This is a genomic window from Arthrobacter sp. UYCu512 (genome assembly GCF_040547075.1).
Taxonomy (GTDB): domain Bacteria; phylum Actinomycetota; class Actinomycetes; order Actinomycetales; family Micrococcaceae; genus Arthrobacter.
This window is the reverse complement of the sequence record NZ_JBEPPA010000009.1, coordinates 115,344-205,258: the sequence shown is the minus strand read 5'-3', so window position 1 is coordinate 205,258 and position 89,915 is coordinate 115,344. Positions and strand designations below refer to the sequence as shown.

89 protein-coding genes and 3 pseudogenes (1 of these 92 only partly in view) are annotated in these 89,915 nt (G+C 65.8%); 35 read left to right on the top strand and 57 right to left on the bottom strand.

All coding sequences use genetic code 11. The features are described from left to right. Window positions 1-328 precede the first annotated feature (328 nt). Entirely contained in the window at window positions 329-754 is a 426-nt protein-coding gene (locus tag ABIB49_RS11835) for a winged helix-turn-helix transcriptional regulator (protein ID WP_226775798.1), read from the bottom strand. A 55-nt stretch (window positions 755-809) separates the two neighbouring features. Between ABIB49_RS11835 and ABIB49_RS11830 the strand changes: the two genes are divergently transcribed. Then, window positions 810-1,649 (top strand): alpha/beta fold hydrolase, encoded by an 840-nt coding sequence (locus ABIB49_RS11830; RefSeq protein ID WP_226775799.1) that lies wholly within the window; start codon window positions 810-812, stop codon window positions 1,647-1,649. Window positions 1,650-1,931: 282 nt separating this feature from the next. Here the strand turns inward: ABIB49_RS11830 and ABIB49_RS11825 are convergent, their stop codons facing one another. Further along, window positions 1,932-2,135 carry a tautomerase family protein gene (locus tag ABIB49_RS11825; protein ID WP_354157100.1) on the bottom strand — a complete coding sequence of 68 codons (204 nt, stop codon included), beginning with the start codon at window positions 2,133-2,135 and terminating at the stop codon, window positions 1,932-1,934. Window positions 2,136-2,347: 212 nt separating this feature from the next. Between ABIB49_RS11825 and ABIB49_RS11820 the strand changes: the two genes are divergently transcribed. From ABIB49_RS11820 to ABIB49_RS11810, 3 genes and pseudogenes are all read left to right on the top strand, one after another. Further along, window positions 2,348-2,734 (top strand): PadR family transcriptional regulator, encoded by a 387-nt coding sequence (locus ABIB49_RS11820; RefSeq protein ID WP_354157099.1) that lies wholly within the window; start codon window positions 2,348-2,350, stop codon window positions 2,732-2,734. Next, window positions 2,731-3,447, top strand: a complete 717-nt coding sequence (locus ABIB49_RS11815) for a hypothetical protein (RefSeq protein ID WP_354157098.1) — start codon at window positions 2,731-2,733, stop codon at window positions 3,445-3,447. Before ABIB49_RS11820 ends, ABIB49_RS11815 begins: the two co-directional genes overlap by 4 nt. A gap of 146 nt (window positions 3,448-3,593) precedes the next feature. Beyond that, a pseudogene (locus ABIB49_RS11810) lies at window positions 3,594-3,845 on the top strand (GNAT family N-acetyltransferase); the annotation flags it as partial. A 315-nt stretch (window positions 3,846-4,160) separates the two neighbouring features. Here the strand turns inward: ABIB49_RS11810 and ABIB49_RS11805 are convergent. Both ABIB49_RS11805 and ABIB49_RS11800 read right to left on the bottom strand, forming a co-directional pair. Continuing rightward, window positions 4,161-4,637: a hypothetical protein gene (locus ABIB49_RS11805; protein WP_226775803.1), complete on the bottom strand. Its 477-nt coding sequence runs from the start codon at window positions 4,635-4,637 to the stop codon at window positions 4,161-4,163. A gap of 232 nt (window positions 4,638-4,869) precedes the next feature. Continuing rightward, window positions 4,870-5,166, bottom strand: a complete 297-nt coding sequence (locus ABIB49_RS11800; protein ID WP_354157097.1) for a DUF4190 domain-containing protein — start codon at window positions 5,164-5,166, stop codon at window positions 4,870-4,872. Between the two features lie 37 nt (window positions 5,167-5,203). Here ABIB49_RS11800 and ABIB49_RS11795 point away from each other — a divergent pair, with 37 nt between their 5' ends. Beyond that, window positions 5,204-5,725 (top strand): GrpB family protein, encoded by a 522-nt coding sequence (locus ABIB49_RS11795; protein WP_354157103.1) that lies wholly within the window; start codon window positions 5,204-5,206, stop codon window positions 5,723-5,725. 357 nt (window positions 5,726-6,082) lie between these two features. Here ABIB49_RS11795 and ABIB49_RS11790 read toward each other — a convergent pair whose 3' ends face one another. Then, window positions 6,083-8,110, bottom strand: coding sequence for a glycoside hydrolase family 3 C-terminal domain-containing protein (locus ABIB49_RS11790; RefSeq protein WP_354157096.1), 2,028 nt, complete (start codon window positions 8,108-8,110; stop codon window positions 6,083-6,085). A 449-nt stretch (window positions 8,111-8,559) separates the two neighbouring features. Between ABIB49_RS11790 and ABIB49_RS11785 the strand changes: the two genes are divergently transcribed. The 4 genes from ABIB49_RS11785 to ABIB49_RS11770 all read left to right on the top strand — a co-directional run bounded on the left by ABIB49_RS11785 (window position 8,560) and on the right by ABIB49_RS11770 (window position 12,626). Further along, entirely contained in the window at window positions 8,560-9,177 is a 618-nt protein-coding gene (locus tag ABIB49_RS11785) for a uracil-DNA glycosylase family protein (RefSeq protein ID WP_253031769.1), read from the top strand. A gap of 181 nt (window positions 9,178-9,358) precedes the next feature. Then, complete coding sequence (locus tag ABIB49_RS11780) at window positions 9,359-10,102, top strand: glucose 1-dehydrogenase (RefSeq protein ID WP_354157095.1); 744 nt, start codon at window positions 9,359-9,361, stop codon at window positions 10,100-10,102. Between the two features lie 16 nt (window positions 10,103-10,118). Next, window positions 10,119-11,075: an L-lactate dehydrogenase gene (locus tag ABIB49_RS11775; RefSeq protein ID WP_354157094.1), complete on the top strand. Its 957-nt coding sequence runs from the start codon at window positions 10,119-10,121 to the stop codon at window positions 11,073-11,075. Window positions 11,076-11,309: 234 nt separating this feature from the next. Continuing rightward, window positions 11,310-12,626: an ATP-binding protein gene (locus ABIB49_RS11770; protein WP_354157093.1), complete on the top strand. Its 1,317-nt coding sequence runs from the start codon at window positions 11,310-11,312 to the stop codon at window positions 12,624-12,626. A gap of 21 nt (window positions 12,627-12,647) precedes the next feature. Here ABIB49_RS11770 and ABIB49_RS11765 read toward each other — a convergent pair whose 3' ends face one another. Genes ABIB49_RS11765 through gluQRS form a run of 3 tightly spaced genes read right to left on the bottom strand, consistent with a single transcriptional unit; the run spans window position 12,648 to window position 15,240 of the window. Continuing rightward, a complete protein-coding gene (locus ABIB49_RS11765) occupies window positions 12,648-13,652 on the bottom strand; it encodes an NADP-dependent oxidoreductase (protein WP_354157102.1) in 1,005 nt (334 codons plus the stop codon). Window positions 13,653-13,654: 2 nt separating this feature from the next. Beyond that, on the bottom strand, window positions 13,655-14,323 hold the full coding sequence (locus ABIB49_RS11760; RefSeq protein WP_354157092.1) for an HD domain-containing protein: 669 nt from the start codon (window positions 14,321-14,323) through the stop codon (window positions 13,655-13,657). Between the two features lie 35 nt (window positions 14,324-14,358). Continuing rightward, window positions 14,359-15,240 (bottom strand): tRNA glutamyl-Q(34) synthetase GluQRS, encoded by an 882-nt coding sequence (gluQRS, locus tag ABIB49_RS11755; RefSeq protein ID WP_354157091.1) that lies wholly within the window; start codon window positions 15,238-15,240, stop codon window positions 14,359-14,361. A gap of 415 nt (window positions 15,241-15,655) precedes the next feature. Between gluQRS and ABIB49_RS11750 the strand changes: the two genes are divergently transcribed. Next, a complete protein-coding gene (locus ABIB49_RS11750; RefSeq protein ID WP_354157101.1) occupies window positions 15,656-16,114 on the top strand; it encodes an Lrp/AsnC family transcriptional regulator in 459 nt (152 codons plus the stop codon). Window positions 16,115-16,296: 182 nt separating this feature from the next. Here the strand turns inward: ABIB49_RS11750 and ABIB49_RS11745 are convergent, their stop codons facing one another. From ABIB49_RS11745 to ABIB49_RS11725, 5 genes are all read right to left on the bottom strand, one after another. Continuing rightward, window positions 16,297-16,653, bottom strand: coding sequence for a nuclear transport factor 2 family protein (locus ABIB49_RS11745; RefSeq protein WP_354157090.1), 357 nt, complete (start codon window positions 16,651-16,653; stop codon window positions 16,297-16,299). A 46-nt stretch (window positions 16,654-16,699) separates the two neighbouring features. After that, complete coding sequence (locus tag ABIB49_RS11740; RefSeq protein WP_226775813.1) at window positions 16,700-17,200, bottom strand: DUF456 domain-containing protein; 501 nt, start codon at window positions 17,198-17,200, stop codon at window positions 16,700-16,702. 23 nt (window positions 17,201-17,223) lie between these two features. Continuing rightward, window positions 17,224-18,435 carry an NAD(P)-dependent malic enzyme gene (locus ABIB49_RS11735; protein ID WP_354157089.1) on the bottom strand — a complete coding sequence of 404 codons (1,212 nt, stop codon included), beginning with the start codon at window positions 18,433-18,435 and terminating at the stop codon, window positions 17,224-17,226. Window positions 18,436-18,736: 301 nt separating this feature from the next. Further along, window positions 18,737-19,330 (bottom strand): helix-turn-helix domain-containing protein, encoded by a 594-nt coding sequence (locus tag ABIB49_RS11730; protein WP_354157088.1) that lies wholly within the window; start codon window positions 19,328-19,330, stop codon window positions 18,737-18,739. 137 nt (window positions 19,331-19,467) lie between these two features. Further along, the gene (locus ABIB49_RS11725) at window positions 19,468-20,781 is read right to left on the bottom strand and encodes an MFS transporter (RefSeq protein WP_354157087.1); all 1,314 of its coding nucleotides are present in this window, start codon (window positions 20,779-20,781) and stop codon (window positions 19,468-19,470) included. Window positions 20,782-20,888: 107 nt separating this feature from the next. On the opposite strand from ABIB49_RS11725, the gene rraA reads away from it, so the two are divergent. From rraA to ABIB49_RS11710, 3 genes are all read left to right on the top strand, one after another. Next, window positions 20,889-21,365 (top strand): ribonuclease E activity regulator RraA, encoded by a 477-nt coding sequence (gene rraA, locus ABIB49_RS11720; protein ID WP_354157086.1) that lies wholly within the window; start codon window positions 20,889-20,891, stop codon window positions 21,363-21,365. A 102-nt stretch (window positions 21,366-21,467) separates the two neighbouring features. Continuing rightward, window positions 21,468-23,123: an MDR family MFS transporter gene (locus ABIB49_RS11715; protein ID WP_354157085.1), complete on the top strand. Its 1,656-nt coding sequence runs from the start codon at window positions 21,468-21,470 to the stop codon at window positions 23,121-23,123. Window positions 23,124-23,270: 147 nt separating this feature from the next. Then, entirely contained in the window at window positions 23,271-24,722 is a 1,452-nt protein-coding gene (locus ABIB49_RS11710) for a sugar porter family MFS transporter (RefSeq protein ID WP_354157084.1), read from the top strand. A gap of 109 nt (window positions 24,723-24,831) precedes the next feature. On the opposite strand, the gene ABIB49_RS11705 is transcribed toward ABIB49_RS11710, so the two are convergent. The 5 genes from ABIB49_RS11705 to ABIB49_RS11685 all read right to left on the bottom strand — a co-directional run bounded on the left by ABIB49_RS11705 (window position 24,832) and on the right by ABIB49_RS11685 (window position 30,710). After that, on the bottom strand, window positions 24,832-26,058 hold the full coding sequence (locus tag ABIB49_RS11705; protein WP_354157083.1) for an MFS transporter: 1,227 nt from the start codon (window positions 26,056-26,058) through the stop codon (window positions 24,832-24,834). Between the two features lie 40 nt (window positions 26,059-26,098). After that, window positions 26,099-26,569 (bottom strand): MarR family winged helix-turn-helix transcriptional regulator, encoded by a 471-nt coding sequence (locus ABIB49_RS11700; RefSeq protein WP_253031753.1) that lies wholly within the window; start codon window positions 26,567-26,569, stop codon window positions 26,099-26,101. Between the two features lie 207 nt (window positions 26,570-26,776). Then, on the bottom strand, window positions 26,777-27,937 hold the full coding sequence (locus tag ABIB49_RS11695; protein ID WP_253031752.1) for a mannitol-1-phosphate 5-dehydrogenase: 1,161 nt from the start codon (window positions 27,935-27,937) through the stop codon (window positions 26,777-26,779). Further along, on the bottom strand, window positions 27,937-29,925 hold the full coding sequence (locus ABIB49_RS11690) for a PTS mannitol transporter subunit IICBA (RefSeq protein ID WP_354157082.1): 1,989 nt from the start codon (window positions 29,923-29,925) through the stop codon (window positions 27,937-27,939). The genes ABIB49_RS11695 and ABIB49_RS11690 overlap by 1 nt, the downstream gene beginning before the upstream one ends. 56 nt (window positions 29,926-29,981) lie before the next feature. Then, entirely contained in the window at window positions 29,982-30,710 is a 729-nt protein-coding gene (locus ABIB49_RS11685; RefSeq protein ID WP_226775824.1) for a TetR/AcrR family transcriptional regulator, read from the bottom strand. A 160-nt stretch (window positions 30,711-30,870) separates the two neighbouring features. Between ABIB49_RS11685 and ptsP the strand changes: the two genes are divergently transcribed. From ptsP to ABIB49_RS11670, 3 genes are all read left to right on the top strand, one after another. Then, the gene (gene ptsP / locus ABIB49_RS11680) at window positions 30,871-32,556 is read left to right on the top strand and encodes a phosphoenolpyruvate--protein phosphotransferase (protein WP_283481036.1); all 1,686 of its coding nucleotides are present in this window, start codon (window positions 30,871-30,873) and stop codon (window positions 32,554-32,556) included. 56 nt (window positions 32,557-32,612) lie between these two features. Continuing rightward, window positions 32,613-33,035 (top strand): helix-turn-helix domain-containing protein, encoded by a 423-nt coding sequence (locus ABIB49_RS11675; RefSeq protein ID WP_354157081.1) that lies wholly within the window; start codon window positions 32,613-32,615, stop codon window positions 33,033-33,035. A 74-nt stretch (window positions 33,036-33,109) separates the two neighbouring features. Beyond that, window positions 33,110-33,385, top strand: coding sequence for a hypothetical protein (locus ABIB49_RS11670; protein WP_354157080.1), 276 nt, complete (start codon window positions 33,110-33,112; stop codon window positions 33,383-33,385). Window positions 33,386-33,396: 11 nt separating this feature from the next. Here ABIB49_RS11670 and ABIB49_RS11665 read toward each other — a convergent pair whose 3' ends face one another. Further along, window positions 33,397-34,617, bottom strand: a complete 1,221-nt coding sequence (locus tag ABIB49_RS11665) for a PucR family transcriptional regulator (RefSeq protein ID WP_354157079.1) — start codon at window positions 34,615-34,617, stop codon at window positions 33,397-33,399. 256 nt (window positions 34,618-34,873) lie between these two features. Between ABIB49_RS11665 and ald the strand changes: the two genes are divergently transcribed. Beyond that, window positions 34,874-35,992 (top strand): alanine dehydrogenase, encoded by a 1,119-nt coding sequence (ald, locus tag ABIB49_RS11660; protein WP_226775663.1) that lies wholly within the window; start codon window positions 34,874-34,876, stop codon window positions 35,990-35,992. A 56-nt stretch (window positions 35,993-36,048) separates the two neighbouring features. Here the strand turns inward: ald and ABIB49_RS11655 are convergent, their stop codons facing one another. The 6 genes from ABIB49_RS11655 to ABIB49_RS11630 form a co-directional block, all read right to left on the bottom strand. Then, window positions 36,049-37,107 (bottom strand): Gfo/Idh/MocA family protein, encoded by a 1,059-nt coding sequence (locus ABIB49_RS11655; RefSeq protein WP_354157078.1) that lies wholly within the window; start codon window positions 37,105-37,107, stop codon window positions 36,049-36,051. A gap of 138 nt (window positions 37,108-37,245) precedes the next feature. Then, window positions 37,246-38,955, bottom strand: coding sequence for an ABC transporter family substrate-binding protein (locus tag ABIB49_RS11650; RefSeq protein WP_354157077.1), 1,710 nt, complete (start codon window positions 38,953-38,955; stop codon window positions 37,246-37,248). A 51-nt stretch (window positions 38,956-39,006) separates the two neighbouring features. After that, window positions 39,007-41,268 (bottom strand): dipeptide ABC transporter ATP-binding protein, encoded by a 2,262-nt coding sequence (locus tag ABIB49_RS11645; RefSeq protein WP_282360000.1) that lies wholly within the window; start codon window positions 41,266-41,268, stop codon window positions 39,007-39,009. Continuing rightward, window positions 41,265-42,227, bottom strand: coding sequence for an ABC transporter permease (locus ABIB49_RS11640; protein WP_282360001.1), 963 nt, complete (start codon window positions 42,225-42,227; stop codon window positions 41,265-41,267). The genes ABIB49_RS11645 and ABIB49_RS11640 overlap by 4 nt, the downstream gene beginning before the upstream one ends. A 2-nt stretch (window positions 42,228-42,229) precedes the next feature. Then, window positions 42,230-43,216 (bottom strand): ABC transporter permease, encoded by a 987-nt coding sequence (locus ABIB49_RS11635; protein ID WP_226775658.1) that lies wholly within the window; start codon window positions 43,214-43,216, stop codon window positions 42,230-42,232. 303 nt (window positions 43,217-43,519) lie between these two features. Next, window positions 43,520-44,176, bottom strand: a complete 657-nt coding sequence (locus tag ABIB49_RS11630) for a TetR/AcrR family transcriptional regulator (protein ID WP_226775657.1) — start codon at window positions 44,174-44,176, stop codon at window positions 43,520-43,522. Window positions 44,177-44,302: 126 nt separating this feature from the next. On the opposite strand from ABIB49_RS11630, the gene ABIB49_RS11625 reads away from it, so the two are divergent. The 3 genes from ABIB49_RS11625 to ABIB49_RS11615 all read left to right on the top strand — a co-directional run bounded on the left by ABIB49_RS11625 (window position 44,303) and on the right by ABIB49_RS11615 (window position 46,781). Continuing rightward, complete coding sequence (locus ABIB49_RS11625) at window positions 44,303-44,866, top strand: NAD(P)H-dependent oxidoreductase (protein WP_226775656.1); 564 nt, start codon at window positions 44,303-44,305, stop codon at window positions 44,864-44,866. Between the two features lie 140 nt (window positions 44,867-45,006). Then, window positions 45,007-46,296 (top strand): aminotransferase-like domain-containing protein, encoded by a 1,290-nt coding sequence (locus tag ABIB49_RS11620; protein WP_226775655.1) that lies wholly within the window; start codon window positions 45,007-45,009, stop codon window positions 46,294-46,296. Window positions 46,297-46,349: 53 nt separating this feature from the next. After that, the gene (locus ABIB49_RS11615) at window positions 46,350-46,781 is read left to right on the top strand and encodes a universal stress protein (protein WP_226775654.1); all 432 of its coding nucleotides are present in this window, start codon (window positions 46,350-46,352) and stop codon (window positions 46,779-46,781) included. A gap of 29 nt (window positions 46,782-46,810) precedes the next feature. Here ABIB49_RS11615 and ABIB49_RS11610 read toward each other — a convergent pair whose 3' ends face one another. Further along, window positions 46,811-48,409 (bottom strand): AMP-binding protein, encoded by a 1,599-nt coding sequence (locus ABIB49_RS11610; RefSeq protein WP_226775653.1) that lies wholly within the window; start codon window positions 48,407-48,409, stop codon window positions 46,811-46,813. A 217-nt stretch (window positions 48,410-48,626) separates the two neighbouring features. On the opposite strand from ABIB49_RS11610, the gene ABIB49_RS11605 reads away from it, so the two are divergent. Then, the gene (locus ABIB49_RS11605; protein WP_253031739.1) at window positions 48,627-48,965 is read left to right on the top strand and encodes a hypothetical protein; all 339 of its coding nucleotides are present in this window, start codon (window positions 48,627-48,629) and stop codon (window positions 48,963-48,965) included. Window positions 48,966-48,977: 12 nt separating this feature from the next. On the opposite strand, the gene ABIB49_RS11600 is transcribed toward ABIB49_RS11605, so the two are convergent. From ABIB49_RS11600 to ABIB49_RS11585, 4 genes are all read right to left on the bottom strand, one after another. Continuing rightward, window positions 48,978-50,489 carry a dihydrolipoamide acetyltransferase family protein gene (locus ABIB49_RS11600; RefSeq protein WP_282360003.1) on the bottom strand — a complete coding sequence of 504 codons (1,512 nt, stop codon included), beginning with the start codon at window positions 50,487-50,489 and terminating at the stop codon, window positions 48,978-48,980. Window positions 50,490-50,547: 58 nt separating this feature from the next. Beyond that, window positions 50,548-51,528 (bottom strand): alpha-ketoacid dehydrogenase subunit beta, encoded by a 981-nt coding sequence (locus tag ABIB49_RS11595; protein WP_226775650.1) that lies wholly within the window; start codon window positions 51,526-51,528, stop codon window positions 50,548-50,550. Further along, window positions 51,528-52,772 (bottom strand): pyruvate dehydrogenase (acetyl-transferring) E1 component subunit alpha, encoded by a 1,245-nt coding sequence (pdhA, locus tag ABIB49_RS11590; RefSeq protein ID WP_282360004.1) that lies wholly within the window; start codon window positions 52,770-52,772, stop codon window positions 51,528-51,530. The genes ABIB49_RS11595 and pdhA overlap by 1 nt, the downstream gene beginning before the upstream one ends. Window positions 52,773-52,919: 147 nt before the next feature. After that, window positions 52,920-54,038: a histidinol-phosphate transaminase gene (locus tag ABIB49_RS11585; RefSeq protein WP_282360005.1), complete on the bottom strand. Its 1,119-nt coding sequence runs from the start codon at window positions 54,036-54,038 to the stop codon at window positions 52,920-52,922. Window positions 54,039-54,121: 83 nt separating this feature from the next. On the opposite strand from ABIB49_RS11585, the gene ABIB49_RS11580 reads away from it, so the two are divergent. Further along, window positions 54,122-54,508 (top strand): phage holin family protein, encoded by a 387-nt coding sequence (locus tag ABIB49_RS11580; RefSeq protein ID WP_282360006.1) that lies wholly within the window; start codon window positions 54,122-54,124, stop codon window positions 54,506-54,508. A gap of 37 nt (window positions 54,509-54,545) precedes the next feature. Here ABIB49_RS11580 and ABIB49_RS11575 read toward each other — a convergent pair whose 3' ends face one another. Then, entirely contained in the window at window positions 54,546-55,985 is a 1,440-nt protein-coding gene (locus ABIB49_RS11575) for a hypothetical protein (protein ID WP_282360007.1), read from the bottom strand. After that, complete coding sequence (locus ABIB49_RS11570) at window positions 55,985-56,326, bottom strand: hypothetical protein (protein WP_226775646.1); 342 nt, start codon at window positions 56,324-56,326, stop codon at window positions 55,985-55,987. The genes ABIB49_RS11575 and ABIB49_RS11570 overlap by 1 nt, the downstream gene beginning before the upstream one ends. Before the next feature lie 158 nt (window positions 56,327-56,484). On the opposite strand from ABIB49_RS11570, the gene purB reads away from it, so the two are divergent. From purB to ABIB49_RS11555, 3 genes are all read left to right on the top strand, one after another. Further along, a complete protein-coding gene (gene purB, locus ABIB49_RS11565; RefSeq protein ID WP_226775645.1) occupies window positions 56,485-57,927 on the top strand; it encodes an adenylosuccinate lyase in 1,443 nt (480 codons plus the stop codon). Further along, window positions 57,924-58,595 carry a histidine phosphatase family protein gene (locus ABIB49_RS11560; protein WP_226775644.1) on the top strand — a complete coding sequence of 224 codons (672 nt, stop codon included), beginning with the start codon at window positions 57,924-57,926 and terminating at the stop codon, window positions 58,593-58,595. Before purB ends, ABIB49_RS11560 begins: the two co-directional genes overlap by 4 nt. 94 nt (window positions 58,596-58,689) lie before the next feature. Then, on the top strand, window positions 58,690-59,193 hold the full coding sequence (locus ABIB49_RS11555) for a GNAT family N-acetyltransferase (protein WP_226775643.1): 504 nt from the start codon (window positions 58,690-58,692) through the stop codon (window positions 59,191-59,193). A gap of 41 nt (window positions 59,194-59,234) precedes the next feature. On the opposite strand, the gene ABIB49_RS11550 is transcribed toward ABIB49_RS11555, so the two are convergent. From ABIB49_RS11550 to ABIB49_RS11525, 6 genes and pseudogenes are all read right to left on the bottom strand, one after another. After that, window positions 59,235-60,425 (bottom strand): 4-hydroxybenzoate 3-monooxygenase, encoded by a 1,191-nt coding sequence (locus ABIB49_RS11550; protein WP_226775642.1) that lies wholly within the window; start codon window positions 60,423-60,425, stop codon window positions 59,235-59,237. 94 nt (window positions 60,426-60,519) lie between these two features. After that, window positions 60,520-61,299, bottom strand: coding sequence for an IclR family transcriptional regulator (locus ABIB49_RS11545; RefSeq protein ID WP_226775641.1), 780 nt, complete (start codon window positions 61,297-61,299; stop codon window positions 60,520-60,522). Window positions 61,300-61,386: 87 nt separating this feature from the next. Beyond that, window positions 61,387-62,550: an ABC transporter permease gene (locus ABIB49_RS11540; protein ID WP_282360009.1), complete on the bottom strand. Its 1,164-nt coding sequence runs from the start codon at window positions 62,548-62,550 to the stop codon at window positions 61,387-61,389. After that, complete coding sequence (locus tag ABIB49_RS11535; RefSeq protein WP_282360010.1) at window positions 62,547-63,701, bottom strand: ABC transporter permease; 1,155 nt, start codon at window positions 63,699-63,701, stop codon at window positions 62,547-62,549. Before ABIB49_RS11535 ends, ABIB49_RS11540 begins: the two co-directional genes overlap by 4 nt. 19 nt (window positions 63,702-63,720) lie before the next feature. Then, complete coding sequence (locus tag ABIB49_RS11530; protein ID WP_282360011.1) at window positions 63,721-64,680, bottom strand: ABC transporter ATP-binding protein; 960 nt, start codon at window positions 64,678-64,680, stop codon at window positions 63,721-63,723. Window positions 64,681-64,749: 69 nt separating this feature from the next. Continuing rightward, a pseudogene (locus tag ABIB49_RS11525) lies at window positions 64,750-65,483 on the bottom strand (FUSC family protein). 206 nt (window positions 65,484-65,689) lie between these two features. On the opposite strand from ABIB49_RS11525, the gene mscL reads away from it, so the two are divergent. After that, window positions 65,690-66,157, top strand: coding sequence for a large conductance mechanosensitive channel protein MscL (gene mscL, locus ABIB49_RS11520; RefSeq protein WP_226775637.1), 468 nt, complete (start codon window positions 65,690-65,692; stop codon window positions 66,155-66,157). A 115-nt stretch (window positions 66,158-66,272) separates the two neighbouring features. Here mscL and ABIB49_RS11515 read toward each other — a convergent pair whose 3' ends face one another. The 9 genes from ABIB49_RS11515 to ABIB49_RS11475 all read right to left on the bottom strand — a co-directional run bounded on the left by ABIB49_RS11515 (window position 66,273) and on the right by ABIB49_RS11475 (window position 77,512). Further along, on the bottom strand, window positions 66,273-68,894 hold the full coding sequence (locus ABIB49_RS11515) for a WecB/TagA/CpsF family glycosyltransferase (RefSeq protein ID WP_354157076.1): 2,622 nt from the start codon (window positions 68,892-68,894) through the stop codon (window positions 66,273-66,275). Between the two features lie 16 nt (window positions 68,895-68,910). Continuing rightward, window positions 68,911-69,498: an acyltransferase gene (locus tag ABIB49_RS11510; protein ID WP_226775635.1), complete on the bottom strand. Its 588-nt coding sequence runs from the start codon at window positions 69,496-69,498 to the stop codon at window positions 68,911-68,913. A 29-nt stretch (window positions 69,499-69,527) separates the two neighbouring features. Next, window positions 69,528-70,661: a DegT/DnrJ/EryC1/StrS family aminotransferase gene (locus tag ABIB49_RS11505; RefSeq protein WP_283480181.1), complete on the bottom strand. Its 1,134-nt coding sequence runs from the start codon at window positions 70,659-70,661 to the stop codon at window positions 69,528-69,530. Continuing rightward, a complete protein-coding gene (locus tag ABIB49_RS11500) occupies window positions 70,658-71,317 on the bottom strand; it encodes a NeuD/PglB/VioB family sugar acetyltransferase (protein WP_226775633.1) in 660 nt (219 codons plus the stop codon). The genes ABIB49_RS11505 and ABIB49_RS11500 overlap by 4 nt, the downstream gene beginning before the upstream one ends. Next, window positions 71,314-72,441, bottom strand: coding sequence for a DegT/DnrJ/EryC1/StrS family aminotransferase (locus tag ABIB49_RS11495; RefSeq protein ID WP_226775675.1), 1,128 nt, complete (start codon window positions 72,439-72,441; stop codon window positions 71,314-71,316). Before ABIB49_RS11495 ends, ABIB49_RS11500 begins: the two co-directional genes overlap by 4 nt. Before the next feature lie 38 nt (window positions 72,442-72,479). Next, a complete protein-coding gene (locus tag ABIB49_RS11490) occupies window positions 72,480-73,475 on the bottom strand; it encodes an NAD-dependent epimerase/dehydratase family protein (protein WP_226775632.1) in 996 nt (331 codons plus the stop codon). Beyond that, on the bottom strand, window positions 73,472-74,584 hold the full coding sequence (locus ABIB49_RS11485; protein ID WP_226775631.1) for a Gfo/Idh/MocA family protein: 1,113 nt from the start codon (window positions 74,582-74,584) through the stop codon (window positions 73,472-73,474). The genes ABIB49_RS11490 and ABIB49_RS11485 overlap by 4 nt, the downstream gene beginning before the upstream one ends. Before the next feature lie 17 nt (window positions 74,585-74,601). Beyond that, complete coding sequence (locus ABIB49_RS11480) at window positions 74,602-76,152, bottom strand: sugar transferase (protein WP_256446978.1); 1,551 nt, start codon at window positions 76,150-76,152, stop codon at window positions 74,602-74,604. A 421-nt stretch (window positions 76,153-76,573) separates the two neighbouring features. Beyond that, on the bottom strand, window positions 76,574-77,512 hold the full coding sequence (locus ABIB49_RS11475; RefSeq protein ID WP_226775629.1) for a diacylglycerol/lipid kinase family protein: 939 nt from the start codon (window positions 77,510-77,512) through the stop codon (window positions 76,574-76,576). 229 nt (window positions 77,513-77,741) lie between these two features. Between ABIB49_RS11475 and ABIB49_RS11470 the strand changes: the two genes are divergently transcribed. Together ABIB49_RS11470 and ABIB49_RS11465 are read left to right on the top strand one after the other, a co-directional pair. After that, window positions 77,742-77,981 (top strand): hypothetical protein, encoded by a 240-nt coding sequence (locus tag ABIB49_RS11470; protein WP_226775628.1) that lies wholly within the window; start codon window positions 77,742-77,744, stop codon window positions 77,979-77,981. Window positions 77,982-78,152: 171 nt separating this feature from the next. Then, a pseudogene (locus ABIB49_RS11465) lies at window positions 78,153-78,425 on the top strand (MFS transporter); the annotation flags it as partial. A gap of 102 nt (window positions 78,426-78,527) precedes the next feature. Here the strand turns inward: ABIB49_RS11465 and ABIB49_RS11460 are convergent. Beyond that, window positions 78,528-79,610 carry an ATP-dependent DNA ligase gene (locus ABIB49_RS11460; RefSeq protein ID WP_282360016.1) on the bottom strand — a complete coding sequence of 361 codons (1,083 nt, stop codon included), beginning with the start codon at window positions 79,608-79,610 and terminating at the stop codon, window positions 78,528-78,530. A gap of 172 nt (window positions 79,611-79,782) precedes the next feature. Here ABIB49_RS11460 and ABIB49_RS11455 point away from each other — a divergent pair, with 172 nt between their 5' ends. Beyond that, a complete protein-coding gene (locus ABIB49_RS11455) occupies window positions 79,783-80,028 on the top strand; it encodes a hypothetical protein (protein ID WP_226775626.1) in 246 nt (81 codons plus the stop codon). On the opposite strand, the gene ABIB49_RS11450 is transcribed toward ABIB49_RS11455, so the two are convergent. The 4 genes from ABIB49_RS11450 to ABIB49_RS11435 form a co-directional block, all read right to left on the bottom strand. Continuing rightward, complete coding sequence (locus tag ABIB49_RS11450) at window positions 80,025-80,312, bottom strand: MoaD/ThiS family protein (RefSeq protein WP_354157075.1); 288 nt, start codon at window positions 80,310-80,312, stop codon at window positions 80,025-80,027. The genes ABIB49_RS11455 and ABIB49_RS11450 overlap by 4 nt on opposite strands. A gap of 6 nt (window positions 80,313-80,318) precedes the next feature. Further along, window positions 80,319-81,458 carry a WD40/YVTN/BNR-like repeat-containing protein gene (locus ABIB49_RS11445; RefSeq protein WP_226775624.1) on the bottom strand — a complete coding sequence of 380 codons (1,140 nt, stop codon included), beginning with the start codon at window positions 81,456-81,458 and terminating at the stop codon, window positions 80,319-80,321. A 68-nt stretch (window positions 81,459-81,526) separates the two neighbouring features. Beyond that, window positions 81,527-81,727 (bottom strand): hypothetical protein, encoded by a 201-nt coding sequence (locus ABIB49_RS11440; RefSeq protein ID WP_226775674.1) that lies wholly within the window; start codon window positions 81,725-81,727, stop codon window positions 81,527-81,529. Between the two features lie 76 nt (window positions 81,728-81,803). After that, on the bottom strand, window positions 81,804-82,154 hold the full coding sequence (locus tag ABIB49_RS11435) for an ArsR/SmtB family transcription factor (RefSeq protein ID WP_226775623.1): 351 nt from the start codon (window positions 82,152-82,154) through the stop codon (window positions 81,804-81,806). A gap of 109 nt (window positions 82,155-82,263) precedes the next feature. On the opposite strand from ABIB49_RS11435, the gene ABIB49_RS11430 reads away from it, so the two are divergent. From ABIB49_RS11430 to ABIB49_RS11415, 4 genes are all read left to right on the top strand, one after another. Next, complete coding sequence (locus ABIB49_RS11430; protein WP_226775622.1) at window positions 82,264-82,776, top strand: universal stress protein; 513 nt, start codon at window positions 82,264-82,266, stop codon at window positions 82,774-82,776. A 289-nt stretch (window positions 82,777-83,065) separates the two neighbouring features. Next, window positions 83,066-83,413, top strand: coding sequence for a metal-sensitive transcriptional regulator (locus ABIB49_RS11425; protein ID WP_226775621.1), 348 nt, complete (start codon window positions 83,066-83,068; stop codon window positions 83,411-83,413). Window positions 83,414-83,476: 63 nt separating this feature from the next. Then, the gene (locus tag ABIB49_RS11420) at window positions 83,477-83,707 is read left to right on the top strand and encodes a heavy-metal-associated domain-containing protein (protein ID WP_253031707.1); all 231 of its coding nucleotides are present in this window, start codon (window positions 83,477-83,479) and stop codon (window positions 83,705-83,707) included. A gap of 52 nt (window positions 83,708-83,759) precedes the next feature. Beyond that, window positions 83,760-86,057, top strand: coding sequence for a heavy metal translocating P-type ATPase (locus ABIB49_RS11415; protein ID WP_282360018.1), 2,298 nt, complete (start codon window positions 83,760-83,762; stop codon window positions 86,055-86,057). Window positions 86,058-86,077: 20 nt separating this feature from the next. On the opposite strand, the gene ABIB49_RS11410 is transcribed toward ABIB49_RS11415, so the two are convergent. Then, window positions 86,078-86,350, bottom strand: coding sequence for a DUF2277 domain-containing protein (locus tag ABIB49_RS11410; protein ID WP_226775618.1), 273 nt, complete (start codon window positions 86,348-86,350; stop codon window positions 86,078-86,080). Between the two features lie 174 nt (window positions 86,351-86,524). Between ABIB49_RS11410 and ABIB49_RS11405 the strand changes: the two genes are divergently transcribed. Continuing rightward, window positions 86,525-86,788: a hypothetical protein gene (locus ABIB49_RS11405; RefSeq protein ID WP_226775617.1), complete on the top strand. Its 264-nt coding sequence runs from the start codon at window positions 86,525-86,527 to the stop codon at window positions 86,786-86,788. 67 nt (window positions 86,789-86,855) lie between these two features. Here the strand turns inward: ABIB49_RS11405 and ABIB49_RS11400 are convergent, their stop codons facing one another. Continuing rightward, window positions 86,856-87,821, bottom strand: a complete 966-nt coding sequence (locus tag ABIB49_RS11400) for an EamA family transporter (RefSeq protein ID WP_282360081.1) — start codon at window positions 87,819-87,821, stop codon at window positions 86,856-86,858. A gap of 177 nt (window positions 87,822-87,998) precedes the next feature. Between ABIB49_RS11400 and ABIB49_RS11395 the strand changes: the two genes are divergently transcribed. Then, window positions 87,999-88,541, top strand: a complete 543-nt coding sequence (locus ABIB49_RS11395; RefSeq protein WP_226775616.1) for a CGNR zinc finger domain-containing protein — start codon at window positions 87,999-88,001, stop codon at window positions 88,539-88,541. 111 nt (window positions 88,542-88,652) lie between these two features. Here the strand turns inward: ABIB49_RS11395 and ABIB49_RS11390 are convergent, their stop codons facing one another. From ABIB49_RS11390 to ABIB49_RS11380, 3 genes are all read right to left on the bottom strand, one after another. After that, a complete protein-coding gene (locus ABIB49_RS11390) occupies window positions 88,653-89,018 on the bottom strand; it encodes a hypothetical protein (protein ID WP_226775615.1) in 366 nt (121 codons plus the stop codon). A gap of 85 nt (window positions 89,019-89,103) precedes the next feature. After that, window positions 89,104-89,697, bottom strand: coding sequence for a hypothetical protein (locus ABIB49_RS11385; protein WP_226775614.1), 594 nt, complete (start codon window positions 89,695-89,697; stop codon window positions 89,104-89,106). Between the two features lie 9 nt (window positions 89,698-89,706). After that, window positions 89,707-89,915 carry the 3' portion of an MATE family efflux transporter gene (locus tag ABIB49_RS11380; RefSeq protein ID WP_226775613.1) on the bottom strand. The gene runs 1,150 nt beyond the window's last position, so 209 of the gene's 1,359 nt are visible here — the last part of the coding sequence; its start codon lies off the right edge, out of view — the gene reads right to left on this strand; it ends in the stop codon at window positions 89,707-89,709.

The following is an 89,915-nucleotide window of genomic DNA, read 5'->3' as shown; positions in this document are numbered from 1 at the left end:
CTGGACTCTAGACAAGCCCCACTCCACCCGGAGGTCTTCTTTTTGTCACCTATCCACGCCGCCTGTCACCAACGTCCGTGGTTATTACAGCTAGCCCGAGCACGGCGCATGGCGGGGCGCAACGGCAGTGCCCTCCGTACGCCTACACAGGCTCCGTGAGAGGATCCCTTACAGAACGCGCGAGGGGGAGCCCTCCGCCGACCGGGGCCGTCCCAGCGACGCCGCGCTCGAGCCCGTCAGCCGCTTCGTCGACGACCAGCTGGCGGCTCAACCCGTGGAGGCCGCGCTCGTCTGAACAAATGGCACCGGTCGAGTCGCGCAGCTCGCGCTAATGGGCCGCATCCCAGGCAGTGGCTGCGTCATCGATGGCGGCCATGTTCAATTCGGACCACTCCCGCAGCGCCGCAATGGGATCGCACAACGTGATACCAAGCTCCGTCAAGGCATAGTGCACGCGCGGCGGCGTCGTCGCTTCCACACGACGGGCGACCAAGGAGTCCCGCTCGAGGCTTCGGAGAGTCTGGGCGAGCATCTTCTGCGACACCCCGGGCATCCGCCGCTTCAGCTCCGCGAAGCGCACCTCCGTCGGCCACTCAGCGCCCAGCACCGTGATCGCCATTGCGACCCATTTGCCACCGATCCGGTCGAGAAGCTGGCGAGTCGGGCACCGCGGGTCGAAAAGATCGCCACGTCGCCCGACGGCGGTTACCGCCAGGTGACCAGGTGCGGTCAAAGTGCCGTCTTCCAAGCTCACGTCCAGTCTCCTACCGTTTGGTAGTACCTCATAGTAACCGCGAATGGAGTCCCTCATGCCCGAATTGACCGAAACGATGATCGCCACGAACGGAACGCGCCTCAACGTGGCGATCTCCGGAGAAGGGGCGCCGATCGTCCTGCTGCACGGCTTCCCGCACACCTGGAAGGTCTGGTCCAAGATGATCCCGACCCTCGCCGAGAAGCACCGCGTCATCGCGCCCGACCTCCGGGGACTCGGCGCGAGCGACCGTCCAACTTCCGGATACGACGCACGGAACATCGCCTCTGACATCCGCGGGCTGCTCGACGCACTCGACGAAGGCGCTGCAACGGTGGTCGCCCTGGACGCGGCCGTGCCGCCCGCCTTCATGCTCGGCCTCGAGCACCCGCACCGCGTGACCCGGCTGGCACTGATGGAAGGCACGATCGGCCGGCTCCCCGGAGCCGAGGGCTTCTTCCGCGCTGGCGCCCCGTGGTGGTTCGGATTCCACGCCGTCCCCGGTCTGGCCGAGGAGGTCCTGCTCGGTCACGAACCCAGCTACATCGACTTTTTCCTCCACAGCGGGACGGCAGGGGGCCGTGGAGTAGGAGACTCACTCCGCGACGAATTCGTCGCCGCGTACACCGGGCGGGAGGCGCTGCGCGCCGCGTTCGAACACTATCGCGTGATGCCAATCAACGCTGACCAGATCGCCAAGGCGATCAGCAGCGCGCGGCTGAGGGTCCCGACCATCGCGATCGGCGGCGGAGTCGTCGGGCCGGCACTCGCAGGACAGCTCGAAGCCGTGACCGATGACCTCCGCAGCAATCTCCTGCCGGACGTCGGGCACATCATCCCGCTCGACGCGCCAGAGGCGCTGCTGAACATCCTCGCCCCAGCTCTCATCAGCTGAAGGCGTTGGGCACCAGACCCTTTGCCCTCTGCAACAACCAGCCGGGCGGACTTCGCATCCATCTCGAGGAATGCCCGGAACAACACCTGTACGTTCAGTCCGAGATGACGGAGATCGACGGGATTCCACGGCACTAGGCGGCGATACTGAACGCCGATTCCGCGCAAGACGGCGAATTTCTACGCCAGCACACGCGCGGTGTTTCACAAGGGGATCCTTGGGTTCTTGCAGTGATCCAAAATTGATTCGGCGCAGCGCATTTCCAAGGGCTATTGGGCCAGTTCAGACGGATTCGTTTTGGCCTGACTCCGCCAGGGTGATGCCGGCGACAGACCAGTTCTCGCGGGGGAACTCGTGCAAGATCACCCGGATCGTGTCGGGACGGATTTCCATGACCTCAGCGTAGGTGGCCGTTAGCGCAGCCAGCAGCTGACGCTTCTTTTCCGTGGAGGAAGGGGACGCATTGAGAACCTGAATGAGGGGCATGCACAGATTGTGGCATCTGCTTCAGAGGAACGGGTGGACGCCGGATCGGCCTGATGTGTCTCAAAGTGAGCAAACCGCTTGACGCTGGCCATCTTGGGCCCGCCAGGTCAAGGATCCTCGAACAGGCGGGTGCTCGTGTCGCGCTTGGTGCCCACCCACGCCCAGTTGAAAGCGGCCTTGACAGGCCAACTACTTAGATAGACAATCTAGTCATGAATGTTCCTGCCCCTGCTCCTCAAGCCCCGGGAAGCTCGGACTGGCCAAGTGACTGGCTCCGGGCCACGCTTGGGTTCCTTGCCCTCCGCGCACTATCCGCCGGGCCTTCTTACGGATACGCAATCATCAGCGAACTCGAGCGCCACGGGTTCGGCTCCATAAAGGGCGGCACCCTGTACCCGCTCCTCACCCGGTACGAGACCGCCGGCCTGGTCACCACGGAATGGCGGGCCGGCGAAGGCGGTCCCGGCCGCAAGTACTTCGCACTGACAGATCAGGGCCGCGCCGAACTCACCCGCCTAAGTGCTGACTGGCTCCGATTTGCCGTCACCAGCACCCATTACCTCGACCCAAAGCGGCTCACGAAGGAGATCCCCGCATGACGCAGCAGACCGACGATAAGAAATGGTTCGACCAGCTCGTCATGGAGTTGCGTGTGCGCCAGGTGCACGGGAGCGCGATCGGTGACACCATCGCAAGCGCCAGGGAGCTCCTCGGTGATACCGGCCAACCGGCCGAGGAAGCGTTCGGGCCAGCCCGAGACTACGCTGCGGCGCTTGAACTCCCGTCCGAGCCGAAGCACGACTGGGTGCGAAAAGCGATGGGGCCGGCACTGCTCGGGCTCCTGGCCTTCCTGCTCTTCAATCAGGCAGTCGTGTCCTGGGCGCGGTCGGAACTGCTGCTGGTTTCACCTGCGCAGCTAGCTCTCCTCGCTACACCAGTCGTTCTCCTGGCCCTCCTGCCGCTCTACCTCGACGCCCTCATACGGCGCATCTGGGCCTGTATCGGAATCACCGCTGCTTGCGTCATGGCAGGCCTCCTCTCAGCCTTCGCGACCCCTAAGAGCCAGGCCGAAGCATGGCTAGCGATCGACCCGCTGCCATGGCTCATAGGAAGCGCTCTCGTCATGGTGGCACTTTCAATCATGAATACCATCCGGTCATCCCGCTCGGAGGCCGACAACGACATCACCGACCCGCTCTCCGGGATGACGGACAGTACCGGACGAGGCGCGAAGGCAGCGGTTCAGGTAACTAACTGGCTGTTCCCTACACTCGCCGTCGCCATGCTCGGCCTCGCGCTGGCAATGCGCTAGATCAGCGGGATGCCTGCAAACATCCTGTCACGGTGAGGGATCCTGAATCGGACGTGGATGGGGCTATCCGGTAGTGCCGTGCTCGGTACGCTTCACGAAGTACAGCGTACGGGGGGAACGTATGACTCCGGAGTACGGCGCTTTGCGCCTGGACGGAACGTCACGCGACGCGGGCGGGATTCGACAAGCTCTACCTCGGGGTCGCCGTCGAACATCATGGAGCCCGCCGGCTCTATCAACGCCTTGGCTTCACCTCTGCGGGGCCGACGACCACAACGACATATCAGTACGTGGACAACTACGGACGGATGCAGTGGGCCACTGAAACAGACAACATTTTCGAGAAGGCACTGGCTGAATACGGCCCATCCGGTCGTAGGTCAGCAAGTGCCCGGTGAAGGCCCCTTTACCGGACGTCCAAGACCCCGATGGCCTATGGCCTCACATGTACAAATCCGTGCCTCGCCTTGGCCACTTGGCTATGTCAACCATTCTTGGCTCCGGCTGGACGAGGTGGATCTGGCCCCACCAGGAGGAGCGACAACGCTACACGGGCGTTTCCGCCACAACCACGAGATAGGGAATTTGGTTCAGACCGTTTGTGCCGTCTTGAATCAGTACCATCCGGCTAACCTGCGGTTAGTTGGGCGACAGTGTGGGCCGCCTCGCCCGCACCAAAAAGCAGCAGTCCTAGCGGCTCTAATGCCATCTGCTCAGAAGGTGGTGTACTCCACGGATGATGTCTTCCAGAGCTCTGTCGCATCACTAAGTGCGGAATCGACGTCTTCGCCCGTGACTGAGAACGTCGTTTCAATATCCTGATCCGCCCACGTGAACACCACCGACATCGCTCCTGCGGCGACGTCAAGATCAACCCAAAATGAGATGGTCCAGAAGTTGTTGTGCCCCTCATGCGTGACAATTTCAGCAGTGGAAGGCCCGGAGTTGAGTTGATCGACAGCTAGTTGAGGGCCGTCGGCCGGAGAATTCCGCAGATAGGCGCCGACCTGGCGATCGATGTCCCGCTGCTGCTCGAGTGTCAACGGGCCCTTGAACCTGACACTCATCTGAACCCATAAACCAAAGGGGTAAACCTCAGCGAAGACCAGGCTGCAACCAGCTCCGCTCAGAAGAACGGAGCCCCTGCCGGCCAAAAAGCCCGGTTGCCAGTTGTACGGTCTCCTGGGCATGTGAGCTCCTAACGAGTAACCAAACGAGAGCCGGGGCTGTTTGTCGATCCTGTCCTGGTTGCGATGATACGACCTGACACCTGCAGCACCCAGCAACCCGTCGACGGGTACCGTTCTAGCCGTCCTGGTGGGCTCCAAACCGGCTAACACAGTCATTCAGGGCACAGCCCCGTTGACGATCTGAAGTGAAGTCCGAGTCAGCAGTGGAGACCAGAGCCGACCGACGTGGACGCTAGTTGACGAGTTGCTGGACCGCACCGGGAATGAACATCAACGTACTGATCAACGCGAACGTGGCGATGCCGTAACCGATGGCCAGGGCTCCAATAGCCAGACCACGGCCGCGTTCTCCCTTCAACCTAATCTGGCTGAGCGCCATGTGCCCGGCCCCCACCGCAAAGACAGCAACGACTGCGGACCCAAAAAACCAGACGCCGGCGGCTGCGATTACGGCGAAGATGATGGCTGCGACCGACAGCCTGTTCAGTCCGTTAGTCGACGTTCTGGCCTGCACTACTGGCTCACTCATCTCGGTTCCCCCAACCTGGTTGTTCACGCGAGTCTAGCTGGCTTATCCAGTAGCTCGAACGGGTCCGAAGCGCACGGGCGCCCAGCAACTGGTCGACAGGATCCGGGGAGCATTGGGATGGCGTGCATTGGAGATCGAGCATGTTGGTTCAACGGCGGTTCGGGGGCTTCCAGCTATAGCCATCATCGATATCGACCTGATCGTCGCTGATCCAAATGACGAGCCGTCCTACGTCCCGGCCTTCGAAGGAGTCGGATTTGAACTCAAAATTCGTGAACCTTGGCGGTTCGGTCATCGCGTCCTCCGGCACGTTGAACCCGCCTGCAATCTGCACGTTTTCGGCTACGACAGCCCAGAAGTCGCGAAGCATCGGATATTTCGCGACTGGTTGCGCGCCAATCCGAGCGATCGCGATCTCTACGAACATGCGAAGCGTGAAGCGGCAGCCAAGGCTCAATCCGCTGGTGAACACTCCATGCAATACAACGTACGCAAGGAAAAGGTCATCCAGGAGATGTACCATCGAGCGTTCGTTGCCACAGGGTTATTGAAGTCGTAGACGCTGTGCGTGAACGAGAACGACCCCGCCAATAACAACAACCATCCGCTAAGTGTTGCAATCACCGCGAGAACCCAAGGATCCCCGAGCGGGCGGGCTGTGCAGACGGCTTTGGGCGGTCGAGTTCGGAAACTGGGCGCGGGGCGTTCATTCAAGCTTACGGAATGCAGCTTCCGCGGCGGAAACACGGGCCCCGGCATACTCTCCAACCCAAGACGCCGGCCGGCCACAGCTACCCGTCAACGGCCCCCGCTAGCGCCCGAACCACGACTCGGCCAGGTACACGTCAGCTTCCAGGCTGCAGTCGCCGGCCGAGGGACCGAGCGCCAGCCGGTAGTTGCCTGCGGCGATATGCCACTAACCGCGCCCGGTGTTATAGCTGGCCAGCAGCCGCGGATCAGCAGTTAGCTCGACGGTCCGTGATTCGCCGGGCTCGAGGTCCACACGCTCGAAGCCGAGCAGACGCATCCGGGGTCCCGCAGGGTCCTCAAGGAGGTAAAGCTGGGGCACATCGGCCCCGGAGCGCGGCCCTTCATTGGTGACTGTAACTTCGGCCCGCACCCCGCCACGGTCCTGCACTGTCAGGTTTCCATAGCCGAAGCGGGTGTAGCTGAGCCCGTGGCCGAAAGGGAACAGGGGTTTCTTCCCGGCCTTTGCGAACCAGCGGTACCCGACGTCGGATCCCTCGTTGTAGGTGACCGTCGTTGGGGTACCCCACGGTGTGCCGAGGCCCGGCAGTACCGGCCGCGGTGTCTGGTCCAGATCTTTCGGGAAGGTCAGCGGGAGTTTTCCGGACGGGTTGGTGACACCGGCGAGGATTTCGGCGATCGCCTGGCCACCGCACTGGCCGGGGTACCAGGCCGCCAGCACGGCGCTGACCTTCGGGAGCCACGGCATCGCCACGGGGTTGCCGGTCTCGAGGACGACGACGGTGTTCGAGTTCGCACCCGCAACAGCGTCGATTACGGTGTCCTGCCCCCACGGCAGGGACAGGTCAGCGTTGTCGTAGCCTTCGCCCTCGACCCGGATTCCAAAAACGATGGCGACATCGGAACGACGTGCCAGCAGCGCCGCCTCCCCGGGGTTCATGCCGGGGTCGTACTCGATCTCGGCGTCCGGCAGCAGCTTCTGCAGTTCTGCCAGCGGCGAGGACGGCAGCAGGTACAGGTTCCGCATGCTGCCCATAATGCCGGGGCCGCCGATCGAGTGGATTTCGGCGTATCCGCCGGGCGGGGTGACGGCGCTGGAGCCGCATCCGGCGGGGACGCCCAGTTGGGCATGTCCCCCGATGACGGCAATTTTGAACCGTCCAACGGCGGTGGACGGCGCCTCCAGCGGGAGCACACCGTCGTTCTTGAGTAGGACAATCCCCTGCCGTGCCGTCTCCAGGGCAACGGCGGCATGGGCGGCCGGGTCGACGTCGGGCGTTCCCTCCCAGTGGTCGATGCCGACGTCGAAAATGGCGTAGAGAATACGCTGCACCATCTCGGACAGGCGCTGCTTGGGAAATTCGCCCGACTCGAAGGCCGCACGCAGCGGTGCGGTGAAGCTCTCTTGCCCCCACATCATGACGTCAATCTGAACGCCGGATTCCTGGTCCTGGCCCTGCAGCGCAAAGTCCCAGCTGGGCGTAGCGCCCCAGTCGGACATGACCCAGCCGGGAAAGCCCCAGGCGCCTTTCAGGATGCCCTGCAGCAGCCCCTCGTTGCCGCCCGCATAGGTGCCGTTGATTTTGTTGTAACCGGTCATGACCGATCCGGGCCGGGCGCGTTCGATGGCGATCTCAAACGCGAGCAGGTCGGATTCCCGGTGCGCTGCCGGGTCGATGACCGCGTCCAGCCAGTGCCGGTTGGTTTCGTTGCAGTTCAGCGAAAAGTGCTTCACCGTGGAGATCACCTGCTCGCCCTGGATGCCCTCGACCGACTCCGCGCCAAGGACTCCGGTGAGCCAGGGGTCCTCGGAGAGGTACTCAAAGTTCCGGCCGTTTCGCGGGTCGCGGTGCAGGTTCAGTCCGCCGGCGAGCAGGACGTTGAGCCCTCTGCTCCTGGCCTCCCTGCCAATCAGCTGCCCGGATCTGCGGGCGAGCACGGGGTTGAAGCTGGCGCCCAGGGCGATTGACGCCGGGAGCGCCGTCGCGGTGTCCCCTTCCCGGTAGCCCGGGTTTGTCACTCCCAGGCTCGCGTCGGTCATCAGCAGGCCGGGGATGCCCAGCCTCGGAATCCCGGGCGTGTAACCGGCGCTCATCGGGACGCCGTCCGGGATGCGCGGATCTTTATCGGTGAGCACTGCATTGGTGCCCATAACGCTGATCAGGAGCGAGAAGCGCTCGTCATCCGTCAGTTGCGCCTCGGCTTCCCGGGCCCGTTCCATCGCTTCTGAGTTCACGCTAGCCTGCTTTCGGGTCAGCCCGGGCATGGAATTGCGGGCCGCGGCGGATTGGGGACCTGAGGATGGGTTCCATCTTGCCCGCGGCTGGTGGATGAAACCAGAGGCTCGGATGGACGCCGATGCCACACAGCCACTGCCACTGCCGTCGCCGAGCCTGGCGCCGCCTGCTTAAATGCGAGGCCTGCAGGTACCTTCGCGATCTCGCTATGAGCTGGCTCGGACATTTTTATGTCCAGAACGACCCGGCTGAATCAGATGGTTACCTGCAGGCGTTTTAAGCGTACGCCCGGGCCGCGGGCACGGCTAGGGCAAAGGTCCCGACTTCCGGGACCATTGCCCTGACCGTGCCCGGCCGCTATCCAAGGCCAACCGACGCCCCCGCGCCCAAAAAGCGTAGAGTGGAACAAGACGCCTGATTCTGGACGCCGAGCGCTGAGGGAGAAATCGTGACGATTGACTGGGACGAAAAGAAGACCCTGCTGCAAGAACCGAATATCGCCGCCGTTACACAGCTTTGCGACGAACTCATGGAAAAGAAGCCGGGGTCGGTCGTCCCGTACATTGACCCCGTCCACGACGAGGATGAGTGCCGGATCGTCAGCCTCCACATCGCCCCGGGCAAGGGCACCGAGTCGGGCTTCGTTTCCCATTTCAACGATGACGAGACCGCCCGCCGCGCCACGTCCATCTACGAAGCCGTTGAACTCGAAGCCCGCTACGTTATGCCGTGGAACGCCTACCCTTGGGTCCGCGATCCCGAGCTCCCCTCGGCGCTGAACGTACAAGAGAAGACCGACGGCCTGCGGCCGTTCCGCCAGTTCCTCAAGATCAACAAGCGCGTCTCCGCCGTCATCGCCCACGGTGCCGACGCGCACGCTTTCCTGACGCTCTTCGAGAAGACCTACCACTCCTCCCTGAAGAACAGGGGCGTGAAGATCTACAAGGCCACCGCGCTGGGCGGCCGCGCCTTTGCCGTCTCGGCAGCCAAGCAGGAAGAACTCCTGAGCAAAAACGTCGAGGTCTACAAGGACGCCATGCAACGGGCAGGCATCCAGCACCTGTGAGCTGATACCGCGCTCGAGTTGACACCGCCGGGCGGTACTAAGACTGCCGCCCCGCGCCGCCGTCGTTCCCGCCGCGTAGGGTCCAACGGCCCTGCCCAAGCCCGGCCGTCCTTGGTGAGCTTATGGACGAGCCCGGACGGCTGCGTCCCTGGGAAGGCTCACTCCCGAAGAGGACTCGGTTATGGGACGGTTGGACGGCAAAGTGGCCCTCGTCAGCGGCGGAGCCCGCGGCATCGGTGCAGCCATTGCGGAGCGCTTCCTTGCCGAGGGGGCGAAAGTGGTAGCCGGCGACGTCCTGGATGAGGATGGCCGGCAGTTGGCCGGGACTCTCGGTGCCGGCCTTCGCTATGTACATCTGGACGTCACGAAGCCGGCAGACTGGGACGCGGCAGTGGCGGCGGCCGAAACCGACTTCGGCAGCCTCAGTATCCTGGTCAACAACGCCGGCATAGTGACGTTCGGCCGAATCGACGAGTATCCGCAGGAACAGTGGGCCCGGATCATCGACGTTAACCTCACCGGTGTTTTCAACGGCATCAAGGCCGCCGCGCCAGCGCTGACGCGGGCCGGGGGCGGCGCCATCATCAACGTCTCCTCGATCGCCGGGCTGCGCGGCTACGAGCAGCTCTCCGGATACACGGCGTCAAAGTACGGTGTTCGCGGCCTGACCAAAAGTGCCGCCCTGGATCTCGGCAGCTCCGGCATCCGGGTCAACTCCGTCCATCCCGGCGTCATCGAGACCCCCATGACCGCGGGCATGACGTTCGACACTGGACATGTCCCGCTGCACCGGACCGGACAACCGCCGGAGATCGCGGCTCTTGCGGTGTACCTGGCGGCTGACGAGTCCTCGTTTGTCACCGGCGCCGAGTTCGTGATTGACGGCGGCGAGACGGCCGGCACCGTGGCACCTCCGGCCCCCTGAGTAACGGCAGCAACCCATGCCCCAGAATCCTGGATCCAAACTCGCGATCGTTGGCGCCGGCAGCGTTGGCACGTCCCTCGCCTACGCCGCATTGATCCGCGGCTCCGCCAGCACCGTCGCCCTCTTTGACGTCAACGCCGCCAAGGCTGAGGCCGAGGTTCTCGACCTTGCACACGGCACCCAATTCACCGCCGCTGCGGCGACTGTCGCCGGCGGCGGGGACATCGCTGCGATCGACGGGGCCGACGTCGTCGTTATCACTGCCGGGGCGAAACAGGCGCCGGGGCAGACGCGGCTGGACCTGGCCGGCACCAACGTCCGCATCCTCGAAAAGCTTATGCCGCAGTTGCTGGCCCATGCCCCGGATGCCGTCTATGTGCTGGTGACCAACCCCTGCGATGTGCTGACGGTCGCGGCGCAGCAGATCTCAGGGCTGGCGCCGGCGCGCATCTTCTCCTCCGGCACGGTGCTGGACACGTCCCGGCTGCGCTGGCTGCTGGCGCGGCAGGCCGGCGTATCAGTCACCAGCGTCCACGCCAGCATGGTGGGCGAACACGGCGACACCGAGTTCCCCATCTGGTCAGGCGCCACAATCGGCCCGGTACCGATCCGCCAGTGGATGGTCGAGGGCGCCCGTATCTTCTCGCCGGAATACCTCGCCGGGACCGCGCGGGAGGTGATGCAGGCCGCCTACAAGGTAATCGCCGGGAAGGGCGCTACCAACTACGCGATCGGTCTGTCCGGCGCCCGGATCGTGGAGGCCCTGCTGCGCTCGGAAAACGCGGTTCTGCCTGTCTCCACGGTGCTCGATGGCCAGTACGGGATCTCCGGAGTGGCACTGTCCCTGCCCAGTATTGTTGGGAACGGCGGGGTTCGCGCGGTCCTGGACACCCCGATGAACGACGGCGAACTCGCCTCCCTGCATCATTCGGCCGATACCCTGCAACAGGCGCTGGCGACGCTCGGGATCTAGCGGGGCTGTGCCGTCCCGGGTGTATGCCCAACGTGCAGCCGGTGGCCGGACCAGCGCAGCGTGGCATCGGCCAGCATGCAGATACCGTCAGGCTCGCCTCCGCCTGGCAATTGCCGCCAGGCTGGTGGCGACGCCGTAACGCAACGTCCCCGCAACCCTTAGTATCTGCGCGTCGCATATGCTCAGCAGACAGATTCACGCTGGCTCATCGACGAACCACCCGGGAGACACCTTATGACCAACTGGCGAATCAGGGATTTCCACTCGACCGACCTTGACGGCATCCTGAACCTCTGGGAGTCCCTCAAGGCCACCAACGTCGAGCCGGTATACGCTCTCTCCGAAGTACTGGCATCCTGCGAGAAGGACCACGCCGTCGTGGCGGTGCAAGGTGATCAGGTGGTGGGCGCCGCCGTCGGCCGGGCCGCCCACGACCAGGGCTGGGTGGTCTTCCTGGCCACCCTCCCCGAGTACCGCGGCCGCGGGATCGGCACATCGCTGCTGGCCGCCGTCGAGAACCGGATGGCGCCCCATGGCCTGAACAAGCTCTCCGCCCTGATGCCGGAATCGGAGACCCGGGTGGAGGCATTTGTGAGCCGCGGCTTTGTACTGAAGAAGAACCTGCGCTACTTCGAGCGGAAGATCCCGGTGCAGCGGCAGGAACTTGAGCCCCTCAGCCAGCTTGGCGGCCGAATCCTGGCCCGCGACCTGTGGGAAAACGTCGCCGGAATGCGCAAGGAGAAGGAACTGCTGGAGCGCCGCCTTGTCCTGCCGCTCGCGGAGGCCGACCTTGCCGACGAATACGGCGTGGTGCCGCCACGCGCCGTCGTCCTCTTCGGGCCTCCCGGAACCGGCAAAACAACCTTCGCCAAGGCCATCGCATCCCGCCTCGAATGGCCGTTCGTCGAGGTTTTCCCCTCCCGGCTGGCCTCCGATCCCAAGGGCCTCGCCGGAGCGCTGCGCGAGACATTCCTGGAGATCGCCGAACTGGAGCATGCCGTCGTCTTCATCGACGAGGTGGAAGAGATCGCCTCCCAGCGCTCCGGCGAACCGCCGTCGCCGCTCCAAGGTGTCACTAACGAACTGCTCAAGATCATCCCGGCCTTCCGCGAACAGCCCGGCCGCCTGCTGGTCTGCGCCACCAACTTCATCCGCGCCCTGGACAATGCGTTCCTGCGACATGGCCGCTTCGACTATGTCATCCCCATCGGCCTCCCCGACCGCCAGGCCCGCGAGGCTATGTGGGAGCGCTTTATCCCGGCCACCGTCGTGGACGATGTCGACGTCGAACTGCTGGTGGACCGGACCGAGGGCTTCTCCCCGGCGGACATCGAATATGCGGCCCGGAGCGCGTCCCAGCGGGCGCTGGAGAAGGCCGTGTACGACGACGGCGGGCTGGCGTCCAGCGGCACCGGCTCCAGCCGCGACGCAGTCCGGAAGGGCCCCGCAACCCAGGACTATCTCGATGCGATTGCGGACACCCGGACCACTGTCAGCGACGAAGTCCACCAGCTGTTCCTCGAGGACATCGACGCCCTCGGCCGGGTGTAGCCACCGCCTGGCGGCAAGGTCCTAGGGGATAGTGACGACGATCTTGCCCTTCGCGTGGCCCAGCTCAAGGGCGGCGAAAGCCTCGCCGATCCGTGCAAACGGGTAACTGCTGTCCATCACCGGCTGCAGTTGCCCGCCGTCGACGAGGGCGGCCAGAACGCGGAGATCATCACCGCTGGGGTGCATAAAGAGGTACCGGTAGCTTGCCTTGACGTTGCGGGCGCGCCGTCGGATCCCCAGGCTCATCAACGCGAACACGACGGTGATCCACGGTGGCGCCTTCAGGTCCACCGTCGCGGTGCGGGGCTCCGGCACCCCCGCAATGGAGACCACTTTGCCGCCGGGCCGGAGGATGCCGAAGGATTTCTTTAGTGTCTCTCCACCGACCAGATCCAGTACGGCGTCGAAGTTGCTCAGCAGCGCCGGGAATTCCTCCCGGGTGTAGTCGATGACATGGTCGGCGCCAAGCCTGCGCACCAGGGCCAAGCCGGCCGGGGATGCGGTGGTCGTGACGTCTGCCCCGAAGTGTTTGGCCAACTGGATTGCCAACGTGCCAACACCTCCCGAGCCGCCGGAGATGAACAGCCGGGTCCCCGGGCCGACGCCGAGTACATCGCGCAGCGCCTGCAGTGCCGTCAGCCCCGCCAGCGGCAGTCCTGCGGCTGCGGCGAAATCGAGCGAGGCAGGCATCGCGGCCACCAGGTCCTCCCGGACGCAGACATACTCTGCGAACGCACCGAGCCGTTTTTTGTCCACGCGCGCATACACGTTGTCGCCGACAGCGAAGCGGTTCGGCCCGGGCCCGACGGCGTCCACGGTCCCGGCGGCTTCGCAGCCGGCGATGATGGGCAGGCGGAGCCGATTGAGAGGGCGCAAATCACCATCGCGGATTCGGGAGTCGACCGGGTTCAGGCCTGCCGCTTCAACTCTTATCCGCACCTCGCCGATCCCGGGTAGGGGTTGGGGGACGTCCTGGAGCTCCATTGCCTCGGCCCCGCCGTAGCGTGTGAGCACAAACGCCCGCATGCTCACTTCTGGTCGGCGCCTTGCCCGGCAGCCGTGTCCCCTACGGACCCCACCAGCGGTTCTGCGTCCGCAGGGACGGCCGACGGCTCATCTGTGTACGAGAGATTTTCATAATCGGTGTCATCGGCTTCGTCCAGCAAGTCGTCAAGCTCCTGGAGCAGCCAGGGGTTGATCCTGGCGAGGATCTTCCGGGTCTCCTCGACCGGAACAGCTGCGTAGAGCACCGGGCGGGCCTCGTCGTACCGGGTGACGGGCGGCTTGTCGGGCCACTTTTCGGCCAGCGCCTTGACCCTGGAGGGCAAGGAGTTATGCGCGTTGTCGGCGATCTTCACCAAGGTGGCGTCGTGGTCCCCGGCGATATAGCGGATTCCGGCCTGGTAGTCATCCGGGTTCTCGTGCAGACGCTTCGTGACCCGCTCAACAATGTCCGCTGCCCGCTCCGAGACACCCATGTCCAGCAGTGCCTGCCGGGTCATCGGGGTATCCTCCGCGATATCGTGCAGGTAGCCGGCGATCCGGATGTCGTCGTCGAAGTCCGCCAAGGCATCCCCGACGGCGATAACGTGCTCGCGGTAGGGCTTCTTGAGCTTGTCCTTTTGGCGGTTGTGAGCCACCTCGGCGAGGACCTTCGCGGTCTCAACAGTGAATCGGGGGTGTGCTGGTTCTGACATGGTTCAAGCCTACGCGTCCGGGCCGGCGGCTCAGGTTACACCCCGGGCCACACCCAGGGCTGAAGCGGCAGCATCGCCGGCCGGAATGCCGCAAGGGCTTGGTCCAAGGACCCCGCCGGCAGACCGACGGAGGACAGCAGTATGTCCCTCACGTCCTCGCCCGATACCCCCGCACGGCCAAGGTCTGCCAAGGTCACGGCCCCGTCCCGCTTGGCAAGCCGGATCCCGTCGGCATTGAGGATAAGCGGGACGTGGGCATATTCCGGTACGGGAATATGCAGCAGGGAAGCCAGGTAGGCCTGGCGGGGTGTGGAAGGCAGCAGATCATCGCCCCGCACCACCTGGTCGACCCCTTGGGCCGCGTCGTCGACCACCACTGCCAGGTTGTAGGCGGTCACACCGTCATTTCGCCTGAGCACAAAGTCGTCCACCACCCCGGTGTAGCTGCCGTGCAGCACATCGTCCACGGTTGCTTCGGCGACGTCCGCGCGGAGCCGGATCGCGGCAGGCCGGACGGCGCGCTTGGCGTCCCGCTCAGCCGCGGACAGGTTCCTGCAGGTGCCCGGGTAAGCCCCCTGCGGCGCATGCGGGGCGGACGGGGCTTCCTGGATTTCGCGGCGGGTGCAGAAGCACTCGTAGCTCAGGCCGGCGGATTCCAGCCGCGATATCGCCGCCGTGTACAGCGGTTCGCGGTCCGTCTGGCGCACGACGCCGCCGTCCCAGCTCACGCCAATGGCCACCAGGTCCCGCAGCTGCGCGGCCTCGGCCCCGGCCCGTGCGCGGTCCAGGTCTTCGACCCGGAGCAAAAAGCGCCGGCCGGTGGAGCGGGCGAAGAGCCAGGCAAGGACGGCGGTCCGGAGGTTGCCCACGTGCAGTTCGCCGGAGGGGCTGGGGGCGAAGCGGCCGGCAGATGTCATGGCACCACCCTATGCGGGGAAACACAAGGGCCCCTCAGCTACCGATGACAACGGAATACCGGCGCCGGTAGCTCAGGGGCCCTTGCCGTGCCGGACCCGGACTGTTGCTCCGGGCCCTGGCACCGTAAATCCTACGAACAGCGAATCAAATCGTAAGGACAGCGGGTCGGGAAACTGTGACTGTGGAAAGACAATGCGTGAACAAGTGTCAATCAGCGGCGGGTTCTTTGCGGGAAGCCTCATCCAGGGTCCGGGTGGTGTACCGGGGTGCCTGTAGCCTTCGGGATCCGGCGGTGGCTCGCATCCCTTTGTTGTCACCATTTGAACAGAAGCCCTACAGTTGGTGCAACGGACATCGCTTGTATTGGTCAATGTGATCAACACAAGCCGAAAGGATGGGCAAGCAGTGATCACTTTGCAGCAACTCGACGCCACCGACCGGCGGATCCTCGTCGCCCTGGACGATGACCCCCGGATGCCCATTATGGTGCTGGCCCAGAAACTGGGCCTGGCCCGCGGGACCGTACAGTCGCGTCTTGAGCGGATGACAGCATCGGGCGCGCTGCGGCCCAACAGCAGCCGGGTGCTGCCCTCCGGACTGGGCCGGGGAGTGGCGGCGTCCGTGAGCGCGGAACTGGACCAGAGCCATCTGAACGAGGCGATCGCCGCGCTGCGGAACATCCCGGAGGTTCTTGAGTGCCATGCTCCGGCCGGCGAGACGGACTTGTTGATCAGGGTGGTGGCCACAAGCCCGGACGATCTGTACCGCGTCTCCGAGGAAATCCGGCTTTGTCCCGGAATTGTGAGGACCTCCACCAGCATGTTCCTGCGCGAGGTCATCCCGTACCGGACAACGGGACTGCTGGATTCCTGAGCCTACGGAGCGGACGTCACCGCACCGGGCCGGCTGGCCAGGGATCTGGCCGCAAGCGCGCAGCGGCCCAACCAGCGGCCCAACCAGCTCGGACACCAGCTCAGCGGCACCATCAGCATCAGCCCTCGGCGCGGGAACAACGGCGGCCGCAGCAGCCAGGGCGACCCGGAGCGTCCCCGAGGTCACTGCCGGGGCATAAACCATTCGGTGAATGCTGTGGCGCGGCCGTCCCCCGTGAGCTGGATGACCCAGAGGTTGTTATAGCTTGGGCCGTCACCGCAGTATTCGGTGCGGCCCTGCACGAAGGCCCTGCCGCCGTCGACCCCGAGAAGATTCCACTCAAAGGTCCAGTCCCCCGGCTCGTCCAGCCTGGCGATCCAGCGGTCCACAATTTGCTCACGCCCGCTCCAAGGCTCGGGATCATCAGGACGGGTGAAGTACTGGGCGTCCTCGGTGAAGAGTGCCCTGATGTCCTCCGGTGCGTTCGACGTCCAGGCTGTGATGTAGTGCTGGATCCAGCGCGCTACATTATCTCTCATGCCTCGTTTGTACTCCCTGCTTCCGGGCGCCCGCAAGCGTCCTCGACTAGGCTGCGGCCGTGATCCACAGGCCGATCACCCAGGTGCTGGCGGCGAGGCAGGCGAGCCCGAACTCAACAATCATGCCCAGCCCGGTTGCTTTCAACGCCGCCCAGCTGGACGCCAGGGCCGTGCCGAAAACGCGTGTGCGGTGCAGCTCGCTGAGCAGCAGGCCGGCGGCAAACCCAACAAAAAGTCCCACGACGGGGATGATCAACATCCCCGCCACCCCAAGGACCAGACCTGCCACCACCGACCGGCCGGGAATGCTGTGCTCTTTGAGTTTCCGCCCGGTCAGGACCGCACTGGCCGCCATTCCCGACAGGACAAAGACCAGTCCGATCCCGAACACCACCCAGCCTGTGGTTCCGGCGCCGCCCCAGATGGCCCAGGCCAGCAAGCTCAGTCCGATCAGGATGCTGCCGGGAAGGACCGGGATCACGGTGCCGGCGACGCCGACCAGAATGGCGATGCCGCACAGGATTGTCACCACAGGCTCAGGGTTCATCGCCCCAGCCTATTCACCTGCGGCTACTCGGCTTCCACCGCCGCGGCGACGGCGGCCGAAACCGCCGGGGCCACCCGGGGATCCAGCGGGCTGGGGACGATGTAGTCCGCGGAAAGATCCTCGTCGGCGAGTGCGGCGATGGCCCGGGCCGCTGCCAGCTTCATGGCCGGCGTGATGCGTCGGGCGCCGGCGTCGAGGGCTCCGCGGAAGATGCCGGGGAACGCGAGGACGTTGTTGATCTGGTTCGGGAAGTCGCTGCGGCCGGTGGCGACCACGGCCGCATACTTGCGTGCGACCTCCGGCAGGACTTCGGGGTCCGGGTTGGATAGGGCGAATACGATCGAATCCCGGCTCATGAGCTTGAGGTGTTCCTCGGCCAGCTTCGATGAGGAGACGCCGATAAAGACGTCCGCGTCCAGGAGCGCCTCGGCGGGGCCGCCGGAGACGCCGCGGGGGTTGCCGCTGGCGGCCAGGGTGGCCTTCTTGCCGGCCGGGTCGGCGGCGATATCCGCACGCCCGCTGTTGAGAACACCCTTCGAATCCAGCAGCACGACGTCGGTGATCCCGGCGGTCAGGAGCATCTGCGCGACGGCGATCCCGGCAGCGCCGGCGCCCGAGACGACAACACGCAACTCCTCAAGGCCCCTTCCGGTCACCTTGGCGGCGCCGGTCAGTGCGGCGAGGACGACGACGGCGGTGCCGTGCTGGTCATCGTGCATCACTGGGCAGTCAAGGGCCGCAATGAGCTTCTCCTCGAGTTCGAAGCAGCGCGGCGCAGAGACGTCTTCAAGATTGACGGCGCCGTAGCTCGGACGCAGGCGGACGAGGGTCTCCACGATCTCGTCGACGTTGGTGGTGTTGAGTACCAGCGGGATGGAGTCAAGTTCGCCGAAAGCCTTGAACAGGGCGGACTTGCCCTCCATCACCGGCAGCGATGCGCTGGGCCCGATGTCGCCGAGGCCCAGGACGGCAGTGCCGTCGCTGACAACGACAACCAGGCGTTGGGCCCAGGTGAGCGTCTTGGCAAGCTCCGGGTTGGCGGCGATTGCACGGCTGACCTGGGCAACGCCGGGCGTATAGGCGATGGACAGTTCGCGATTGGTGGCGAGCGGCACGGTGCTGGAAACGGAAAGCTTGCCGCCCTGGTGGGAAGCGAAAATTTCCTCGTCGCTGAGCACCGTGAGGGGCCCTGCGGGGGAAGTGGCGTCGGCGGGAATCGTTGTTTCTGTGGACACGTCGTTGTCTCCTAAGGCTCACCGTGGGCGCACGGCTTATGGAAGCTTAAGCACAGGGATGCTCAAGATGATCTGGGGGAACATCGGCTCCGACCCGAGGTTGGCGGATCTGCGGCTTAGCTCCGGTCGTGCAGGCGGCGGGGCCGCTCCGGTTCTGTAATGGTAAACAACACGGCTCCGGCATAACGCGCCGCAGGACGGACACCGGGCCAGGTGAAACGTTTATCCTCCATACTTAGTGATCCCGGTCACAGGAAATCGCAGCTATTTTGCAGAAGAAGGCCCACCTGGACTAGACCAGTTACGCCGCCGGACGGCTGCGGGCCAGCAGGAAACAGGCCTTTTTGAGGTCTTCCTCGGCTTCGAAGAGGGACAGTCGCCGGCAGCGCACGGACTGGACCAGCCCCGTGACGGCGAGCAGCAGCACTCGGGCGCTGGCGGCGTCGCCGCTGACGGCCGTGACCGCCTTCTGCGCCGCGTCGTCAATTTCGCGGAGCAGCTGGGTGGTGTCCGTGCCCTTGGTGTACACCGCCTTGTTCAGGCACTGCTCCACGGCAGGCTGCATCAGGCGCATGTGCAAGATCTCCATCACGACGCCGGCCAGCGCCAGTGCCGGAACCCCAGCCTGGGCCGAGGCTGCGGGATGCTTGGCGCAGCGTGCCGCGGATGTCCTCGCCGGGGCGTGCAGTTCCGTGAGCTGCTTGCGGTAAAGCGCGAGCACCAGTTGCGCGGCGGAGGGAAAATACCGGTACAGGGTGCCCAGCGGAACGTCGGCTCGGGCGGCGACTTCGGAGAGGACCACGGAGTCCAGCCCCTTGCGTGCGAACCCGGTGGCTACCTCGAGGATCCTGGTGTAGCGAATCCGCTGCCTGGGCAGGGTGGGGGGAGGGGCCATCGGTGGAAGTTGTTCGGGGAATTCAGGCATCAGCAGCGTTCCGTGGTCAGTTTTCTCGGCAGCCTGGAGGGATCCCCCACAGCACTGCCGCGGCACTTCCCGTCCACTATACGTGGCGCCCCCGGGCCCAACCCGGGCTAGTCGACGCCCTTGATCTTGACCACAAAGACGGCCCCCAGCAGGCCGATGACTGCTGCCGCCACAAACAGCGAAACGTAGCCTCCCCACAGCGTCACGAACGGGAAGGCGATGAGCGGCGCAAGCACCTGGGGCAGGGAATTGGCGATATTGAGGACACCCAGGTCCCTGCCGCGGCTCCGTGCCGCCGGCAGCACCTGCGTGATCAGGGCGAAGTCGACCGCAAGGTAGCAACCGAAGCCGAGGCCCAACACGGAGGCGCCCAGCAAGGCCCCGGTCCAGCTGGGGGCAAACGCCAGAATCAGCGCGGCCGCAGCAATGATGAGTGAAGAAATGATCACGAGCGGCTTCCGCTTCCCCATCCGGTCACTGATTCTGCCGCCGATCACACTGCTGATGATCACCATTACCGCATACAGGCCGGTCAGGACCAGCACACCGACTTCCGGCGGGATGCCCTGCGTCTGCTCAAGCTGGACTGCGTCCGTGAGGAAAAAGAGCAGGTACAGGGTGATCATGTGGTTTCCGATGTTCACCAGGAGCCTGGTCAGCCAGGCCCAGCCGAAGTCCGGGTAGAGCACCGGCGAAATCCAGAAGCCCGTAGCGAAGTCGGCCAAACGGAACGGCGGCCGGACCTCGGCCGGGAGCGGGACGTCGTCGCTCCTGAAGAAATACAGCACAACGCCGGCGAGCAGGGCCACGGCGCAGACCAGATACCCCACGGCGAAGTTGCCGGTCACCGCGGCAGCTATCACCGCGCCGGCCAGGATGCCGACCGTCTGCCCCATCGCGGCAAGGCCCCCGACCGTGCCGCGCTGGGCCACCGGCACGCGGTCGGGGATGGCGGCGGTAATGGCGGCATACGCCCCGTTGCAGCCGGCCTGCACAAGGCACCAGATCAGCGTCATACTGGCAACGTTCGGCGCCCCGGCGAGCGCGATCAAGGCCACGGCGCCGAGGATGGCCCCGAAGAGGACCCAGGGCACCCGGCGGCCCATGCGTGCGGAGGTGCGGTCGCTGAACGCGCCGAACAAGGGATTGGCGACCAGCGAGACTGCTGCACCGGCCCCGGTGACGAGGGCGAGGATGGCCTCCTTGTCGGCTTCGCTGAAGGTTGCCGCCTGCTGGCCGAGAAGTACTTGGAGCGGGGCGAAAAATGCCGCGTTGATGCCGAGGTTGACGAGCACCACCCCGGCTATCCAGACGGGGCGTACCGCCCGTTCAGGCTCGACGAGCGCTCCGGCCCTCAATTGTCCCGCGGCGGGGCCATGGGCTGGGTCCGGAGCTGCTCCGGGTAGATCGGACAGGCTCATGTAATTCGGTTCCCCCCGGAAACGGATGATGCACACTGAAGATCGATGCGCAGCCAGACTATCGTGGGGATGACGATCCGCCCCCTATTTCCAGCCCAGGAGAACCGATGGCCGCATCTGCAGTGAATACCGCCGACCTTTACGACGAACGGGGCGAGGAACTCGACTCGGTTGCCCTGCAGTTCCAGTCGCTGGGCGGACGATCGCACTTCGGCGGACCGATCCGGACCATCCGCTGCTTCGAGGACAATGCCCTGGTCAAGTCCACCCTCGCCACACCCGGCGGTGGCGCCGTCCTGGTGGTGGACGGCGGCGGCTCGCTCCGCACCGCCCTGATGGGCGACCTGATCGCGGCCAGCGCCGTCGCGAACGGCTGGGCCGGCGTTGTTGTTTACGGCGCGATCCGCGACCGGACGGCCATCGCCGGGCTGCCGCTGGGAGTCAAGGCGCTCGGCAGCAACCCGCGTAAAAGCGCGAAGGCGGGCGCCGGTGCGAGCGGCGTGGAGTTGCAGATCGACGGCGTTGTTCTCCGGCCGGGCGCAATGATCTGGTGCGATCCCGACGGAATACTGGTGGAACGCTGACGACTTTGTTCGCCGGCAGTTGGAGGCGGGAACAAATCAGCCGGTAACATAGTTACTGAAAGCAACTATCGGCTTTTTCCCACTCTTTCCCTTGGAGCAGTCATGTCCAAAACCACCTCCGCGCCCGCTGCGGGAGAGGTCCTGACCCATCGTCAGACCATCACCGTCATGGTGGGACTCATGCTCGGCATGTTCCTGTCCTCGCTCGACCAGACGATTGTGTCCACCTCGATCTACACCATCGCCAACGACCTCGACGGATTGTCCCTGCAGGCCTGGGCCACCACGGCGTACCTCATCACCTCCACGGTGAGCACGCCGCTCTACGGCAAGCTCAGCGACATCTTCGGGCGCCGCCCGCTGTACCTCATCGCGATCCTGATCTTCCTCGCCGGCTCGCTCTACGCCGGCTCGGTCCACTCCATGACCGAGCTCGCCATTGCCCGCGGCATTCAGGGTATGGGCGCCGGCGGCCTCCTGGCCCTCGCCCTGACCATCATCGGCGACATCGTGGCACTCAAGGACCGCGCCAAGTACCAGGGCTACTTTATGTCGGTCTTCGGTGTCTCCTCCGTCCTGGGTCCGGTGATCGGCGGCGCCTTCGCCGGCTCGGCGACCATCCTCGGCATCGACGGCTGGCGCTGGGTATTCCTGATCAACCTGCCGATCGGACTTGCCGCCCTCACGGTGGTCTTTATGTACCTGCACCTGCCGGCCAAGCACGTGAAGCAGAAGATCGACTACTGGGGTGCCGCGGCCATTACGCTGGCGATCGTTCCGCTCCTCCTCGTGGCCGAACAGGGCCGCAGTTGGGGCTGGAGCTCAGTCAACTCCTATCTCTGCTACGGACTGGGCGTTGTGGGCATCATCGCATTCCTGCTGGCCGAAAAGCGCGCCGGCGACTACGCACTGATCCCGCTGCGGCTGTTCCAGAACATCACGTTCGGACTGTCTTCACTGCTGAACTTCATCATCGGCATCGGCATGTTTGGTGCGATCGCAATGCTTCCCATGTACCTGCAGCTGGTCAAGGGCCTGACCCCCACCGAAGCCGGCCTAATGATGATCACCTTCACGGTGGGCATCCTCACCGGTTCCATCACGGCCGGCCGGACCATCTCGGCGTCGGGCACCTACCGGGTCTTCCCGATCCTGGGCACCGCCGTCCTGACGGCGGCCGCCGTCGTTATGGGCCTCTCGCTCGGCGTCGACACTCCGCTGTGGGTCCCGGGTGCCATCGCCGTGTTCTTCGGCCTGGGCCTGGGCTTCTGCATGCAGCCGCTGACGCTGGCCATGCAGGTCTCTGTGCCGTCGAAGGACATGGGCGTGGGCACCTCCGCAGCCGCGTTCTTCCGCTCGATGGGCGGCGCCGTCGGAACCGCCGTATTCATCTCCATGCTGTTCAGCCTCGCAGCAGACAAGATCGCCACCGGCATGAAGGATGCCGCGCAGAACGCGGACTACCTCAAAGTGCTCAAGGATCCGGCCATCGCAGCAGACCCCGCCAACGCCAAGCTGTATGAGTTCTTCAACGGCGGGGCCAGCAACGACTCGCTGAACGACACCAGCTGGCTGCACACCGCGAATTCCACCCTGACACGCCCGATCACCGAGGGCTTCGCGCAGTCAATCGACGCCGTGATGCTCACGGCTGCCGTGCTGACAGGCATCGCCTTCCTGATCACCTTCGCCCTGCCGAACAAAAAACTGACGGACCCTAAGGCGATCGCCCGGGAAAGTTCAGCCGCCGCCCACTAGGGTCCGCAGCACCGTGGGGCGCCTGTCCGCCGGAGTGTAAGTTTGCTCTCACTTTCTGGCCTTGTGACAGGCGCTCCACTGCGTCCGGTGTAAGACTGGGAAGTTGCGGCGCAGTCCGTGGAACGTAAAAAAGCCGAGGGAGCCAGGATGACAAGCAGCGCAGAACAGACCCCAGCCAAGATCCCCCAGCGGGTTATTTGGCTGGCAGTCGCGGGGGCCGTGGGCGGATTCCTCTTCGGTTTCGATTCCTCCGTGGTCAACGGCGCCGTCGACGCCATCAAGAACGAGTTTGCCCTCAGCGAGGCCGTGACCGGCTTCGCGGTGGCCGTGGCGCTTCTGGGCTGTGCCGCCGGTGCTTACCTGGCCGGCAAGATCGCCGACCGCTACGGGCGCATCCCCGCCATGAAGCTCGGTGCGCTGCTATTCCTGGTCAGCGCGATCGGGACCGGTTTCGCCTTCAGCGTGTGGGACCTCATCTTCTGGCGGCTGGTCGGCGGCCTGGGCATCGGCCTGGCTTCGGTGATCGCCCCGGCGTACATTTCCGAAATCTCCCCGCGCCACGTCCGCGGCAGGCTGGCTTCACTGCAGCAACTCGCCATCACCACGGGTATCTTCGCTGCTTTGCTCTCGGACGCACTGTTCGCGAACTTTGCCGGCGGCGCCGCTGAAATCCTCTGGTTCGGCATCGAGGCCTGGCGCTGGATGTTCCTCGCGGCCGCCGTGCCCGCCGTAGTCTACGGCTGGATCGCTTTCACCCTGCCCGAGTCGCCGCGGTTCCTGGTGGTTCAGGGGAAGGAGGAAGAAGCCCTCAGGATCTTCCGCTCCATCGCCCCGAGCGAAGACACTGACCGCCAGCTGCGGGACATCAAAAAATCCGTCGAGGAGGACCAGATCGCGGGCCAGAAGGGCTCCCTGCGCGGCAAGGCCTTCGGGCTGCAGCCCGTGGTGTGGATTGGCATCATTCTGTCCGTACTGCAGCAATTCGTCGGCATCAACGTCATCTTCTACTACTCCACGACCCTGTGGAAGGCCGTTGGTTTCCAGGAAAAGGACTCCCTGACCATCTCCGTGGCCACCGCGGTCACGAACATCCTGGTGACGCTCGTGGCGATCGCCCTGGTGGACCGGATCGGCCGGCGGCCCATTATGCTTGCGGGTTCCATCGGGATGGCGGCCTCGCTGGGCACCATGGCCCTGGCCTTCGGTTCCGCCACCGGAACCGGAGACGCCATTTCGCTGCCGGGCGCCTGGGGGCCCGCCGCCCTGGTTGCCGCCAACGTTTTTGTGATCAGCTTCGGTGCCTCCTGGGGCCCGCTGGTCTGGGTACTGCTGGGGGAAATCTTCCCGTCCCGGATCCGCGCCCGCGCCCTGGGCCTCGCCGCGGCCGCCCAGTGGATAGCCAACTTTGCCATCACCCTGAGCTTTCCGGTCATGGCGGCAGCCTCGCTGCCCCTGACCTACGCCATGTACGCGATCTTCGCCGCGGCGTCGTTCTTCTTCGTGAAGTTCAAGGTCCCGGAGACCAACGGCATGTCCTTGGAGCACGCCGAGACCCTTTTTGTTCCGAAGGGCTCGGCGAAGGCGGCCGGAAAGGCCTGAGCCGCAGATCGCGCGGGCCGGGCAGATCTGCCCCGGACGGCAGCAAGACGCCCATGTTCCTGGGGAACATGGGCGTCTTCTGTCTCCCGGCGGAAGGCCGGGTGGGCGGTTAAATGGCGTGCGGTTCGTGCGCCGTCAAATAGTTGCGGCCGCCAAGGACTACGGCAATCGCCGCTGCCATGGCCACTGCAGCAGCGAAGAACGGCACCTGAGGCCCGAAGTTCTCGCCGAGCTGGGCAGCCGCGAACGGCGCCAGGGCGCCGCCCATCCAACGGACGAAGTTGTAGCCCGCGGACGCGACCGGCCGGGGCGAATCCGATACCCCCATCGCCAGTTCGGTGTAGATGGTGTTGTTGATGCCCAGCAGTGCGCCGGAGATCACCACAAGTACCACGACGGCGGACACCGAGTGGCCGGCGGCCAGCCCCAAACCCACCAGGTCCAGCAGCAACAAGGCGAGCGTGCCGGTGAGGACCCGGACGGCCCCGAAGCGGTTCTGCAGCACGGGAGCCGCGAAAACCGAGAAAACAGCGACGGCGACGCCCCAACCGAAGAAAACCCCGCCGATCCCATAAGCGTCCATCCCGAGGATAAACGGCGTGAAAGCAAGGACGGTGAAAAAGCCGTAGTTGTAGAACAAGCCGCTCGCCGCCGTCGTCCGCAGGCCCTTGTGGCCAAGAGCCAGCAGCGGATCCCGAAGCCTGACTTTCCGCGCCGGCAGCGCGGTCTTGGGCAACAAGGCCAGCAGGGCGATGAACGCGGCGGCCATCAGCACGGCCGTACCAAAGAACGGCGCCCGCCACTGCCAGCCGCCAAGAAGTGCCCCGAGCAGCGGGCCGAGCGAAATACCCAGGCCCAGGGCCGCTTCGTAGAGGATAATCGCCGTACCGGCGCCGCCGCTGGCGACCCCAACAATAACCGCCAGGGCCGTGGCTACGAACAAGGCATTGCCCAGTCCCCAGCCGGCCCGGAAGCCAATGAGCTCCCCGACGCTTTCCGAAGTACCGGACAACGACGCGAAAACAACGATCACGGCGAGCCCAATCAGCAGTGTGCGCTTCCCGCCGATGCGGGACGAGACGAAGCCGGTAATCAGCATCGCGACGGCCGTGACAAGGAAGTAGCTGGTGAAAAGCAGGGAGACTTCGCTTTGCGAGGCATCGAGGTTTTTGGCGATCGCCGGCAGGATGGGATCCACCAGGCCGATACCCATAAAGGCGAACACGGCGGCAAGGGCTGTCGCCCATACCGCCTTGGGCTGTTTGAGTAATGAGGCCTTTTCGGCTTTGAGGGTATCTTCCGCTACCGGCAGGGTGTCAGCGGGCTGGCCGTGCATGGGGTTGCTCCTAAAAAATGTCGGGAAATCGGGTTGAAAGTCAGTCCTGAAGCATCGCGTTAATCTTGCCGATAACTGGCAGCGCGGCGGCAAGGGCAGCGCGGTCGGCGTCGGAAAGCGAGGCGAGGATTCCGGCCATGGCCGTGTTCCGGCGGTGATCCCCGGAGTCGACGGCGGCGCGTCCTGCCGGGGTGAGCCGCACCCGGACTGCCCGGGAGTCGTCAGGGTCCGGCTCGCGGCGGGCCAGGCCGGCGCGTTCGAGCTTGATGATCTGTTCGGTCGCACTGGGCACCTTGACGCCGAGGTTCCGCGCAATTTCGCCAACCCTGGCCCCGGTGTTTTCAGCAGGAGCCGGGCCCTCCAGCAACATTTTGAGGGTGCTGAGCTGGGCGGCACTAAGCTCACCGCCGGAGTCCAGCCGGCGAACCAGGTAGACACTGTGCCGCAGTGCCTCGCGAAAGTCCTGGGCGAGGCGGACCAAGGCGGATGTCGTCGTTTGGCTATCGTTCATAATTAGGTAGCCTAACTGTTAGGCACCCTAATAGTCAACTCGTCCGCCGCGCCTTGACCCTTCCGGTGGTGCCCGCCGGAGCCCTCGGATAAGGACCCACTGTGATAGCGCACCGCGGGTCACGGCTGGCGTGGGCTTAAACGCCACGACGCCGGAACTCGGCTGAGTTCCGGCGTCGGCGGTGCTGCGTCGAACGAATCAAACGCCTTAGCCGGCGGCTTTGGCCTCCGCGACCAGGGCCGAGACCGCCTGGAACAGCGGGTGCTCCGGGTCTAGTCCGGTGATTTTCGCCGTTGCCTCATCGGCGCCCAAAGACGCCAGGATCTGCCCCAGCTCCACGGCTTCGGCGTCGGCCGGGTCGTTGAAGCGCAGGGCTGCTGCGATGGCGCCGAGCAGTGCCTCCGGGACGATCCCGCGCTCGGCCAGCTCCGCCGCCGGACCGATGAAGCGCTCGTGCCGGCTGAGCTTGCGCAACGGCGCCCGGCCCACGCGGTTCACAGTGTCCGGCAGGTGCGGGTTGGAAAACCGGCCCAGGATCTTTTGGACGTAGCTCTCCTGCTCATCCCGGTTGAAGCCATGCTTGGCCACAAGGAGCTCTTTGGTTTCATCCAGGACGGCACGCACGTCGGCGGCGACGTCCTGATCGGCCATGGCCTCGGAAATCTTTTCCAGGCCGCCCTGGAAACCGAAGTACGCCGCCGCGGCGTGCCCGGTGTTCACGGTGAACAGTTTCCGCTCGATGTAGGGCTCCAGTTCATCCACGAAGGTCGCACCCGGAATTTCCGGCTCCTTGCCGGCAAACGGGGTCCGGTCAATAACCCATTCGTAGAACGTCTCGACAGTGACGTCGAGGCCCTGCCCTGCCGCCTGGTTGGGTACGATCCGGTCCACGGCCGTGTTCGCGAACACTGCCTTTTCATCGAGCTTGTCATCGAGCGAACCGGCGGCGCCGTCCCACCGGGCAGAGACCTCGGACTTCAAAATGTCGGTTGCGTTGATCGCGTTCTCGCACGCCATCACCTGCAGCGGAGCGAGGCCGGCTGCCCGCGCGGCGATCCCCTTGGCGATCACCGGAGCCACGAACTTGAGAATATGCGGCCCCACCGCCGTGGTGACCACGTCCGCCGTCGAAATTTCCGCGATGACCTCCGCCTCCTGGCGGGTGGAGTTCAGCGCGCGGAAATTCTCCACGGTGCGGACGGTGGGGTGTTCGCCGACCTCGTGGACCCGGTAGCTGTCGGCTGCCGCGAGGTCGGTGATGAGGTCCTCCGCAACGTCCGCGAACACCACCTCGTACCCCGCCTCGTGCAGCAGCAAACCCACAAAGCCGCGCCCGATGTTTCCGGCTCCGAAATGAACAGCCTTCACTATGAATTAACCTTTCCGAACAGGTCCAGGATTTCCTCGACAGTGGTGGCAGCCTCAAGCTGTGCCACCTGGGCCTTGTTGGTAAAGACCTTGGCGATCGAGGACAGGATGTGCAGGTGCTCGTTGTTGATTCCGGCGACGCCGACGACGAACTTCACTTCCTTGCCGTTCCAGTCGATGCCCTCGGGGTAGCGGATCACGGAGACCGCCGACTTGATGATGTGGTCCTTGGCGGCGTTGGTACCGTGCGGTATGGCCAGGAAGCTGCCCATGTACGTCGAGACGGATTCCTCGCGCTCGTGCATGGCATCCAAGTAACCGGCGTCGACGGCGCCGCGGTCCAGCAGGAGCTTGCCGGCCTCGTCGATCGCCTGGTCCCGCGTAGTTGCGGTGCCGCTGAGCAGGACGCTCTCGGCCACCAGGATGCCGGCGGTGCCGCCGTCGGATCCGCCTTCCGGAGCCGTCGCGGCGTGCGCACCACCCGTTGCCGGCGCCCCCTCCGGGGCCCCGGCGGTGTTGCTGTGCGAGACGAGTTCCACCACTTCGTCATACCGCGGGCTGCTCATAAAGTTGTCGACAGAGTAGTGCAGCGCTTTGCCCGTCAGCGGCCTGGCCCGTTCGGTGAGGTCCTGGTGGGTGATAACTACGTCGTAGCTGTCCGTGAGGTTGGCAATGGCGGAGTTGGTGACCTTGACGTCCGGGAAGCCGGCCGCCCTGATTTTGTTGCGCAGCACCGAAGCACCCATGGCGCTGGAGCCCATGCCGGCGTCGCAGGCGAACACAATGCTTTGGATTGGACCTGCCATCACCGCCACCCCGCCGCCGCCGATCAGCGCGGCGGAAACAGAGCTCTTTTTACCCTTCATTTCTTCCATCCGCGACGTTGCTTCGGCCAGTTCGTCCTCGTCAGAGACTTTGCCCGTTTTGAGGATGACCGCTGCGACCAGGAAGGAGACGGCTGCTGCCAACAGGACCGAAAGGATCACGCCGAAGTAGCTGTCCCGGCTGGTCTGGGCGAGGACGGCAATGATGGACCCCGGAGCCGCCGGCGCCACAAGACCGGCGTTGGTCACGGCAAGGGTGGCAATTCCCGTCATGCCGCCGGCGATCGCGGCAAGGATCAGCAGCGGACGCATCAGGACGTACGGGAAGTAGATTTCGTGGATGCCGCCGAAGAAGTGGATGATCGCAGCGCCCGGTGCCGACCCCTTGGCGAGGCCCCGGCCGAAGAACATGTAGGCCAGCAGGATGCCCAGGCCCGGGCCGGGATTAGCTTCGAGCAGGAACAGGATGGATTTGCCCTGCTCCAGGGACTGCTGGACGCCCAGCGGAGTGAGCACGCCGTGGTTGATGGCGTTGTTCAAAAAGAGCACCTTGGCCGGTTCGATAAAGATGCTGGTCAGCGGCAGGAGTCCGTTGTTGACGAGGAACTGCACAACGTTCCCGGCACCGGCGCTGAAGGCGGACACCAGCGGTGAAATGCCGTAGAAGCCCAGCAGGGCCAGCAGGGCGCCCCAGATGCCGGCGGCGAAGTTATTCACCAGCATTTCAAAACCGGGGCGGATCTTGCCGTCCCAGAGGGCGTCGATCTTTTTTATGGTCCAGCCGCCAAGCGGGCCCATGATCATGGCGCCGATGAACATCGGGATGCCGGCGCCGACAATCACCCCCATGGTGCCGATGGCGCCAACAACGCCGCCGCGGACGTCGTAGACCATCTTTCCGCCGGTGTATCCAATCAGCAGGGGCAGCAGATAGGTGATCATCGGGCCAACGAGGCCCACATTCGGGTCCCCGTCGGCGTTGGTGCCGAAGCCACCCAACGCCGGCACGGGAAGCCAGCCCTTCTCAATGAAGAGGGCCGTGATGATGCCCCACGCAATGAACGCACCGATATTGGGCATAATCATCCCGGACAGGAATGTCCCGAATTTCTGCACGTGCACGCGTGCGCTGGTGCGGGTTTTTGCAACTGTATCTGTTGCCATGTGGTTTCCTAAACGTCACTCCTGCGACAGCGCAGGATGGGTGAATGTGGCGCGGATCAGCCTTTGGCGCTGGTGGAGATCCGGTGGAGCCATTCGAGGAAGAGCTTGAGTTCTGAGCTGGAGAGCTGCGCCGGATCCGAGGACTGGAGTGCCGCGTTCAGGGCGATCGCAGCCACCACCACGGAGGACTCCCCGGAGGAACCGGGCCCGGAGGCCTTGGCCTTGTCCGTGGACACGGCAAAGACCATGGCATCCCGCGTCATCGCGGACAGCTCAAGGTTTCGGTCGGCAGCACGCTCGGAGATCAGCATCAGCGTAACCCCCACGGTTGCGGCCAGAATGCTTCTGGCAGCCTCCCGCGGGGGAACGTTCAGGTGACCCATCACAGCGGCAGTGGTGAGCAGCTCCTCCATCAGCGCCTCGGCATCAGCGATGACCGCGGGACGGCTTTCCGGGCGGATGTTGCCGAACATCACCAGGTAGAGCTCGGGGTTAGCGAGCCCAAAGTGCACATGGTTGTCCCACATGCGCCGGATATCCTCCATCGGCTGTCCGGACGGGGCGAAATCACGTTCGCCCGCAACATAGGCTCTGAAACCCTCCGTAATAACGGCGTCAAAGAGCCCTTCTTTGTCACCGAAGTGGTGATACAGCGTCGGTGCAGTCACGCGTGCAGCCTGCGTGATCTGGCGCGTCGAGATCGATCCGCCAGCCGACGTGGCGAGCAATTCGGCGGCCGCCTGCAGCAGCCGCGTCTTCGGCGGCAACTCGCCATTCACACTCATACGCGCTAGCCTAGCATCTATAGCAACGCTATATGAAGTGCATCACATACACTTTTCAAGAACGCAGATTTACGGCAGCAACAACAGCGCTAGGCAGCTGCTGCCCCGGCCCGCAGGTGTTCCGACGGGCACGGCTGCCGTCAGAGAATGAGGACCTTCAGTGCAGAACTTCCCAGGAGTAGGCGTCAGCCCCGGCCGCATCATCGGACCCGTTCGCCAAATGCCCAAACCAGTCAGCGAACCACCCGCCGGGGAGCAGCTCCCGGCCGGGGTCACGGCCGAGGAGGCGACAGCGGCCCTGAAGACTGCCGCTAGGGCCGTGCACGATGTGCTGAAGGCCCGCGCCGAGACCGTCAGCGGCGACGGGAAGGCAGTCCTGGAGGCAACAGCACTGATGGCGACGGACACCATGCTTCTGAAATCCGCCGCCAAGCTGATCGGCCGCGGCACCTCCGGCCAACGGGCCATCTGGGAAGCCGGTGCTTCCGTCTCCGAAATGCTGCATAACCTGGGCGGCTACATGGCCGAACGCGCCACTGACGTCCTGGACGTCCGCGCCCGCATCGTCGCCGAGCTGCGCGGCGTCCCCGCCCCGGGCATCCCAAACTCCCCCACCCCGTTTATCCTGATCGCCGAAGACCTCGCCCCGGCGGACACCGCGACCCTGGATCCGGATAAGATTCTGGCCCTGCTCACGGCCGGCGGCGGGCCGCAGTCCCACACGGCGATCATCGCCCGCTCGCTGGGCCTGCCCGCCATCGTTGCAGCCGCCGGCGTCGACCGGATTTCGGACGGCACCGAGGTCTACGTGGACGGCGCCGCCGGCCTGATCACCGTGGACCCGGACGACTCCCAGCGGGCCGCCGCCGAACACTGGGCTGCCACCGCGTCGCTGCTGGCGGACTTCGACGGAACGGGCGCGACGGCGGACGGCCACCTGGTGCCGCTGCTCGCCAACGTCGGCGGGGCCAAGGATGCCGTGGCCGCCGCGAAGCTCAATGCCCAGGGTGTGGGACTGTTCCGGACCGAGTTTTGCTTCCTGGAACGCGACACCGAACCCACCGTTGACGAACAGGCCGCCGCGTACCAGGGCGTCTTTGCTGCTTTCCCCGGCAAGAAGGTTGTGCTCCGAACCCTCGACGCCGGCGCTGACAAGCCGCTGCCTTTCCTTACCGACGCCACCGAACCGAACCCTGCCCTCGGTGTCCGCGGCTACCGCACCGATTTCACCACACCGGGTGTACTGGAACGGCAGTTGCAGGCCATTGCCAGGGCCGAACAGGAATCCGAGGCGGACGTGTGGGTCATGGCGCCGATGATTTCGACCGCCGAGGAGGCCGCCCGCTTCGCCACCCTGTGCGCCGAGGCCGGAATCAAAACCCCCGGGGTCATGGTCGAAGTCCCGTCCGCGGCGCTCACCGCCGAGGCCATCCTTCGCGAGGTGGCCTTCGCGAGCCTGGGGACCAACGACCTCACGCAGTACGCGATGGCAGCCGACCGCCAGCTGGGGCCGCTCGCAGGGCTCAACACACCCTGGCAGCCTGCCGTGCTTCGACTGGTGGGCCTAACCGTTGAAGGTTCCGTCGCGGAGGGCCACCGCAAGCCGGTCGGCGTTTGCGGCGAGGCCGCAGCGGACCCTGCCCTCGCCGTCGTCCTGACCGGGCTGGGCGTCTCGACCTTGTCCATGACGGCCCGGTCCCTGGCAGCAGTGGCTGCGGTGCTGAAGACTGTCACGCTGGCCGAGGCACAGGAACTCGCCAAACTTGCCCTCTCCGCGCCGAGCGCCACCGAGGCCCGGGCCTGGGTCCGGGCGAAGCTGCCCGTCCTGGAAGAGCTGGGGCTGTAGCGCCGCAGCAGGGCTAAGGCAAGGCAGGGCCGGCCCGGGGCGCTAGGATGCAGTCCATGACACTGATTGCCCCCCGGGTGGCCGCCCCCCTTCTCGTTGAGGACGCGCAGAAACTCCGGTACGCCCTCAACGGCAGCGACGACATTACGGTCTTTGTTGACGGCACCGTGCACCGGCTGCCGGATCAGGCGCGGGACGCCGTTGTGGACTTACTGGCGCGCTTCAGCCGGGGCGAAGCCGTCACGGTGGGCAGCGTGGCGGAAATGCTGACCACGTCCCGGGCAGCCGAGCTGGCCGGGATCTCGCACACCTACCTGCGGAACTTGACGGACCGCGGCGAAATCCCGGTGGAGTACCGCGGCACGCACCGGCGGATCCGGCTCGCCGACATTATGGCCTGGTTGGACAAGCAGAAGAAGAACAGTACCGCCGACGGCGTTGCGCACCACGGACGTGACGACGCCTCGGAAGGTTCGTGACGCGGTGATAAGGATCAAACAACGATCCCGCCTCCGCGCGGAAACGCGGATAACACCGGGGTTACGCTTGGATTGTGGCTAAGTTCAGAGGGTGGCACATTGTGGCTGGCATTGCCGCCATGGTGCTTACCGGCATCCTCGGAAACGCCATGGGACTGAACTACACGGCCGACTTTATGGCCAGCTGCGTGGCGTTTGTCGCCGTTTCCATGTGGATGGACAGCCGGATCTCCCGCCGCAGGGGCAGGGCCGCGCGGGCATCAGCTGCTGCCGTCGACGGTGGTCCCGGCCCCGAATCGAAGCATCCGGCTGAGGCCGAGCGGCCCGAACGCGAGGGCCGCGGCAGCTAGGACTCCGCCGGCTAGATCCTGGGGCGGCCGGCCCAGCGACGGGCCTTGAGTGCCGAGTGCAGTTCCAGCCGCACCATCCCCTTGAGCGGGTCGACACCGAGCAGCTGCCGAATCCGGCCGAGCCGGTTATAGATGCTGCTACGGTGCAGGTGGAGCTTGTCCGCGACGCCCTGGACTGAACCGTCATTGTCATAAAAGAGTTCCAGCACCGGCAGCAGCTCATGGTTCCGGTCATGGTCTTCCAGGAGCCGGAAGTAGACCGAGCCCGCGTCCGCCCACGCCCCCGCTCCTCCGCCGGCAGAGGCCAGCAGCTGGTAAATGCCGGTGGCTCGGCAGTCCACGAGCTCACCCAGTTGGGGATCCACCGACGCCGCCTGCGCGGCCTGCCGGGACTGGCGGTATGCGTCAGCGAGTTCGCGAGGCCGCGCGAAGCTCTCGGAAGTCCCCAGGATAATCCTGTGCACCGGCCGGCCCGCTCGTTTGGCCAGCTCCAACTGGTAGTGGACCAGCACCTGGGCGTGGTCTGCCCGGCCGGTTGATGCCCTGAACAACACAACGGCGTGGGTCTCGGTGCCGGCGCTGAACAGGGCCGAATCCACACCGATAGTGGCCTGCAGGGCAGCTGAGCGGTGAATCAGCGTGGCGGCGATCGGATCCGAGCCTTCCGCCCAGCCGTCAGCGTCAAGCACCGTCACGAGTTGCCAGGGGCCACGGCCCTGTACTTCCTTCCAGCCCGCCACTGCCGCGACGGCGTTGGACTCGCCCCGGCAGGCGGCCAGGAACTCCTGTTCGCGGCGGCGGCGGAACTCGGATTCGGCGGTATTGGAGTCCAACAGCAGCGCCGAGAGCTCCTCCAGCTCACGGGCCACATCCGGCAGCTGGCCAAGAACCGACACCGCGTTCGGCTCCGCCGAGTCCAGCTGGACCCAGAGGTAGCCAACCCGGAAGCCCCGCACCAGGAGGGGCACGCAGACACGGCCCAGCATGCCGAGCTCTTCGTTGGCCGCGACCACCACAGGGCGCACCGCCGTCGCGATCCCGTGCGAGAGCTGCCAGGCACTGACGTCCAGCGGGACGCGTTTGCTGAGCAGGAAGTTCACCCGGACCCGGTCAGCGTGGGACTGGTTGGAGCTGTAGGCAAGCAGCAGGCCGTCCAGATCCTCGAGTGAGAGGCCGCGGCCCAGTTTCAGTGCCACATGCTCCACGAGCTGTTCGACATCCTGCTGCTGCATCCTGCCAGACTACTGCCGGCACCTCGCCTCCGGAGAACCCGGGGACCACCCGTGCCAACGGACAGCAGGCGACACCTGACGCTTTGCCGTTCGACAAATGTCCAGCCGCCAAATTGAAAAGACCCGGATTCCCGGGGGCAGCCGCCGCTGCTGCCCGACGGCTCCTGTCGCTTGCCTCACAGCGGGATTTATTCTGGAAGTACTACTTCCCCGCATTCACCCGGGCCCATAAGGCCCCCAGCACTGGAGCCCACACATGATCATCGGTGTCCCGAAAGAAATCAAAAACAACGAATTCCGCGTCGCCATTACCGCTGCCGGCGTCCACGAGTTCCGCACCCACGGCCATTCGGTCCTGGTGGAACGCGGCGCAGGCCTGGGCTCGGGCATCACGGACGAGGAATACGCGATCGCCGGTGCCGAGATCGTCGCCGACGCCGATGACGTCTGGGCCCGCGCGGACATGGTCATGAAGGTGAAGGAACCGGTCAAGGCTGAATATCACCGTTTCCGCAAGGACCTGATCCTCTTCACCTACCTGCACCTCGCGGCCGAGCCCGAGCTGACCCAGGAACTCATCAACACCGGCGTCACCGCCATCGCCTATGAGACCGTCCAGGAGGGCCGCACGCTGCCGCTGCTCGCCCCGATGTCCGAGGTTGCCGGCCGCCTGTCCGTCCAGGTGGGCGCCACTTCGCTGATGGCACCGGCCGGCGGCAAGGGTGTGCTGCTCGGCGGCGTTCCGGGCGTCCGCCCGGCCAAGGTTGTTGTCTTGGGCGCCGGTGTTGCCGGCACCAATGCCGCCGCGATGGCCCTGGGCCTCGGCGCCGACGTCACCATCCTGGATATCAACATCAACCGCTTGCGTGAACTGGACGCCCAGTACCAGGGCCGCCTGAAGACCGTGGCCTCCAACGCCTACGAGATTGAGAAGTCCGTCGTCGACGCCGACCTCGTGATCGGCTCGGTGCTGATCCCGGGCGCCAAGGCCCCCAAGCTGGTCACCAACGAGCTCGTCTCCCGGATGAAGCCCGGCTCCGTGCTGGTCGACATCGCGGTGGACCAGGGCGGCTGCTTCGAGGACACGCACCCCACCACGCACCAGGAACCGACGTACAAGGTGCACAACACCATCTTCTACTGCGTCGCCAACATGCCCGGCGCCGTCCCGAACACGTCCACGTACGCGCTGACCAACGTCACCCTGCGCTACGCCGTCTCGCTTGCCAACCTGGGCGTCAAGGCCGCGTTTGAGCGCGACGGCGCCCTTGCCGCCGGCCTGAACATCGCAGGCGGCAAGGTGGCGCACCGCTCGGTCTCCGAGGCGCACAACCTGCCCCTCGTCACCGACTGGCACCAGCTGGTCTCCGCGTAGCATCCGCTTCCGGACAACGGCAGCCATCCTTCCCGTGGATGGCTGCCGTTGTCCGTTTAATCCGCCAGCGCCCGGGCCTGCTCGATCAGCCGCAGCACCTCAACCGGCCCCGCCGGATCCACGGGGAGGGGCAGCACGGAGGCGGCCCCGCCGTCGTTGATCTTCGCCGCCAGGATCCGGTAAAACTCCGGGTAGGCGCCACGCTTGGTGGGCAGCCGATCCACGTGGCCGTCCCGCCCGAACAGCCCGGCCCAGTCCCGGTCCTCAACGCCGTAGTCCGGGTCCAGCGGTCTGCCGCCGGCCACAATAAACGGCTCCTGCGGGTCCACTCCGTGTTTGGTGAAGCCGCCGCCACTGCCCAGGATCCGGAAACGTGGCCCCTGCTGGGCGCAGAGCATATTCATCCACAGGTGGCTCGTCACCCCGGATTCGTGCTGCAGGGCGAGGAACACATCATCGTCGGTCTTCTCCGCTGGCCGCCGCGCCGCCAGTTCGGCGTGGGTGACCTCGGCGGGACCGAACAACTGCACGGCTTGGTCCAGCAGGTGCGTGCCCAAGTCGAACAGCACCCCTCCGCCCTCGTCCGCCGTCGCGGCCGCTTTCCAGGCTTTCGACACGAGCGGGGACCAGCGTTCGAAGCGGGATTCGAACCGCGTCACCGTTCCGAGGGCAGCACTGTCCAGCAGGCCGCGGACGGTCAGGTAGTCGCCGTCCCAGCGCCGGTTTTGGAAAACGGTGAGCACCCGTCCCAGTCGCGCGGCCAGCTGGATAAGCTCCCGGCCTTCGGCGCTGCGCACCGTAAAGGGTTTGTCCACGACGACGTCGAGCCCGGCTTCCAGTGCGGCCCTCGCGAGCGGATAATGGGTGGCCGGCGGGGTGCCCAGGACCAGCAGGTCCAGTTCGCCGGCCAGCCCAAGGATGTCCGCCGGGGTGTCGACGATCCGGGCGCCGGGGTACCGGGTGGCGGCAGCGGACTGCCTGCCGGCGTCGGAGGTGGCGATCACAGCGACGGAGAAGGCCGGGTCTGCCGCGAGCAGCGGTGCGTGGAAGATACTGCCGGAGAGGCCGAAGCCGGCAACGGCGGTGCGGATAGGACCTGTCGAGTCGGTGGACATGGCTCCACGTTACCTTTGCCCACTCACCCGACGCTCCCTCAGATTTCGCAGAAATTCAGGCGACGCTCCCTCTAAAGGTGAGGGAGCGTCGCCCAAAAAGCTGCTAAAGGTGAGGGAGCGTCTGCAGGGGAGGTGGGGTTACTTCTTTTCCCAGCCGAGGGTGGTCCAGTCCGGAACCTGGGACAGGCTCTTGAACAGGGACGGGCCGTAGTTGGCCAGGCCGGTGCGCACGAAGGAGATCTGCGGCCCGTTCATCACAACACCCATGGAGAAGTATTTCTCCATGTGCTTCTTTTCAACCTCCATGGCCGCCTTGTTGCGCTCGGCGTTGTCTTCAATGGAGGAGAGCTTCTTGATCTCGGCGTCCAGTTCAGCGTCGCCGAGTTCATTTTCGTTCGTTTTGGAATCGTAGAACTGCTTGACGGCGTCGGTCGTATCCGCGCCGACGGTGTAGCCGGAGACGCTCATATAGAAGTCGCGGCTGCCCAGGACCTTGCCGAAGTCGGCCGAAGCGCGCTGGTCGATGCCGACATCCATGCCGCCGTCCTTAAGCTGCTTCTGCAGGGTCTGTGCGAAGGCCAAGGTGGTGGGGTCATCACCGAAGTTGCTGATCTTGAAGGCGGCGGGGACGCCGTCCTTTTCCATCACACCCGCTGCGTTGGCAGTGTAGCCGGCGTCGGTCAGGACCTTCTTGGCGGCGTCAGGGCCGGTTTCCTTGACGGGGTAGTTGTCCTGGTAGTACTTGGAGAACGGCAGCAGCATCATCGATCCTGAGCTTTCCTCTTCCCAGTTCAGGCCATTAAAGCGGACCTTACGGAGGGCTTCGCGGTCAACGGCGGTGAAGATCGCCTTGCGGATCGCGACGTCGGTCATCGGCGCCTTCTGCGCGTTCAGGTTCAAGCCGCCGGCGAAGAGGCGCTGGCCGCGGCGGACCTCGGAGTCCTTGGTACCGTCGAGCTGCTTGTACGGGGTGACGGTATTTGCGGAGACACCGTCGATTTCGCCGTTCTTGAAGGCGGCAATCTGGGCGCTGGTCTCAAGCTGGCGGAAGACGACTTTGTCCAGGACCGGCTTGGTGCCCCACCACTTGTCGTTCTGGGCGAGCGTGACCGTCTTGGCGGCGCTGTCGTACTGGTCCAGCTTGAACGGCCCGGCCATCCATTCCGGGTGCATCTCCCCGGTGAAGCCCTCGTTGAAGAGTGCCGGGGTGTTCACAGCCGGGTGGACAAAACCGGTGAAGAGCGCATCCAGCGGGTACACCGGCTGGGTGGTGGTAACAACGACTTCCTTGGGGCTGGAACCGGCCTTGACGGAGTCCACGAACTCGTAGGCGCCGGAGCTGACGACGTCGATGTCCTTGTTTTCGCCCTTGAGCATGTTCCAGGTGTTCTCGAAGGTCTTTACGTCGATGGGGGTGCCGTCGTTGTAGCTGGCCTTTTCGTTGACCTTGATGGTGATGGTCTGCTTGCCGTCCTTGACCTCACTCTTGACGTCTTCGCAGAAGTTCTTGTTCGGCGTGGCGGTGCCGTCGAAGTCAAAGTTCCAGCAACCCCACGTGCCGGCCTCGTCGATCGGGCGGTGCAGGGCGGTGTTGTCCGCGCTGTTGCCGTTGTTGGAGAAGCCGTTGAAGTCCGGGCCGATGTTGCCCAGCGGCAGGGTGACCGTGCCACCCGGCTGCAGGTCCTTGGCATCCTTGGCATTGATGCTGACCAATTTGGCCAGGTCACTTCCCGATTCCTGGCCTTTGGCTGCGTCCGGGCCCTTGGCGGCACCGCCCCCGCCGCAAGCGGTCAGCGCAAGCGCTGCGACGACGGCGGTAATGCCGCCGATCTTGGTCAGATTCTTCATGTGTTCCCCTTCATTCATTTGGTGCGAGTTCTGCTGAGTGAGACTGGTAACTCAGGTGGTTTCGTGGACAACAAGCATGTCCGCGTCCAGGTCGCCGTCCGGATAGAAGCAGGCGAATTGCTGGTCTGTGGGGGCCGCAGCGGCGGCCGGTGTTGCTGTTGCCGCCGGCGTCCCGTGCCGTCCGGCGTCCGCCGCCGGCACAACGGTGGCCAGCACCGGTTCCAGCGTCAGGCATTTCTCCTGCCTGGCCGGTGGCAGTGCCGCAAACACCGGGCAGCGGGTGGCGAAGTTGCACCCTGCAGGAGCTTCGAGCGGCGAGGGCAGGTCCCCCCGCAGGATGATACGTTCCCGGGTGCGTTCCACGCCGGGGTCCGGGACCGGAATCGCGGAGAGCAGGGCCCGGGTGTACGGGTGCCGCGGGTTGTCGAACACGCTGTCCACGTCCCCGATTTCCACGATCTTGCCCAGATACATCACTGCCACACGGTTGGAGATGTGCCGCACCACGGACAGGTCGTGGGCCACCATCAGGTAGCTCAGTCCGAGTTCGGCGCGGAGCTGGTCCAGGAGGTTGATAACACCGGCCTGGACTGACACGTCCAGAGCGGATACCGGCTCGTCCAGGACTACCAGTTTGGGATTCACGGCAAGGGCCCGCGCGATGCCGATCCGCTGCCGCTGGCCGCCGGAGAACTGGTTGGGGAAGCGGTTGACGTGATCGGGCTGGAGGCCCACGAGTTCCATCAGCTCCATGATCCGCTCCCGGATCCGGGGTTTGGCCATGCCGGCATTTTCAAGCGGTTCGGACAATACCTCAAAGACGGTGAAGCGGGGGTCGAGGGCGCCGGTTGGGTCCTGGAACACCATCTGCAGTTCCTTGCGCATGGCGCTTTTGGTTTTGGCGTTGGAGGCTTCCTTGTTGCTGAGGCCGCCGATGACCACCTCGCCGTCCTGGTCCTTGTGGAATTCCATGATTTCCAGCAACGTCGTGGTCTTTCCGCAGCCGGACTCGCCGACGATCGAGAAGCACTCCCCCTCTCGGATGTCGAAGCTCAACCCGTCGACAGCCTTGACAGTGCCGATCCGGCGCTTGAGTAAGGCCCCCTTCATCAGCGGGAAGTGCTTCTTGACGTCCCTGAGCTCCAGCACGGTCCGGCGCTGTTCGCGCGGGATCGCGTCGAAGCGGGAGACCGGCACCGCCGGAGCCCGGAAGATCTCATGGACGTCCACTTCGAGGCCCAAAGAGTCGGTCTTGATACAGGCGGCCAGGTGCGGCAGGCCGCCGGTCTGGTTGTCCCCGGCGACCGGCCACAGCTCCGGCTCGCCCTGCAGGCAGGCATCGCTGGCTAGTGGGCAGCGCGGCGCGAAAGAACAACCCGTGGGGGTGTGGATGAGGTTCGGCGGGATGCCCTCGATCGGCACCAGCGAGGACTTCTCGGCCGTGTCGACGCGTGGCACTGCGCCCAGCAAGCCCATTGTGTAGGGCATTCGCGGGTTGTAGTAGATCTCGTCAACGCTGCCGGTTTCCACGGGTTTGCCGGCATACATCACCATGATGTCGTCCGCCATGCCGGCGACCACGCCGAGGTCGTGTGTGATCATCACAACGGCGGCGCCGGTTTCCTCCTGCGCGGTGTGGAGGACTTCAAGGACCTGCGCCTGGATGGTGACGTCGAGCGCCGTCGTCGGTTCATCGGCGATCAGCACGCGGGGGTTGTTCGCGATGGCGATGGCGATCATCACACGCTGGCGCATACCGCCGGAGAACTCATGCGGGAAGGCCTTGAGCCGGTCCTTCGGGCTGGGAATACCCACCATGCCCAGCAGTTCGACGGCGCGCGCTTCCTTGGCCTGCCGGCTCATGGTGGGGTTGTGGACGGTCAGCGCTTCGACGATCTGGTTGCCCACCGAGTAGACCGGCGTCAGGGAGGACAACGGGTCCTGGAAGACCATGGCGATTTCGTTGCCGCGGTACTGGCACATGGCCTTGTCACTGAGACCCAGCAGTTCGGTGCCCTGGAGCCGGACCGAACCGGTGATCTCGGCCGTCGGGGGCAGCAGGCCCATGATTGCCATGGAGGTGACGGACTTTCCGGAGCCGGACTCGCCCACGATGCCCAGCGTCTTGCCGGCCCTGAGGTCAAAGTCGATGCCACGGACGGCGTGCACCACCCCGTTCTCCGTGTTGAAGCGCACCTTCAGGTCCCGGACGGAGAGCACCGCGTCCGCGGGCCCGTGCAGCCCGGCAACATGCAGACGCTCGACGGCGGAGAGGTCGGCCGATTCGGGGCTGGCGGTCATTTCGTGGCTCATGTGGTCTTCTTCTTCTTGGCATTGCCAACGGAGCTGGAGCTGGGATCGAATGCGTCGCGCAAGCCGTCGTTCATCATGGCAAGCGAACCGGTCAGCAGGAACATCACGGTCAGCGGGACCCAAAACATCCACGGGAAGGTGGAGACCTGGGAGGTGGCCTGCCCGATCAGCACACCCAGGCTGACATCCGGGACCTTGATGCCGATACCGATGAAGGAGAAGGCAACCTCGGCCAGGATCGCCCCGGTGATGCCGCGGGTGATGTCCAGGACCAGCAGCGAGCCGATGTTCGGGACCAGGTGCCGCCAAACGATCCGCCGAGGCGGGATCCCCATGTACTGGGCGGCCTTGACGAAGTCGCGTGACATCAGGGACATCGAGAGCGAGCGGATGAGGCGGGCGGTTCCCATCCAGCTGAAGACCAGCAGGACGATAATCAGCAGCAGCCAACTCGGCAAGGACTGCTGCAGTCCGTTGCCGCCACCGCTCGTGGCCACGGCGACGACCAGCAGCGCCGGCATCATGATCAGGGCTTCGAGGATGAACAGCATCACCTTGTCCACCTTCCCGCCGAAATAGGCCATGGTGCAGCCGTACACGGCGGCGATCAGCACGGAGACGAGGCCAACGACGAGGCCGATCAGGATGGAGATCCGGGTGCCCTCCACGGTCAGGGCGTAGAGGTCGATCCCGGCCTGGGAGGTACCAAGCAGGTGTTCGGACGACGGCGGCATTCCAATGTTGAACGCATCGATAGTCTCCTTGTCCCAGCTGGTGAAGAAGCCGCCAATGAAGGAGAACAGCGTCAGGGCCAAGAAGACGGCCAGGCCAACGACGGCTGTTTTGTTCCGCAGGAAGCGGCGAAGGATGATCGAGGACTTCGCGATGACAACATCGCTGTTTTCGATCTTCGCCTCGCTGGCAACGGCGGCCGGGTCGGTCGTATTGAGGTTTGTCATGTTTACTGCACCCGCACTCTCGGGTCGACAAGCGTGGTGGCGAAGTCCGCGAGGATCGCGCCGATCGCGAAGATCACGGAGCCGTAGGCGAGCGTGGCCGTCGCGGCGTTGACATCCTGCAAGGCAATCGCGTCGATGCTCCAGGAGCCGACGCCGTGCCAGGCGAAGATCTTCTCGGCGAAGAAACCGCCGGCGAAGATGGCAGGGATGGTGAAGGCAATGCTCTGCGCCACAGGGATGAAGGAAACCCGCAGGGCATGCCGGCTGATGGCCTGGTTGCGGGTCAGCCCCTTGGCGCGTGCAGTCCGGACAAAGTCGGCGTTGACATTGTCCAGGAGGTACTGGCGCTGCGCGATCTGGTAAGTGCCCCAACCCACGATGGTGATAGCGAAGGTGGGCACCGCGTAGTGGGCCAGCATGTCGATGAATTGGGCCCAGCCGCTGCCGTCCAGCCCGGGCGTGGAGATGCCGGTGACGAAGAAAATGCGTTCGCCCACCGTCTCGTTGATGTTGATGGCACCGAGCTGCACCAGGAAGTAAGCGATCGGTGCGGGCACGATGTACACGAGGTAGCTGTAAGAGGTAATGACCCGGTCCGAGGCTTTGTATTGCCGTGCTGCCGTGTACACACCCAGTGCGACGCCGATGATCAGGGTCAGGATGATGGAGGCCAGGAAGAGCCGGGTCGAGATCCAGACCCGATCGCCGAATTCTGCGTTGATAAAGGCGCCGTTGGGGCTGCGTCCCCAGTCCCAGCGGGTGACGATCGCGGTGAGCCACTCAACGTAGCGGTCCCAGGCGCTGAGCGCCGGGTCCAGGCCCTTGAGGCGGAAGGAGTTGGCCACCTGCTCGGGGGTGGGCCTTGGGATCCGCTCCTGCTCCAGCAGTGCCGGCTTCAAGGTATTTACGGCCAGGAAATATCCTGCCGTGGTGGTCAGGAAGATCATAAAGACGTATGTGAGAGCACGTTTGGCGAGGTATCGGAGCATGGGACGACTAGTTCTGGATCGCCGTTGCCTGCGCGGCGCGTGCCGGGGCGGGGCCGGCAGCAGCAGCCTCGCCGCGTGCAGGAATATGAAAAGTAGTCACAACTAGATCCTTCCCTAGTCCCTATCCGGCAGGGGATTACCGCTGCTGATCCGGGATCCGGGCCAGTGGGTATCTGGCCATCCGCAGGCCGTGAGGCAAGTCCGTGTGGACTATGTTGCGGATCACATTCCAGAGGAAACTATCACATGGACTCCTCCCCCGGACGACCTGCCCCGCAGTTCCCCGGGGCAGGTATCAGATCGTTATGAATAACTCCCGGGAATTGATTTGGGTTTCCCGCCGGGGTGGGGTTCCGGTTGGGGTTGGGCCCCGCGCACGATGCGCGAAACGAGATCCCGCCAGGAATCGGCGAGTCGCGCGGGGGAAATCCCGTTCACACGGACGGCATGAAGGAGACGCTCGGGTTCCAGGACGGCACTCAATGAGGTGGCCATCAGCCAAGGGTCAGCCGTAACGCCCGCGTCCCGCAGGAGCACCTCCAGGTGCCGATGCCAGAGCGCCGCCGCGGGGACGTCGAACCGGTTGGGTGCCGAGATGTCCGCAGCCCTTGCCAGCTCGCCGAATTCCAATACCCAGGCAATGCGCTCCCCGCCACAGGCGATCAGCCGCTCCAGCGGCGGAGCCCCGGGTCCCAGCGGTGGCGGGCCAAACATAAAGCGCTGCTGGAACGCGGCCTCCGCATCACTGAGCAGGGTCATCATGAGCCCTGCCCGGCTGCCGAACCGCCGGAACACGGTCCCCTTCCCCACACCGGCCCGCTGGGCCAGGGCGCCCATGGTCAAGCCGTCCGCCCCACACTCGTCGACGAGCTCGCGGGCGGCCCGCAACAGCAGCCCGCGGTTCCGGGCGGCATCGCGGCGTTCGGACTCCACGCCGGGACGGATAGGGATCAGGCTCACACCCCACATCCTAGCCCCGGGGAATATAAGCGGACCGCAGTCCGTTTTCAATCGTAAGGGCCGGAACCGGCCTCATCTGTTCAGCCAGCCGCAGGATGGTCCGCGGCGCGACATCTAGGAGTCCACATGTCCAAGAACACCGTCCTCACCCTGGTCGGCAGCTTGCGCGCCGGATCCACGAACCAGCAGCTGGCTGAAGCAATCCAGCTGAACGCCCCGGAAAATGTTGAAGTTCTGATCCACGACAGCCTGGGCAACATACCCTTCTACAACGAGGACATCGACGTTGAAGGCCAGGTTCCCGCCGCCGCGGCCGCCCTGCGTGCCGCTGCCAACGCCGCCGACACCCTGCTGCTGGTAACGCCGGAGCACAACGGCACGGTTCCCGCCTCGCTCAAAAACGCCATCGACTGGCTGTCCCGCCCCTTCGGCGCAGGCGCCCTGAGCGGCAAGCCGACCGCCGTCGTCGGAACCGCCTTCGGCCAGTTCGGCGGAGTCTGGGCCCAGGACGAGGCCCGCAAGGCCGCCGGAATCGCCGGCGCCCGGATCCTCGACACCGTCAAGCTGGCCGTGCCGGGCTCCATGGTCCGTTTCGCCGAGATCCACCCGAAGGATGACGCCGAGGTTGTCGAGCAGATCAAGGCCGTCTTCGATGCGCTGGACGAATCCCGCGCGGTCTCCGCAGCATAGCTCCAGCCCCGCCCTTCATCCTTGACGTCCCCGGCAGGCCCTGCCGGGGACATTCTGCGTCCGGCCGGGAATACTGCGGCTTCGGGCGACCTTGTGAACAATCGTTGCCTCCAAGACAACACGGGTTGTACGCTGGGACTGTGACCCACGAAACACTTGACACCGCAGAAGCACTTCCGGCCGAGGCCATTGACGCAATCGAACGTGCGGCATCGTCCGCCCACCGCCACGAGGATCTGTTCTCGGAGCGCGCAGCAAATATCAAGCAATCGGCAGTCCGGGATGTCTTCGACATCTCGATGCGCCCCGGCCTCGTCTCGCTGGCCGGCGGCAGCCCGTACCTGCAGTCGCTGCCCCTGGCACGGCTCGGCGAGACCGCCGCGAAGATCATCGCGGAACAGGGTATGACCGCACTGCAATACGGCGGCGGGCAAGGCACCGAGGAACTCCGCAGCCAGATCTGCGAAGTGATGGCCGCGGAGGGAATCCTGGACGCCAGACCCGAAAACGTGGTGATCACCGCCGGCTCGCAGTCAGCGCAGGACGTTGCGACCAAGGTCTTCTGCAACCCCGGCGACGTTGTTCTCGTTGAGGATCCCACCTACGTCGGCGCCCTCAACACCTTCGAGGCCTACCAGGTCGAGGTCGCCACCGTACCCATGGACGGTGATGGCATCGTCCCAGACCTGCTGGAGGCCAAGATCGCCGCTCTGCAGACGGCGGGCAAGAGCATCAAGTTTTTGTACACCATCCCAAGCTTCAACAACCCCTCCGGGGTAACACTGTCCGCGGAGCGGCGGCAACAGGTCGTGGATATATGCCGCAATGCGAATATTTTGGTGCTTGAGGACAACCCTTACGGGCTGCTCCGGTTCGACGGCAAGCCCCTCATCCCGCTGCGGGCCGCCAACCCGGACGACGTAATCTACATGGGGTCGTTCTCGAAAATCTTTGCACCGGGGCTCCGGATCGGTTGGGCGCTCGTCCCGGCGCACCTACAGCGCCGCTATTACCTGGCTTCAGAGGCTGTCACACTATGCCCGCCGACCCTGAACCAGATGCTCGTCTCCGCCTATCTCCGGGACTACGACTGGCGCGGCCAGATCGAGACCTACCGGGGCCTCTACCAGGAGCGCTGCACCGCAATGCTGGCCGCCTTGGATGAGTTCATGCCGCCGGGCGTGAGCTGGACCCGGCCGGAGGGCGGCTTCTTCGTTTGGGTGACCCTGCCCGAGGGCGTAGACACCTATCCCCTGCTGGCAAAAGCGATTAACGCCGGGGTGGTCTTTATTCCTGGGGCTGCCTTCACCCATTCCGATGAGCCATCCCACAAGATTCGACTCGCCTTTAGTGCGGTCCCGCCGGAATCCATCCGCGAAGGCGTCCGGCGGCTGGCGCCGGTCCTGCGCGAAGCGATCGTTGCGGGGTAGCCTGAATCATCGGCCCATGGCCACAGAAGTTTGTTGACCTCAAAGGAGCATTCATGACCGGAATTATTGTTGTCGGCGTCGATGGCAGCGAGACTGCCCTGAAAGCCGCGCACACTGCCCGTGACCTGGCCGCCATTCAAGGGGCCACCCTTCACGTGGTCAGTGCGTTCGACAGCGACCGGACCGAAGTCTTCGGCAGCGGCAGCGACAAATTCATTGTCTCCGATGCGGGTGAAGCCGAGAAGGTCGCCCGACGGGTCGCCGACAGCCTCCGGACGCCGGCACTGAACGTTACCTACGCGGCCGCCCGCGGCAAACCGGCCGAAGCCCTGATCGCCGAGGCTGGCCGCTCCGGTGCGCAGATGATCGTGGTCGGCAACCGGCGGATGAAGGGACTGGGACGCGTGCTCGGCAGCGTCGCCAACTCCGTGGCGCACAACGCCCCCTGCGATGTCTACATCGCCAAGACCGACGCTTCCGACTAGGAAGCGCCGGCCAGTGGCGTCGGGCCGGGCTACCCGGCCGCCGTCCCGGAGGTCTTGAGGATCCGGCGCAGGATTTTGCCGGAAGACGACTTCGGGACGGCATCGATGAACTCGACCCGCCGGATCTTCTTGAACGGCGCCACTTTGGCCGCCACGAACTCCATGACTGCGGCCTCGTCGAGCCGCGCACCGTCGTCCCCGGGCTGGCGCACGACAAACGCCATCGGCACTTCCTGGCCGTCGGCGTCGGACGTGCCGATCACGGCGGCGTCCGCGATGCCGGGGTGGGTGAGGAGCAGCGCCTCCAGTTCCGCCGGCGCGATCTGATAGCCCTTGTACTTGATCAGCTCCTTGAGCCGGTCCACGATGGTGACCACTCCGTCGGCACGGACGGTGGCAATGTCCCCGGTATGCAGGAAGCCGTCCGGGTCGAGAGTGTCCGCCGTTTCCTCCGGCCGGTTAAGGTAGCCGAGCATCACGTTCGGTCCGCGGCACAACAAGTGACCGGGGGCGCTGACGCCCTCGTTGGGCACCTCGATCTCCTCCCCTGTGGCCGGGTCCAGCAGCCGGCAGTCCATGTTCGGGACCGTAAAGCCCACCGAGCTGACGGGGACGTCGGCGGCGTCCACCGGGATCAAGTGGGACACGGGGCTCATCTCGGTCATGCCGTAGCCCTGCAGCACACGGCAGCCTAGTCGTTCGCCCAGTTTCACGCCGAGATCGCCATCCAGCGGCGCGGCTCCGGAAAGCGTCGTGTGGACGGAACTCAGATCGTAATCAGCCACCAGCGGGTGTTTGGACAAGGCCACAGCCACGGGCGGGGCGATGAACAGGTAACTGCATTTCTGGTCCTGAATGATGCGCAGGAACTCGGTCAGTTCAAACTTCGGCATTGTCACCAGGCATGCCCGCTGCAACAACGCCAAGTTCAGCAGCACGGTCAGCCCGTAAATGTGGAAGAACGGCAGCAGCGCCAGCAAGCGGTCCTCCGGAGCGACCTTCAGCAGTCCGCGGGACTGCGCAGCGTTGGCAATCAAGTTCCGGTGGCTGAGCATCACACCCTTGGGCCGGCCGGTGGTGCCGGAGGAGTACGGCATAACGGCCACGTGGGTGGCGGAATCGAAGGTGACTTGCGGAGCCGGCGCGCCGGAGCTGAGCAGATCCTGCAGCGAGGGATGTCCGGGGGCGCCGTCGAGGACGACGAGGCGCTCTGCCGGGATACCGGCGCGGGCGGCAGCTTCCCGGGCTGCCGGGAGCAAAGCGGAGACGGTGAACAGCCACTCCGCGCCGGCGTCGGCCAACTGGAGCGCGATTTCGTCCGCCGTGTAGAGCGAGTTGACTGTGGTTACCGTCGCGCCGGCCCGCAACAGCCCGTGGAAAACGACGGCGAACGCCGGGACGTTGGGGCACAGGATGGCCGCGACACCGTGGACGCCCAGTCCTTGGGCCGCGACGGCTCCGGCCACGGCGTCGATCTGCGCGACGAGGCTCCGGTAACTCATTTCCGCGCCGCTCACGCCGTCGACAAGGGCGATCCGTTCCAGGTCGGCCTCCTCCAGGCCGCCGAAGAGGTACTCATAAAGGCTTACGTCGGGAATTTCCACATCGGGGAACGGGCTCGAAAACACGCAATATCTCCTTTGATCCGCGTCCGCACGGTTGGCGGCGGCTGGTGCAACTCTAATGCCGCCGGCCGGCCCTGGACAGGAACTGTGTTGAGCCGCGTCACTGCCCTCCGTGGCTAGCCTCACGCTGATTCCGGCCGGGCGCAGCATCGGCACGGCGGTAAAATTGGAGCTGCCCCCACCGGCGTGGACATCCAACTTTCTCACTTGGGGGACCACAATGCCCACTCTTCAGCGCCGCCAGCTCGTTGGCCACGACATACTCCTGGCCCGTCACGGCAACCACATCAGCACCATGCGGGTGGACCGCGGGGCCGGCCGGGTTATCGCTTTTTTGGACGACGGCTCCACCGACAGTGCACCCAACGTCATCTCCCCCGGGCTCCGGATGCCGGACACCATCCGGAGCGTCCTGCGCGAGGACTGGAAGTTCTTCGCTGTGGTCACCGCGTGCACCTCCGGCTTCGCCGCGGTGATGATGGCGGCCGCCGCCGCCCTGGCCGGGATCAGCGGGGATCCGGGCCTGGCCGCGATGCTGTCGAGCTACTCGGGCACCTAGCACCCACGGGGCTCAGTCGAGCAGGAGGGCGGGCTCTTCCAGGATCGCCGCCACGTCGGCCATAAACCGCGCCGAGAGGTCGCCGTCGACCACCCGGTGGTCGAACGAGCCGCCGAGCGTTGTAATCCAGCGCGGAATCACTTCGCCGTCGAGGACCCAGGGCTTCTGCTTAATGGTGCCAAAAGCCACGATCGCCACCTCGCCCGGGTTGATGATCGGTGTGCCCGTGTCGATGCCGAGGGCCCCGATGTTGGTGACCGTCAAGGTCCCACCTTGCATCTGGGCGGGCTGGGTCTTTCCGGCCCGGGCAGTGGTCGCAAGGTCATTCAGGGCCAGGGCCAGCTCTTTTAGCGACAGGTCCTGGGCGTTCTTGATGTTCGGGACCATCAGGCCACGGGGCGTTGCCGCCGCAATTCCCAAATTCATAAAGTGCTTGACATGGATCTCGGCGGAGTCGCTGCCGTCCTGGTTGTCCACCCAGGTTGCGTTGACGCTCGGGTTCCTTGCCGCCGCCCAGATGACCGCCTTGGCGAGGATCAGGAGCGGGGAAACCTTGATGCCTTCAAAATCACGGGAGGCCTTGAGCCGTTTGACGAACTCCATGGTCCGGCTGGCGTCGACGTCGACAAAGATGCTGACGTGCGGGGCCGCAAAGGCCGACTCGACCATGGCCCGCGCGGTGGCCTTGCGGACGCCCTTGACCGGAATCCGCTCGATCCGCCGTTCCTGCGGGCTGCCCGTCCTGCCCCAGAAAGTGTCCGCCTTATCCAGTTCCGCGTCGCGCTGGGACTGGTAACTGACCAGGTCTTCGCGGGTCACTTCGCCGCGGGCCCCGGTGGGGACGACGTCGGCCAGATCGATGCCAAGGTCGCGGGCAATCTTTCGCACCGGAGGCTTGGCCAGAACCCGGCTGACCAGGCCTGTGATGGCCCCGCCGAGGGTGGGACGCTGATCCGGCGCGGCAGCCGCGGCCGGGCGTTCGGCGTGCGCGACGACTTCCGGACTGATCCAGATGTCGTGGCTCTCGACCGGCTCAGCCAGCGCTGCCGGTTCTGCGGCCGGGGCCGCGGACACCGCCTGCCTGGCTGCCGGCGGGGCAACCCGCCGGCGGCGCTTGACGGCGTCGGCCTTGGGACCGGAACCCACCAGGGGACCGGCGGCCGGGCGGCCGTCCGATTCGACGGCGTCGAGCGTGTCCTCCGCCAGCGTGCCGTAAAGCGGCGCATCGGGAGCCGTCGGTTCTGGAGCCGTCGGTTTGGGAGCCGGCGCGCCGGCAGCAGCCTGGGCGTCGGTCACGCTGATGATCGCGGTTCCGACGTCTACCGTCAGTCCCTCCGCGACCAGGAGTTCGGTGACGGTACCAGCGAACGGCGAGGGCAGCTCGACCAGGGATTTTGCCGTCTCGATTTCGCAGAGGACATCGTTGATGGCCACCGTGTCGCCGGGCTTAACCTTCCAGGCGACGATCTCGGCCTCGGTCAGTCCTTCGCCCACATCGGGGAGGTTGAACTTGTGGAGAGTCATGTTGTCCTTGTTGGGAGAAGGCGCCTCAGCGGGAAGCGGCCGGGAGGGAAGGGCTCAGTCAGTAGGAGAGGGCACGGTCCAGTGCCTCAAGGATCCGGTCGATGTCCGGCAGGTAGTCTTCCTCCACCTTGGCCACCGGGTAGGGCATGTGGAAGCCGCCGACGCGGATCACAGGCGCCTCGAGGGAGTGGAAGGCGCGCTCACTGACCCGGGCCGCGATTTCGCCGCCGATGCCGCCGAAGGTGGGAGCCTCGTGGGCCACAATCAGCCGGCCGGTCTTCTTAACGGAGTCCGTGACGGTGTCGAAGTCGATTGGCGAAATGGAACGGAGGTCGATCACCTCGACGCTGTGACCGTCCTCGGCGGCGGCATTGGCGGCCGCGAGGGCCACCGGCACCAGCGGGCCGTAGACAACCACTGTGGCGTCCGTGCCCTCGCGGAGGACATGGGCCTTAAACGGGTCTGCGGAGGCGCCGGGGGAACCGGTGTCGACCTCGCCCTTGAGCCAGTAGCGGCGTTTGGGTTCGAAAACAATCACAGGGTCCTGGCACTCGACTGCCTGCTGGATCATCCAGTAGGCGTCGTGCGGGTTCGACGGGGTGATGATGCGCAGTCCGGCGGTATGGGCGAACAATGCCTCCGGGGACTCCGAGTGGTGTTCGATCGAGCCGATGCCGCCGCCATAAGGGATCCTGATGACAACGGGTACCGTCAGGTTGCCGTTGCTGCGGGCACGCATTTTGGCCAGCTGCGTGGTGATCTGGTTGAAGCCCGGAAAGACGAACCCGTCGAACTGGATTTCACAGATGGGCAGGTACCCGCGCAGGGACAACCCGATCGCGGTACCTACGATGCCGGACTCCGCCAGCGGGGTGTCCACCACGCGGTCGGCACCGAATTCGGCGATCAGGCCGTCGGTGACGCGGTATACGCCGCCCAGGGGCCCAATGTCCTCGCCCATCAGCAGTGACCGGGGGTGGTCCGTCAACGTTGCTCGGAGGCCTTCATTGATGGCCTTGGCAATGGTCATGGTGGTCATCAGTTGGCACCTTCTGCCGGGGCCGCCGAATCGTCGGCGAAGCCTGCGCTGTACTCCTCGAACCAGGCCAGTTCCTCGGCCACCAGCGGGTGGGCTTCCACGTAGGTGTTGGCGAAGGCGGTCCGGATGTCAGGGGTTTCCAGGTCGTGGGTGGTTTTTCGGACATACGCGGCGAGATCGTCGCCGTCGGCCTTGACCTGAGCGAAGAATGCCTCGTCGGCGAAGCCTTCTGCGCGCAGGTACTTCTCCAGCCGTTCCAGCGGATCCTTGGCCCGCCACCGGCTTTCCTCGGCTGATTCCCGGTACTTCGTGGGATCGTCAGCCGTGGTGTGCGCGCCGACACGGTAGGTAAACGCCTCGATCAACACCGGGCCCTCGCCCTGGCGGGCACGTTCCAGCGCCCACTCGGTCACGGCATGGACGGCGATCACGTCGTTACCGTCCACCCGGATGCCCGGGAACCCGTAGCCTTTGGCCCGGTCGGCCAGCGGGACTCGGGTTTGCACGGAACTAGGGACGGAGATCGCCCAGTGATTGTTCTGGCAGAAAAAAACGACGGGGGCCTTATACGAGGATGCGAAGACCATGGATTCATGGACGTCGCCTTCGGAGCTGGCGCCGTCGCCGAAATAGACCATAACGGCCGCCTTGGGCTCCGGAACCTGCGACGTTGCCCCGTTCGCTGTTGCGGCGGCCGCCGCGAACTTCTGGTCGCGCTGGATTCCCATTGCGTAGCCGACCGCGTGCGGAGTCTGCGCGGCGAGGACAAGTGTGTAGAGATGAAAGTTGGTGTCCTTGGGGTTCCAGCCACCGTTGGACACCCCGCGGAACTGTCGCAGCAGCTCGGCAAGATCCACGTTGCGGGTCAGGGCGACGCCGTGTTCGCGGTAGGTGGGGAAGATGTAGTCCTGTGGCTGGCTGGCCCTGCCGGAGCCGATCTGGGCGGCTTCCTGACCGGTGAGGGGAACCCAGAGGGCCAGCTGGCCCTGGCGTTGCAGCGCAGTCGCCTCGACGTCGAAGCGGCGGATTTTCGCCATATCGGCGTAGAAGCCGCGCAGTTTTTCCGGGTCGAGCCGCTCGGCGTATTCCGAGTAGACGGGATCCGAGCCGAGCGTGCCGTCGGGGGCGAGCAACTGCACCATCGGCTCATCCGGGTCCCCCCCGTGGGCTTCGGCTTCAGCCTCGAGCTGATCCTCAATGTCGGTTCCGTCGAACTCGGTAGAGGGCAGATGTGTGGCGCCCATACCGTCTCCTTGCTTGCCGCATCCGAATGCGTCGCAATCGCTGGGATATATGCCCTGCCGGTTATGCATTCCCGGGCCGGCATATATTTTGGCTTACTGGTCCTAACTTTATCCTCAGCCGGCCAGCCTCGGCCGTTATGTTAAGCGCTAGGAACGCCGTGGCGGTTTTGTATAGATCGCACAGAGCTCAAGGAACCGGGTATTGGCGTCGGCTTCGCCGATGCTGACCCGCACACCCTCGTTGGCGAAGGCCCGGACGGAGAGGGCCCGCTCCCCTGCCAGGGCGGCAAATTCGGTGCTGTCGGGACCGAGGTCGAGCCACACGAAGTTGCCCTGCGCCTCCGGCACGAACCAGCCCAGCGACCGCAGCCCGGCCGTGACCCGGTCACGTTCGTCCACAATGCTTTGTACCCTTTCTACAACATCACCGAAGTGCTGCAGCGATGCCACGGCAGCTGTTTCGGCGATCTGGGAGACCGCGAACGGGGTGGCGGCTACGCGCAGGTGCTGCGTGAGCTCGGGGTGGGACACGCTGTACCCAACGCGCAGCCCGGCGAGGCCGTGGGCCTTTGAAAACGTCCGCAAGACAACAACGTTGGGGTACTTCCGGTACATTTCGATGCCGTCGACGGCGTGCTCGTCGCGGACGAACTCCTGGTAAGCCTCATCGATGACCACCAGGACATCCGAGGGTATCCGGTTGATGAAACGTTCGGTGTCCGCGGTGGTCAGGATCGGCCCGGTGGGGTTGTTTGGGGTGCAGAGCAGGATCATCCGGGTCCGGGCCGTCACCGCTGCGGCCATGGCGTCGAGATCGTGGCGTCCCTCACCGGTCAGCGGGATCCTGACGCTGTCTGCGCCGGCCAGGCCGACGCAGATCGGATAGGCCTCGAAGGAGCGCCAGGCGTAGATGACCTCGTCGGGCTTGCCGTCGTCGTTCTGCCCCGCGAAGGTCGTCAGGAGCTGGTTTAGCGCGCCGAGGCTGCCGGCTCCGGTGACGATGTCCTCCGCTGGAACGCCAAGGAACGCAGCGAGGGCGCCGCGCAGCTTGCTGCTCAAAGGATCCGGGTAGCGGTTGAAATCGGTCTGCGCTGCGATGGCCTGCTGCACTGCAGGAATCGGTGGCAGCGGGTTTTCATTGGAGGAAAGCTTGTAGCTGACCAGGCCTTCGACGGGGACTGGCGGCTTGCCGGCCGCGTAGCGGGGAAGGAGGTCTACCACCGGACGTGGCTTGATGCCCCCGGCCGGGTTATCTGATGAAGTCATACCAACAGCCTACGTCGGGTCTTTGCCGCGGGTGGGAGATACGGCCCCTGCCCGTGCCGCCGGGCTTATGACAGCATGGGGCCATGCGCTCCTTCATCGTACGCGTCATCATCAATGCCCTGGCCCTGGGAATCGCTTGTTGGATCCTCACCGGCCTGAACATTTCCACCGCAGGCGACGACACCCTCAGCATCGTCCTGGGCTACCTGTTCATCGGCCTGATCTTCGGCGTTGTCAACGCGGTCGTCAAGCCGATCGTCAGCCTCCTGTCATTGCCGATCACCATCCTGACCGTGGGCCTTTTCACCGTGGTCATCAACGCCGGAATGCTCTACCTGACGTCCTGGATCAGCAGCTACACCGCTGTGCATTTCACGATTGATACCTTCTTCTGGACAGCGGTTTTGGCCGCCCTTGTAATCAGCGCAGTGTCGCTCCTTGCGAGTGCCCTCCCCGCGCTCGACCGCTAGGAAGTCTGCGCGAACCCATCGGCCGGGCCTGCGCAGGCTAGGCCGCTGGCCGTTGGGTTGCCGGTCCCGTGACTTCCCCGGGGTTGCGCCGCGGCCCCGGAGCCATCGGCGCCGAGCGCCGAGGCGATGGCATAGCCTCGCGCCGGAGGGAGAACCGAGTCACCGCGGCGGGTCCGCCCGCGCCAACCACTGCCGCGAGCGCGGCTGTGGAAGCCTGCAGCGAGGGATCCCGGCTGACCGCGATGTCTCGGGCACCCTCGGCATAACGTCCCAGGTCGTGGCCCGGCCCCAGGCCCGGACCCAGCCATTCAGGTGCGGGAATCGGGCTGGTTAGCGTGACGGTCACCCGTTCCTTCGTGTCGGGGTTGGGCACTCCGTCCGCCCCGGGGACCCAATCCTGAACATGTTCCAGGTGCAGACTGCTGGCACCGCCGGCAAGTTCAATCCCGCCCACCGGGGAACCTGCCGTGAGCACAAACTTCAGCTCGTAGGCGGCCAGGAATGCCTTGTCCCGGCCAAGGTTCATGGCGTGGATACCACCCTGGCTGTAGCCGACGGCGGCCACCTGGTCTCCTGCCCCGGCGCCCGCCGCTGCCAGTGCCTGCCGGATGGCCGCTGCAGTCCCGGCCGAGTCGTACCCCAAGGCCTCAGCGATGCCTGCCGTGTCAAACGGGTTGGTCCCCTGCTGGGGCCCATCCACCTGTGTTCCGGGGATGATCACCACCCATGCCGGGTGGCCGTTGTCCTGCATGCGGAGGATCTCGATATCACCGCTGTTGCGGCCGATTGCCCCGGCCCGCAGCAGCAGTCCGGCCGGTGAGACGTCGACATCCTCCGTCCACGTTTCGCTGGCCGCGATGTGCACGGGTCGGGGCCGCAGGAACTCCAGGCCCGGGACGGCCGCCAAACCGCGGATGGCAGAGCGGACACCGGCCCCGTCGCCGGAACCGCCTGCAACGGCGGGGCCCGCCGGTAGCCCAAGCAGCAGCGCCAGCCTCCCGGGGGCCATAGCCACCTCGTCCTCCACCGTGTCGCGGAGGGTGATGGGAGGCAGACCGGCCAGCCCCCACAGCGGGAGGAAGCCCGGGCCGCTTCGGCCGATCCGCAGCAGCAAGGCGTTCCGGGCTTCGGCGAACTCATACTCACGGTGGCTCGCCCGGACCTCGCGGCAAAGCCGTTCCAATCCGATCCGGACTTGGCCCACGGCCCGGGCACCTTCCCCGACCGCGAGGATTGGCTGGCTGCCGTAGGCGTGCGGGTCGGGCTGGTACGGCAGCAGCGCGCGGCGTACCCTGCCTGTTTCCGCTTCCGCCTCCGCCAGCTCCCCGGCGATCCTCTCGAGTGCCGATGCTCCCGCCAGTAACTCCTCAAACTGGAAACTGAGCCCGCCCACGCCGCCACGGATCTGCAGCGTTCCATCCACCGGGGCAGCCGGGACAGGCGCTGCCCCGGAACCGTCCGGCGGGGCCCCGGCCATCAGTAGCCTGGCCGTCCCTGGGCCACCGCCACGCTCCCGGCATGCCGAAGCACTGCGGCCACGGCATCGTGCAATGCAATCCGGCCGTGGCGCAGGGACGCGGCCTGCACGGACAGCGCCGTCCGGTAGGCCCGGCCGGCCGGGGACTGCCAGCTTTGCAGTTCCAGCCTGACCAGATCCGCGAGCGCGGCGTCGGCGCGGTCGGCGCAGCCAGCCAGCCGGGCAGCAAGCTGCTGAACCTCATAACTGCGTGATGCGCACGCCTCGGCCTCCGCGGCCAACAAGGCCCCGGAGGATGTGCCGCCCGCACCAACGCTGATTCCGGCTGTCCCGCTGTCCATAACACCGACGCTAGGGACCCCGGTGAGCACCCGAAAGCCCCCCGCGGCGCCATGTGGACAACCGCCGGTGAAGGCGGCGCCGGGGAGGGGGAAGCTGCCGGAAGTCACATGGTTCAGCACACTTAAAGCCCGGCACGACTTCGTGAAAGAATCGGAGCATGCCTGAAACTGCCGCCACAGCCGATACCCGCACGCCGTCCGGACGCCTGGCCCTCGCCGACTCCCCACAACAGATCGCGCTCGGCCCGCTGGACGGCCGGTACCAGTCCGCCGTCGCGCCGCTGGTCGACTACCTGTCCGAGGCCGCCCTGAACCGTGACCGGGTCGCCGTCGAGGTTGAATGGCTGATTCACTTGACCGGCAACAACGTGCTGCCGGGCGCCGGCCCCCTGAGCGCGGCGCAGCAGGAGAAGCTGCGCGCTATCGTCACCGAATTCGACGCCGGTTCAATCACGGAACTGGCGGACATCGAAGCCGTCACGGTGCACGACGTCAAGGCCGTGGAGTACTACATCGGCCGCCGCCTGCCCGGGATCGGCATCGAGGACCTGACGGCCATGGTGCACTTTGGCTGCACCTCCGAGGACATCAACAACCTCTCCTACGCCCTCGGCATCAAGGGCGCCGTCGAGGACGTCTGGCTGCCCGCCGCCCGCAAGCTCGTTGCGCAGATCAGCGCCATGGCCGAGGAGAACCGGTCCGTGCCGATGCTCTCGCGCACGCACGGCCAGCCGGCAACTCCCACCACGCTCGGCAAGGAACTTGCCGTTATCGCGCACCGCCTGACCCGGCAGCTGGACCGCATCGCCCGGACCGAATACCTCGGAAAAATCAACGGCGCGACCGGCACCTACGCCGCCCATGTCGCCTCCGTACCCGGTGCCGACTGGCAGCACGTTGCCAAGAGCTTTGTTGAGGGCCTGGGCCTGAGCTGGAACCCGCTGACCACCCAGATTGAAAGCCACGACTGGCAGGCGGAGCTGTACGCCGACGTCGCGCGGTTTAACCGGATCCTGCACAACGTTTGCACAGACATCTGGAGCTACATCTCAATTGGCTACTTCGTGCAGATTCCGGTCGCGGGAGCCACCGGATCCTCCACCATGCCGCACAAAGTCAACCCGATCCGCTTCGAAAACGCCGAGGCCAACCTGGAGATCTCCGCCGGGCTGCTGGACGTCCTGGGATCCACCCTGGTCACTTCCCGCTGGCAGCGGGACCTCACGGATTCCTCTTCGCAGCGCAACATTGGTGTGGCGTTCGGCCATTCGCTGCTGGCCATCTCCAACGTCGCGAAGGGCTTGGACCGGCTCAAGGTCGCCGAAGAGACGCTGGCCGCGGACCTCGACACCAACTGGGAAGTCCTGGGTGAGGCCATCCAGATGGTGATGCGGGCGGAAGCGATCGCCGGCGTGGAAGGGATGGAAAACCCCTACGAGCGGCTCAAGGACCTGACCCGCGGGCAGCGAGTCGACGCGGCCCGGATGCAGGAGTTTGTGCAGAGCCTGGGCCTGTCCCCCGACGCCGAAGCCCGGCTGCTCGCGCTGACCCCCGGCAAGTACACCGGAATCGCGGACCAGCTGGTGGACCACCTGGCATGAGGCTCCTGCTCATCCGCCACGGCCAGACCCCCGGGAACGTCCTGGGACAACTGGACACCGCCCACCCGGGTCCAGGGCTGACCAAGCTCGGCGAGCGGCAGGCAGCCGCCCTGGCGCGGTCGCTGGCGCATGAGCAGATCGAGCTGCTGTTCGCCTCGACCCTGATCCGCACCCAGATCACGGCTGCGCCGCTGTCGACCGTCCGCGGCCTGGAGATCGAGGTGCTGGCGGGGCTGCAGGAGATCGAGGCAGGGGCGTTGGAGAAGCTCACCGACAAGGAATCTCACCTGCGTTACCTCACTACTGTGTTTGAGTGGGCGGCCGGGGAACTGGACCGCAGGATGCCGGCCGGACCCAGCGGGCACGAGTTCTTCGAGCGCTATGACGCCTCGATCGCACGGATCGCCGACGCGGCCGCGGCGAGCGGCGGCGCCGGGGCGGTGGCCGTGGTCAGCCACGGCGCCGCGATCCGGGCTTGGGCAGGGCGCCGGGCCGCGAACGTGGCGCCGGACTTCGCCGCACGCCATGTCCTCGCCAACACCGGGATCGTGGCGCTGGAAGGGGACCCCGACGCCGGCTGGCGGCTCATCCATTGGGACGACAGTCCCGTGGGCGGCCTGGCCCTGGCGGATCCGACGGCGGAAGACCCCACCGGCCGCCCCCGCTAACGAAATTCTTCGAACCCTAACGCGCAGGAAACACTGCCGAAACCGGCACTGCCTAGCCTTGATCTGCATAACCCTTCGGCGAAGCGAGGAAGCCATGCAGACCAACCCGCGGCTCAACATCCGGCAGGTCACTTGGGCCAACCCGGTGGGTGCGGATCTCCGCGCCGCCCAGCAGGCCGAACTCGATGCCCGCTTCGGCCGGGATGACCACGAACCCGGCCCGCCGCCGTCCGAGGCGGACACGGCCGTGTTCCTGGTCGCCCACGACAAGGCCTCCGGCCAGCCGGTGGGCTGCGGCGGCCTGCGCATCCTCGATGCGCACACCGCCGAGATCAAACGGCTCTATGTACTCCCATACACCCGCGGCTCCGGGGTGGCCAGCTCCATCCTTGCGGCACTGGAAGCGCAGGCCCATTCCCTGGGCATCATTTCCATCACCGCGGAGGCAGGCTCGGTCCAGACCGACGGCCGGCAATTCTACGAAAACTCCGGCTTCGTCCCGGTGCCGAACTTCGGCCCGTACGTCGGCGTGGAGCACTCGTATTGTTATGCGAAGGGCATCGACTCGCACACCGCCGCGCACACCGCCATGGCCTGAGCCGCGTCCCGCGCCGAAGCAGGGCGCGTCGGACAGGACGGCTAATGCGCGCCCGGCCAGCCGGTGTACGCCTCGGCGAGGTAGGCACGCCCGTGGCGCGATGCCACCAGCGAGTTGAGTTCGCCGAGCTGCCGGGCGCGGGCGAAATCGTCGGCCCCCACGGGGGTGTGCAGCATGGACGTCATCCAGTAGGAGAACTGCTGGGCCTTCCAGACCCGGTCCAGGGCCCGGTCGCTGTAAGCATCCAGGAGCACGGAGTTACCTGAGGTATAGAAGCTGTCGAGGCCCTCGAACAGCACCTTGACGTCATGCAGCGCCAGGTTCAGGCCCTTGGCGCCGGTCGGCGGGACCGTGTGGGCGGCGTCGCCGGCGAGGAAGAGCTTGCCGTGCCGCATCGGTGCGTGCACAAAGCTGCGGAACTTCAGGACCATCTTGTCGATGACCGGGCCCTCCTTAAGCTCAAAGCCGTTGCCGTTGACCCGGCTGCGGAAGGCGTCCCAGATCCGGTCGTCGCTCCAGTTGTTGACGTCCTCGTTCGGATCGCACTGGAAATACATCCGCTGGACAGTTTCGGTCCGCTGGCTGATTAGGGCAAAGCCGTTCTCGGAGTTGGCGTAAATCAGTTCATCGGAACTGCGCGGAGCCTCGGCCAGGATCCCGAACCAGGCGAAGGGATACTCGTGGAAATACCACGTGCGCTGCGCCTCCGGAATCTGGAAGCGGCTGTGGCTGCGCGAGCCGTCCGCGCCTACGATGAAGTCCGCCTGCAGCTCCCAGTCCACTCCCTCGGCATCGGTGAACCAGACCCTCGGCTTGCTCTCCAGGTCGTGGATGGTGCTGTCGGTGACGCCGTAGCGGACATCGCCGCCGTCGCTCTGGCGACGGGCGGCGAGATCGAGGAAAACATCGGTCTGGGGATAGAGCCAGACCGACTCCCCAACGAGGTCCTGGAAGTCGATGCGGTGGCTCTCGCCGTTGAAGCGCAGTTCGATCCCGTCATGCCGGTCGCCGTCGCGCAGGACGCGGTCCGAGACGCCGCTGTCCACGAGCATATTCACGGAACCGTGTTCCAGGATGCCCGCACGGACGGTTTCCGAGATTTCCTGGTGGCTGCGGATCTCTATCACGGTGGATTCGATTCCCTGTTTGGCCAGCAGGTGCGAGAGCATCAGCCCTGCCGGGCCGGCGCCCATGATCGCGACCTGGGTGGTGATGACTCTGCGCTGTGCCATGTTGTCCTCGCTTCGTTGCGGGGCCCGGGCTGCTGGGCGTCCGGGGCCGGATGTTCTCTCTGGCTACAGTGTGCGCCCGGACACGTGACCGGCGTTACAGAAATTCCGCTGAATGGAATTGAGACGTCGTCCCTGCCGGCGAAAGCTGCCGTCCGATCCCGCGGGCGGCCGTCTGAAGGGCAGGAACCAGCGCCTGCAGACGCATTTCACGCAGCGGCACAACCACGCCGAGCGCCGCGACAGTGCGGTTCCTCGCATCACGCACGGGGACTGCAATCCCCCACGTGTCCGGGTCCACAACTCCGGCCAGCTGCGCAAAACCGTGGCCGGCCGTCTCCTCAAGCAGGCTCCGGAGTTCCTCCCGCCGGACCCTGCCGGCAGGATCGTTGAACTGCTCAAGATACCCGGCCTGGACCTCGGCCGGCTGGTTTGCCATCAGTGCCATCCCGGCAGAGGAAACGTGCACCGGCATACGGCCTGCGATCTGCGCCCGGTTCGCGACGGAGCCGCGGCGGGAGAGCCGCTCGACGAACAGCGCTTCCCAGCCCTCCAGCACGGCCAGGTTCACGTTCTGGTTAAGCACCTGCTGAATGTCCTCCATAAACGGCATGGCCGCCTGGCGGAGGGCCACGGTGGGCGAATTCCGGTTCACCAGCTCCCACAGGCGCAAGCCCAGCCGGACGGAACCGCCGCTGCCCACATCCAGGAGTCCATGTCCGGCGAGCTGCCTCACCAGCCGGTGGGCGGTGCTCGGCGGCAGGCTGGCCCGCTGCGCCAGCTCGGAGAGCGGGAGAACTGTGACGCCGGCGGGGAAGGCTGCTATCAGCCGCACCACACGGTCCACCACGGAGTCCCCGGTGCCGGAGTTAGCCATGGACTCCTCTTCCGCTGAATGGATTCTGCTTCCACTCTACGCCGCAGGCCCCGGTGCCGTCCGGGGCCGGGACACCCGGAACCGCCCCTACAAGGCCCGGTTGAGGCTTCGCCGCAGCAGCCAGGTGCCCAACAGGAGCAGTGCCGCGGCCATTCCCGCGAGGACCCCCAGCTGCGGCAGGATATCCGCCAGGGTGCCGTCACGGCGCTGGATGGCCGCGAACGCCTCATAGGCCCAGCGGTGCGGCGTGGCGAAGGAGACCGCGGCCAGCGCTTCCGGGAAGAACTCCGGCGGAACCATACAGCCCCCCAGTCCGCCGAGGACCAGTCCGCCGCCCACCCCCACGCCGGCGGCCGCGGTGTCGTTGTCCATCACCGAGCCCACCGTCATCGCAGCTGCTGCGGACACGGCGCAAAAGATCACCAGTACCAGCGCCGACAGCCATAGATTGCCCCAGTCGACGCCGAACAGCAGCGCGGTGCCGGCCATGATAAAACCGCCTTGGACGGAGGCGATGGCAAACCGCCCCAGGGCCTGCCCGGCGACGATCTGGCCACTGGAAACCGGGGCGGACATCACCCGGCCCACCACCCCGAACCGGCGTGCCTGGATGAGGGTGGCCGCACCGGTCAGGGAGCTGAGGAACACAAAAAGCAGCAACTGCTGCGAGGCGCCGAGATCGAACCTGCCCAGCCCGCGGAACTCCTGCGCAACGTCGTTGGTATTAACGATCTCCGCGGTCGGCGCCGCTATCTGCACGGCGGCCTGGTCCAGGGCCGTCCGGGCCCGCTCGGCCGGGATGCCGGCGCCGGTCAGGGCGGCGAGCTGGCTGCGCTCCAGGCCGGCTGCCAGCACGGCGGTGCGGACCTGCTGCATAACGGTCAGCGCGGAGGACTGCGAGGCCATCACGACGTCGAGCTCCGTTGGCCGTCCGGCGTCGAACGCCGCCGCGTCGGAGTTATCCAGGAACACCCCGACGTCGGTGCGTCCGCGGCTGAGGTCCGACCTCGCCGCGTCCGCCCCCGTTGTTGAGACCGCCACGCCCGCTGACTGGAGCTCCGCGGTCAGGGCCCGGGAAAGTTCGCTGGCGGGACCTGAGATAGTCACCCTGGCCTGGCCGCTGCCGGCCCCGAATTGCGAACCAAGCAGCAGGATCAGCATAAGGGGGAAAACGAAGACAAAAAAGATGTTCGACTTGTCGCGCAGGAAGCGCCGGAGTTCCACAGTGGCGATCGCGATCACGGCGCTCATGCCTGCGCCCCCCGGTCCGGCAAAACCCTTGAGAGCAGCAGCCCCGCAGCGGCGAAAGCAAGCATAACGGCGATCGGCCCCGTCACGTCGCCGAGGCTCCCGCCGCCGGCGGAGATCCCGAGCCCCCGAATAAACGCGCCGATCGGGTTGAGGTCCAGCAGCGTTGCGGCGAACCCGGTGCCCTGGACCGGGAAAAACGCTCCACCGGCGATTCCCAGCACCATGGCAAGGACGGACTGCGCCGCGTTGGCCTGTTCAGCCGTCCGGACCACCCGCGCGACAACAAACGTCAGGCTGGTCGCGGCGGTCACGACGCTGAGGATCAGGGCGGCCACCACCAGCGGCGAGCCGAAGGAGACGCCGAACAGCAGGGAACCGGCAGTGAGCAGGACAGTTGTGGCAAGCACGCCCAGGATAAAGCCGGTGCAGGCCTTCGCCGTGATGATCATCAAGCCGGAGACCGGCATCGACCGCAGCCGGGCCAGTGTCCCTTGCTCCCGTTCCGCCAGCAGCCCCAGCACGCCGAACCCGACGGTGAACATCAGGAAGAGCCCGGCCTGCCCCCCCACCAGTGTGCCGCGCAGCGAGAGTTGCTCCGCGGCGGCTTTCCCTTCGGTCAGGGTGAGTAACTGCGGTCCGTCCACGGCCTGCCGGGCAAGCGCTGCGAGATCCTGGTCCGGCAGCCCGGACAGGCCGCCGGCGGCCGCTGTCACCGTTCCGGCGGCGAACTGGTCCAGGACCCCCTTGACGGCGGTGATCAGCACTGAGGTTTCCAGCGACCCGTTGTTGCCCTCGACCAGCTGGACCGGCGCGGCCTGCCCGGTGAGCACCGCATTGCTGAAGCCCTCGGGAATGATGATGCCGAGGTCGGCGCCGGTGGCCTTCGTTTCGCTGCGGACATCTGCCGCCGGGACCCGTTTGATGGTCACGTCCATGATCTCGAGTGCATCGACGGCGCTGAGCAAAACGGACCCCAACTGGTCGGCGTCGTCCGCGCTGGCGACCACGGTAGCCGGCTTCAGGTCAACGGTGTCCTCGCCGAGGCCACCAAAGACCAGGCTCAGCACTCCCATCAGTGCGAGCGGGACGATGAGGGAAAAGATGAATACGCTCTTGTCCCGGACTCGCTGGCGGAGGTCGTTCGCGACCATGGCCCACAGACCCCGCATCTCAGTCCCTCAGCGCTTTGCCGGTCAGGTGCAGGAAGACGGACTCGAGGTCCGGCCGGACGATTTCCACGGATGTTACCGACATCCCGGCGCTGGCGGCGCCGGTGACGATTCCCGCGAGCGCTGTGGGGCCGTCGCTGACAGTCAGCATCAGTCCGGCCCCGTCGTTGTCGACATGCTGCACGGCGGGCAATTCCCGGAGGACCTCCGCCGCCCGCGCCATGCTGCCGTCGCCGCGAAGATTAATCCGGTCCACGCCGCCGGTGAGCGTGATCAGTTGCTCCCGCGTGCCCTCTGCCTGAATCCGGCCTTCGTCAATGATCGCGATCCGGTCACAGAGCCGCTCGGCTTCCTCCATGTAGTGGGTTGTGTAGAGGACCGCCATGCCGTCGACCGAGAGTTTCTCCACGGACTCGAGAATGGCGTTGCGGGACTGCGGATCCACCCCGACGGTCGGCTCATCCAGGATCAGCAGGGTGGGACGGTGGAGCAGTCCGATGCCGATGTTCAGCCGGCGCTTCATACCGCCGGAATACTTCTTGGTCTGGTCGCCGGCCCTGTCGGCGAGACCTATCAGCTCCAGCACTTCGTTGGTGCGCTGGGTGAGGCGGCTGCCGGTGAGACCCTGCAGCCGGCCGAAGAATTTCAGGTTTTCCCGGGCCGTCAGGTCCGGGTAGATGGCCAGTTCCTGTGGGACCAGGCCAATGTTCCGCTTGGCCTCCGTCCGGGACGGATCCATCTCCTGGCCGGCCACCCGGACGGTTCCTTCGTTGGCGGCGATCAGGCCCGCGACCATCGAGATGATTGTCGTTTTCCCGGCGCCATTGGGTCCCAGCAGCCCGAAGGTTTCGCCGGCACCGATGTGGAAGGAGACGCCGCCGACGGCGGTGAGCTCCCCATAGCGTTTGACCAGTCCGCTGACGTCAAGCACGTCCCGGATTTGCGCCTGTGCGGCTTCCACCAGCAACCCCCGTAGCCTAGTTCTCCTCCAGACTAGCCTCCCGGTTGCACAAGGCACCGGACAGAGACCTTAGACCCGGAGCCTTGTCCGGCCCGGGGCACCGACAGTACCCGGCCAGCGGGGCTGCCGGAGTCGAAGACGGCGCCGCACCGTCGGGGCCAGCACAACGGCGACCCCGACGGCGGCTCCAATGACGGTTTTCGATGATCCGGTCGCGCAACAGTATGCCCGGTGCCGAGGGAGCCACCAGGAGGGTCGAAAGCAGGGCCAGCGGGGTCACGAAGATCTGGGCCAGCCCGTAGTGGCGGGCAATGAACATCTCCGCGCCGAACTGGCAGGCGGCGATCACCAGAACGGTCTGCCAGGGTGCGGGCTGCAGGAGCAGGATCCCGGCCAGGAGTACCAGCCCGATCGCGGTGCCAACGATTCTTTGCAGCCCGCGGCTTACCCGGTGCCGGGTGGTGTGGCCCACGAGCGGGACTACGGCGGCCACCATTGCCCAGTAGTTGTGGCCAACGCCCAGAAGCTGTCCAACCAGCGTTGCGAGGGTTCCGGCCAGGCCCGCCGCCACAAGGGAGCATCAGTGCACCGGCCTTCAGCTGCAGCCCGCAGCGCCTGGCCTGCGGTTCATTACGGCCGTAAATCCCGGTGAAAGCGCCGAAGGACGCGAAGATCGCCAGATCCAGGCGGTCCAGGAACACCAGCGTGATCAGCGGGACAAAAACACCGATGGCGCAACGCACGGCGGTCTGGTGGTCCTTGTTGCCGGGCGCAATGCTGAACAGCTCGGCAAGCATTTTCACGGGTTGGCGGCACCTTTCCAGCAGTCCATTGGTTACGACGGCGGCGCTGGCAGCCAGGAGCGATGCTACGCCGGACGGTCCTGGAACCGGCTTTCCCAGCCGTTCAATGGAACCTCGCCGGGAAGTGATAACGTCTACCGGTTGATCCCCCGCGCCCGCGGGACGGCGCACAGATTTTTTTTATCTCACAGCACACCGGAGGACCCATGCTCAGAGGATTCAAGGACTTCATCCTGCGCGGCAACGTGATCGAACTGTCCATCGCCGTCGTTGTTGGCACTGCATTTACAGCCCTCGTCGGCGCGTTCACCTCAAACATCGTGAACCCCATCATTGCTGCGGTCGGCGGAGTCGAAACAGACGGGCTCGGATTCCACATCTGGCCGGGAAACGAGAAGACCTTTGTTAACTTTGGCGGGGTCATCACGGCGTTCGTCACGTTTATGATCACCGCGGGGGTCGTCTACTTCCTCTTTGTGGCTCCGATGAACCGGATCAACCGCCTGGTCAAGAAGCGCCTCGCAACCGCGGAGCCGGAAGAGAAAGCGCTCCCGGCGGACACCGCCCTGCTCGCCGAAATCCGTGACCTGCTGGCGCAACTCGCCGGCCCGGCGCAGGGTCTGCCGTCCGGCCACGGTCCGGCACGGATCGGCGAACCGGGACACGTAAAATGAGGCGGCGGGAAATTGCCGCCGGCCGGCGTCCGGCCCGAAAACAGCCGTTTCCGGGCTCAGCGGCGGTGTCTGCGCCCAGCCGCCCGTAACGGCTGGGCTGTTCCCGTGCCCCCGGTCAGCCCGCCGCCCCGGCGGCACCCGCTTGGCGGCTACTGGCGTCACGTTCCCACACTGCCGGGTGCGCGGCGAGGCGGCGGCCCGCCAGGGCAAATCCCAGATATACCGAGGCGTTGACGGCGGAGAACGGGCCACGGATGGTACGAACTACCTGGGCCAGTGTTTGGGCCGCCGTACTGTGGCTTCTGCCCTGTTCGGCGTTGCCCCGGTATATGCGGTGCAGCACGGCCACTTGATCCTTGGGCGTTTTCGGCGGACAAATAACTACCGGTTCCACGTCCAGAACGGCCTTTTCCGCCGGCTCAAAGAGACGGTCCACGAATAGATCATCTGCGGTGAGTTCAGGGAATTTCAGGAACCGCCCCCGCCCTTCTTTGGACAGTCCGTAAACACCCCCGCCCCAGAGCCCCGTCTGGGTCGCGGGCAGATTCAGCCGTGTGCAGTAGTACGAGTGGATGAGCGGGTGCGCGTCCTGAAGGTCGAGGCGGGCGGCGGGACGGGCGGCCAGAATGCGCCCGGAGAGCAGCGTATTGAGGACGGCCCGCACGGTGCCGGCGCTGATCTGCACATCCGCATCGAGGTACAGCCGCGGCCAGTGCGAGGCGATGGCGTCCCCGGCATTCAGAGCGGCCGTCTTGGACGGCTGCTCCAATTCCAGTACCTTCACGCCCTCGAATCGTCCGGCGATGGCTGCGGTCTCATCGCCACAACCGTTGCAGGCCACGATGACCTCCAGCTGGTCTTTCGCAGCCAGCCGGGCCAGCGGCGCTAAGGTCCGCGCGATCACGGCCGCTTCATTGTGCGCCGGAATGATCACCGAACCGTGCGGGAAAGCCCCGGCGTCCGCGTCCTCGCCCGCGCTTTTTCCCGGTCCCGGCAGGGCAGTCCAACTGCCCTCGTTGAGTACCGTCCGCAGCACGCCGCGGCGATCGGGCTTCCATAGGCGCAGGACTTCAGAGAGCACAACGGCGCCGCGGAACACGGCGGCGTAGGCGCCGGAATGGTATTTGCGGATGTAGCGGACACGGTTGACGGACAAGAGCGCGTTCAGCTCCGGTGAACTGCCGGAGGCCCCGCCGGTGTGGCGCATAACAGCCTCGGGCTCGTACCAGACGGTTTCACCCATCGTGCGCAGGCTCCGAAAAAAGTCAGTCTCCTCGCTGTAGAGAAAATAGGACTCATCCCACGGCAGGGCATCCGCCAGCGAACGCCGGACCATCAGCGCGGCACCGGTAGCCCAATCCACGGGATGGGGATGGGCGTAGCTTTCCGGCGAGTAGTCAGTTCCGGCGAGCCAGCCGGGCCGGTTGGGCGCGCGGCGGCCCAGCAGCGCGTCGCCCACGGCAGTGGCAATGCTCGGCTCCCGGAAGAGCGAGCGGCTGGCCACCCCCCATTCGTTCACCAGCCGTGGAACCACGGCCCCGGCCTGCGAAGCATTCAGTCGGTGCATCAGGGTCCGGATACTGCCAGGTGCCACCGTTAAATCGGGGTTGAGCACCACCACGGTGGCGGCATCACCGGCCCGCAACATGGCGGCGTTGATGCCGCCGGAATAGCCCAGGTTGCCGCCCGTGCTGAAGGCCTGGACGTCAGGATGGCAGCGGCGCACCACATCCAAGGTGCCATCGCTGGACGAGTTGTCAGCCACAAGAACCCTCAGCCTCAGGTCCGCCGTTTCTTCCCGCAGGGTTTCCAGCAGGCCCTCAACGCACCCTGCGCTGTTGAAGGTCACAATAACAACGACGGCGTCCGCGGCACCCTCCGCTCCGGTGAAGCGGCCCGGAGTCCGCGGCGCAGGGGCCGCATGGGACAGCGAATCCGTGCGGACGGCGGGAACGGCGCTGGACCCTGTCCGCAATGTCAGGTAAGCAGGTGGCCCGTCAACAATGTAACGGCCCGCCAGCCGCCTTGGTTCACGGGCCAGCCGGTATCCCCATTCCAGTCCGTGTTGGCTAAACCATTCAGGCGCGCGCTGAACCCGGTCGGCGAGGAAGTCCACCGCCGCGCCGAAGGCCAGCAGAACGGTTGCCCCGGTAGACGGCCCATACTCGTCTATCCAGAGTTCCTGGCGCGGCTTTCCCAGTCCGACGTAGAGGATCTGGGTGCCCGAATCGGCAATCTCACGGGCAATACGCCCGGACTCCTGCACGGAGGCCAAGTCCTCCCGGCTCGGGGACCACATGCCGCCGAGCTGCAGCGCGGGGTGCTCCTGCGCGATCTTCCGCGCCAACAGCCGCTGATTCGGTGGCGAGCCGCCGAGAAATCCTACCCTCAGCCCAAGCTGCTCTGCCCGTGCCAGGATCGGGGCTGCCAGGTCGCTCCCGGCCAGCCGGGGCCACCGGCGCCCGGTAATACGTTGGGATTGGGAAACCAGGGGTGCCCCGTCCAGGAAATAGAGCCAATCCACCCTGCTTGCCGGATTGGCATGCAAGGTGCCCGACCACCGGCCGCCGGTACCAAAATGGTGCACATGATCGAGGTTGACCGACGCCACCCCCAGCGGAGGATTTCCGCCGCCCTCCCGCACCCTCGCGAGTATCCGCTCTACCGCTGCTTCGGATTCCATCAGGTCTACCGGTGTCCCGCCCAGAATGACCTGGCATATTTCCAGCTTTTCCATGCTGCCTCCTTGCTCCCTAGTCCACCGGTGTTAAGCGCCCGTTGCGTTCGATGTAACTGCGGCCGGTGGCCGGGCAGAGCCAGCAGGCGCCGGCCTGTTTAAGCGGATGTCCTGCCTCGCCCACCCAGCCTGACTGCCGGGCGGGGACACCGATCACAACGGCGTAGGGCGGCACGTCCCTGGTGACCACCGCGCCGGCAGCTACGGTCGCCCACTCCCCGATCGAGGCGGGGCCGATACAGATGGCACCGGCTCCGATGGAAGCACCCCGGCCGACCGTGACGCCGACGGCGACCCAGTCATCCGGGTCCTTCAGCGTTCCGTCCGGCGTGATGGCCCGCGGGTGCAGGTCATTGGTAAGAACGGCCGCGGGTCCGACGAAGACGCCGTCCGCCAGGCGGGCCGGCTCATAGACGAGGGCATAGTTTTGCAGTTTGCAGTTGTTCCCCAGCACAACGCCGGGGCCCACGTAGGCCCCGCGGCCGATGTTGCAGTTACTGCCGAGGATGGCGTCCTCCCGGATCTGCGCCAGATGCCAGATTCGCGTTCCTTCCCCCACCACGGCGCTCTGAGCCACGTCGGCAGTTTCGGCGATGGATGTCACGGCGTTCCTCCAGGTGTGCGGCGGCGTTGTCATGAGCCGCTCAGGGCTGCCTGCAGCCGTTCCGCGACATACTGCTGCTGAGCCTCGGTGATGTGCGGATAGACGGGCAACGACAGAATCCCGCGAGCGGCCCGTTCTGCGACCGGAAAACTCCCGGGGCCGAGCTCCATCCCGCGATAAGCCCCGCTCAGATGGACCGGGACCGGGTAGTGGATGCCGGCGCCGATCCCCGCGGCGTTCAGCTCGGCGAGGACCCGGTCCCGATCGGGGACGCGGACCACGTACAGATGCCAGACATCGAGGTTGCCGGGGGCGCTGCGGGGGAGCTCGACGCCGGGCACGTCCGCCAGCAGCTCCCGGTAACGTGACGCGGCCTGCCGGCGCCGTTCGTTCCAGCCCGCCAGCCTCCGCAGCTTGGCGTTCAGTACCACTGCCTGGACGGTGTCGAGACGTGAATTCATACCCACCGCGTCGTGCTCGTATTTGCGTGCGCTCCCGTGCGCGCCAAGCATCCGGACTCGGGCGGCGACGTCCCCGTCGGCGGTCAGTACGGCGCCGGCATCACCGGCCGCCCCGAGGTTCTTGCCCGGATAGAAGCTTGTTCCGGCAGCCAATCCCAGTGTGCCGGCGCACCGGCCGTAGCGGGAGGCGCCCTGGGCCTGGGCGGCGTCTTCGATGATCACTGCGCCGCACGCGGCCGCGATCGGTTCCAGGCGCTCAACGAATGCCGTTTGGCCGAACAAGTGAACGGGCACGATCGCTTGGGTCCGCCGCGTGACAGCCTGCCCCACCTGGTCCGGGTCGATCAGCAGGTACTCCGGGTCGACGTCGACGAGGACCGGCACGGCACCGGTCCGGCTCACCGCCTCGGCGGTAGCGATAAACGTGTTGGCGGGGAGAATGACTTCCCCGCCCGCACCGACCCCGCACGCGCGCAGGGCCAGTTCCAGTGCATCCGTGCCGTTGGCCACCCCGACGCAGTGTCCGGTGTCGAGGAAACGGGCGTAGGCCTGCTCAAATTCCGCCACGGCGGGGCCGCCAATGAACGAAGTCCGGGCGAAAACCTCTTTCAGGCCAATGTCGACTTCCTCGGCGATCTCGTCCTGCTGAGCGCCCAGGTCAACGAAGGGGACGCAGACTCTGGCTTCCAACGGCAACGTCATCCCCGGGCGCCCGCCGCGGCAGCCGAGGGTTTGAGCACCCGGGCCGGCACTCCGGCCCAGGTCTCGTCCGGCGGCACATCGGCCAAGACTGCGGCCCCCATGCCAATCACAGAACCCGACCCCACGGTGGTGCCTTCACGGACCGATGAGTTCATGCCAAGGTAAGCCGCACGGCCGATCCTGACCCCGCCGCCCAAACAAACGCCGGCAGCCAAGGTGGCGAAGTCCTCCACTACGTCGTCATGGGTCAACGTCACACCAGGCATCAGCACCACATGGCTTCCGACCATGATCGCGGCGGTCAGGGTGATATTTCCCAGCAGGATGCTTCCGGGGCCGACCTCGCAGCAGGAAGGGACCCGCACCGAAGGATCAACAACGGTTGCGAAGCGGTAGGCCGGTACACCCAAACCGGCCAGTCGCGCCACAACACGCTCCCGCGCCCGCCCGGCGCCGATGCAAACGACGACCCGTGCTGCGGGATAACGCAGGGCATAGCTGACGGGTCCCAGGATGGGGGCACCATCAAGGGCAGAACCTACCTTGGCGTCGTCGTCGTCGAGGACGCCGACAACGTCGAATTGTCCGTTCTCGCGGACGCAGGAAAGCACCTCGCGGGCGAGGCCGCTGGCGCCGATCACAAGGAGCTCTGTCATGGCTTTTCCTCGGCAGACCTGGCTATCGAATCGATCACCCTGGACTGCTCGTCCGGTGTCAGCTGGTGGTATACGGGCAGGATTAAGGTGCTGTCCGTGAGCCGCTCCGTCACCGAGAGGTCAGCTTTCCCGGTGTCCATCCCGGCGTAGGCAGGCTGCCGGTGCGCGGCCATAATTCCCCGACGGGCGGAAATTCCGTCCTGGGCCAGTCGCGCCAGGAGTTCCTCCCGCCCGAGGGCAAAGCCCGGCAGTACTTCGAGCCAGAAGGACTGGAAATTGCTGGTCCCGTACAAGGGGTCCTGGCTGAAGCGCAGGCCCTCAACCCCGGCGAGTGCCCTGCGGTACGTATTGGCGATTGCCCGGCGCCGGGACACCGCCTCACCCAGGCGTTCCAGCTGCACGAGCCCGACGGCCGCCTGCAGATCCGTCATCCGGTAGTTAAAACCGATCTCGCCATACGATTCCGCTGGCGCCAGGACCGTGGAGTGCCGCTCGTTCGCCGAGACGCTCATGGCGTGCTCCCGCAACGTCCGCGCCCGGTTGGCCCAGGCCGCGTTGTCGGTGGTCAGCATCCCGCCTTCCCCGGTGGTCAGTATTTTGCGGGGGTGGAAGGACCAGGCCGCGAGCTCGGCTCCCGCCCCCACTGGCCGGCCCCGGTACGTTGAGCCCGCCGCGCAGGCTGCGTCCTCGATGACGGTGATGCCCAGTGGGTCGCACAGGCCACGGATCGGATCCAGATCAACCGGCATACCTCCCTGGTCCACGACGATCACAGCGCGCGTGGCGGGGGTCAGGGCAGCCTCAAGTGTCGACACCGACACATTCCCCGTGTCCGGCTCAACATCGGCGAAAACGGGACGGGCACCGACATAGGTGACAGAATTTGCGGTGGCGATGAATGAGAAGGACGGCACTACAACGTCATCACGCGGCCCAATGCCGGCCACCTTCAGTGCCAGATGCAGGGCAGCTGTGCAACTGGACACGGCGACGGCGCAGCCGGCCTGCTGCGTCTCCGCGAAGGCTTCTTCGAAGCGCTTCACGCGTGGTCCCTGCGCCACCCAGCCCGAGGCGATCACTTCGGCTACCGCTTCGGCTTCCTCGGCTCCGAGCCACGGCTTCATCACGTTGATCCGGCTCAGGACAGGGTTCTTGCCGGCCGTCACCGCGCGCCCCCGACCCTGGCGTCCGCAATCTCGGCGCGCAGCGGCCGCCACCAGTCCACCAATTCGCGCAGTCCGTCCGCTAGCCCGGTTTCGGCACTGAAACCAAGCTCGCGTGTGGCCGCGCCCGTGTCCGCCTGGCGTCGGACGACCCCGTTCACAGCACGGTCGGGGCCGTGCTCTACGGCCAGTTCCGAACCCATGGCCCGCAATAGTGCTTCAGCCAGTTCCAGCAGGCTGGTTTCGACCCCGCTGGCGACGTTGTAGACGCCCGCGTCCACCGGGCTGCCAGCGGCCAGGATATTGGCCCGTGCCACATCCCTCGTGTGCACAAAATCCATGGTCTGCTGTCCGTCGCCGAAGATCAGGGGCGGCAGCCCGTCGTCGATTCGTTCCATCCAGCGAACCAGCACCTCGGTGTAGAGGCCGTGGACGTCCATCCGCGGACCGTACACGTTGAAGTAGCGCAACAGCACGTAGTCCAGGCCGTGCATCGCGCGGAAACTACGGGCCATGGCCTCGTTGAAGGACTTGGCTGCGCCGTAAAATGTGTCGTTGTTGTGGTGGTGATGGCGTTCGGCGGTCGGAAAGGTCTCCGCCAGGCCGTAGACAGAGGCGCTGGACGCCGCCACGAGCTTGCCGACCCGCTGGGCGGACACTGCTTCGAGCACATTAAACGTCCCGTCCACCAGCACCTCAAGGGCAAGACGAGGCTCTTCGGCGCATTGGGTGATGCGAATGGCTGCCTGGTGGAAGACAATGTCCTTGCCGCGGCACAAGTCATGGACCAGGTCCCGGTCGCGGATGTCCCCTTCGATCAGGTGCACCCGTCCGCTGGAGCGGGCCGGATCGAGGTTGGCCCGGCGGCCGCGGACCAAGTTGTCCAGCACATCGATCCTGCCGGCGCCGGCGTCCAGCAGTTGGTCCACGACCGTGGACCCGATGGTTCCCGCTCCGCCGGTGACCAGGACGTGTGCTCCTTGGAGTGTGCTCATCTGCTGACCTCAAGTTTCGGTTCGTTGCCGACCACAACGCTGGCCTTCCCGTCGGCACGGAGGCTGTCGCTGACTGCCTCCAGCACACAGAGCACCCGGAGACCGGAAGCGCCGCTGGTTCGGGAAGGGCGCCGCTGCCGGATACTGTTGGCGAATTCCGCCACCATCTCCCCGAGCGCCTCATACTCGGGGAGGGCCGGTGACCAGGTATCGCCCAGCCGGTACGAGATGGCCGAGGCGGTTCTGGCTGCCGCTGACGGTGACTTGCGGTCCAGGCTGACTCCGCGGTCGTAGATACTGAGCCGCTGCTGGGGGTTCAAGTCATCCCACACCAGGGTCCGCCGGGAGCCTCCGACCACAAGCTGGCGGATTTTGGTCGGACTCAACCAGTTCACGTGCACGTGGGCCATTGCATCGTTGGGCAACGCGAACGTCAGGTGCCCAACACAGGCGTGACCGGTACCGAGCGGATCAGCGCCGTGCGCAGCAACCTCGACCGGACGCAGCCCACCCGGGAGAATGAAGTCGAGAATGGACAGGTCGTGGGGCGCAAGGTCCCAGAACACATCCACATCCGGTTGCAGCAGGCCCAGGTTGATCCGGACCGAATCGATGAACAGAATGTCCCCGAGCGACCCGTCGGCGATCAGCTCCCGGATCTTCAGCACTGCCGGGGTGTAGCAGTAGGTGTGGTCGGCCATCAGGACCAGCCCCCGCTCATCCGCTACTTCAACCATCTCCAGTCCCCTCAGCCGGCTGTCGGCCAGGGGCTTCTCGACCAGCACGTGTTTCCCGGCTTTCAACGCCGTCAGGGCGATGCCGTGGTGCGTGTGGGCGGGCGTTGCAATCGCTACGGCGTCGACGTCGGCCAGGTCCAGCAGTTCATCGATGGACTTAAAGACCGGAACCCCGCCCTGGGCAGCGGCGAGCTTGGCGGCACGGTCTTGGTCCAGGTCCACGATGCCGGCCAGCTCCCAGTCCGGACTGACGGTGAAGTTCCGCGCCAGGTTGGGTCCCCAGTAGCCGGCACCGATGACGGCCGCCTTCAACGGCCCGCCGGTGGCCGCCAGATCCCGGCCACGGAGGTAATCTGAACGTGAATCATTCATTGAGTTTCCTTGCTCCGTTAGTACGCGCCCGCAGGCACGCACATTGCCCTGAAGGTGCGCCAGATGATGATGACGTCGCCCATGATCGACCAGTTCTCCACGTAGTAGAGATCCAGGCGCACCGCTTCGTCCCACGGCAGATCCGAACGGCCGTTGACTTGCCACAGGCCGGTAATCCCGGGCTTGATCAGCAGCCGTCGGTGCGTGTGCCTCTCGTAGCCGACCACCTCGCGCTGCAGCGGCGGCCGGGGCCCGACCAGGCTCATTGCTCCTGAGAGGACATTCCAGAACTGCGGCAGCTCGTCCAGCGAGTACCGGCGCATCCACCGCCCGCAGCGGGTCACCCGGGGGTCGTTGTGCATCTTGAAGAGAACCCCGGCGCCGTCGTTTTGGCCGGAAAGAACTGCCAGCGCGGCGTCGGCATCGGTGACCATGGATCTGATCTTGAGCATCCGGAACGGCTTTCCGGCTTTCCCGACGCGCTCCTGCCTGAAGAGAACGGGCCCGGGGCTGTCGTGTTTGACGATGATCGCGAGGACGAGAAAAAGCGGGGCCAGCAAGGCCAGGGCGGCCGAGGCCACAACGATGTCCAGCAGTCGCTTGAAGGCATGTTTGGCGCCGCTGTACCGGGGCACATCCACGTGCATCAGCGGCAACCCCTCCACCGGCCGCCAGTGGATCCGCGGCCCGGCAACATTGGTCAGGGACGAAGCGAGGACCAGCTCCGCCTTGTGCTCCTCCAGCCCCCAGCCCAGCTCACGGATGTATTGGTTACCGCCGGGTACCGGTCCGGCCACGATCACCGCTTCCGCCCCGCAGCGGCCGACGGTCCGGACAACGTCATCGGTGGAGGACAGCACGGGCACCCGGCGGCCGTCGACGTCGAAGGTTGTCCCCCGCCGCCCGCCCGGCAACGCCACACCGAGGATTTCGTAGACGGCCCCGGACTTCTTGGAGATCCGCTTGAGCACGTAGCGCACGTCCTCGGGCTCGCCGATCACAATCGCCCGCACGAGGAACTGCCCCAGGGCCTGACGGGAGTTGTACCATCGGCGCGCCGTCCAGCGGCCACCGGGCAACAGGACGAGTCCCAGCGGGAGCGAGACCAAATGGAACGCCGATGCCGGCTGGACACGAAAAGCAACAAGACCCACGGCGAGCAATCCGAAGACCGCGCCACTTGCCGCGGCCACGCGCTTGTATTCACTGGTCCCGGCACCGAGGATCTTTGTGTCCCTGGTCCGGTAGAGACCGAGTGCGGCGACCCACAGGATGCCCAGGACCGCGCCGATCACAGCCGCGTTGAGATCAGCGAGGCTTCCTGTGAGAGGCTGGCCACCCTCGAAGCGGACCAGGAATCCGGCAAAGACACAGGCGGCGACCAGCAGGGCGTCCGTGCCGCGCAGTACCCGCCGCAAGAACCGTGCCCACTCCCGGCCCGAGAGCCGGTCAGGGGCCCGGACTGCCGGGACTGCGGCGGGCAACGGCTGGGGTCGAAAAATTACCGGTGGGATGCGTGCGTCGTGTTCGGCGTGGCGTTGGTGCGGGGCGTATGCGAGGTCGGCCATAGTCCCGCCGGCGCGGCTGGCACCGTGTCCCGGGGCCGCTGGGGTCAGCCCCGGGGCCATCCACTCCGGACGCGCTGTCACCGGCGTTCCTCAAACCCGTGGCCCGCAGCTTTGGGAACACTTTCATCCACACAGCGGAAGGGAGCCCGGCGCAGGGAAGATCGTTCCGTCGAAAAAACATCCCGTGTGAACGCCAACAAGCGCGTCATAGTGACTCCGTCCAGAATGCATTGGCTGCATCGGGTGATCCCTGAGTCAATCTAGGTTGGGAGGAATACGGCAGTCACGAGTGATTCGTACTCGCCTTTGCGAACCACACTCCGGAGACTTACCCGGGTAGTACTCATGGCCGGGGCCCAGCCACCCCGGCTTGTGCCGGAAATGCGAAGTCAAGTATCGCCGAGGACCGCCCGCCGATACTTCAGCCGGCCATCCGGATCGTCAAAGCACCTCGATCGATGGCCACAGCCAAATGCGTTCCGGCACCGAGATGGTCACCGTCCAGCTGGAACTCCTGCTCGCGCTCCAAGGTGATCTCGGCGGCCTTGCCCTGGAAGTACTCGACTGACTCGGTCTCGCGCTTGTTCCGGCCGAAGATCCCGGCGACAACGCCCAGCCAGCCAAACCGGCCGCGGGGCGCCAGGACCAACAGGTCCAGCACACCGTCGTCGAACTTGGCATCGGGAAAAATCTCGACTCCGCCCATGATCCGGCCGCAATTGCCGATCATAACGCTGCGGATCCTGCGTTGGACGGTTTTCCCGCCGTCGACGCTGATCTTCGCCTTAACCGGTTTGCCCGGAAGCTTACGGATGCCCGCTTCCACGTAGGCCACCCAGCCCATCCGGTCCTTCAGCACGTCCACGGTGTCGGCCATAATTGCCGCATCGTAGCCGAGACCGGCCATGACCAGGAACAACTGCTGCTCATCGGAGTGGTCGAGTGTTGCCTTGACGACATCGATGGTCCGTTCGCTGCCGGTGAGGACGCCCCGGCAGGCTGCAACCGGATCGCTGATGTCCACGCCGAGGTTGCGGGCCAGGAGGTTCCCGGTCCCCAGCGGCACCAGACCCATGGGCGTTTTGGTGCCTGCGAGCACCTCCGCGACGCAGCGCACGGTCCCGTCGCCGCCGGCCGCGATTACAACGTCGACCCCGGCCTCCAGTGCCTGGCGGGCCTGGCCGGTGCCCGGGTCCTCGATGCTGGTTTCGAGCCACAGCGGTTCAGCCCAGCCTTGTGTTTCGCAAAGCCGCAAGATCTCGCGCTGGAGCTCCGGTCCACCGGATTTGGCGGGGTTGATAACGACGGCGGCGCGCCGGGGTGGTGTAGTGCGTTCAGGCTCGGAATCGTTCTCTGGCATAACGTCCTTCAAGACATAGCGGGCGTGGGGTGTCCCGGATTGAAATCCTAGCGGGATTCCGTGCTTAACTTCGGCGGCTGGGCCGCGAACCGTGGACGTCCGCGTGTCACGGTCACTAGACTGGCCATGCTCAAGTACTGGAGCCTTCCGGGATGGGAATCCTGCCGGGAAGGCCGCCCGCCAGGATCGGCCTGGCGGGACGCGTTCCAGGGGCGGGAAGCGGGAGCACATGTCGGAAGCACAGGAGAATTTCTCGGCCGAGGCCGAGGCGTCCAGCATGGATCCCCATGATTGGGGCCGGGCCATGGCGCTGGCCGTCACGCGGCTGGCAGAACAGATCGCCCCGACGGACAGCGAGGACATCCATGCCTCGCTGGTGGGCAGGAACCTCCACCTTAAGATCCGTGACGACGCCGCGGGGGTCACTATTACGGTCTCGACCGCCCCTTCGCCGGACTCCGTCAACTGAGTGCAGCGAGCGTCAGGACGACAGGTCGGCGGAGATGAGTTCGGCGGTAGCAACCGTCGCCTCGCGCACCGAGCCCACGTAGGCCGCCGGGTCGGGCTGGCCGGCAAACGATTGGGCGTGCAGGGACACGTTAATGGCAGCGACCACCTTGAGGCCGTCATGGACCGGCGCGGCTACGCCGCCTCCAACGCTGTCTGGCCGTCCTTTTACGCCGAGATGTTCAGCACCAGGGTCCGCTTCTCCGGCCTGGCCATCGGCACCCAGCTCGGCTTCCTGATGGCAGGCTTCGCCCCGGCGATCGTCGCGGCCATGGGCGGCATCAAGCCCGGCGGCTGGGTCCAGATCAGCATCTTCACCGGCGCCATCTGTGTCACCGCGGCCGTCTCGGCCCTGACCGCCAAGGAATCCTTCAAAATTCCCACCAAGGAGCTCGGCCTCAAGTAACCCGGCCGCTGCGGGCAGGGCCGGTCCGGTCAGGTCCGGTCAGGGCCGGTCCGGTCAGGTCCGGTCAGGTCCGGTCAGGTCCGGTCAGGTCAGGTCAGGGTGTCAGGATGGCGCCTTTCCGTTCCCCAGGACCGCGGCCAGATCGAAGCCCGCCGGCACCTCGAGCTGGTCATAGGTGCAGGAGCGCGGCTCCCGGTCCGGGCGCCAGCGGACAAACTGCGTTGTGTGGCGGAACCTTTGACCCTCCATGTGGTCGTATTTCACCTCCACCACCCGGTCCGGCCGAAGCGGGGTAAACGAGAGGTCCTTGCCACCGCTCCACCGGCTGCCCTCGGCGTTGCGGGGTGTCCGGGTCCCTTCATCCTGGTGGGTCCGGGCCCAAGGGTGGCCCTCACCGCCGGCCACCAGCGGCTGGAGTTCACCGTAGAGGTCCTTGCGCCGCTGCATCGGGAAAGCCCCCACAACTCCGACGTTGGCGAGTCTGCCGGCAGCGTCATAAAGTCCCAGCAGGAGCGACCCGACGCGGTCCGGCCCGGAAGTGTGCACCCGGTACCCGGCGAGAACGCAGTCCGCGGTGCGTTCGTGCTTGACCTTGAACATCGAGCGTTTGTCCGGCAGATACTTCCCGTCGAGGGGTTTGGCCACGATCCCGTCGAGACCGGCTCCCTCGAACCGGTGAAACCATTCCTTTGCTGTTCCCCGGTCCCGGGTCGCGGCGGTGAGGTGGATTGGCGGGGCACTGCCGGCGAGCACACGCTCCAAGGCGGCACGCCGCTCGGCGAACGGACGGTCGGTCAGGTCCTCGTCGTCGAGGGCAAGCAGGTCAAACGCGACAAAACTCGCCGGTGTAGCTTCGGCCAGTAGCCGCACCCTGCTTGCGGCAGGATGGATCCGCTGCTGCAGCAGATCAAAGTCGAGCCGGTCGCCCGAGGCGCCGACCATAATGATCTCCCCGTCAATCACACAGCGCCGCGGAAGATTCATTTTCAGCGCCTCAACCAGCTCCGGGAAGTAACGCGTTAGGGGCTTAGCGTTGCGGCTGCCGATCTCCACCTCGGCCCCGTCACGGAAGATGAGGGACCTGAAACCGTCCCACTTCGGTTCGAACATCACCGGGCCCTCCGGCAGGGCCCGCACGGCCTTTGCCAGCATCGGCGCGATCGGCGGCATCAGCGGCAGTTGCATGGCCCTATTGTCCGCCCGGACCCCGGCGACCGCCAGCTGCCGCACGGCAACAACCCCGGCGCCGGACGCTTACCCATGTCTTACCGGATCGAAACGAGGTGGCAACATTGGCGCGCCACACTGGAAGCGCCGGCAAGAGCAGGCATCACGCTCCAGTCCAGGAGGTCCCGCCATGTTGAAGGAAGCCACAGCCCACGTGACCCGCATCCGCGCCTTGGATCAGTTGCACCGCGGCGACGAGATCGAGGCGCGGCTGAAGGTCGGCCCCAATTACGACGACGTGGTGATCCGCCGCGGGTGCGTCCAGGAAACCGCCCCCGGAATCAGCGTCGTGTGGATTATGGACCGGCAATCGGGCAGCCGGAAGGCGATTAACACCGACGAGTGCAGCCTCTGGCGGGTCGCTGCAAGCAGCTAGCCGCCCGCGACGGACTGGATGATCAGGAGCTCCTCACCCGGTGACACCCTGGTGCCCAGGCCTTGCAGCCGCCGGATTTCATTCCCGTTGACGTATATATTCACGTGACGCCGGACCGTCCCGGTTTCGTCCCGGAGCCGCCTTGCCAGGGCCGGGTATTCGTCGGCGACCAGGTCAAGCAAAGCCGCCACCGTCACCTCCGCGGCTACGGGTGCAGTCAGGAAGGACTGCCCGCCGGCAAGGGGATGGAGCACACTCGGCAACACCACGTTGATCCCGGCCACGGCGACTCAGGCATTCGCCGGGATGCCGGGCGTGGCCGTGCCGGACACCAGCGCCGGGCTTACAGCTGCGGCCCGCACGCACAGCACGTCGGGCAGGTGCGAAGCCAGCTCGGTGAAGTGGGCGCCTTCGTCGGCGCTGGCGTAAACGCTGCCGCCTCGCGTACCGAAGTACACCCCGGCAGGTTCCGCAGCGTCGACGCAGGCTGCGTCCCGCAGCACGGCGTTGAACTCAGCCTCTGGGAGCCCGTCGTCCAGGCGCTCCCAGCTCGCGCCGGCGTCGACTGTGCGGTGGACCGCCAACTTACCCTCGGGCGGGATTCGTTCGCCGTCGGCCTTGAGCGGGATGACCCAGGCGGTCCCGGCCCGCCGCGGATGCGTGAGCATCACGAATCCGAAGTCTGCGGGCAGACCGTCAGCGATCGAGGTCCAGCTCTCGGCATTGTCGTCGCTGCGGTAAACACCGTGGTGGTTCTGGGCATAGAGCCGGCCTTCGACCGAGGCGTCGGCGGCAATCTTGTGCACACACTGACCGAACTCCGGGTTGGGGTCGGGCATAAAGTAGGCCGAAATTCCCTGGTTGCGCGGCTCCCAGGAGCTCCCGCCGTCGAGCGAGCGGTAGACGCCGCCGGTGCTCATCGCGACGTGAACCTTCTCACCGGTGCGGTCCACAACGATGGAGTGCGCCGCAGCGCCACCGTAGCCGGCACCCCATTCACTGCGGTGCGGGTGGTCCCAGAGCCCGCGGTTAAGTTCGAAGTGTTCACCGCCGTCGATCGATTTCCAGACCGAGATCGGCTCACAGCCGGCCCAGACGACGCCGGGGCGGGACTCGGCATCGGGGTAGATCTGCCAGATGCGTTCGAGCGCAGCATCCGTGCCCGCCGGAAACCGGATGGCACCCTGCTCGGGCTCGCTCCAGGTCTCGCCCAGGTCATCGGAGTGGAAGACCGTGGGACCCCAATGCTCCGAGCGGACGCCGGCCAGGATCCGGGTCCGGCCATCCCTGCTGTCGATGCCGATACTGGGGACTTCGCTCATCAGGAAATGCGGGCCGGAAAGGGACCAGTCCTTGCGGTCGGGGCTGGTAGCGAGCCAGAGACCTTTTTTGGTGCCGATCGCCAGGACATAACTCTCTTCGGTAGCCATGCCCCCATGCAACCACCACCTGCTGCTGGCCGCAATGGTGTCTTCCCGTGCGCTTTTGTTCGGCTTTGTCAGTCCACGTATTCGGACTGGGTGGCGATGAAGTCCCAATCGGCGCCGGTAAGCACCCCGGAAACATCCGCCGGGTGGGGGCCGCCGGCCTCGGCAATTCCCTGGAGTACCGGCAGCGGGAACTCGGCGGCGCGAAGGTTTTCCCGCAGCCACTCCTTGCTCGCCAGATCCAGATCCAGCCACCACATAAAGATTTCCACAGCGGTCACCCTTTCCTCAGTTTCTCAACGTTAGGCCGCGTCCCCGGGGTGTTCAAGAGCCGGTTGACCCTGGCGGCTACAGGTCCTCGAGCACGACGGCGGGCCGTTCGAGTGCGCCCGGGACGATCGAGTAGTAGGCCCAGGTGCCACGCTTTTCGCGGTGCAGCAGGCCTGCGTCCACGAGGATCCTAAGGTGATGGGAAACCGTCGGCTGGCCGAGCTCAAGGGGTGCAGTAAGGTCGCAGACGCAAGCCTCGCCGCCGTCGGACGCCTTGATGATGGACAACAGCCGCAGCCGGTTCGGGTCGGCAAGGGCCTTGAAGAATTGGGCCTTGCCCTGCGCCTGATCCGCAGCCAAAAATGGCATCCCGGACGAGGTGCCGGATATTTCCGCGGCCGCGGGCTTAACAATCTGCAGCGTCGTCATCTCTCCATTATGCACCATATTGACAGTGGTCGATATGGTGGGCAGGGTTGAAACCCGGACCGGGGAATAAGCCCCTGTTCGCGCCGCGGGGCAGGGGAAAGAATGGAGTATGTCCGCCGAGCGCCAGATTGCCCAGCCCCCGCTTGTTGTCGGCGTGCTCCCGGGGCAGAGCCCCGGGGTGCTCCAGACCGCAGCCGCACTGGCGGCTGGCCTCGGTACCGAGCTGATCTGCGCCCACGTGGATGAAGAAAGCTATCTCGTGGAGTGGGACCCGACGCGGTCCGCGCACCGGCTCTCGCTGCACCCGGACACGGACAACGCCGAGATCAGGGCAGTGGCCCGGGAACTGCGGAGCATGATCAACGCCGCCTGCGACCCGCTGGGCATTCCGTGGACCCTGCGGACGCTGGCGGGGGACCCGGCCCGGGCGCTTGGCAGGCTTGCGGCTGAGGTCGGCGCCCCCATGATTATCGTGGGTACGCCGGAACCCGGGCTGGGGCACCGCGTCTCCGCGGCCCTCAACGGTTCGGTGGCCGCTTGGCTCAGCCACCACCAGGACCATCCGATCCTGGTGGTTCCGGTCCGGCCCGCAGTCCATCACCAGACAAAACATGACTCGTGAGCTAATGGTTTGCGCGTTGTCTAAGGGTTCAACCGAACCTCCCGTAAGTAAAGTGAAAGTAGTTATTCGGGGTGCTGGCTTTCTCCACTTACCGCCGAGTATGGTTGAATCCGTGGGCCAGAGACGGCCCCCAAAGACTGCTCCGGAGTGCGTATCCCCCAATAACGCACTCCGGAGCTTTTTTGTCCCCGGGCGCTTTCGCAGGGCCCGACCGTGCGCCCGCACCGCGCTTGCACCGTGCGCCCGCACCGCGCTTGCACCATACCCCTGGGGGGTATATGTTTGGGTTATGGACGAGCACGAAATCGCTGTCGCATCAGGCGCGGACACCGAACCTCCCCAACAGCACGGCTATTCCGCGAACAAAGACGCTTACCTGCGGCGGCTGAAGCGGATTGAAGGCCAGGTTCGTGGCATCGCGAGGATGGTCGAGGAAGACAAGTACTGCATCGACATCCTCACCCAGGTCGCCGCCGCCACCAAGGCCCTGCACGCCGTCAGCCTGGGGCTGGTGGAGGAACATATCGGGCACTGCGTCGTCGGCGCCGCCGCAGAACCGGACCCCTCGCTGCGGGCCGCAGCGATTGATTTTAAGGTCAAAGAAGCCACTGACGCTATCGGCCGCCTGTTGCGGTAGCGGCACCATCGACAACAACACCGGGCCGTGGACCACAACAGCCCGTCCCCAGAGGAGAGAGCCATGAGCACCGTATCCACCATCGTCAACGTGTCCGGGATGACGTGCGCGCACTGCGTGTCATCCGTCAGCGAGGAACTGGAGTCCCTGGCGGGTGTCGAGAAGGTCGACGTCGACCTCAACGCCGGGGGCGTCTCCACGGTCACCATCACTTCCGGCGGGGCCTTGTCCTCCGCCGAGATCAGCGAGGCCGTTGCGGAATCGGGCTACCTGGTGGTGGCCAACGAGACCTGAGCGCCACCCGCCCGTCATTCCACGCCGCGCACACCATCTGGACAGGACCACAGTGAGTACAGAGCAGTTATTCGGCCAGCCCGGAAACCGGGTGATCGAGCTCGACATCGAGGGCATGACCTGTGCCTCCTGTGTCGGCCGTGTTGAACGCAAGCTCGGCAAACTTGACGGCGTGACAGCCAGCGTCAACCTGCCGTTGGAGTCGGCACAGGTCACAGTGCCGGCGGCCATCACGGACGCCCAAATCACCGCCACCGTAGCGGCAGCAGGGTACAAGGCGACAGTCCGGCCTCCCCGGTTCACCGTCGAAACGCCGGCTGGTGGCGCCACCCGCGGCGACCACCTACCGGCCCACCCGGCAGCCAAGCTCCGCCCGCGCCTGGTGACCGCTGCCGTCCTCACCATCCCGGTCTTCCTGATTTCGATGTTCCCCGTTTTCCAGTTCGCCAACTGGGGCTGGGCAGCAGGGGCCCTGGCCCTGCCGGTGGTTACCTGGGCCGCCTGGCCGTTCCACCGCGCCGCTGCCATTAATGCCCGGCACCTGGCCTCCACGATGGACACTCTTGTCTCCATCGGGGTGACGGCCGCTTACGTCTTCTCGGCCTGGCAGCTATTCGCAGACCCGCAGATGACCGGGCACGCGGGCGGGGAAAGCATGGCGATGGGTTCGGGCGGACTCTACTTCGAGGTTGCCTCGGTGGTCACCACATTCCTGCTGTTGGGCCGCTACCTGGAGGCCAACGCCAAGGAAAAGGCCGGCGACGCGCTCAAGGCCCTGCTGAATCTGGGAGCCAAGGATGCCACAGTCTTCCGGGACGGCCGGGAACAGCAGATCCCGGCCGATCAGCTTGGGGTAGGGGATCTCATTGTTGTCCGCCCCGGCGAGAAAATCGCGAGCGACGGCGTCGTCGTCGAAGGGAACTCCGCGGTGGACGCCTCGCTGGTAACCGGCGAATCGGTACCGGTGGAAGTCGGCCCTGGCACTCCGGTCACGGGCGCCACCATCAACACCTCCGGCCGGCTGCTGGTCCGCACCACCCGCGTCGGAGCCGAAACGACTTTGGCCCAGATGGGCCGTCTGGTCGCCCAGGCGCAGACCGGCAAGGCGCCGATCGCCCGCCTTGCCGACCGGATCAGCGCGGTGTTCGTGCCGGTGGTCCTCCTCATCGCTGCCCTCACTTTCGGCGCCTGGCTGCTCGCGGCCGGCCCGGCCATCAGCGACGCCGAACTGCGCGCGGCTTTCACGGCCGCCGTCGCTGTACTTGTCATCGCCTGCCCCTGCGCCCTTGGCCTCGCCACCCCCGTAGGTCTGCTCACCGGAACCGGCCGCGGCGCGCAGCTGGGGATCCTGATCAAGGGACCACAAGTCCTTGAGGACACCCGGACCGTTGACACCATCCTGCTGGATAAAACCGGTACCGTGACCAGCGGCCACCTGGCTGTCGACGGCAGCGAGGCCTTCGGAGCCTTCAGCACAAACGAGGTCCTGCGCCTGGCCGGTTCGGTCGAAGCCGCATCTGAGCACCCGATCGCGCGTGCCATCGCTGCGGCCGCGCTCTCCGCCGAACGCCGCACCAACGACGCCGGGACCCTTCCTGCCGTCACCGGGTTCCGGTCGGCCCCGGGCGGCGGGGTCGAGGGAAAGGTTGCAGGAAAGGTCGTAACGGCTGGCCGGACGGGCTGGCTTGCCGAAAACCGCATCTCCCCGACCGCCTCACAGCTTCAGGCATTCAGCGCCGCCGAACATTCCGGGGCCACAGCCATCTGGCTCGCCGTGGATGGGCAGCCGGCAGGCATCATCAGCCTGCGGGACACGCTCAAGCCGGGCTCAGCCCCCGCAATCCGCCGGCTCCGTGAGCTCGGCCTCCGGCCGATCCTCCTGACCGGGGACAATGCGGCCGTCGCCGCCCAGGTGGCCGCCGACGTCGGCATCGCTCCCGAAGACGTTTTCGCCGGGGTGCTGCCGGCGGGCAAGGTCCAGGCCGTCAGGAAGCTGCAGGACGCCGGCGCCATTGTCGCCATGGCTGGCGACGGCGTGAACGACGCCGCGGCACTGGCCCAGGCAGACCTCGGCATCGCTATGGGTTCAGGCACTGACGTCGCGATCGAGGCCGCAGACCTGACGGTCATGGGCAACGACCTGGGGCAGGTGGCCCAGGCCATCGAATTGTCCCGCCGGACCCTCGCGACGATCAAGACAAACCTCTTCTGGGCGTTCTTCTACAATGCCATCGGGATCCCGGTAGCAGCCCTGGGCCTGCTTAACCCGATGATTGCCGGCGCTGCCATGGCGGCCAGTTCCGTCCTGGTTGTGGCCAACTCTTTGCGGCTCCGCGGCTTCGGCAAGTAAGCCGCCGTCCGCCCGCCGCCTCAGGCCGCGCCGAAGCGGACTGCGGCCCTGGCCTTCGCTTTGGCAGCTTCCTCGCCGCGGTCCTTGGCTGGAGCCTGGGTGACCAGGGCGGCCAGCAGGTGCTCGGTAGCATGTGCAATCTCGTGGACAGCCCGGTTGAAAGCCTCTTCATTGACCTTCGACGGCTTGGTGCTCCCACTGATCTTGCGCACATACTGCAGCGCGGCGGCTTCCACCTCCGCGTCAGTGGCTTGGGGTTCAAAATTGTGGAGGGTGCGGATGTTTCGGCACATGCCTCCATGCTAGGCCCCAATCAACCTGGGATCGAGGGCATGGGGAGGGCTGCCCATCGACACTATTTTGGCCGGCAGGATAGTTTGGGGGCATTGGATCTTCCGGAACAGCCGGAAGCCGCAGCGGAACCCGGCAGGGCCGGATCCGTTTCTAAGCTTTGAGGAGATTTTCGAATGGCTATTTGGGGCGCAGATATTGCTCAGCTCAAGACTCTTGGGACGAAGCTGCAGGCCGGTTCGTCGGAGATCGACAAGCAGAAGTCGATGCTCACCAAGGTGCTCGAGGGCACCGACTGGAAGGGCCCGGACGCCGATAAGTTCCGCAGCGAATGGAACGGCCAGCACGTGGCGGCACTGGCCAAGGTTTCCCAGGCACTGCAGGAGGCCGGCAAGCAGGCGAGCCGCAACGCCACCGAGCAGGAAAGCGCTTCCCGCTAGGCAAAAACTCCAGACACTAAGCCGGCCCGGACGCAGCAGCGTCCGGGCCGGCTTAGTCAGTTCGTGCCTACGGCACCGGTTCGACGTCGTTCGCGTGGTCCAGCGGTGCCGGCGACCCGGCTTCGCCGGCGCGGGACGGCGCCCAGAGTTCATCCAGCCGGACCAGGATCACGCCGCCGACAATCAGCAGCCCGCCGAGGAGCTGGATGGGGCCGGGCAGCTCGCCGAGCAAAAGCCACGCCCAGATGACGGCAAAGAGCACTTCGGTCAGCGACACAAAGGACGCCACTTTGGAGCCGAGGGCGCGTGCCGCCACAATGCCGGAGACATACGCAAGCACCGTGGCCAGGACCACAAGCCCGCTCAGAGCCACCCACCAAGGCGCCACCCAAGGGCCCAGCCGGGTATCGGCAGTGCTGAACGCCATCGGCAGCAGGCCGGTTGCCGCAGCAAGCCACATCGTCACTGCGCCCACCATAAGCCCGCCCGAGGCCAGTACGATCGGCGGCAGGGTGTCGTTTTCCTTGGCCGTGATGAAAAAATAGATCGCGAGGCAAACGGCCGCTGCTATCCCCCACAGGACTCCGACGATGTCGATCTTGACGGCTCCGGTGAGGTCCAGGACCAGGACCAGCCCGGCGAGGGACAGCAGCGTTCCACCGACTGTCAGTGGGCGGGGCCGTTTGCGGCTGGCGGCCCAGAGCCACAGCACGATAATCACGGGGGCCAGGTACTCCAGCAGGAGGGCAACCCCGACCGAAAGCCGTGCCACTGCGTTGAAATAGAACAACTGGCAGGCCGCGACCCCAATAAGCCCGAAAAGCAGGACGGTAAGCCAGTTGTCCCTCAGCTGGTGCCAGCGCCCGCGCAGTGCCGGGACTGCGGGAACGGCCAGGATGAGCGCGGCCCCGGTGAGGCGGGCCGTGACTGCTGCCCCGGGGCTCCAGCCGGTCTCCAGCAACGCCTTGGCAAAGGAGCCGGAGAGGCCGAACACCGCCGAGGAAAACAGGGCCACACCCAGCCCGGATGCCATGAACCCTGCCGCCGCGCCGGGGCGGCGGGCGCCGGGCGTTCCGGGGGATCGTGACCCGGAATCGGCCATGGCGGGCGTTTCGGCCGGGTAGCGATCGGCAGGCAAGGGCTGCCTCCTGTCAGGAGTAAAGTGATGTTATGGTCATGACAGTACGCCACGCCTACGTAAGGAGTCAAGATGCTTTTTGCCCCTGACACTGAGGTGGCATTGCGGTCGGTTGTCAGCCTGGTCAATTCCGCGGCCAACGGTGCGGAGCACCTTTCCACAGTGCCGGACCTGGATCGGTTTCTGGAGGCGGAGGGGTTCACCGGCTCGCGGACCCGGGACGAGGCCGAACTTGCCGGAGTGCACCGCCTCCGCGGCGAACTCGCGGCCTTGTGGTTCGCTGACGAATCCGCTGCGGTGGACACCGTTAACAGGCTGCTGCGGGAGGCGCGGGCACTGCCCCAACTCGTCCGGCATGGTGATTGGGACTGGCACCTGCACGCCACCACCCCGGACGCGCCACTGGCGCACAGGATGAGCACGGAGGCCGCCATGGCCCTGGTTGACGTCATCCGGAACAAAGAAATGGACCGGATGCTGGTCTGCGCCGCCGAGGACTGCAACGCCGTGGTGCTGGACCTGAGCCGAAACCGGTCGAAGCGCTATTGCGACACCGGGAACTGCGCCAACCGCGCCCACGTGGCGGCGTACCGGGCCCGCAAGGCAGCCTCCTAGGCCACGTCAGAGCGGAGGGGCAGGGCATCACGGGCGCTGGCGGCCGGATCCAGCAGCAGCCCCGGCCATCGGTCGGCGCCGGAGGGGCGGCGGTCGGCGGCAGTCGGACAGCTAGCGGTCGCCGCCGGGTGCCTGGTCGCCGCCGGACCCTGGCGCGCCGGACCCTGGTTCAGGCTGCGCCGACTGGCCGCCTTGGCCGGCGTTCCGGGAGCTGAGGTTGACCCCGGATCCCTTGCCGAGGTGTTCGGCATTGGGCTTGTGGCCCATTGACAGCATGGCGAGCACCACCAGAATCACAATGAACGCACTCCCGCCGGCCGTGAACGCCAGATCGAAGCGGGCCGTCTTTGCGCTGCCGCCGGAGGCAAAAATCAAGGTGGTGACGAAGGCCAGCACAGCCCAGAACGCGGAGAACATTAGCGGTCCCTTGACCGAGGTCCGCAGCTTGCGCGGGGCTCCTGATTTCTGCTGTGCCAAGGTGCTTTCCTCCTGCAGCCGACGCAATGGGCGTGGCAATTGTGGTAGCGCAATCGTTCTACACCAGGTAGAACCTGTTCGCTTCCTAGTTTACGGCCTCCGCCGAATCTGCCTGCGCATCGTGCCGCAGCGTCAGTCCGGCCAGCACCCAGAGCACGCCACTGATAATGCCGCCGCCGCCGGCGATGCCGAGCAGCGCATGCGGACCCAGATCGATGAAAAAGGGCAGCAGCGCCGCCGTGCCCAGTCCGATCACACCGGAGGCGATCCAGTCGCGCGCCAGGAGTGAGCGTCCCCGGAGGGTGATGCCGAGGTAGAGTTCTGCGGCGCCGGCAAGGCCAAGCCCCAGCGCTGCAAGGACACCGAAGACCAGGCTCCCGGAGATGAGCCCGACGGCGGCCCCTGTCCCGGTCAGCACGGCGCCGGCTGCCGACAGCACCTTTCCGGCGGCGGACCCGGGACGGAGCCCGGTCTGGTGGATGCTGCGCAGCAGCACCAGTCCGGTTGCCAGCAGGTAGGCGCCGCCGGCCCATCCCATGCCCATGGCGGTTGGTGCAGCCCAGAAGACGGTCACGGCACCAAATCCCAGGGCGATTGCCGCCCGGATTAGCACGGGCTTCCAGAGAACCGCCGCGGCGGGCAGGGCGGTGGACGCGTCAGGGGCTGCGGGGAGAGTCACACGTCCAGTTTAGTGCGAAGCACCGAGCACCATCCACCGGTCCGTTCGCGCCCGGGCGCCCAGCGTCACGGCCCTCGCCGCCATATACCCCAGCGAAAACGCCGCCCACAGCCAGAGCAGTCCAGCGCTGCCGCCAGCGCCCGTGTGCCCGACAAGCAGAAGTAGCGGCAGATACACCGCGAGATTCACGACGCCGGCAATCGCCAAATACTTTGCGT

Coding starts and splice junctions, on each gene's coding strand:
- ABIB49_RS11830 (WP_226775799.1), top strand. CDS start 810: ATGCCCGAATTGACCGAAACGATGATCGCCACGAACGGAACGCGCCTC.
- ABIB49_RS11825 (WP_354157100.1), bottom strand. CDS start 2,135: ATGCCCCTCATTCAGGTTCTCAATGCGTCCCCTTCCTCCACGGAAAAG.
- ABIB49_RS11820 (WP_354157099.1), top strand. CDS start 2,348: ATGAATGTTCCTGCCCCTGCTCCTCAAGCCCCGGGAAGCTCGGACTGG.
- ABIB49_RS11815 (WP_354157098.1), top strand. CDS start 2,731: ATGACGCAGCAGACCGACGATAAGAAATGGTTCGACCAGCTCGTCATG.
- ABIB49_RS11805 (WP_226775803.1), bottom strand. CDS start 4,637: ATGCCCAGGAGACCGTACAACTGGCAACCGGGCTTTTTGGCCGGCAGG.
- ABIB49_RS11800 (WP_354157097.1), bottom strand. CDS start 5,166: ATGAGTGAGCCAGTAGTGCAGGCCAGAACGTCGACTAACGGACTGAAC.
- ABIB49_RS11780 (WP_354157095.1), top strand. CDS start 9,359: ATGGGACGGTTGGACGGCAAAGTGGCCCTCGTCAGCGGCGGAGCCCGC.
- ABIB49_RS11775 (WP_354157094.1), top strand. CDS start 10,119: ATGCCCCAGAATCCTGGATCCAAACTCGCGATCGTTGGCGCCGGCAGC.
- ABIB49_RS11770 (WP_354157093.1), top strand. CDS start 11,310: ATGACCAACTGGCGAATCAGGGATTTCCACTCGACCGACCTTGACGGC.
- ABIB49_RS11765 (WP_354157102.1), bottom strand. CDS start 13,652: ATGCGGGCGTTTGTGCTCACACGCTACGGCGGGGCCGAGGCAATGGAG.
- ABIB49_RS11760 (WP_354157092.1), bottom strand. CDS start 14,323: ATGTCAGAACCAGCACACCCCCGATTCACTGTTGAGACCGCGAAGGTC.
- gluQRS (WP_354157091.1), bottom strand. CDS start 15,240: ATGACATCTGCCGGCCGCTTCGCCCCCAGCCCCTCCGGCGAACTGCAC.
- ABIB49_RS11745 (WP_354157090.1), bottom strand. CDS start 16,653: ATGAGAGATAATGTAGCGCGCTGGATCCAGCACTACATCACAGCCTGG.
- ABIB49_RS11740 (WP_226775813.1), bottom strand. CDS start 17,200: ATGAACCCTGAGCCTGTGGTGACAATCCTGTGCGGCATCGCCATTCTG.
- ABIB49_RS11730 (WP_354157088.1), bottom strand. CDS start 19,330: ATGGCCCCTCCCCCCACCCTGCCCAGGCAGCGGATTCGCTACACCAGG.
- ABIB49_RS11725 (WP_354157087.1), bottom strand. CDS start 20,781: ATGAGCCTGTCCGATCTACCCGGAGCAGCTCCGGACCCAGCCCATGGC.
- rraA (WP_354157086.1), top strand. CDS start 20,889: ATGGCCGCATCTGCAGTGAATACCGCCGACCTTTACGACGAACGGGGC.
- ABIB49_RS11715 (WP_354157085.1), top strand. CDS start 21,468: ATGTCCAAAACCACCTCCGCGCCCGCTGCGGGAGAGGTCCTGACCCAT.
- ABIB49_RS11710 (WP_354157084.1), top strand. CDS start 23,271: ATGACAAGCAGCGCAGAACAGACCCCAGCCAAGATCCCCCAGCGGGTT.
- ABIB49_RS11705 (WP_354157083.1), bottom strand. CDS start 26,058: ATGCACGGCCAGCCCGCTGACACCCTGCCGGTAGCGGAAGATACCCTC.
- ABIB49_RS11700 (WP_253031753.1), bottom strand. CDS start 26,569: ATGAACGATAGCCAAACGACGACATCCGCCTTGGTCCGCCTCGCCCAG.
- ABIB49_RS11690 (WP_354157082.1), bottom strand. CDS start 29,925: ATGGCAACAGATACAGTTGCAAAAACCCGCACCAGCGCACGCGTGCAC.
- ABIB49_RS11685 (WP_226775824.1), bottom strand. CDS start 30,710: ATGAGTGTGAATGGCGAGTTGCCGCCGAAGACGCGGCTGCTGCAGGCG.
- ABIB49_RS11675 (WP_354157081.1), top strand. CDS start 32,613: ATGACACTGATTGCCCCCCGGGTGGCCGCCCCCCTTCTCGTTGAGGAC.
- ABIB49_RS11665 (WP_354157079.1), bottom strand. CDS start 34,617: ATGCAGCAGCAGGATGTCGAACAGCTCGTGGAGCATGTGGCACTGAAA.
- ald (WP_226775663.1), top strand. CDS start 34,874: ATGATCATCGGTGTCCCGAAAGAAATCAAAAACAACGAATTCCGCGTC.
- ABIB49_RS11655 (WP_354157078.1), bottom strand. CDS start 37,107: ATGTCCACCGACTCGACAGGTCCTATCCGCACCGCCGTTGCCGGCTTC.
- ABIB49_RS11650 (WP_354157077.1), bottom strand. CDS start 38,955: ATGAAGAATCTGACCAAGATCGGCGGCATTACCGCCGTCGTCGCAGCG.
- ABIB49_RS11645 (WP_282360000.1), bottom strand. CDS start 41,268: ATGAGCCACGAAATGACCGCCAGCCCCGAATCGGCCGACCTCTCCGCC.
- ABIB49_RS11640 (WP_282360001.1), bottom strand. CDS start 42,227: ATGACAAACCTCAATACGACCGACCCGGCCGCCGTTGCCAGCGAGGCG.
- ABIB49_RS11635 (WP_226775658.1), bottom strand. CDS start 43,216: ATGCTCCGATACCTCGCCAAACGTGCTCTCACATACGTCTTTATGATC.
- ABIB49_RS11625 (WP_226775656.1), top strand. CDS start 44,303: ATGTCCAAGAACACCGTCCTCACCCTGGTCGGCAGCTTGCGCGCCGGA.
- ABIB49_RS11615 (WP_226775654.1), top strand. CDS start 46,350: ATGACCGGAATTATTGTTGTCGGCGTCGATGGCAGCGAGACTGCCCTG.
- ABIB49_RS11605 (WP_253031739.1), top strand. CDS start 48,627: ATGCCCACTCTTCAGCGCCGCCAGCTCGTTGGCCACGACATACTCCTG.
- ABIB49_RS11600 (WP_282360003.1), bottom strand. CDS start 50,489: ATGACTCTCCACAAGTTCAACCTCCCCGATGTGGGCGAAGGACTGACC.
- ABIB49_RS11595 (WP_226775650.1), bottom strand. CDS start 51,528: ATGACCACCATGACCATTGCCAAGGCCATCAATGAAGGCCTCCGAGCA.
- pdhA (WP_282360004.1), bottom strand. CDS start 52,772: ATGGGCGCCACACATCTGCCCTCTACCGAGTTCGACGGAACCGACATT.
- ABIB49_RS11585 (WP_282360005.1), bottom strand. CDS start 54,038: ATGACTTCATCAGATAACCCGGCCGGGGGCATCAAGCCACGTCCGGTG.
- ABIB49_RS11580 (WP_282360006.1), top strand. CDS start 54,122: ATGCGCTCCTTCATCGTACGCGTCATCATCAATGCCCTGGCCCTGGGA.
- ABIB49_RS11575 (WP_282360007.1), bottom strand. CDS start 55,985: ATGGCCGGGGCCCCGCCGGACGGTTCCGGGGCAGCGCCTGTCCCGGCT.
- ABIB49_RS11570 (WP_226775646.1), bottom strand. CDS start 56,326: ATGGACAGCGGGACAGCCGGAATCAGCGTTGGTGCGGGCGGCACATCC.
- purB (WP_226775645.1), top strand. CDS start 56,485: ATGCCTGAAACTGCCGCCACAGCCGATACCCGCACGCCGTCCGGACGC.
- ABIB49_RS11560 (WP_226775644.1), top strand. CDS start 57,924: ATGAGGCTCCTGCTCATCCGCCACGGCCAGACCCCCGGGAACGTCCTG.
- ABIB49_RS11555 (WP_226775643.1), top strand. CDS start 58,690: ATGCAGACCAACCCGCGGCTCAACATCCGGCAGGTCACTTGGGCCAAC.
- ABIB49_RS11550 (WP_226775642.1), bottom strand. CDS start 60,425: ATGGCACAGCGCAGAGTCATCACCACCCAGGTCGCGATCATGGGCGCC.
- ABIB49_RS11545 (WP_226775641.1), bottom strand. CDS start 61,299: ATGGCTAACTCCGGCACCGGGGACTCCGTGGTGGACCGTGTGGTGCGG.
- ABIB49_RS11540 (WP_282360009.1), bottom strand. CDS start 62,550: ATGAGCGCCGTGATCGCGATCGCCACTGTGGAACTCCGGCGCTTCCTG.
- ABIB49_RS11535 (WP_282360010.1), bottom strand. CDS start 63,701: ATGGTCGCGAACGACCTCCGCCAGCGAGTCCGGGACAAGAGCGTATTC.
- mscL (WP_226775637.1), top strand. CDS start 65,690: ATGCTCAGAGGATTCAAGGACTTCATCCTGCGCGGCAACGTGATCGAA.
- ABIB49_RS11515 (WP_354157076.1), bottom strand. CDS start 68,894: ATGGAAAAGCTGGAAATATGCCAGGTCATTCTGGGCGGGACACCGGTA.
- ABIB49_RS11505 (WP_283480181.1), bottom strand. CDS start 70,661: ATGACGTTGCCGTTGGAAGCCAGAGTCTGCGTCCCCTTCGTTGACCTG.
- ABIB49_RS11500 (WP_226775633.1), bottom strand. CDS start 71,317: ATGACAGAGCTCCTTGTGATCGGCGCCAGCGGCCTCGCCCGCGAGGTG.
- ABIB49_RS11495 (WP_226775675.1), bottom strand. CDS start 72,441: ATGAAGCCGTGGCTCGGAGCCGAGGAAGCCGAAGCGGTAGCCGAAGTG.
- ABIB49_RS11490 (WP_226775632.1), bottom strand. CDS start 73,475: ATGAGCACACTCCAAGGAGCACACGTCCTGGTCACCGGCGGAGCGGGA.
- ABIB49_RS11485 (WP_226775631.1), bottom strand. CDS start 74,584: ATGAATGATTCACGTTCAGATTACCTCCGTGGCCGGGATCTGGCGGCC.
- ABIB49_RS11480 (WP_256446978.1), bottom strand. CDS start 76,152: ATGGCCGACCTCGCATACGCCCCGCACCAACGCCACGCCGAACACGAC.
- ABIB49_RS11475 (WP_226775629.1), bottom strand. CDS start 77,512: ATGCCAGAGAACGATTCCGAGCCTGAACGCACTACACCACCCCGGCGC.
- ABIB49_RS11470 (WP_226775628.1), top strand. CDS start 77,742: ATGTCGGAAGCACAGGAGAATTTCTCGGCCGAGGCCGAGGCGTCCAGC.
- ABIB49_RS11460 (WP_282360016.1), bottom strand. CDS start 79,610: ATGCAACTGCCGCTGATGCCGCCGATCGCGCCGATGCTGGCAAAGGCC.
- ABIB49_RS11455 (WP_226775626.1), top strand. CDS start 79,783: ATGTTGAAGGAAGCCACAGCCCACGTGACCCGCATCCGCGCCTTGGAT.
- ABIB49_RS11445 (WP_226775624.1), bottom strand. CDS start 81,458: ATGGCTACCGAAGAGAGTTATGTCCTGGCGATCGGCACCAAAAAAGGT.
- ABIB49_RS11435 (WP_226775623.1), bottom strand. CDS start 82,154: ATGACGACGCTGCAGATTGTTAAGCCCGCGGCCGCGGAAATATCCGGC.
- ABIB49_RS11430 (WP_226775622.1), top strand. CDS start 82,264: ATGTCCGCCGAGCGCCAGATTGCCCAGCCCCCGCTTGTTGTCGGCGTG.
- ABIB49_RS11425 (WP_226775621.1), top strand. CDS start 83,066: ATGGACGAGCACGAAATCGCTGTCGCATCAGGCGCGGACACCGAACCT.
- ABIB49_RS11420 (WP_253031707.1), top strand. CDS start 83,477: ATGAGCACCGTATCCACCATCGTCAACGTGTCCGGGATGACGTGCGCG.
- ABIB49_RS11410 (WP_226775618.1), bottom strand. CDS start 86,350: ATGTGCCGAAACATCCGCACCCTCCACAATTTTGAACCCCAAGCCACT.
- ABIB49_RS11405 (WP_226775617.1), top strand. CDS start 86,525: ATGGCTATTTGGGGCGCAGATATTGCTCAGCTCAAGACTCTTGGGACG.
- ABIB49_RS11400 (WP_282360081.1), bottom strand. CDS start 87,821: ATGGCATCCGGGCTGGGTGTGGCCCTGTTTTCCTCGGCGGTGTTCGGC.
- ABIB49_RS11395 (WP_226775616.1), top strand. CDS start 87,999: ATGCTTTTTGCCCCTGACACTGAGGTGGCATTGCGGTCGGTTGTCAGC.